Below are 113203 nucleotides of genomic sequence, written 5' to 3'. Positions count from 1 at the left end.
TTCGTGCCGGTGGAGACCGGCGAGGTGGGTGAGCCACGCGCCTTCGGCGCGGTCGAGGTCCGGCTCCCCGGGGCTCGCGACCTGGGCCGACCACCAGACCCTGCCGTCGGGGGCCGCGAGGTGGAGGAAGGCGCCGTTGCGGGCGAAGGTCATGTGGAAGACGCCGGGTTCGACGGACACGCCTTCGGAGACACCGGAAATGCTGTACAGACCGGCGTAGGCGGGCACGGGGGCGTGCGGGTCGAGCAGGGTGCGGGTCACCGAGTGGATGCCGTCCGCACCGATGAGCAGCGACGCCTCGGCCGTGCGGCCGCTCGCGAAGACCGCGCGTACACCGGTCTCCGTCGCGACGGCGTCCACCAGGCGTTCACCGGTGACGATGCGCGCCCCGGCGGCCAGCGCCTCGGCGCGGAGCGTCTCGACGAGGGCGCCGCGCATCAGCGTCACGCTGTGCAGGTCGTCGCCGCCGAGCCGTCCCCGCGGTACGTCCCCGAGCAGCTTGCCGGACCCGGCCCACATGCGCTGACGCGGTACCTCGACACCCGCGCGCCGCACCTGTTCCAGGACGCCGAGGGCGCGCAGCACCCGCAGCCCGTTGGAGGCGAGGCTCAGGAACGAACCGACCCGGCCCGCCGGTTCGGCGTACGCCTCGTAGACCGCGACCTCCACACCGAGCCGTCGCAACGCGATGGCGCTCGCCGCTCCGGCCACTCCCCCGCCGACCACGATGACGTTCACATCAGCTCCCTGAATCCATATTCACTGAATCTTAATTCATCGAACTCGGGTTCACTATGATGGGCACCCGACCGCACGTCAAGCGCGACAAGGAGCCCGTCCGATGGGCGTTCGCAAGGAGAAGGCCGCCGAGACCGAGGCGGCACTGAAGGGGGCGGCGCGCCGGCTGTTCGCCGAGCGCGGCTACCTCGATACGAAGATCACCGACATCACGCGGGAGGCCGGGCGCGCCACCGGCTCCTTCTACGCGCATTTCGCGGACAAGGAAGCCCTGCTCAAGGCGTTGGTGGGGGACCTGAACGCCCAACTGCACGCGGAGATGGGCGCGCGGGAGCACCCGGCCGACCACGACCTCACCGACCCGGCTCAGCTGCGTGCGCATCTGGCGGTCACCTGGGGAGTCGTCCGCGACCATCTGCCGGTGATCGTGGCGATGATGCAGACCACCTTCGCGGGACCTCCGAGCCAGGGCCGCGCCTGGGCGGCCCTGGCCGGGGACACGGGGGTCTTCCGCGAGCATCTGGTCTGGCTGCGCGACCGGGGGCACCGGCTCCCGGGCGACCCGGCCGTGGTGGCCGCCGCCATGGGGGCGATGGTCTCGCAGCTCGCGTTCGCGGTGACGACGGCGGGGGCCGGGCGGCCGGAGGTCTCCGACGACGAGATCATCGACACGCTGACCCGGCTGCTGCTGCACGGACTGGCCGGACCCGCGTCCGCGACGCCGGGTCCGGCCTGAGGGACGCGCCCGGGGCGTTACGAGGTCTGGGACAGGGGCTTGGCGATGTCCTCCAGGGAGCGCTGCTCCGCGTCGACCGCGAGGAAGGCGGCGACCAGTCCCGCCGCGCACATCAGGGCCGCGCCGATGGAGAACGCGAGGGCGGTGTCGCCGGGGACACCCGACTCGGTGAGGTCGGCGAAGATCAGGGGGCCGCTGATCCCGCCGGCCGCGGTGCCGATCGCGTAGAAGAAGGCGATGGCCATCGCCCTGGTCTCCATGGGGAAGACCTCGGAGACCGTGAGGTACGCGCTGCTCGCGCCGGCCGACGCGAAGAACAGCACCACGCACCAGCACGCGGTGAGGGTGTTGGCGGTGAGCGAGCCCCGGTCGAAGAGCCAGGCCGTGATGAAGAGCAGGATGCCCGGCAGGATGTACGTGGTGGCGATCATGACGCGCCGTCCGATGGTGTCGAACAGCTTGCCCAGCACGAGCGGGCCGATGAAGTTGCCCGCCGCGATCACCGCGAAGTAGTAGCCGGTGTGCCCGCTCTCCACGTCGTAGAAGGTCGTGAGGATGGCGCCGAACCCGAAGGTGATCGCGTTGTAGAGGAACGCCTGCCCGATGAAGAGGGACAGGCCCAGTACCGCGCGCTTGGGGTAGCTGTGGAAGACGGTCTTGGCGATGAGCCCGAAGCCGATGCTCTTGCGCTGGTGGATCGTGATCTCCCCGGCCGGCGGGGGCAGCTTCTCGTGCTTCTCCTCCTCGACCTCCCGTTCGACGGCGTCGACCAGTTCGTCGGCCTGCTCGCCGTGGCCGTGGATGAACTGCCACCGCGGACTCTCCGGGACGTGCCGGCGCACGAGGAGGATCACCAGGCCCAGGACGACGCCGAGCGCGAAGGTGAGGCGCCAGCCGAGGTCCTTGGGGAAGATGTCGGTGTCCAGCATGACGATCGACAGGAGTGCGCCGCCGACCGCGCCCAGCCAGTAGCTGCCGTTGATGATGAGGTCGACCCGGCCCCGGTACTTCGAGGGGATGAGCTCGTCGATGGCCGAGTTGATCGCCGCGTACTCGCCGCCGATGCCGAAGCCGGTGAGGAAGCGGAAGAGGAAGAACCACCAGGCGCTGAAGGAGAGAGCGGTCATGGCGGTCGCGGCGAGGTAGACCGCGAGCGTCACCATGAACAGCTTCTTGCGGCCGTAGCGGTCGGTGAGCCAGCCGAAGAACAGCGCACCCGTGCAGGCACCGGCCACGTAGAGGGCCGCGGCGAGCCCGGTGACCTGGGCGGACGTGATGTCCAGACCGGAGCCGTCCTCCGAGAGGCGGCTCGCGATGTTGCCGACCGTCGTGACTTCGAGGCCGTCCAGGATCCACACCGTGCCGAGACCGATGACGATCATCCAGTGCCAGCGCGACCACGGCAGCCGGTCGAGTCTGGCCGGGACGGCGGTGGTGACGGTGCCCACGCCGGAGTCGCCGGGCGCCGCCGCCTCGTCGCGCCGGTCGCGCCCCCGGTCCCCTCCCCCACGTGGGCGATGTTCCCTGTCTCCGGGTCCCTCCGATGCGGCGGGGGTCGTCACGGCAGCTACCTCCTCGTCCGGGCGGGCGCGTCCTGCGGGGTCGCAGAGCATCCAATATCCGCCAGTTGCCCCGGCGCCGCCGCCGCACACGCGGCGACTGAGCCACATGGGTGGCGCGGGCCGCTGACGGTGTGTCGGGGGACGGCTCACCCGTTCGGAGCAGGCGCGGGAATAGCGCGGGCCGGGCGCTGTTGTCCCCGGCATGACTTCCGACAAGCATGAGACGTTCGGCCGGGTCGGCATCTGGAGCGGTGCGCTGCACGCGTCGCGGGTGGACGCCGACGGGAAGAAGGCGATCGCCGAGGCGGTGGCCGAGATCGAGGCACTGGGGTACGGGACGCTGTGGCTCGGCGGCAGTCCCTCGCCCGACGACGCCGCCGCGGTCGTCGACGCCACCCGGACCATCACCGTCGCGACCGGCATCCTGAGCATCTGGGGCCACACCGCCGAGGAGGTGGCCGCCCGGATCGCCGCGATCGACGCGGGCGCCCGGGAACGCTTCGTCCTCGGCCTGGGTGTCAGCCACGACGCGCTGGTCCCCCAGTACGCGAAGCCCTACAGCGCGATGGTGGAGTACCTCGACGCCCTGGACGCCGCGGACCCCTGTGTGGGCCCCCGGCACCGGGTCCTTGCCGCGCTCGGCCCGAAGATGCTGAAGCTGGCGTCCGACCGGGCGCTGGGCGCGCACCCCTACCTCGTCTCCGCCGCGCACACGGCGGAGGCACGGCAGGCCCTCGGCCCGGACGCGCTGCTGGCGCCCGAGCTGTCCGTCGTGCTCGACACCGATCTCGACCGGGCCCGCGACACGGCGCGCGGAATGCTGGCGATGTACCTCAAGCTGCCGAACTACACCTCGAACCTGCTGCGCCTCGGTTTCACGGAGGGCGACTTCGACGGCGGCGGCAGCGCCCGCCTGCTGGACACCCTCTTCGCGCTGGGCGACGCAGAGCGGGTGAAGGCGCGGACCCGCGAGTACGTGGAGGCGGGCGCGGACCACGTGGCGCTCCAGGTGGTGACCGCGGACGGGGGCAGGACGGGGCTGCCGCTGGCCGAGTACCGCGAGCTGGCCGAGGCGTTCGGCGACGAGCTGTAGAACCTCTTCAAAGCCCCGGTCTGCGGCTGCGCGGGCCGGGGCTCTTGCATGGGCGGAGCCGCCCCCGTACATTGGTGAACATGTTCGGTGAACACGTTCACTCAACCCGTGCGGAGCAGAAGCGGCGGACCACCGCCCGCGTCGTGCGGGCCGCCGCCCGGCTCTTCCGCGAGCAGGGCTTCCAGAGCACGACGGTGCGTCAGATCGCGGCGGAGGCCGGGGTCTCGGTGGGCGCGGTCATGGCGGCCGGGGACAAGGAGTCGCTGCTGGGCCTGGTGTACGACCAGGCCATCGCCGACCGCATTCCCGCCCCGCCCGAACCGGCGGAGGCCGGATCGGCACCGCCCGCCGTCGACTACCTGGCGCACTACTTCGACCCGTTCCTGGCCCTGTTCACCGAGAACGACGACCTCGCCCGCGCGTACTTCCGGACCCTGGCCCGGGGCAGGCCGGACAACGCCGCCCTGGGCACGCTCCGCGCCCTCTCCGAGGACAACCTGACGGCCGCGATGGTGAACGACGGGATGGACGAGGCGCGCGCCCGGCTCGGCGCGCAGGTGATGTTCGCCGGCTACCTGGGGGAACTGATGCTGCTCGCCGCCGGAACGACCGAACCGCAGCAGACGGCGGCGAGGCTCAGGACCATCGCCGCCTTCGTCACCGCGCAGGAAGGGAACTGACCCATGTCACTCCTCGAACTCCCCTCTCCGGTATGGCCGGTGGTGGTCTTGCTCGTCATCCAGGCCGGTGACGCGGCGATGATGCTGCGCCCGCCGAGGTTCATCGTGGACTGCCTGGAGGGCGTGCTGCTGCCGCGCGAGTGGTGGTGGGTGCTGATCACCGCCAAGGCCGCCTCGGTCGCGGGTCTCGTCGTCGGCTTCTGGGTGCCCGGGGTGGCCATGACGACGACCGCGGCGATCGTGGTCTACTTCCTCGCGGCGGCCACCGCGCACATCCGCGCCCGGGCGCTGAACACGACGTTCTGGGTGAACTGCCTTGGCATGCTGGCGGTCTCGCTGGCGGTCCTGGTGGGGTGCTTCGTACGGGTGTGACCCGGTCCGCCGCCGCGGTGCGCGCGTACACCGCGGCGGCGGACCCGCCGGTCAGGTCGTGTAGTCGGCGTTGACGCGGACGTAGTCGGCCGTCAAGTCGCAGCCGTAGACGGTCGCTTCGCCCTCACCGACGCCGAGCGAGACGGCGATGTCCACCTCGTCGCGCCGCATGACGTCGACGAGCTCGGCCAGGGTGGCCGCCTCGGGCTCCTCGGGATACACCGCGATGTCGCCGAACTTCACGGTGACCCGCCCCGGGACGATGTCGGTTTCGTCGGTGTTCTTGCCGATGGCCATGAGCACCCGCCCCCAGTTGGGGTCGGCGCCGTGGACGGCGGTCTTGACGAGGGGCGAGTTCACCACGCTCTTGGCGATGCGCTTGGCCTGCGCGCGGTCGCGGGCACCGCCCACGGTGACGCGCAGGAGCTTGGTGGCCCCTTCGCCGTCGCTCGCCAGTTGCAGGGTGAGGTCCAGGCAGAGATCGGCCAGCGCGTCGGCGAACAGCACGGGGTCCACGGGCCCGGCGGCCCCGTTGGCGATGACGGCCACGGTGTCCGAGGTGGAGGTGTCGGTGTCGACGCTCAGACAGTTGAACGTGCGGTCCACGGCCCCGCGCAGCGCGGCGTCCAGGTCGGCCGGTGACACTTCGGCGTCCGTGAACACGTAGGCCAGCATCGTGGCCATGTCGGGCTCCAGCATGCCGACCCCCTTGGCCACGGCCACGATGCGCGCCTGCCCGACGGTGCGGGAGGCGGTCTTGGGGCGGGTGTCGGTGGTCATCATCGCGCGGGCCACGTCCTGGGGCGCGGCCGTGAAGGCGGCGAGGCCCCGCTCGGCGGTTCTGTCGAAGTGCGGGAGGATCGTGGACATCGGCAGGGGGCGGCCGATGACTCCCGTGGAGCCGATGAGCACGTCGCCTTCGGGGATGCCGAGGATTTCGGCCACGCGCCGGACGACCTCGGCCGCATTTTCCTCGCCGCGGCGGCCGGTCGCGACGTTGGCGTTCTGCGCCAGGGTGGTCACGGCGCGGAGGGTGCGCCCCGCGGCGTGTCTGCGGCTCAGCAGCACGGCCGGACCGGCGAAGAGGCTCCGCGTGAAGACGGCGGCGCTGGTGGCCGGCCGGTCCGAGGCGACGATCGAGATGTCGTCCCCGGCATCACGCAATCCACCGTGGCCGGTGTACCCGCGAAAGCCGGTGGGCCAGGCCAGTGGGCCATTCGCTCGCAATGCATGATCATGCGTCATGCGACATATCCTTGCAGTGGAACGAGGCGCGCGTCCACCCCTTTCACAGCCGGGCAACCCCCGCACCGCTTCACGAGTCCCTTCCTGCGAGCCGGAGAATCCGCAGGGGGGGGGCGCTATGGGCACGCGAAGGGCCGTAAAGTGCATCTGGGGGCACCTGCGGGAATTCGTCATGGAGACGGCCGGCGACGTGGTACTCACCTTCGCCGCCTGCATACTGCTCGGCACTCTCGCCTGGGTGGCCCACCTGAGCTGGGCGGTCAACCCCCGCCTGACCGTGGCGGGCACGGCACTCGCCGGCGCCGCCTTCGCCCACGGCGCCTGGGTGACACTTCGCAGCCGCCCGAAGGGCGCCGGGCGACGAGGTGCCGCCGCCGTCACCACGGGGTTCTTCGCGCTCACCTCCGCAGTGACCCTCTTCCTCGCGCTCTACGCGACCGGCTGCACCTGCTAGGGAGCGCCCGCGTTCAACACATGAACGCCGCACGTCCATTGACATGCTCATTGCTTTATCGCTTTTATTGCGCCGGGTCGCGACCCGCCCGGCTTCGGGCGAGCGAGCGGGAGCGACGACCCCCGCACCCCCGCCCCCCTTGTCACAGGCGGAGCGGCGCGCGGCGCGAGATGGGAGCGCTCCCAAACCATCCTCGCGCCGCGCACCGCGCCTCCGAGAGAGGAAACAGCACCATGCGCCACCCTCTCCGCACCGTCCGAAGAGCCGCCAGAACCGTCGCCGTCGCCGCGGCGGCCCTGCTCCTGCCCCTCGCCGGCGCCCACGCGGCATCGGCCGACGAGGCCACCGCGGCCGCCGCCGGCTCCGGCTACTGGCACACCAGCGGACGGCAGATCCTGGACGCGAGCAACCAGCCGGTCCGCATCGCCGGGATCAACTGGTTCGGCTTCGAGACCGCCAACTACGTGCCGCACGGGCTCTGGTCCCGCGACTACAAGAGCATGATCGACCAGATGAAGTCGCTGGGTTACAACACCATCCGGCTGCCCTACAGCGACGACATCTTCACCGGCACCGAACCGGCGAGCATCAACTTCTCCGCCGGGATGAACACCGACCTGGCGGGCCTCGACTCGCTCCAGGTGATGGACCGCATCGTGGACCACGCGGGCGACGTCGGCATGAAGGTCATCCTGGACCGGCACCGCCCCGACTCGGCGGGGCAGTCGGCGCTCTGGTACACCTCGGCCGTCCCCGAGTCCACCTGGCTCGCCAACCTCACGTCGCTGGCCGCCCGGTACGCGGGCAACGACGCGGTGGTCGGCATCGACCTGCACAACGAGCCCCACGACCCCGCCTGCTGGGGCTGCGGTGACACCACGAAGGACTGGCGGCTCGCGGCGCAGCGCGGCGGGGACGCCGTGCTGTCCGTTAACCCGGACCTGCTGATCTTCGTGGAGGGCGTGCAGACCTTCGACGGGGTGTCCGGCTGGTGGGGCGGCAACCTCATGGGCGTCGGGCAGTACCCGGTAGAGCTGAGCGTGCCGCACAAGGTGGTGTACTCGGCGCACGACTACGCCACCAGCGTCGCCCAGCAGCCGTGGTTCACCGACTCCTCGTTCCCGGACAACATGCCCGGCGTCTGGGACAAGTACTGGGGCTACATCTTCAAGCAGAACATCGCCCCGGTGTGGGTCGGCGAGTTCGGCACGACGCTCCAGTCCACCACCGACCAGAAGTGGCTGAAGGCCCTGGCCGACTACCTGCGGCCCACCAGCCAGTACGGGGGCGACAGCTTCTCCTGGACCTTCTGGTCCTGGAACCCGAACTCCGGCGACACCGGGGGCATCCTCAAGGACGACTGGACCACGGTCGACACCGTGAAGGACGGCTACCTCGCGAGCATCAAGGCGCCCGGCTTCGGCAGCGGCGGCGGCGGCGATGACGACACCCAGGCGCCCACCGCCCCGGCGGGCCTCACGGTCACCGGCACCACCGGCACCTCCGTCTCCCTGTCCTGGCAGGCCGCGTCCGACGACACCGGGGTCACCGGCTACGACGTCTACCGGGGCGCCACCAAGGCCGGCACCGCCACCGGCACCACGTTCACCGACACCGGTGTGACGTCCGGCACCTCGTACACGTACACCGTCCGGGCGCGCGACGCGGCGGGGAACACCTCCACGCCCTCCGCGTCCGTCACCGCCACCACCACCGGCTCCGGCGGCGACACCGGCTGCAAGGCGGTCTACACGGTGAACGGGGACTGGGGCAGCGGCTTCGGGGTGGACGTCACCGTGACCAACACGGGCAAGTCGGCGGCCACCTCGTGGAAGCTGACCTGGACCTACGGCGGCAACCAGAAGATCACCAACATGTGGAACGCCGCCTACACCCAGACCGGCGCCGCCGTCACCGTCACCAGCACCGGCTACAACGGAGCGCTCGCGGCCGGGGCGCACACCAGCTTCGGCTTCCAGGGCACACCGGCCGCCGGAGCCGTGCCGACCGTGAGCTGCACGCTCTCCTGACCGTCCCGTCCGCACCACCCGCTCCGGAAGGCAGCGGTGCAGCCCGCCCCTCGTGGCGGGCTGCACCGCATTCGGGACACCGCTTTCGAACGTGGACGCGACCGCCGAAATATCCGTCGAAACACCTCGGCTAGCATGATCCCACCCCGGCGACCGCCCTCATCGCCCGCACACCATGCCATGTGGCATGAAAAGCGACCTATTTGACCAAAACCCAGGACATCGGCCAGAGAATTGATATCTACAGCATCGCGGGTGTTTTCGCGTATAAACCGCCGAATACCCTTCGCCGCATGGCGTCGGCCACGAGCGATCCTATGGACTGCGGCGGCGGTGGTGACACTCGCGTTCCTCGTCGCGCTGGAAATCGCCGCGCGCCACTACGGCCTGCCGGGGCCGGTCACCACTCAGGTCCAAGAAGTCGTGATCGCCCCCAAATCGGGCTTCCTGCTGTACGCCAGCATGGGCCTGATGATGGTGGTCCTCACCTGGCGTCAGCGGTTCATCGCGGTCGGTGTGGCCGCGGGCATCGACATCGTCATCGCCTTGATCAGGTGGGTGGCCGACGCCCCGGTCAAGGAGGGCCACCCCTTCGGGAACGGCGCGCTGTGGGTGATCGTGGGTGTCACGGTCATCGCCCTCACCCGCCGCACCGGCCAGGAGCGCGTACTGCTCCTGAAGGGTGTCGGTCTGGGTCTGCTGCTGGTGGCCGGGCGGAAGACCGGTGACACCTGGCTGGTCATCACGTCGAAGACCCGCCCCGAGGTGCTCGACCAGTACATGGCCAACGCCGACCACGCGCTCGGCAACCCGTCCTGGGTGGTGGGGCGGCTCATCGAGGCGACCGGCTCGGCCGGCGCCCACTTCCTCGACGCCGTCTACACACAGCTCGCGGTCGCCGCGGTGTGCGTGGCGCTGTACCAGCTGCGCAATGTGGCCACGGAGCGCCGCTTCCCCGGCCACCACCTGGTGCGCACCTTCCTGGTGATCGGCCTGCTCGGCCCGGCCATCTACATTATCTTCCCGGTGGTCGGCCCGATCTTCGCGTTCGGCTCGGACGGCGGCCACTGGGCCGTGGGCGACATGTGGCCGGACACCGCCGTGCCGATCGGCACCCCGCACCACATGCCGTTCGACGAGATCACCCCGCGCAACTGCATGCCCAGCCTGCACACCGCCTGGGCCACCGCGATCTTCATCCACTCCCGCAAGGGCCCGAAGTTCCTCCAGTACGCTGGCGCCTTCTGGCTCGTCGCCACGCTCGCCGCGACCCTGGGCTTCGGCTACCACTACGGCGCTGACCTCGTCGCCGGTGTGGTGTTCACGCTGACGATCGAGACGGGCATGCGCGCGCTGGAACGCGGCTGGGACCGGCCGGCCGTCGGCCTGGTCGCCTACGGCACCGTGGTCTTCGCCGCGCTCCTGTTGTCGTACCGCTATCTGTCGCTGGAGATGGCCCACCACCCGTGGCTGTTCGGACCGCTGCTCATCCTGGCCATGGGTTCGGTGATCTGCGGGTACGTACGGACCGTCCGGCGCTGGGAGCCGAAGGCGGCGGCCGTTCCGAAGCTGGAGCCGCAGCCCGAGATGGCCTGAGCCGCCGTCCACGTCCTGGGTAACGTGTGACCACGCAGCACCCCGCCGGTTCGCGAACCGGCGGGGTGCTGCCGTCAGAGACCCGAGATTCCGGCAAGGAGCGACCCGCAGTGCACGCATTCGACCGGTTCACCGACGCGCTGGACTATCCGATGTACGTCGTCACCGCCGAGGCGGACGGCGAGCGGGCCGGCTGCCTGGTCGGCTTCGGCTCGCAGTGCTCGATGCGGCCGCCCCGGTTCATGGTGTGGCTCTCGGAGCTGAACCGGACCTGCCGGGTCGCCGCCCGCGCCGACCGGCTCGCGGTCCACCTGCTCCGCCGCGACCAGGACGCCCTGGCCCGGCTCTTCGGCGGTGAGTCCGGCGACCGTACGGACAAGTTCGCCCGGGTCGCCTGGCACCCAGGGCCGGGCGGGGTGCCGGTGCTGGACGAGGCGCCCGCGTGGTTCGTGGGCCGCGTCCTGCGGCGCGTCGACGGCGGGGACCACGTCGGGCATCTGCTCGCCCCGGAAGAGGTGTGCCACCCGGCGGACGGGGGTTTCCCGTTCCTGTCGATCACCGGGGCCATCGACATTCCGCCGGGCCACCCCGTGGAGTGAGCGCCTGAGCCGTCAGAAGTCGCCCCGCGCGGTCCGCTCGGCCAGCTTCTGGAACTCGCCGAGGTCGTAATTGGCGAGCACCGAGTCCAGGTTGGTGAGGGCGCCCAGATACTCCACAAAACCCTGCGGGTCGTACTCGATCTGGAGGGCCACCCGGCTCGACTCGTCGTCCAGCCGGTGGAAGGTGACGACCCCGGCGTGCTGCACGCCTTCGATGGTCCTCCAGGCGATCCGGTTCTCCGGGATCACCTCGGTGAGTTCGGCGACGAACTCCTTGTCGGCACCGGGGAGGGAGAGCTGCCAGGCGAACCGGCGCGCGTCCAGCGGGTCGACACGACGGACGTGGCTCAGAAAGGCGGGCCAGCGGGCGACATCGCTCCACAGGGCCCAGCTCACGGCGACCGGGGCCTTGATGTCGACGGTTTCGACGATCGAGGAAGACATGGGAACTCCTAGCCGTAGATGGATGTGCGTAGATGGATGTGAGTAGCGCCGCCGGCCCGTCCTAAGAGCGTGTGGCCAGCGTGAAGGGGTGTCCGGCAGGGTCGGAGTAGAGGCGGGCGTCGCGCGCGCCACCGTTGTTCTTCGTGTCCAGGGGACGTGCGCCGAGGCCGACCGCTTCCCGTTCCGCCTCGTCCATGTCCTCGCGGGCGACCAGCAGGCGCAGGTGGGCCTGTTGCGAGTCGTCGGGCCTCGGCCAGCTCGGCGGTGCGTAGCCGTGGTCCATGCGGATGGCGAGGTGGATTCCGGCCGCGCCCACCACCTCGATGACATCGAGGTCGTCACCGGGACGGACCTCGGCCCCCAGCAGGGCGGCGTAGAAGTCCGCCAACTCCTGCGGTTCGGCGCAGTCCAGCACCAGCAGACCCGTCTTGGGCACCGCCATGACCGTCCTCCTGTTCAGGTTCCTCGTTCCTGCGGACGCAGCTCCGCGTACCCGCACCGGCTCCGGTCACACCCGGTCACCGGTGGTTCCGCCGGCGACGCCGACGGCAGGCCTGCCGGGCGGATTACGGGGCAGACGGCGGTGCACCGGAAGGCGCGAAGCCTTCCCCACCGCCGAACAGGGGGGACTCATGTCTGCCACCCAGCCCGAGAGACCCGTCCGGCCGGCGGGGTCCCGCTCCCCCGCCGGTCCGGGCCGCTCCCCCGCCCTGACGACCGGCCTGCGCACGGCCGTTCCGCGCCTCGCCGCGCTCACCCTGGGGCAGGCGGCGCTGATGGTGGGGCTCGGGCTCCTGATCACCGGTCCCGCGCGGACGGTCTGGCCGCTGAGCGTCGAGGACGACGTCAACGAGGGGTTCGAGCGGCTGCGGACCGGGCCCCTGACCGATATGTCATTCGTCGCGTCGGAGGCCGGCAACACCCTCACGATCATCGTGATCACCGTCCTGGTCTGCCTGGGCCTGGTGGTTCTCCCCCGGCTCCCGAGTTGGCGCCAGGCCGTGTTCCTGGCCGTCGGCGTCTCGCTCCAGTCCCTGGTGTTCCTGGTCATCACCGTGTGCGTGGACCGTGACCGGCCCGATGTGGACCGGCTCGACGCGTCACCGCCGACGGCGAGCTACACCTCCGGGCACACCGGGGCCGCGACGGCCCTCTACGCGGGCCTGGCCGTGCTGGCCCTCCTTCCCGGCGGGCGCGGCCGACGTCACAAGGCGCTCGCCGGGCTGCTGCTGCTCGTCCCCCTGCTGGTGGGGCTCGCCAGGCTCTACCGGGGGATGCACCACCCCACCGACGTGCTCGGCGGCATGCTGAACGGAGCCCTGTCCCTCCTGGTGGCGGGCCGGACCCTGCTGGCCGAGGGCACGAGCCCGGCCCCGGTCCCGAAGAACGCGATGGAGATCGCCCAGGAGACGGCCGCCGAGCATGCCCGGCAGGTCGCCGGCCGCACGGTGGTCGTGGTCAACCCGACGGTGACCGACGAGCTGCTGCGCGAGACGCTGCGGCTCGTCCTGGAGCAGCACGGGCGCCACGCCGCGGAGTTCGTCGACACCACCGCCGACGACCCGGGCGGCGGCCAGGCCGCGGCGGCGGTGCGCGCGGGCGCGTCGCTGGTCGTGGTGTGCGGGGGCGACGGAACGATCCGGGCGGCTGCCGACCGGCTGGCCGGGACGGGGGTCCCGATGGCCGTGGTCCCGTGCGGTACGGGCAATCTGCTCGCCCGGAACCTGGGCCTGCCGGTGTCGCCCGTCGATGCGCTGGCCGCGGCGCTGTCGGGCAGCGAGCGCCGGATCGACCTCGGCCGGATCGAGGGCGACGGCCTGCCCGCCACCCACTTCACCGCGATGTCCGGGGCGGGCCTGGACGCCGCCATGCTGGAGAACACCGGCAGCGCGGCGAAGGCCGCGATCGGCTGGCCCGCGTACGTGGTCGCCGGGCTGCGCAGTCTGCGGGCGCCGCGCATGTCGGTGTCCGTCCGGCTGGACGACGGGCCGGTGCTGCGCCGCACGGCGCGGATGGTGCTGCTCGCCAACATCGGCGACGTACAGGGCGGGGCCACCCTGGTCCCGGCCGCCGAGCCCGACGACGGGGTCCTGGACCTGGCGGTGTTCGACCCGCACGGCCCGGGCGGCTGGCTGCGCGCCGTCGGGGCGGTGCTGCGCGGGCGCCCGAAGCCGGGCGGCCGTGCCGACGCGACCGTGGCGTACTTCACCTTCCGCCGCGCCGAACTCCGGTTCGCCTCCCCGCAGTCGAGGGAGCTGGACGGCGACCCGGTGGGCAGGGGCCGCCGGCTCGTGGCCGAGGTGCGTCCGGGGGCGCTCAGGGTCCTGCTGCCGTCGGGGGGTGAGTGATGGGCACCGCGACCCGGGTCCCGCAGACCCGTGACATGTCGGGCGACGAGCTGACCGCCGACGAGGCGCTGGCCTCGCTGCGCCGCTACGGCCGCTGGCCGCTGGTCCGTGACTCGTTCATACGTTTCCGCTACGCGGACGGGTTCAGCCACTCGCGGGCGCTGGCCCTCCAGACGGTGCTCGCGGTCATACCGCTGGTGATCGCATTCGTCGGGCTCTCGGCCTCGCTGCACACCGAGAACATCGGCCGGCTCGCCGAGCTGACGATCCATCGGATCGCGGCGGGACCGAGCGCCGATGTGGTGGACGACGCGCTCGACCGCAGCCGCCGGCGGGCCGGTGAGGGGGCTCAGCTCACGCTCTGGTTCGGTCTGCTGTTCTCGCTGGTCAACGTGACGACCGCGATGTGCCAGATAGAGCGCGGGGCCAATCGCATCTACGGGGTCGAGCGCGACCGCCCCTTCCACCGGAAGTACTTCCGGGGCCTGGTGATGTCGCTGACGGCCGGAATCCCGCTGGGGCTCGGGTTCATCCTGATGGTCGTCGGCGGCGACCTCGTCACGGCCGCCGCGACGGTCTACCACCTCAGCGACACGGCGCGCACCACCTGGGACCTGCTGCGCTGGCCGTGCGGGCTGCTCCTCGCACTGCTGTCGGCGAGCGCGATCTTCCGCCGCTCGCCGCGCCGCAACCAGCCCGGCTACACCTGGCTGGCGTTCGGCGCGGCCCTGTACCTGGTGCTGTGGACGGCGCTGACGTATCTGCTGAGCCAGTACCTCTCCCTCAGCGGCTCCTTCGACACGGTCTACGGCCCGCTGAGCGCCTTCATGTCGCTGCTGCTGTGGGCCTATCTGACCTCCATCGCCCTGTTCCTCGGGCTGTCCTTCGCGGCGCAGCTGGAGGCTGTCCGCGCCCGCCGGCCCGGTCCGATACAAGCCGATCCGGGAGCATGAATGGTTGTACGAGCCACCACCCGCCTGCTGCGGGAGCACCGGCGCCGGGCGGCGGACCGCGCGTTCGGCGTGCGCCTGCTCGGGGCCGCCGCCGTGGCGGCGGTGTCCGCGGTGCCGTTCGCGCTGGTGCTGGTCCTCGTGGAGGGGCACTGGCGGCCGTTGCGGGCGGTGGACTCGGGCGCGGCCGGCCGGCTGCACCGCACGGCGCTCGACCACCCGGCCTGGACGAGCGCGCTGCGGTTCCTGTCGGACTGGGTCTGGGACCCGCTGACGCTGCGCTGCGCGGTCGCGGTCCTGACCGGCTGGCTGCTGTACCGGCGGGCCTGGCGGCTGGCGGCCTGGTCCGCCGTCACGGCGGTGGCCGGGGGGCTGACGGGCCTCCTGGTCAAGGTGGTGGTCGAGCGGGCCAGGCCCTCGCTGGAGGACCCGGTGGCACGGGCGCCGGGCTTCTCGTTCCCGTCGGGGCACGCGATGACCGCCACGACGACGTTCGCCGTGCTGCTGCTGGTCCTGCTGCCGCTGGTGCCCCGGCGGGGCCGGGCGGTGTGCTGGGCGGTGGCGGTGCTGTCGGTGCTCGGTGTCGGCTTCACCCGGGTCGCGCTGGGTGTCCACTGGTTCAGCGATGTGGTCGGCGGCTGGTTGCTCGGGCTGGCCGTGGTGGCGTGGACCGCCTGGGCCTTCGAGGCGTGGCGCGCCGAATCCGGTCTGGGGCGGAGCGAGATGACGGAGGGCCTGGAGCCCGAGCTGACGGACGCCTCCCCGGAACGGTGAGGGCGGGGCGCCATGGTGTCCGCCTCCCGGACCGCCGGGCGCGCGCCGGGGTTTCAGCGGAGTGAAACTTCTCACCCGGTTGGCGGTGTCACCCCAGCTCGAAGGATTCTTCACTGGACTGGACCACAGAGACCGCCCCAAAGCCCTTTACGACGCAGTGGTGTTCATGCGTCACTCGTGGCGTGCCCTCGTCAAGAAAGCGGTTCCCCCGCACTCCGTGACAGGCCATCCCCCCGACCCGCCGCTACGCTCGGAACCGCTCCACGTGCTACGCGAGTAGATCCCCCTCAGGCCGCTCACCCCAGGAGGCTCCCGTGTTATCGATCCGCAGCCGCAGACCCGCACTCCGCAAGCTGGTGGCCCTCGGTGCCGTCGGTATCGGCCTGGTGGCCGTGCCCACCGTCACCGCCGTGCCGGCGTCGGCGTCGCCGCAGCCGCCCGTGTCGTCCGGTGCCGCCATCCCGCTCGGCGACGGATACATGGGCGCCGGTTACCTCGCCGACGGCGACACGTTCGCCCCGGACGAGCGGCGCGTCGACCTCACCCCGGAGACCGGCACCTCCATCCAGGCGACGTCGCTCCCCGGCATCGACGTCTCGCACTACCAGGGCTCGATCAACTGGTCCTCGGTGAAGAACGCGGGCATCAAGTTCGCTTACATCAAGGCCACCGAGTCCACCACCTACAAGGACCCCAATTTCAACGCCAACTACCTCAACGCCTACAACGCGAAGGTGATCCGGGGCGCGTACCACTTCGCGCGTCCCAACCTGTCCAGCGGAGCGGCCCAGGCCACTTACTTCGCCGGCCACGGCGGCGCGTGGTCGCGGGACAACCTGACCCTTCCCGGGATGCTCGACCTGGAGGGCGGCTGCTACGGCAAGTCGGTTTCCGCCATGCAGTCGTGGATCCTCGACTTCTACAACACGTACAAGGCCAAGACGGGCCGCGATGTCGTCATCTACACCAGCGCGAGCTGGTGGAACTCGTGCACGGGTGGCTGGAGCGGCATGTCGGCCCGCAGCCCGCTGTTCGCGGCGCACTGGACGAGCGCGGCGAGCCCGACCATTCCGAAGGGCTTCCCGTACTGGACGTTCTGGCAGTACACCGACTCCGGTTCGGTGGGCGGCATTTCGGGAGCCGTGGACCGCGACCGGTTCAACGGTGACGCCACCCGGCTGCTGGCTCTGGCCAACAACACCTGAGAAACCGGCCGGAAAGAGGGCGGCCACACGGTGCGGGCTTCCGGCCCGCACCGTGTGGCCGCCCTTCCGTCTCAGCGGGCCTGGGCGAGCCATTCCCGGTACGAGGTCGGAGCGATGTGTGCCCCGGGGCCCGCGATCAGCGCATCGCCCGCCACTGCCGCGAACATCCCCGCCCGGTCGTCCGTGACCACGGTGCGGCGGTCGCCCCGGGCTGCCAGGGTGAGGCGCCCGAGCTCGTCGAGGGGGAGGACGTCGGGGCCCGCCACGTCGGCCGTCCCGTTCAGCGGGGCGCCGGTGGCGGTGTCCGCGAGGGCGGCGACCACGTCGGCCGTCGCGATGGGCTGGAGGCGTGTGGCGGGCAGCCGGACGGTGTCCTCGTCGGAGGTCCACGACATCACGGCGTCCATGAACTCGAAGAACTGCGTGGCCCGCACGACGGAGTACGCGGTGGGCCCGTTGCGCAGCAGTTCCTCCTGGAGCGTCTTCGCCCGGTAGTAGTCCAGCTGGGGCACCCGGTCGACACCGACGATCGACAGCACGACCTGGTGCCGGACACCGGCCTGCTCTCCGGCCGTCAGCAGGTTCCCCATGGTCGTGCGGAAGAAATCGGGGGACGCCGCGTCGAACGTGGGCGAGTTGGTGACGTTGACGACCGTCTCCGCGCCGGCGAGCGCCTCTCCGAGGCCCTGGCCGGTGAGCAGGTCGACACCGGTCGACGGGGAGGCGGGTCGCGCCGTGTGTCCGGCCTCGCGCAGCCTGGACACGAGCTGGGAGCCGATCAGTCCGGTACCGCCGACGACCGTGATCTTCATGGGCGAGCCTTTCGTGAGCCGGGTGCGGCCGGCCGCCACCGTAAGCCCCGGGCTCCCGGCCGCACCTCCCGTGACCCGGCGGTCCGGCAGCTCGTGACCCGTACGGCCCAGCGCTGGACGCCGGCCTGCCGGGCACGGCCGGAGAAGCGGCTCGCGAGCCGGCTGCCGGCCCGTCAGGCGGCGGCCTCCGCGCGGGCCAGGAGATCGGGGAAGCCGGCCAGGAGCGGGGCCTCGCCGCACGCCGAGGCGACGACCACCTCCTCCAGCGCCCACAGGTGCGCCCTGATCCTGGGCGGCGGGAGGTAGGCCGTGTCGGCGGTGAGCATGACGGCGAGGACGCCCTCCTCCTCGGTGACGTGGACGCAGTACCGGCAGCCCAGCTTGTCCTCGGTGGCCGGGAAGCCGAACTCGGTACGCGACCGTGCCGCGCGCAGCTCCGCCGCGCTGGGCGGCGGCCCCTCGTCCGGCGGCCGTACGAAGAACCGCTGGTCGTTGTAGCAGCAGTACGGGTGTACGGGGGTGCCGCGCTCCCGGCCGACGCGTTCGCGCAGGTCCTCCCAGGCGACCGGGTCGTAGGACGCGGCCCGGTATCCCGCCAGGGCCGCGCGCCACGCCGCGGGAAGCAGGTCCGTGAACCGTTCGGCGCCGGTCGTGTCCAGCAGGAACGGGGCGTCCTGGGAGAGCATGGCGACCAGGTCCCGCCGGTCCTCGGCGGCCCGGTTGGCGACGATGGGCATCATGGCCGCCGCCGGATGTCCGCCCTCGGCGGCGGCCAGCGCGGCCAGGGCGGTCATCAGGACCGTCGATCCGCTGACCCGGTGCTCGGCCGCGAGCGTGTCCGTCGCGCTCATCAGCGCCTCGGACACCAGCCGGCCGCTCCAGAACCGGGGCGTGCGGGGTGCGGCGGCCTGGCGGGGGAACATCGTCGGCGGCATGGTCCGGTAGAAGCTCTCCCAGTGGGCGAGGGCCCGCTCGCTGCGGCGCACACCGGCCGGCCCGTGCTGGTACCGGGCGAGGTCGAGGGGGTTGGTGCGCGGGGCCCGCCCGGCCGAGCCCCGGCGGATCAGCAGCCGCAGGTCGCGTACCACCTGCTCGGCGGCGTGGCCGTCGGCCGCGAGGTGGCAGAGGACCAGCGCCGCGTGTGTCACCCGGCCCCGGTGGCAGACGGCGCCGACGCGCAGCGGCCACTCCCGCGCGTAGTCGAAGCGGGTGGCGGTCATCTCGTCCAGCAGGGCGCGTGCGGTGGCCTCGGTCCGGTCGGGGTCGGGCTCGTCCACCACGGTGACCGGGAGGGCACCGCAGTCGGTGAGCGACTGGCGGGGGTCGCCGTCCTCGCCGTCGTACAGCCGGGTGCGCAGCGCCTCGTGGCGTTCCAGGAGGGCGGTGAGCGCGGTGGCGAGCCGGCGCAGGTCCGTGACCCGTCCGCGCTCCCCCAGCGGGAGAAGGCGCCCGATGTTGAAGTAGACGTCGTTGGGCGCGGTGCGCAGGATCGCGTTCCAGATCGCCCGCTGGCCCCAGGTGAGGGGTGCCGTGCCCGCCCGGTCGCCGGCGAAGGGGATGTGCAGGGTACGGGCGGTGGCGAGGCCGTTCATCCGGTCACCAGCCTGGCGGCCAGGCTGTCGACGCTCTCCTGGTAGAACGCCGGGTCGGCCAGGTCGAGTTCGATGCCGTGCTCGTCCTCCACGGCGTCGGCGAGCCGGAGCAACGCCAGGGAGGTGACGCCGAGTTCGGTGAGTGTCCCCCGGGCGGCGAGGATCTCGGCCGCGGTGAGCTGCCCGTCCATGGCGTCGCTGATCAGCCCGGCGAGCCGTGCGCGTGCCTCGGTGACCGGGCCGTGGGCGGTGCTCAACTGTCCTCCCTCCCGGCCAGCCGGCGGCGCAGGCTCAGGGGCCTGATGTCGGGCCACACCTGATCGACGTGGGCCATGCACTCCTCCTCCGTGCCGGTGAACCCCTCCGGCCGCCATCCGGCGGGCAAGGGGGTTCCGGAGGGCCAAAGTGCGTGCTGTTCCTCGTCGTTGACGGCCACCAGATAGCGGAGGGCGGATGTGCTCACTGGTTCTCCTCGATGAGTTCGGCGACGCACGCGGCGACACCGTGGACGGTGGGAGTGTCGAAGAAGACGTCGAAGGGCACGGCGACGCCGTACTCCTTGCGGATGCGGCCCGCGATGGCCGTGATGGTGAGGGAGTGGCCACCGAGGTCGAACAGGTCCTCGTCGGCGCCGAGGTCGTCGAGGTCCAGCACCTCGCGCCAGATGGCGAGGACGGTGGCGGTGACGCCTTCGTCGCCTGCGGACGCGGGCGTCTCACCGGTGGTCCGCTCACGCGGCGGTTCGGGCAGGGCGGCCCGGTCGAGTTTGCCGTTGGGGGTGAGCGGCATCGCGTCGAGCGCCAGGTACGCGTCGGGCAGGGCCGCCGCGGGCAGCTTCCGGGCCAGGTGGTCGCGCAGCGTCCCGGGGGCCGGCGCTACGCCGGGCGGCGCGGGCACCACATAGGCGACCAGTCGTCCGGGCCCGTCGTCCGGGCCCTCCCGCAGCACCGTCACCGCCTGCGCGACCTGGGGGTGGCTGCCGAGGGCGGCGTCGATCTCACCGAGTTCGATGCGGTGGCCGCGCACCTTCACCTGGGTGTCCGACCGGCCCGCGAAGGCGATGCGGCCGTCTTCGGTGAGCCGGACCAGGTCGCCCGTGCGGTAGAGGCGGGCGCCCGGCGGGCCGAACGGGTCCGGGACGAAGCGGGCGGCGGTGAGTCCGGGGCGGCCCCGGTAGCCGTGGGCGACACCGTCGCCGCCGATGTACAGCTCGCCCGTCAGCCCTCTCGGCATGGGCTGGAGCCGGGCGTCCAGGACGTAGGCGCGGGTGTTGGCCAGCGGGCGGCCGATGGTGACGGGGTCCTCGGGCCCCAGCTCGGCGGCGGTGGACCAGACGGTCGTCTCGGTCGGCCCGTACACGTTGACCAGACGGCCCACGGCGGTGCGCAGTTCGCGGGCGAGGGCATCGGGCAGGGCCTCTCCCCCGGTCAGTGCCACCACGTCCGGTGCGTGCAGCCCGCCGGCGAGCATGGTGCGCCAGCCGCTGGGGGTGGCCTGTACGTGGGTGAGGCGGTGCCGGTCGACCAGCTCGGCGAGCGCGGTGCCGTCGCGGTGGCGCCCCTCGGGGACGAGGACGACGGTGCCGCCGGTGACCAGCGGCAGGAAGAGTTCGACGGTGGAGATGTCGAAGGAGAGCGAGGTGAGCCCGAGCCAGCGGCTGCCGGGGCCCGTGCCGGTCGTGTCGCGCAGCGCCGCGAGGAGGTTGGCGAGGGCCGCGTGCGACACCTCGACGCCCTTGGGCGCACCGGTGGAGCCGGAGGTGTACAGCACATAGGCGGGGTCCGTGAGGGCGGGCGGAGCGGGCGCCGCCGGGGCGTCGGGGAGCCGTGCCAGGTCCTCGCGCCTCGGGTCGGTGGCGGTCTCCAGCGTGATCCCGGAGTCGGCGCGGAGGAACGCCAGGCGCTCCGCCGGGTGCTCGGGGTCGAGCGGCAGGTAGGCGGCGCCGGCGGTGAGGGTGCCGAGTGCGGCGACGAGCTGGGCGGCCGAGCGGGGCAGGGCGATGCCGACGAGGGCACCGGGGCCGGCCCCGTGGGCGCGCAGCCGGTGGGCGCGGCGGCGCACGGCCGCGTCGAGTTCGGCGTACGTGAGGGTGGTCTCGCCCTCGATGACGGCGACGGCGTCCGGGGTCGCGGCGGCCTGGGCGGCGAACAGCGCGGGCAGGGAGGCCCGGGCGTTCCCCGGGGCGCGGGTGGTGTCGGCGAGCAGCGTCGCACGTTCCCCGGGCGGCAGGAGCGGCAGCCGGCCGAGGGTGGTGTCCGGCGCGGCCAGGGCCCCGTCGAGCAGGGTGAGGAAGTGGTCCAGGACGCGGGAGGGCGCCTCGCTCTCGAAGGCCGCGGTCCGGTATTGCAGGCTGCCTTCCAGGCTGTCGGGGGCGTCGACCAGTTGGAGGTGGGCGATGTTGCGGGCGGTGTGCGCGAAGCCGGTCCACTCGGTGCGCACCTCGATGCCGGGGCCGAAGTCGGCGGGCCGGGAGGTGTCGCGCCGGCGGTAGCTGAGGGAGACCGGGCAGAGCGCGGTGCGCGGGGTGAGTCCGCGCACCGCACGGCTGAGGGGGACGGTCCGGTGGGCGTAGAGTGCGCGCAGCCCGGCCCGGACCTCGTGGGCGAAGTCCGCGAAGGTGAGCTCCGGGCGCGGGGCGGTGAAGAGGGGCAGTTCGTTGACGTGCAGGCCGACCTGTCGGGGCGCGCCGGGCACCCGGGTGGAGAGTTCGATCGCGGTGGCCGGGGCGGTGTCGCCGTAGCGCAGCAGCAGGGCGTGCCAGGCCGCCGTGAGGAGTTCGAACCGGGTGACGCCGAGCGCGGCGGCGGCGGTCACCAGGCGGGCGTGCCATTCCCCGGCGCGCCGGAAGCCGCAGACGCCGCCGGGTGCCGGGGCGACGGGGTCCGCGTGGTGGGCGGTGAGGCCGGGGAGGGCGGGCGCCGGGGTGTCGCGCCAGCGGCCGGCCCAGAAGCGGGCCGCGTCGTGGACGGCCGCTTCGGAGACGGGCCGGGCGGGTGCCGGTGCCTCGGCCGGGGCGGGCGGGCGGCCCTCCCCCGTCACCGCCCGGTAGGCCCGGGCCACTCCGGTGACCAGGAGGTCCTTGGACTCGCCGTCGAAGACCAGGTGGTGGGCGACCACCAGCAGGAGGTGGCGGTCCGGGGCGGTGGTGAACAGCGTGGCGCGGGTCAGGGCCTCGCCCGGCCCGAAGGGGGCGGCGGTCTCCTCGTCGCGGAGCTTGCCGAGGTCGCCGGGTGCGGCGGTGACCAGCCGCAGGGGCGGTGTCGCGCCGGGGAGGAGGTCCGGCCCGGTGGGACCGGTCCGGAGGGCGAGGACGGGGGTGGCCCGTACGTAGACGTCCCAGGCCGCCGCCAGGGCTGCCGGGTCCAGCGGGCCGTGCAGGTGCAGGGCCAGGCTGAGGTGGTACGCCGATGCGGTGTCGAGGGTCTGTTCGGTGACCCAGAGCCCGTGCTGGGCCGGGTCGAGCGGGGCGGGTGATGCGGAGGAGGGGGTCATGGGGTCGCCTCGTCGTCCAGGAGCCGGTGGAGTTCGCGTTTGAGGACCTTGCCGCCCTCGTTGCGGGGCAGGGTGTCGCGGAAGAGGATCCTGGCCGGCAGCTCGTGCGCGGCGAGCCTGTCGAGCAGGAAGGCCCGCAGCCGGGGGATGTCCGGTTCGCCCTGTCGGGGGACGACGACGGCGGCGACGACGCTGCCCAGCACGGGGTGCGGGATGCCGAAGGCCGCCGCGTCGGCGACGTCCGGGTGGGCGTGGAGGGCGTTCTCGACCTGGATCGTGGACACCTTGTGGGCGCCGGACTTGATGACGTCGCGCTCCCGGTCGAGCAGGTGGAGGTAGCCGTCCGCGTCGAGCCGCCCGATGTCCCCCATGCGCACCCACCGGCCCCGGAAGACCTCGGCGTCCGCGTCGGGGGCGCCCAGGTAGGCGCGGGGCGCGGTGGGTGAGCGCAGCCAGATCTCGCCGGGTTCGCCGGTGGCGGCCGGGCGCCCTTCGGCGTCGGTGATGCGGAGCTGGGCGAGTGAGGCGGGCCGGCCGGGTGAGTCGGGGCGGCCGGGGTCGAAGAGCAGGGTGATCTGGGCGGGGGCGGCCTCGGTGGAGGTGTAGTAGTTGACGATCTGCGCCCCGGGGAAGGCCTGCGCCAGCCGTAGCGCGACGGGTTGCGGGAGGGCTGCCGCCGTCGAGCCGACCAGCTTGACCGTGCTGAGGTCGCGGCGGGTCAGGGCGGTTGACGCGAGCAGCTCGATGGCGGTGGCGGGCACCAGGAAGACGCTGCCGACGGCGTGCTCCTCGATGAGCCGGGCGAACCGCAGCGGGGTGAACTGCGGGGCGGCGACACCGGTGGCCGCTGTGTCCAGGCAGTTCACGAGCATGGTCTGCCCGGCGTTGGTGCCGATCGGGAAGCTGTGCAGGAAGGTGCGCGAGTGCCGCAGCGGCCGGCGGCGTTCGTCCAGGGTGCAGCCGTGGGCGAGGTTGGCGTGGCTGGCCCGGACGCCCTTGGGCAGGCCGGTGGTGCCGGAGGTGTAGAGGTACTGCGCGGGCGCGGACGGCTCGGGCAGCGGCGGGCCGTCCCCGGCCCCGGTCCCGATGTCCTCTGCGGACGCCCGCCACGACCCGGCGGGCAGCCGGGGCGGTGGCCCGCCGGCACCGTGCAGGACGCCGGCGCACCGGCTGTCCTCGACGGTGTGCGCGGCGGCGGCCGGAGCCAGCCGGTCCGACAGGGGTACGGCGATGCCGCCCGCCCACTGCACCCCGCAGTAGGCGACCGCGTAATCGGTCCACTCCGTACTGCCGTAGCGCAGCCCGACCGGGTCGCCGGGGCGCAGGCCCCGGGCGAGCAGGCCGTGGGCGAGGGCGGCGGCCCGGTCGCGCCAGGTGCCGAAGTCCAGGGCGCGCGGCCCGTTGCGCAGGGCGACGCGGTCCGGGTGGAGGGCGGCGCGGTGGACCAGCAGCTCGATCAGGGAGCCCGGGGGCGCGGCGGGGCTCACCGGCCGGCCCCGGCGGAGGCGGCAGCGGCGGCGGCGCGTTCCCGGAGACCGATGAGGTCGTCGGGTTCGGCGTCCGGCACGTCGCGGTCGAAGCGGGCGAGGACCGGCAGCCGCAGGGCCAGGGCGACCAGCGCCAGCATGGCCAGGCAGCACAGCAGGTACATCAGGCCGATGCCGCGCCCCGGCCCCGTGCCGAGCACCTGTCCCACGCTGCCGGCCAGCGCCCCGTCGTCGGCCAGCAGCGGGTCGAACAGCCGCGCGCCCAGGGGCGCGACGAGTCCGTGGCCGATGGGGAGGGTGGACCAGGCGACCATGGTGTTCAGGGCGAAGACGCGGCCGTGGAAGCGCTGCGGGACCTTCACCTGGACGATGGTCGAGTAGACCCCGTTGACCAGGGCGATGGCGCAGGACATCCCGAAGGCACCGGCACCGATCACCCAGAGGTCGGCCCGCAGCCCGGTCACCGCCCCGGCCAGGGCGAACACCCCGGCCAGCGCGAGCATGCCGCGCATCCGGTGTCTGCGGGGTCCTCCCCACACCCCCATGATCAGCCCGCCCGCCACGGCCCCGGCGCCGCCCGCCGTGGCCACCGCCGCCGCCCCGTCCAGGTCGTCGAAGGACAGCACCAGGGGCGTCACCAGCAGGAACAGCGGCGACAGGAAGAGGTTGAGCGCGGCGAACCACAGGAGCATCGAGCGGAAGCCGCGGTGGCGCCAGGTGTAGGCGAAACCCTGTTTGATCTCCTCGACGACCGGTTCCCGGCGGGTCCAGGGCAGGGTGCGCGGGAACCGCACGCAGACGAGTACGGCGACGGCGACCACGTAACTCGCGATGTCGAGGATCAGGATGCCGCGCAGACCGATGCCCGCCATCAGCGCCACCGCGACCAGGGGTACGACGAACTGCGCCGCGCCGAAGGCGAGCTGGACGACCCCGTTGGCGTGGCCGAGATAGCGCTTGGGGACGAGCTGGGGGATCGCCGAGCTGTACGCGAGGCGCTGGAAGGTGAGCGCCACCGAGAGGCCGCCGAGCAGCACGTACAGATACCAGGTGTCCAGCGCACCGCCCAGCAGCAGGCAAAGCATGGCCACCTGGCTGAGCCCCGCCGTGAGGTCGCCCGCGAGCATGACCTTGCGCCGGTCGAACCGGTCCACGACGGCACCGGCCAGCGGCCCGACGAGGATTCCGGGCAGCATCGCGACGACCGAGTACAGCGCGAACCGGGCGAGCGAACCGGTCTCCAGCAGAATCCAGATGGGCAGGGCGAACTCGGTGAGCGCGGAACCCACGATCGACCCCAGCTGGCCGAGCACCACGGCGAGGAACCGCGCGGCGCCCGGGGCGGGGGCGCCCGGTGCCTGCGCGTCGTCGTCTGCCGGCTCCGCCCCGGCGCCGCCCGGTGGCCCGGTCTCCGCGTGGAACCACCAGGCCGCGTCCGGGGCGCGCCCGGGCAGGGCCGCGGTGCTCTCCGCGCGCATCGCCTCGTGGACGCTCGTCACCGCCTCGGCGACCTCGGCGGCCCGGTACTTCACGAAGAAGTGACCGCCCTGGTCGATGACCGCGACCGCCGAGCGCTCCGCGAGGAGCAGCCACTCCCGGTAGCGTTCCTGGTAGAAGTCGGCGGCCGGGTCGCGGTCGCCGACGAGTGACACCAGCGGGGCCCGCAGCCGGGGGGCGCCCGCCTCGACGTCCGCGATGGCCCCGGTGAAGTACTCCTCGGCGGCCTGGCTGTCGCGGCGCATGTTGCCCACGATGAACTCGGTCTGCTCGCGGTCGAGCTGGGAGGTGTCCACACCCATGCCCGTGAGCCAGTTGACGTACACCCGGTTGCCGAGCAGCGATTCCAGGGACGCCACCTTGGAGAGGGCGCCGAGCACCCGTCCGCGCGGCTTGGCGAAGGGGAACTGCGCTCCCACGTACACCGCTTCGAGCTCGCGGCCGGACGCTTCGAGGAGCCGTGCGGTCGCCACGGCCAGTGCGGTGCCGACACCGCAGTGCCCGTACACGATCAGCGGGCCCCGGACCCGTTCGCGGATCTCGGCGGCCAGGCTCTCGGCGAGTTCCCCGAACGGCAGGTGTTCCTCGGTGACGCCGACGTCATGGCCCGGAATGGCGACGGACCACAACTCGTAGCCCTCGGGCAGGAGGTCGGCGACGGGCTGGTAGACGACCGCGCTGCCCCCGCCGTACGGGACGCAGACCAGGGTGGCCCGCAGGCGTCCGGCCGGGGCCTGTGGGGTGAGCCGGTGCAGCAGTCTGCGGGGGCCCCGGGCGTCCTCGGGGGTGTCCGCCAGCGCGGCCAGCTCCCTGACGGTCCGGCAGGTGAACAGGTCCATCACGCTGACCGGGCGGGCGCCCGCCTCCGGGAGCAGCTTCCGGGCGCGGGCGACGACCTGGGTGGCGAGCAGCGAGTGGCCGCCGAGGTCGAAGAAGTCCTCGTCCACACCGACCTCGTCAAGGCCGAGCACGTCGGCCCAAATGGTGGCGAGCACCCGCTCCGCCGGGGTGCCGGGTGCGCCGGCCGCACCGGCCGCCCGGTGGATCTGCGGGGCCGGAAGTGCTCGGCGGTCCAGCTTCCCGTTGGGTGTGAGCGGGAGGGCGGGCAGGGCGGTGAAGGAGGCGGGCACCATGTAATCGGGCAGCACCTGCTTGAGCGCGGTGCGCAGGTCCTGCGGGTCGGGCGCGGGCTCGTCGCCGGCCGTGACGAGGTAGGCGGCGAGCCGCTTGTCGCCCGGTGTGTCCTCGCGCACGACGACGGCTGCCTCGGTCACCGGGGGCAGGGCGCGCAGGGCCGACTCGATCTCACCGGGTTCGATGCGCAGTCCGCGCAGCTTGACCTGCTGGTCGATGCGGCCGAGGTGTTCCAGGGCCCCGTCGGGGCGGCGTCTGCCCAGGTCGCCGGTGCGGTAGAGCCGCGATCCCGGCGGGCCGTACGGGTCGGGGACGAACCGGCAGGCGGTGAGCCCCGGTCGCCGGTGGTAGCCGAGGGCGACCCCGGTCCCGGCGATGTGGATCTCACCGGGGGCGCCCGGGGGCACCGGCCGCAGCGCCCGGTCCAGGACGTAGAGGCGGATGTTGTCGACCGGGAAGCCGATGGGCACCACGTCCGACGGCCCCTCGCACTCCCAGGCCGACACGTCGACCGCCGCTTCGGTGGGCCCGTACAGGTTGGCCAGGGCGCAGCCGGGCAGCGCCTCGCGGAAGGCGCGCGCCGTGTCGGGCGGCAGCGCCTCGCCGCTGCACACGACGCGGCGCAGTGCCGTGCACCGCCCGGCGTCCTCCTCGGCGAGGAAGAGCGGCAGCATGGAGGGGACGAAGTGGGCGACGGTCACGGGCGCGGAGCGGATGAGGCCGGTCAGGTAGGCGGCGTCCTTCTGGCCCCCGGGACGGGCCAGCACGAGGCGCGCGCCGGTCATCAGCGGCCAGAAGAACTCCCAGACGGAGACGTCGAATCCGGCCGGCGTCTTCTGCAGCACGGAGTCCTCGGGGCCGATGGGGTAGCGCCGCTGCATCCACAGCAGGCGGTTGACGATGGCGCGGTGGGTGTTCGGCACGCCCTTGGGCCGGCCCGTGGAGCCGGAGGTGTAGATGAGGTACGCGGGATCGTCGGGCGCCGGAGCCGACCACGGGACCGTGGGAGCGCTCCCGCGATGCGGATCGGCTTCGTCGTCGAGGAAGAGGACGGTGGCCCGGCAGTCCTCGGGGACCGGGACGGACCGCTGGGTCAGGAGCACCCGCGCGCCGCTGTCGCGCAACATGAACGCGAGCCGTTCGGGCGGGTATTCGGTGTCGAGCGGGGTGTAGCAGGCGCCGGTGCGCAGGACGGCGAGGAGTGCGGCGACCAGTTCGACGGAGCGTTGCGCACCGACGGCGACGACGTCCCCGGGACCGGTGCCCGCCGCGACGAGCCGGGCCGCGATGCGGTCGGCGGCGGCGTCCAGACCGGCGTAGGTGAGGGTGCGCTCGTCGGCCGACACCGCGGGGGCGTCGGGGGTGCGCGCGATCTGCTCGGCGATGAGGGAGACCAGGGTGGCGCCGGCCGGGACCGACGCCTCCGTACGGTTGAAGTCCTCGGTCTCCAGGGCGCGTTCGTCGTCCGAGAGCAGGTCGAGTCCGGACAGCGGCACGTCCGGGCGGTCGGCGACCGCGCGCAGCAGCCGGTCGAGGTGAGCGGCGATCCGGGCGATGTCCTCCTCGGCGAAGAGGTCGGTGTTGTAGTTGAAGGCGCCGCGCAGCCCGTCCGGCCACTCCATCAGGAAGAGTTCGATGTCGAAACGGGTGCCCGAGGCGCGCAGGCCGTAGGTCTCCACATCGAGCCCCGGGCCGGCGGCGGCCTGGCGCCCGGTGGCGTAGTTCTGGACCGCGAGCACCGCCTGGAAGACCGGGGAGCGGGAGACGTCGCGTTCCACGCGCAGCTCGGTGACCAGCTGGGCGAACGGCAGCTCCTGGTGGGCGTAGGCCTCCAGACAGGTCTCGCGGGTGCGGGTCAGCAGCTCGGCGAAGGTGGGGTCGCCGTCGAGCCGGGCGCGCAGGGCCAGGACGTTGACGAACATGCCGACCAGGCCCTCGAGTTCCGGTTCGGGGCGGCCGGCGACGGGCGAGCCGACGGCGAAGTCGCGCTGGCCGCTGAACCGGGCCAGGAGTTCCTGGAAGGCGGCGAGCAGCACCATGTGGACCGTGGCGCCGTGCGCCTTGCCCAGGGCGGCGAGCCGGTCGAGGAGGTCACGTTCCACCTGGAATCCGTAGCCCGCCCCGTCGAAGGTCTGCCGCGCCGGGCGGGTCCGGGCGGTGGGCAGGACGAGCGGTTCCACTCCGGCGAGCTCGTCCGCCCAGTAGGCGACCTCGGCGGCGAGCGCGTCTCCGCTCAGCCGGTCGCGCTGCCACTGGGCGAAGTCGCCGTACTGGACCGGAAGTTCGGGCAGCGGGTCGTCCTCTCCGGCGACCCGGGCCGCGTAGCAGCGCAGGATCTCGGAGATCAGGATCTCACTGGACCAGCCGTCGCTGACGCTGTGGTGGACGACCAGCAGCAGGATGTGGTCCCGGTCGGTCACCCGGACGAGCAGGCTGCGCAGCAGAGGGCCGGCGGCCAGGTCGAAGGGCTCGGCCCCCGCCTCGTCCACGAGCCGGGCCGCGTGGTCCTCGTCCCGCGCCTCGACGACGGGCAGCGGCGCGGGCCCGGGCGCGGCGATCTCCAGCACCGGACGGCCGTCGTCGGTCGCCGGGTAGCGGGAGCGCAGCGTCTCGTGCCGGGCGGTGACGGTGTCCAGGGCGTGGGCCAGCGCCTCCCGGTCCAGTTCGCCGCGCAGCCGGCGTGCGACGGGGATGTTGTACGCGGCGGTGCCGGGCGCGAACTGCTCCATGAACCAGAGGCGTTCCTGCGCGAAGGAGAGCGGCGGCACGGCGCCCTCGGGTCTCCGGGGGATCACGGGGCGGGGCGCGGCGGCCCGGCCGGCCGTGAGACGGCGGCTGAGCAGGGCGCGCTTGGCGTCGGAGAGTCCGGCCGGGGATGTGGTGGTGTCGCTCATGACGGCGTACCGGTTCCTTCCAGGGTGCCGCCGTCCGAGGCGAGGAGGGCGGCGGCCTCCTCCTCCGACAGGGCGTCGATCTCGGCCGTCAGGGCGGCCTCCACGGCCTCGGCGAAGGCCGCGACCGTGCGGTGGGTGAAGAGGGTGCGCAGGGGGACGGTGAGTTCGGCGGTGGCCCGGACGCGCGCGATGACCCGGGTGGCGAGCAGGGAGTGCCCGCCCAGGTCGAAGAAGTCGTCCAGGGCGCCGACCCGTTCGATGTCCAGCACCTCGCGCCAGATGTCTGCGACCAGCTCCTCCGCCTCGGTGCGCGGGGCGAGGTAGCTGGCGCGGAGTTCGGGGCGCTGCTCGGGTGCGGGCAGGGCCGCGCGGTCCAGTTTGCCGTTCGGGGTGAGCGGCAGCCGGTCCAGGACGAGGACGGCGGCGGGTACGAGGTGCGCCGGTAGGAGCGCTCCCACGGCGCTGCGCAGGGCGACGGGATCGACCGGTTCCGCGGCGGCGGGCACCACGTAGGCGACCAGGGTGTCGCGGTGGGCGACGACCGCCGCCTCGGCGACCCCGCGCTGCGCGAGGAGCGCGTTCTCGGTCTCCCCGGGCTCGACGCGGTAGCCCCGCACCTTGAGCTGGCCGTCCAGCCGGCCCAGGAACTCCAGGGCGCCGTCGGCCCGGCGGCGCACCAGGTCGCCGGTCCGGTAGCGGCGGGAGCCGGGCGGCCCGTACGGGTCGGGCACGAAGGCGCGCGCGGTGGCGCCGGGCCGGCCGGTGTAGCCGTGGGTCACCCCGGTGCCGCCGAGGAGGAGTTCGCCCGGGGTGCCGGGCGGGACCGGGCCGCCGTGCTCGTCGCACACGGTGGCGGTGACGCCGCCGATCGGGGTGCCGATGGGCGGCCGGGCGCGGGTGTCCGCGGCGCCGAGGTCGGCGGTCGTGGCGATGACGGTGGTCTCGGTGGGGCCGTACGAGTTGACGAGGCGCACCCGGTCGCCGAAGCGCTCGCGCCAGGCGCCCACGGCCGCCGCCTGGACCTGGTCGGCGCCCAGGATCAGCAGCCGCAGCCGGTCCGGCCAGGCGACGGCGTCCGGCTCGCCGACCAGGTGCTGCCAGTACGGGGTGGGCAGGTCCATGACGGTGACGTCGGCGGTGAAGTCCTCGGTCAGCTGGTCGGGCAGGGGGGCGCCGGGGTCCGCCACGACGAGGGTGGCACCGGCCGCCAGCGCGGGGAACAGTTCCTCGGCGCAGGTGTCGAAGCTGAGGGACGCGCAGTGCAGGACGCGGTCCTCGGCGCTGATCCCGTACCCCTCGCGCATCCAGCGCACCCGCTCGGCCAGCGCCCGGTGCGGGACGAGTACTCCCTTGGGCTCGCCGGTCGAACCGGAGGTGTAGACCAGGTACGCGGGGTCGTCGGGGAGGGGCACGGTGGGGCCTGCGGGCATCTCCCCCGCCGGGCCCGTGCCGGCGGCGTCCTCCACGTACAGCGTCCGGATGCCGCCGGGCAGCCCGGGTGGTGTGGTGCCGCGGGACGTCAGGACGGTGCGGGCGCCGCTGTCGGCGGCCATGTACGCGATCCGGGCGGGCGGGTAGTCGGGGTCCAGGGGGAGGTAGGCGGCGCCGGCGCGCCAGGCGGCGAGCATCGCCGTCACGGCGTGCGGTCCGCGCGGCATCAGCACTCCGACGACGTCCCCGCGCCCCACCCCCTCGGCGGTCAGCCGTCCGGCGAGCCTGCCCGCGCCCTCCCACAGCTCGGCGTAGGAGAGCGAGGCGTCGCGCCCGCGCAGGGCCTGGGCGCCGGGGCGGTCGCGTACGGTCCGGGCGATGGCGTCGTGCACGGTGGACGGGCCCCCGGGCAGCGCGGGGCCCCGGCCGGCCGCCTCCAGGGCGGTGCGTTCCGGCTCGTCCAGCAGCGGCAGGAGGTGCACGGGCGTGTCCGGGCCGTTCATCGCGCCGCGCAGCAGCGTCTCGAACCAGCGCGCGAGGCGGGCGACCCGGTCCCGGTCGAGCAGGTCCGTGCGGTAGCCGAAGACGGCGACCACGTCCTCGCCGTCCCGGCGCACGTCGAGGGTGAGGTCGAACTTGCAGGCCCGCATCCCCGGGTCCAGTTCGGTGCAGCCCAGACCGGCGAAGGAAGCGTCGCGCAGCAGGCCGGCGTCCTGGGTGTGGACGGTGAGCATCGTCTGGAACAGGGGGGTGCGGCCGGGGTCGCGGTCCAGGCGCAGCGATTCGGCCAGTTCCTCGAACGGGACGCGGTCGTGGGCGAAGGCGCCGAGCACCGTGGTGCGGGCCCGGCGGAGCAGGTCGGCGAAGGTCGGCGTCCCGGAGAGATCGGACCGCAGCACCAGGGTCCGCGAGAAGTAGCCGATGGCCTGTTCGGCGTCGGGGCCCGAGCGGCCCGCCGTGGGGACGCCGACGCAGAAGTCGCGCTGCCCGGTGCAGCGGTGCAGGGTCGCCTGGTATGCGGCCAGCAGCACCATGAACGGGGTGCAGCGCCGGGCCCGGGCGAGGGCGTCGATCAGGGGCCCGGCGCCGGTGAGGAGCTGGGTGTGGAAGGCGCCCTCGGGCGAGGGGTGTTCGGGCCGGGGGCGGTCGAGGGGGAGTTCCAGGGCGGGCGCGCCGTCCAGGCGTTCCCGCCAGTAGGCCAGGGCCTCGTGCGCCCCCGCTTCGTCCGCGTCCCGCTCCTGCTCGGCCGGGTGCGCGGGCGGGGCGGGCAGGTCGGCGGTCCGGCCCCGCAGATGTGCGGTGTAGTGCGCCGCCAGCTCGTCCCGCAGGACGTTGAGCGACCAGCCGTCGGCGACGATGTGGTGCAGGACCACGCACAGGACGTGCTCGGTGTCTCCCGTACGGAAGAGGGCGACGCGCAGCAGCGGGCCCCGGGCGAGGTCGAAGGGGCGGTTCGTGCGCTCGGCGATCAGCGTTGCGAGCCGGTCGCCCTCACCGCGCAGGTCACAGCGTTCCAGGTCCACGGGGCCCGGTGCGGCCACCAGCGCGGCCGGTTCGCCGTCCTCGGCGGGGAAGCGGCTCCGGAGCGCCTCGTGCCGGGCCGCCACCGCGTCGAAGGCCGCGCGCAGAGCGGGTTCGGACAGCTCCCCGGAGAGGCGCAGCACGAGTGGAATGTTGTACGAGGCGTCGTCCGGGTCCATCTGGTGCAGGAACCACAGACGTTTCTGGCCACGCGTCAGGTACGACTGGACGGCCTGGGTACTCATCCGACTCCCTCGGCGCGCACGCCGAGCGGCGTGGTGTGCGGTTGCTTCAGGTCAATGGGGACGTGTGGAGCATGTGGGGGGGGGCGGGGCGACACGGCGGCACGGGGATACCGCGGCGGCCTGACGGTCTCGCCACCGGCGAGATCCGGTCATTCACGGCTTCAGGTGTTGCGATGTTATGAACAGCACACGCGTGCGTCAATGCAAGACCTGTACACACAAACGGAGTTGATAAGTCCGACCCTCGTATGCGGGCCGGCCGAAGAGAGCGCCCCACCCTCGGCCGGGCGGCGTTCATCCCTTCGGCTGGATCTTGGGCGCAAATTACGTCTTACGCGCTCTTCCGGGTGGTGAATGGGGCGTGCGACAGCAAACCCCGGCTTGAGGAGCGTGGACCATCATGAAGAACAACGCGGACAGTGCGTCGCAAAGCGTGCAGACGATGTATGCCGAGCGGTTCGCCACCGATCTCACCGACAACCGTGCGGAGCAGAAGGAGCTGACCGCGCAGATCGAGCAGCTGCGGGCCCGTCTGGAACAGCTTCGAGCGGACGAGGCCTGGCTGACCGGAATGCAGGCCGCGCTGCCCGGGGAGACGGCGCCCCCTCGGCCGCGCCGCGCGCCGCGCACCGGGGAGAAGCCGGCGGAAGGCGACACATCCGCGGGCACACCCGTCCCGGGCCCACGGCCCGCCGGACGCGCGAAGGCGAAGCCCTCCCGGGCCAGGGCGAGCCGCAAGAAGGCGGCGCCCACGACGGGCGCTCCCCTGCATGAGCTCATCCGCGCCCTGATGCCCCTGGGCGAACCGCGCCTGGTGCGCGAGGTGCACGCCGATCTGACCGAGGCGCACCCGGAGCGCGGCACCTCGGTACAGGTGGTGCGCAACACCCTGGAGAACCTGGTGAAGCGGGGCACCGTCGGCAAGAGCATCCAGAAGGGCACGGCCATGTACACCGCGACCGCGCAGGCCGCTTCCGAGGGCGACGGGGCGCCGGCGGCCGGTTGAGAGGCGACGGGCCGTCCTACGCGTCCGGCCCCCGGGGAGCGCGCTCCCCGGGGGCCGGACGGTACTGCCGCGACGTCAGGCGGCCGTGATGTTCTCCGCCTGCGGGCCCTTCTGGCCCTGCGTGATGTCGAAGGTCACCGCCTGGCCCTCCTGGAGCTCACGGAAGCCGGTGGCGTTGATGTTCGAGTAGTGAGCGAAGACGTCCGGCCCGCCGCCGTCCTGCTGGATGAAGCCGAAACCCTTTTCGGCGTTGAACCACTTGACGGTTCCGCTGGCCATGCCGGTGCCTCTCAGTCGATATCGGGAGCCGCACCACGCGGTCCCAGTGGTGTCCCGGCCCGCCCCCTGCACAGCAAGGCGCCCGCGCCGGAGCACGGGCGGTTTCGGCGAACCACGACTTCCGGCAGTGACGCTACATGGCGAAACCCCTCTCCACCAGAGAGCAACGACTTCGCGTCGCGCCGGATGCCGGGGAAAGCCGCTGATGGGGCCGTACTCACGGGGAATCGGGGCCAGTGGCGGGCCCGGGCGTCCGCGGCGGCGTCACCGGACCGGAGCACCGGGGGGTGGCGGCAGCCGGCTCCGGATGGAGCAGTGCCCGCCGGGATGAGAATGGTGCGGTCGGCAGGGGGGCTGCCGACCGCACCGAGTACCGCCCCGCCTCGGCCCGGGAGACCGAGGTGGGTGACGGAAAGAGCCAGATCAGCGGACCGCGCCGCGCGGTACGCCCCACAAGGGGCGAGTTACGGTCTGCTGGTCAAGCCCTTCCCGCCACCGTTCTGAACGGGCGCGGAATTCCGGCTGCGAACATTGCCAGGAGAGGACAGCAGGAAGACCGCACGTCAGGCACTGGACCACCACCCCGGAGAGTTGCGGTCCGCTGCCTCACGCGGTCCAGCATGGAAGGTAAACAGACTGTTTTCTACGTCCAGTTTTTAGCGCTAAGCCACGTCGCGCCAATTAGGCTCTCGCCCGCGCAACCGGACCCATACGCGGGGGATTTGATCGCATGACCAACACCGACAAGACGGCGCTGCGGACACTGCTCAGAGTCCGTCGTGCACTGATCGACCCCACCGGGCACGGTTTCCACCGTTCGTCCCGCCAGGGGCGCCGCGCCCCCGGACTGTCCCAGCACCAGGTGGACCAGTTGCTGCACCGCACCCCCGGCACCTACCGCCGCCTGGAGTCCGGCGCCTGGCCGAGGCCGGACACCGGCTTCCTCCGTGATGTGGCGATGCTCTTCGCCCTCAACGAACAGGAATGGGTGTCGCTGTGCCGGTACGCCGGTATAGGCGACCCGCCGGGCCCGCTCACCGCCCGCTCGGGCAAGGAGGTCCCGGGTGTGTGGCAGGAGGCCATCGACGGGATGACCCACCCCGCGTACATCACCGACGCCTCCTGGGAGCTCATCGCCCACAACGACGAGTTCGCGCGGCTGTTCCCCGCCGGGGGTGTGCCCACGAACACCATGCGGTGGATGCTCCTCGAACCGCAGGGCCGCGAGATGCTCATCGACTGGGACACCGCCTGGGCGCCGCTGGTCGTGCCGCAGCTGCGGGCGGCGCTCGCCAGCCGGCCCGACGACGAGGTGCTCCGCCGGCTCGAGAAGGACGTGCTGGCCGACCCGCAGTGCGCGCCGATCTGGGAGTCGGGCGGCGCGCACATCCATCCCGACGGCGACGAACGGCCCATCCGGCACGCCGTCGACGGCCCGGGCTGGGTGACGATGTGCGCGGCGCAGCCCATGGCGGCCCCCGGCGCGCGCATGATCGTCCTCGTCTTCCACGCGGGTGCGCGGCGCGCGCACACACGCGTTCCGGTGCTGCGCGCGCGGTGAACACTTCCCTCCGGCGCTCCGCGGTGTTGTGATCAGGGCGGCACGGCCTTTCGTGGCTTAGGTTGTGCCCACCCCCACATCGCCGCCGCACCGTGCCCGCCGGAGGATGTCGTGCCTGCCTACATAGCCCGTCCCACCACCGTGTTCCCCGCTCACAAAGTGACGACCGGGGAGATCGCGGACGATATCCGCGCCCGTCACCCGGACCACCCGCGGCTCGCCGCGATCCTCCGCATCGTGGCCAACACCGGGGTGCACAGCAGGTACTTCACCCGTCCGCTGGCGGCGCCGACCGTGTCGGGGGACGCCGATGTCACGGCCCGGAGCGCGGCTGCGTTCGCCGACGCGCTGGACATGGCGGAACAGGCGGCGCGGGGGGTGCTCGGGGCGTACGGGCTCGCGGCGGGTGATGTGGACGCGATCATCACGACGCACTCGACCGGCTGGTCCGTCCCGAACCTGGACATCCACCTCATCGACCGGCTGGGCCTGCGGCCGGACGTGCGCCGGACCGCCCTGACGACGCTGGCGTGCGCGGGCGGCACCCAGGCGCTGATCCGGGCGGTCGACCTGGTGGCCGCGAGACCGGGGTCGACCGTCCTGGTGGTCGCCGCCGAGGTCATCTCCGCCGTGTACAACCACCGGGACGACGCCGTCGAGCACATGATCTACAAGGTGCTGTTCGGGGACAGCGCGGCGGCGACCCTCGTCACCGACGCGGCGCTGGGCCCCGGTTTCCGCGTGGCTTCGCCGGCCGACACCTATGAGCACGTCCTGCCGGACAGCCTCACCCGGTACGCCGGCCGCGTCGATCCCGGCGGATTCCACTTCGACAGCACGAAGGAGGCGCTGAGCGCGGCGGACGACGTACTGCCCGGTCTGCTGGGCTGGCTCGGCCGGTCCTCCGTGGACTTCGGGGTCATCCATCCCGGCAGCGCGCGCATCATCAGCGACACCGCGACGGCGCTCGGCCTCGACGCCCACGACACCCGGCACTCCACCGCCACCCTCGCCGACGAGGGCAACCTCGGCGGTGTCTCCGTACTCCGCATCCTCGAACGCACCCATGCCGAACCCCCGCCGGCCGGCGCCGACGGGGTCACCGTCGCCTACGGGCCGGGCTTCGCCACGGCCGCGCTGCGCGGGACCTGGGCCGCCTGAGCGGCCGGGCGGGGGCGAGGACGGCTCAGGGGCGCCCGCCGGTGCGGATGTCCGCGGGCGCCGGGTGGCGGGCCTGGTGGAGGGCGAGCGCCGCGAGGGTGATGCCGCAGGTGATCCGCCCTTCGGCCAGCCACTCGGGCAGCTCGCCGGGCGTGACCCAGACGGGTTCGGTGAGCGATTCCATCGCCTCGGGCTCCGCCGGGCCCGCGGTCGCCATGTCCACCTCCGCGACGTACACCCGGATCGGGGCGGCGAGGATGCCGGTGTCGGCGTGGATGACACCGAGGGGCCGCGGGGACGCGCAGACGAGCCCCGTCTCCTCGCGCAGTTCGCGGACGGCGGCTGCCGCGAGCCCTTCCTCGCCCTCGCTCGACCCCCGGGGGAACTCCACGGAAGCGGACTGGATCGGGTAGCGGTAGCTCGTCACGAAGGCATAGCCGGCCGGTCCGACCGGGACGATGACGGCCCCCTCCTTGCGTGCCTGCCAGCGCAGGTGCTGTCCGGTGGCCCCGGAGGGGGCGACGACGTCGTCGTTGAACAAGGTGCCGAAGCGGCTGCGGAAGACGGGCACTTCGCGAACCCTCCGGATGGGCGCCGGCGCGGCGCCGGTCGTCGCACGGCCGGAATCGGTCACTGTGGTCACTTGGGCCTCCTCGGTATCCCCCGCCCCGTGAAGGTGTGCCGGGAGCCCTGGTTGTGACATCGCCGGAGCCGCGGGGCCGCCCGGCCGGTAGGATGCCGGGCAGGGGTGGGCCGTAGCGCAGTGGTCGTCGCGCCTTCACGGCATGTAGGAGCACGCCGGTTCGAATCCGGTCGGCCCGCCCTGTCCCGCCGGGTCGCACAGCCGGCTCCGGGCGCCTGCGGTGGCCCCGGCGTCCTTGGCGCGGCCGGACAGGCACCGGTTGACGCGCGGCCCCCGGACCGGTTTCCTGACGCGATGAACGATCTTCGTATCGAAGCGGTGGCCGACGAGGCCTCGCTCCTGGACTGGCGGTTCGTCCACAACGCCATCATCCCGACGGCCGCCCTGTCGTTCGCGGAAGTGACGGAGCGCGCGGGGCGCAACCGGCTGTGCGTCGCGTACGCGGGGGACGTTCTGGTGGGGTGTTCCACGGTGCGTCCGCCCGGCGCGGACCGACCGGTGGGGACCGTGATCGCCCGCATCCTGCCGGGGCACCGGGGCCGGGGGTTCGGCGGGCAGTTGTACGCGCACGGGCTGGAACTGGCCCGGGCGCTCGGAGCCGAGGTCATCGAGACGTGTGTCCTGGAGTCGAACCCCGAGGGACTGCGGTTCGCGTTGCGCAACGGTTTCGTGGAGACCGAGCGCTACGTGCTGCCGGGCGACACCGTGCCGTTCATCGACCTGCGGCTCGGCTGACGGCCCGCCGCGCACCGGGGCCCGCCGTCCCGCTCGGCAGGCCCCGGATTCCGCGGAACGCGGTCAGGCGGTGTGGAGCGTCAGCCCGTACCGGTTCAGGATCTCGTTGATCGGCTGGTGCCAGGTCTCGCCGCCGGAGCCGCAGTCGCCCCAGCCGCCGGAGGTGACCCCCTGGGCCTGGTCACCGCTGATGAAGGAGCCGCCGGAGTCTCCGCCCTCCGCGCAGACGCTGGTCTTGGTCATCTGGTAGACCGCGCCCTGGGCGTAGTTGACCGTGTCGTTGGTGGCGAGGACATTGCCGCAGTGCCAGTGCGAGGTGGAGCCGGAGCGGCAGATCGAGGCGCCGACCGGGGCGACGGCGGAGCCCCGGACGAGCTGGTCGGAGACGGTGCCCCAGCCGAGGACGACGGGCACCGTCCACCAGCCGTTGCCCACGCTGACCCACGCGTAGTCGTCGCCGGGGAACGACGAGCCCTGGAAGTTTCCTATGAACGAGCCGTCCCAGCCGCTGACCCCGGCTCCCGCCCGGCCGCAGTGGCCGGCGGTGACGAAGCCGCCGTAGACGGAGAAGCCGATGGAGCACCGTACGTTGCCCGTGTAGTACGGGTCGCCGCCCACCGTCCCCGCGGAGAAGGTCCGGGGTGCTTCGGCGGTCTGCTCGACGGTGACGGGCCCGGCCGCCTTCGCCTTCCGCACGAAGGCCTGGACATCGTTGTCAGAACGCTGCGAGGCGACGACGTCCACGACGACCGAGTTGCTGCGGGGGTCGACGTGCCAGCTGCTGACACCCTGCGGCGCGTCCAGCTCGTCCAGCTTCGCCTTGACCGAGTCGAGGCGCTTCTCGGTGTGGGTCACCATGCGTACGGCGGCGCCCGTGGCCCGTACGGCGTCCGCCCGCTCGGCGTCGGTAACGGCGACGGTGAGACCGCCGGTCGCGGGGTCGAACCAGGAGCCTCCGTACGCCGCCCCGGCGGCGTGGCGCGCCTTCGGCTGGAGCGCGGTGGCGGTCTTCTCCTGGGAAAGCCGCACCCTGGCCTGACCAGCCGTCAGTCCGAGGTCGCGCTGCATGGCGGTGAGCAGGCCGTCGGAGGCGGGCGCGGGGGCGGCGGCGGGTGTGTCGGCGGCGGAGGCCGAGGGGAAGCCCGCACCCGCCCAGGCTCCGAGGAGGAGTACGGCGGAGAGTGCGGTCCTCAAGGCTGTGGAGCGTCTCAAGGTCTTGGCCCTTCTGTTGTTCCGGCTGGGTGGGGGAGGAACAGCAGGCGTCCGAGGCGTCCTCGCTGAGAGCGCTCTCAGAGTGTGCCGTTCCGGACTGTAGCGGAGAAGTTGTTAGCAGGTCCATGCCAATGACAGACCGCGCGGGCCGCCCGCGCCGGGACGCTGCGACCGCCCCGGCGTGAACGACGTGTCAGGAGCGGGCGGGACGGTAGGTGTACGCGGCCCACAGCGCCCGGACCGCGTCGCTGTCCCGCCAGTGCCCGAAGGCCGCCGCGCGGTCCGGCGTGCCCCACACCCTGAGGTGCCCGGCGCCCGGCTCCCAGCCGGGGTCACCGGTGGCCGCGAACCCGGCCCAGGCCGAGGTCATCCGGTCCGCGAGGTCCCGGTCGTCGGGCGTGGGCGCGGTGCCGCCGATGAGGAACCGGGTACGCGCGTCGTCCACGTTGCCGAAGGCGAAGGGCACGTCGGCGCAGTGCCAGGCCCGCACTCCCCCGCCCCTGCGGTCGAACCGGGAGAGGAAGGCCCGGCCTCCGGCCGCCGCGTGGGCCTCGGCGAGCCGGGTGCTGTACTCGCCGAACATCAGGTCCCCGTACACGGCGAGGTGGATGTCGTGCGGTCCGGCACCGGGCATGAGCGCGCGGTACCCGTCGACGAGCCCCGGCGGCAGGCCGAAGTCCGCGGCGAAGCGGTGCAGCCGCTCGTCCGTGGGGACCGGGACGCTGCTGCCGACGGCGTCCATCAGCCAGTACTCCTCGGTCGTGTGGCAGACGAGGAGATCGACGTCCCGGGCGGCTCCGGAGGCGAGGAGGGCCACCGGGTCGTCGCGCAGGAGGTGCCCGTCGGCGACCGGGCCGTAGACGACCGGGTCCCAGTGCAGCTGCCCGGAGCCGGGGTTCCCACGGTAGTCCCCGACGACCTCGTCCGAGGCCGCGAGCAACTCCCTCGGGGTGGCACGGGTCGTAGGCATCCCCGCGGCGGCGGCCACGCGCGCCGCGACCCGCTCGGCGAGTTCCGGGGCGAAGACGGGGCCGACCGCGCTGTGCGCGATCACCCGGCGGAAGAGCCCGTGCGCGCGGTCCATCACCATCAGGCAGACCGCGGAGGTCGCTCCGGCCGACTGTCCGGCCAGGGTGACGTTGTCCGGGGCTCCCCCGAACGCGGCGATGTTGTCGCGGACCCATTCGAGGGCGGCGATCTGGTCGAGCAGGCCACGGTTGGGCGGGCGGGCGTCGTCCGGGACGTGACCGAAGCCCTCGTAGCCGACGCGGTAGTTCAGCGTCACGACGACGAGGCCGGTGCGGGCCAGGGCCGTACCGTCGAAGTCCGGTTGCGCGCTCGATCCGAAGGTGTAGGCGCCGCCGTGTATCCAGACGAGGACGGGCAGCGGGCCCGCCGCCGCCTCCGGGGTCCAGATGTTGAGGCTCAGGACGTCCTCGTCACCGGGCGACCAGACGGGGGCGCCGGGCAGCTCGGCGGACTGGGGCGCGATGGGCCCGAACCCGGTGCAGTCGCGGACACCGGGCCACGGGGCGCGCGGAAGCGGAGCGTGAAAGCGGTTCTCGCCGAACGGCGGTTCTGCGTACGGGATTCCGAGGACGGCGACGACGCCACCGTGCGGTGCGCGTCCGCGCACCCGACCGCTTGCCGTCTCGTACACCCTGCTGTTCGACAACGCGTCCCGACCGCCCTTCGTTCACCGCTCCCGGGCGGGGAGCGGTGAACAGGATGGCTCACTTCCGGCGCCGGCGCGATGAGGATTCGGCGGAGTGACCGATGAGCCGGTCAGCCGGCCTGCCCGATGGCGCTGCGGAGCATGGCCACGGTCGTCGCCGCGGCGGCCCGCTCCGCCTCGTCCCGGGTGGCGCGCACCCGTTCCTCCAGCAGCACCACGGCCGCCTGGAGTACGCCGACGCGCACCGGAACGGTGCGCATCGCGGTCAGTACGGCCGCCGCCTGTTCGGCCGGTGTGGCCGGCGCGGACTGCGGGATGAGGGTGGTGATGCCGCGTCCGAGCGCGCGGTCACGAGGCGGCTGCGCCGCGGGTGTGGTCACCGGGGAATTCTGCCGCACCCGGTGGCCCGGAGGGGTCAGCGACCTGGCCGGGCCGGCGCGTTCTCGCGCGCCCCGTCGTGGACGCGGAGCAACAGGGCGGTCAGCTGGGCGCGTTCGCGGGGGGTCAGGGGCGCGAGGATGTCGTCCTGCACGGCCAGCGCCTCGGACTTGAGGCTTTCCAGCAGGGCGCGGCCGGCCGGTGTGGCGGTGACCGTGACGCGGCGCCGGTCGGCCGTGTCGCGGGCCCGCTCCACCAGGCCGGAGGCGGCGAGCCCGTCCACGATCTTCACGACGTCGCTGCGGTCGATCGAGAGCCGCGCGGCGAGTTCGCGCTGCACATGGGGGCCGAAGTCGGCCAGGGCGGCGAGCACCGCCATGTGCCAGAGCCTCAGCCCGCGTTCGGCAAGGCGGTCCGCGAGCCGGCCGCGTGCCGCCTTGCCGGTCTTGGACATGAGGTAGGTCGTCATACCCAGGAGACTGGGAGGGGTTTCGTTCATCAGGTATATCGTAGGGGCGCGCCAATGATGGGTGCGCACCTACTGAAGGGGTCTCCGTGGACGCGCTGCATCCCCGCCTGCTGGTCGACCGGTTCGCCGACTGCTTCCGCTTCTACGACGCCGTGCTGCCGCAGCTGATCGGTGCCGTACGGGCCAGTGGCGACGCCTCGGGGCCGTACGCCCACGGCCTGGAGCTGCAGTCCTGCTGACCGCTGCCGGCGGGCGTCACTTCCGGGCCCAGGCGCGCATCGCGGAGCGGGAGGAGAAGTCGGCGACGTCCTTGTCGAGCGGCTGGTCGGTGTACTGGTGGATGCGCCAGGAAGCCTTGATGCGCGGATGGCCCGCCTTCACGTAGTCGGCGATCCAGAGCCCGTCCCCGGCGTACGACGTGGTGTCGTGGTTCAGCCAGAAGTGACGGTTGCAGTAGAGCAGGACCCGGTGGTGCGGCCGCAGACGCTTGACCTCGCGGATGAAGCGGTCCTTCTCGGCGTTGCTCGGCCGGGTGCCCTCGCCGTTCTGTTCCCAGTCGACGGCAAGCAGGTCTCCGGCCTTCTCGGGCGCCTTGCTCAGGAAGTACTCGGCCTGCGCCGTGATGTTCCCGGGCCACAGGAAGTGGTAGAAGCCGACGACGCATTCGGCGTCGCGGGCCCGTTTCGTCTGGTCGGTCAGCCGTGGATTGACGTACGAACGGCCCTCGGTGGCCTTGATGAAGACGAAGTCCAGTCCGTCCGTGTCGAACGAGGACTGATAGGCGCTGACATCGACACCGTGCAGCATGGGCGCCGCCTTTACAATCGGGGTGCTCTGTTCCGCTTACTTTCCCTCACCGGCCGCTCCCCACCCCCATGTGAAGCACGAATGCGCGTGTGTGCCGGGGCGCGCGCTCCGGCCCACACGCGCGGGCGGGCACGCGCCCGCCGGCCGTCAGGCGTCGAACCCGGTGGAGCGGCTGACCTTCTCCCAGGCGAGCACTTCGGCGCGGGAGGCGTCGAGCGCGCCGAGCACCGCGTCCGTCGCGTCGTTGCCGAGCGGCAGCCGCAGCGGGGTGTCCTCCGCGTCCAGCGCGGTCAGGATGGCCGCGGCGGCCTTCGCCGGGTCGCCCTCCTGCTTGCCGTCCGAGTCGGGCAGACCGCTGCGGACCGGGCCGACGGAGTCCGCGTAGGCGTCCAGGGGCGCGGACTGGCGGAGGGCGCCGCCGGCGAACCCGGTGCGGAAGGAGCCGGGTTCGACGATGAGCACCTTGATGCCGTGCGGCGCCACCTCGGCGGCCAGCGCTTCGGACAGGCCCTCCAGGGCGAACTTCGTCGCGGAGTAGCCGCCGACGCCGGGGAAGGTGAACCGGCCGCCCATGCTGCTCATCTGGACCACGGCGCCCGAACCGTTGCGGCGCATGTGCGGCAGCACGGCCCGGACCAGCGCCGCGGGACCGAAGAAGTGGAGGTCCATGAGGTCGCGCAGCTCGCGGTCGCCGGTCTCCTCGACCGCGCCGATGTGCCCCATGCCCGCGTTGTTCACGAGCACGTCGATCCGCCCGTACCAGAGGACGGTGTCCGCGACGACGTCGGCGATGCGGGCGGTGTCGGTGACGTCGAGCTGGACGGCGACCGCGCGGTCGGGGTGGGCGGCGACGAGGGCGTCAAGGGCCTCGGGCCGGCGGGCCGTGGCGACGACGGTGTCACCGGCGGCGAGGGCGGCCTCGGCGATGGACCGGCCGAAGCCGGAGGAGGCACCGGTGATCAGCCAGACGCGGCCCGGGGCGTTGTCGCGGGCGGGGGTGGCGGGTGCGGTGTTCATGTCCAACTCCGTTTGTCCGTCGGCGCGTTGCGGTGGTCCCTTTATGTCATCCGCGCCCATGAGCGGTCCAAGACAAGGATTCTCCGGAGCGATAAAGACGACTTATGATCGCGTCATGGAACTGCGCCAGCTGCACTACCTGACCGTGATGGCCGAGGAGGAGAACCTGGGCCGGGCCGCCCGCAGGCTCTTCGTCAGCCAGCCGGCTCTCTCGTACGCGCTCAAGAGCCTGGAGGCGGAGCTCGGCGTGAAGCTCTTCGACCGCCACGCGGGCGGGATCTCGGCCACCCCGGCGGGGCGCGATGTGGTCGCGGAGGCGCTGCTCACCGTGCGCCAGGCCGAGCGCGTGACCGCGGCGGCGGAGCGGCACACCAGGGGCGAGACGGGTGTGCTGCGGGTGGGCTTCGAGGCGAGCGGGGCGGGAGAACTGACCACCAGGGCACGCGCGGAGTTCGCCCGCCGCCACCCCGGGGTGCGGGTGGCGCCCAAGCGGTACGACTGGGGGCAGGAGGCCGACGCCCTGCGGGACGGCCTCGCGGACGTGGCGTTCGTCTGGCTGCCCAACGACCTGACCGGGCTCACGTGCGAACCGGTCCACACCGAGCCCCGCGTCGTCGGCCTGCCCACGGGACACCCGCTGGCTTCCCGCTCCGGCGTCAGTGTCCTCGAGGTCAAGGACGAGCCGCTGCTGTGGACGCGCCGGGCGCCCCGGGAGTGGGTGGACTGGTGGGCCGTCAACCCGCGCCCCGACGGGTCGGCCCCGGTCTGGGGGCCGACCAACGACAACGTCGAGGAGATGCTGGAGCAGGTGGCGCAGGGCTCCGCGATCTGCTTCGCGCCCGAGAGCATGGCCCGCTACTACGCGCGCCCCGACCTGTCCTGGGTGCCGCTCACCGACGTCGAGCCGCTGCGCGTGGTCCTGGCCTGGGCGGACGGCGCGGACACGGCGCTGGTGCGGGGCTTCGCCCGCGTGGTGCGCGAGCTCGCCTCGGAGGCGTAACCGCTCAGTCCGCTCCGGGGGCGTCCTCGGGGGCGGCCGGCAGGCTGTCCATGAAGGAGCTGACGGAGAACACCGCGTTCCCCGCGCCGGGCGGGCCGTAACCGGGAGGCGAGCTGAGCCCGAACTCCTCCATCGTCGCCCGGTACGACTCCAGGAGCCGGATGTGGTACTCCAGCGGCGCCCCGTCCGGGTTGGTCTTGCCGAGCGGGGTCGTCGGCTCCGGGCACCAGGTGGTGAAGCGCGGGGTGATGCCGTGCGACATGAAGAAGCGCAGGCCCTCCGTGGTCGAGTCGATGGCTTCCTTCACCGTGGTGAAACCGAACGGCTCGGCCATCTCGACCCCGGCCACGAAGTTCGGGATGACGTTGCGGGCGCCGAAGACGTCGGCGGAGTCGAGGATGCGGCGGTGCCACTCGTCACGGCCGACGTAGCGCTCCTTGCCCGGGCAGTACAGCTCGAACAGCCGCCGGTCCCACACCTCGTAGTTGGGGTGGTAGATCTGCACCCCGTAGTCGTGGAACCGCTGGACGTCCGCCTTGGGCAGGGCCTGGGCGACGACCTTCCCGATCCAGCGGCCCGGGAAACGCTCCTCGATGGCCTTGGCGTACTGGCCGTAGAAGTCCGCCTCGTCCCGGCCGCCGATGTGCGAGGTGATGGCGCCGCCGGTGAGGGTGTACGCCGTCGAGGTCTTCGCCGTGTCGTACCGGTCGATGATCTCCAGCGCCTCCAGCACCTCCTCGACGGGCTTCACCCCGGTGTACGGGCGGCCCGCCGCCTTGTGCTGGCGCCAGTTGTGGTTGATGTCGCAGTACTGGCACTCCTCCTTCGCGCCGAAGTACTGGCAGACGCGGAAGACGGTGAGGTAGACGAGGTAGCCCCACTGGATGGTCGGGGCGACCTCCATCACGGACTTGCCGTTGGCGAGCGTGTGCCGGTAGTAGTCCGGCATCGGGGGCAGGCCGACGTCGGAGATGCGCCTGCCGTCGAGGTAGAGCCCGAGCATCCCGTCCGCGTCCGCCGCGACGCGGTACGGGGACGCCGGGTTGACGCGCACGGAGACGACGGTGCGCCGCAGCTCGTAGGGGCCGCCGGTGAGCACGATCTCCTCCGGCGGGCGTCGCAGGGCCGCCGCGCCGAGCTCGGGCAGGGTGCCGTGGTCGAAGGAGAAGATGAAGTACGACTTCGGCTTGACGTCACCGCCCTCGTTGTCGCTGAGCGCGGACTCGTCGAAGGCGACGCCGCCGCGCAGCAGGTCCTCCTTGATGACCGCCTCACGCGGCACGTGGGGGAACTGCTCCATCAGCCGTTCGACGAGCCGGGTGCGGTCTGCGGTGCCGGGCTCGGTGCGGCTGGGATCGGTACGGCTGGGCATGTGCGGGCTCCTCGGTCGGTCGTCGGCGTGTTCCGGATGCGACGTCTGTGCAACGAACCACGGCCGCGGGTCGTTCTCGTCCCCGCTGCCGGATGCGTCACTCCCCGCTGCCGCATCCTATGTGACCAGTCAGTAAGGTGTGCGGGCGGGAGCCCGTCGGCCGTGCGGCCGGACCGACGCCCGGTGGTGACCGCGGCCGGCCGCTGAACGGAGTGCTCCATGCCCCGCACCATGTCCGTGTCGGACAGCATCGTCGTGCACACCGGACCGCTGGAGGTGTACGCCCGGCTGAGCGACCCCACGGCGATGGGCCGCTGGAGCCCGGAGAACCTGGGCGCCCGGGTACGGGGGGAGCGCCGGGAGGCCTACGTCGGCATGGTCTTCGACGGCCGCAACAGGCGGGGGCCGGTGAGCTGGACGACGCGGTGCACGGTGACGGCGGCCGATCCGGGCCGGCGGTTCGCGTTCCGGGTCCACGCGATCGGTGTGCGGCGGCCGTTGCTGCGCGGGCCGATCGCCACCTGGGACTACCGTTTCGAGGCGGTGGCGGGCGGTACCCGGGTCACGGAGACCTGGACCGACGACCGCCGCGCCTGGCCGGACGTCGTGGCCAACGCCTTCGACCGGGTCGCCACCCGGGGGCACACCTTCGCCGTGTTCCAGCGCCGCAACATCCGCACCACGCTCGAACGCCTCAAGGCGGCGCTGGAGTCCCCGGACGCCTGACGGGTCACGCCGCCCAGTGCGCGGGGCGGGTCAGCGACGACGGGAGCCGGGTGGTGCCGCTCCCCCGGGCGGCGTTCACCTGCGCCTGCGTCAGGAACAGCGCCCCGGTCAGGTCGGCGCCCGAGAGGTCCGCGTCCCGGAAGTCCGCGCCGATGAGGTCCGCGAGGCGCAGGTCGGCGCCGCCGAGGTCCGCCGCGATGAGGTAGGCGCCGCGCAGATCGGCACCCCGCAGGTCCGCCCTTCTGAGCCGGGCGCCCATGAGGTCGGCGCCTCGGTGCCCGCGCTTCTTGCGGCCCGGGGCCGTGGCCCGCACGAGTGCGCTCACGCGTCCGAGGAGCACGGCGACCTCGCTCCGGTGGGCGGCCACGTCGAGCTCGGCCAGGGCGTCGGCGTCGAGCCGGGTCAGGGCCTCGGTGGCTTCGAGGGTGCGCCGGATCTCGCCGCGCAGGGACCGGGCGGGGCCGAGGGTGGCCGCCTCCGTCAGATACCAGAGCAGCTCGTGGAGTTGCCGGACGACCGGGAAGACTTTGAACATCCGCTGTGCGGTCTTCGGATCGCCGCGCCAGTCCCGGCCGCCGAAGATGTCCACCGACACCTTCTGACCGGCCCCGAAGCAGTCGTAGACGGTGCAGCCGGGGAAGCCCTCGGTGCGCAGCCGGGCGTGGACGCCGCAGCGGAAGTCGTCGCGGAGGTTGTGGCACGGTGTGCCGGCCGCCTTGTTGACGGCGAAGTCGGCGGAGCGCGTGAGCGTCAGCGCGACGCAGCACAGGGCGAAGCAGCTGCCGCAGTCGGCACGCAGGCTGTCACGGCTGTCTCCGTCCTGGCGGGCGGTGCCGGAGGGCCGGTCGGTGTCGGGCACGGTGGGTGGGTCCTTCGGGGCGCGGTGTTCGAGAGCGGCACCGCAGCCTATCGGCTGCACGTACGGTCCGCCGTTGTCGGTGGGGCGGCGCACACTGGCGGAAGTGGTGGTACGGCGAGGGAACGGAGGGAGCGCGGATGGGCGGCGAGGAGGAGGGCGGGTTCGAACCGGCGACCGGGGACGGCCCGCCGGTCCCCGGTGACGCGGAGGCGCGCGCGGCTTCGGTGCGGTCGGCGTTCGCGGGGCTGCTGCAGATCAGACGGCTGACGAACAGCGGCCCGGCCCGCCCGGAGTCGGTGCCCGCGCCCTGGGAGCTGCATCGTCCGGTACGGGCCGTGGCCCTGGCGCTGGAGGCCGCGGGGCTGCCCGCATCGGCCGTCGGCCCGTCAGGGGAGCGTACGGAGAAGGGTTACCGGGTGACTGCGGGGGCGTCGCCGGGCACCGTGCGGGTGGAGTGGCTGGGGCCGGCCGGGAGCGGGGCGGCGTACGAGGAGGCCGGCGAGCTGCCCAGGTGTGCGGCGGCGTTGCGGGAGTCGGGCTGGACCGCGCTGCTGTACCGGGGGCCGCGCGGTCGCCGCTTCCTGGAGGTCGAGCCGCCGACGGGTCGGCCGGACGGCCGATAGTCGCCGTGCCGTGCAGCTCGCCGGCCGCCGTTGTCGGACCCATGGGGGATGCTGGTGGGGTCCGACACCTCTGACCTGGAGATGCTGAGATGCGCAAGGACGAACTCGCGGCGGCGCAGGCGTATGTCCGTTTACTGGAGGCCACCCGGGCGGCCCTCTCCGACCCGGAGGACGGCCCGTTGTACCTGCCGTTGCTCACCTCGCCGATGGAGGAGGCCGACGGGGCCCTCCGGCGCGCGGGCTTCGCCGGGAACGAGACGCGGTTCTTCGAGCTGGTCGGTGCGCTGCGGCCGAGTCTGACGGGCAGCGGCCACTGATCCGACGGGCAGCGGCCACCGGTGCGCCGGGGGCGCACCGGCCGATGGTGCCTCAGCCCGCCTGCGGGAGGGGTGCGAGGCCGAGTTCGCGGTCGCCGAGGGGCGCGAAGTGGCGGGCCACCTCCTCGTCGGTGACCTGCGCGAGCTCGGCCGGCCGCCACCGGGGATCGCGGTCCTTGTCGACGATCTGGGCGCGGACGCCCTCCACCAGGTCGGGTCCGGCGAAGGCGACGGTCGACACGCGGTACTCCTGGTCGAGGACCGCTTCGAGCCCGTCGAGGCGCCGCGCCCGGCGCACGGCTTCGAGCGTCACCTTGAGCGAGGTGGGCGCCTTGGCCAGGATCGTCGCCGCGGCCTGCTTGGCGGCCGGGTCACCGTGGCCGGCGAGGCGGTCGGTGATCTCCTCGACCGTGTCAGCCGCGTAGCAGGAGTCGATCCAGTCGCGGTGCGCGGCGAGCTCGCCGCCGGGGGCGGGGCGGGCGTGATCCGCGACGGTCGCGGTGACGGCCTCGGGGGTCGGGCAGTCGGCGAGGGCGGCGACGAGGGCGGCGAGCCCCTCGGCCGGCACGAAGTGGTCGGCCAGTCCGCAGAGCAGCGCGTCGGCCGCGCCGACCGCCTCACCGGTGAGCGCGAGATGCGTACCGAGTTCGCCGGGGGCGGCGCCCAGCAGGTACGTTCCGCCGACGTCCGGGACGAACCCGATCCCGGTCTCCGGCATGGCGATGCGGGAGCGCTCCGTCACGATCCGGACGGAGCCATGGGCCGAGACTCCGACGCCGCCGCCCATCACGATGCCGTCCATGAGGGCGACGTACGGCTTGGGGAAGCGGGCGATCCGTGCGTTGAGCCGGTACTCGTCCCGCCAGAAGTCGAGCGAGGCGCTGCCTTTGGCCAGGGCGTCGTCACGCACGGCACGGATGTCACCGCCCGCGCACAGGCCGCGCTCCCCCGCGCCGGTGAGCAGCACGGCGACGACCGCCTCGTCGTTCACGGCCGCGTCGAGCGCGTCGTGCAGGAGCCGCACCATGGCGTGGTTGAGCGCGTTCAGGGCGCGGGGCCGGTTGAGCGTGAGGTGGCGGACGCGTCCTTCGGTGTGCAGCAGGACGGGGTCCTCGTGGTTCATGGGTGCGCTCCGCTCAGCCCGGGTGCCGTGCCGTCCGCCCGTCGGGGGAGGCTCTTTCGCTGCCATTGTGCGCGGGCCCCTGAGGGGCGGGCGGCGCGGGGTGGTTTCCGCTGTGGCAGGCGTGCCGGACCGGCCGGACAATTGAGGCACGCCGTACGGCGGACCCGCCGGACGATCCTCGGAGCTGGAATGACCGATCAGAACCGGCCGCCGGTCGTTCCCGGCCCCCCGAACGGCCGGAGGGCGGGACGCCCGGCGAGACCGGTACGGCGGAGCGGCTCGCCCTGAACCGGACGGGCAGCTTCGACTGGGACCCCGATGCCTGGACCCTGGACATGGACGAGGCGGGCCTCCTGGTCTTCGGTCTGGACCCGGCCGGGTTCGACGCGCGCCCGGAGTCCCTGGCGGAACTGCTGGAGCCGGAGGAGCGCGTGCGTCTGGGGGCGGCGACCGACGAGGCCCTGCGGGGCGCCGGCAGCTCGTCCAGTACATCCACCAGGCCCGACCCGGAAGGGCTGTCCGAGGCGCGGACCATCGTGCGCCAGGCCCTGACCGACCGGGACATGGCGGAACTGGCCGACGACGCCGAGCTGGTGACCGGGGAGCTGCTGGTGAACGTGCTGCTCCACACGGAGGGCGGGGCCGTCCTGGCCCTGGAGGTGCTGCCCGAGCCGGTCCGCCGGGTGCGGCTCTCGGTGCAGGACCGCTCCAGCGCGTGGCCCCGCCGGCGGTCACCGGGCGAGACCGCGACGTCGGGCCGGGCGCTGCTGCTGCTCGACGCCGTCGCCTCGCGATGGGGCATCGAGCCCCGTGGCGAGGGCAAGGCGGTCTGGTGCGAGATCGGGCCGGCCGCGCCGCCCACGACGCCCCCGGTGCGCCGGCACCCCGCGAAGCCGCCCGGGGGCGGCCCGCCGGAGGGACGCGCACAAGGGTGAGGGACGCACCGCCGCGTCGCGCGTGACGGTACGCCCCTCGGCCGTGCCGCCCCTTCGCTCTACGCGTCCGGGCGGCGCGATTCAGGTCAGTGCTGTGCGGTGCGGCGCTTGCGCACCGACCACATGATGCCGCCGCCGGCCAGCAGCACGGCGACCGCCGCACCGCCGATGATCGGCGTGGCGGACGAGGAGCCGGTCTCGGCCAGGTCCGGCGAGCTGGGGCTCGGGGTCGCCGCGGCGGGCGCGGACGGCGAAGCGGACTCGCTCGGCGTGCCGGCCGGGCTGGGAGACGCCGTGGCCGGCGCCCCGGGCGCCTTGGACTCGGTCGGGCTCGGCGTCGGCTTCGACGGCGGGGTGCCCTCGCACACCGGCGCCTGCTTGGTCTCGTCCTCCGAGTACTGGTCACCGTCCCCGGCCTTGACGACCAGGCGCACGTTCAGCGGCTGGTCGTGCTCCGGCAGCGTGAGCTTCTTCTCGAAGCCCTTGCCGAACTTCTCCGTCGGCAGCAGGTCCTTGCCGTCGACGGTGACGGTCACCTCGTTGGTGACACCGGGGTTGTACTGAGTGAGGTGCAGGCTCACTTCGTCACAGGTCACGGCCCAGGTGGGGGTGTGAGCTGCGGCCGGACCGGCGGTGAGGACCGCGCCGGAGAGGCCGACCACCGCGGTGGCGACGAGAGTTCCCGCTGCGCGCCGCGGTCTCCTGGGTATGGTCATGGATATTTCCTCCGCAGATGTTTCGCGCCCGTATGGGCGGTGCAGCGCACAGTACTGGCCCCTGCCCCACCGTGTGCACCCGCCCCACAGCGGTTTCCGCGTCACAACCGCCGCCGCACGCACGCCGGTTGGGGCATGCCGGACACGGGCCCGGGACCGCCGGCCGGCCCCGGCGCCCCGCCCCGCCCCCTCGCCCGGCCCTCAGAGGCGGCGGTGCATGATGTGGAGCCCCACGAAGCCCTCGACCGGGTGGTCGAACCCTTCGGGCAGGGTGCCCAGGATGTCGAAGCCCAGCGATCTGTACAGCTTCACCGCGGCGGTGTTGGTCTCCACCACCGCGTTGAACTGCATGGCCCGGTATCCGGCCGTGCGCGCCCAGTCGATGGTGTACTCGCACAGGGCGCGTCCGACGCCCTTCCCGGAGTGCCGGGGGTCGACCATGTAACTGGCGCTGGCGATGTGCGATCCGTTGCCCATGTGGTTCTTGTTCATCTTCGCCGTGCCGAGGACGGTCCCGTCGTCGGCGACCGCGACCACGGTCCGGCTGGGCGGCTCAAGAAGCCACCACCCGGCGGCGTCTGCCTCCTGGAGGTCGAGGGGGTAGGTGAAGGTCTCGCCGGCTGCGACGATTTCGTGGAAGAACGGCCAGATGGCGGGCCAGTCCCCGGTGGTGGCTTCTCTGATCAGCATGGCGCACAGGATGCCCAAACCGGCCCGCGTCGACCAGCGGTTATCGGGGGCGCCCCGCACCGGTCCGGCCTCCGGCCCGCCGGCGCCCGCCGGGCCGCCCCGCCCTCGGTGCCCCGCCCGGCCACGGCCGGCGGAGCCCCAGCCCCCGGGCCGCACGCCTCCTCAGCCCGGCCAGCCGGGCCAGCAGCCCCGGCGAGCCCTGGGGCCGGGCACGCCCGGCCGGGGCGGCCACCGGTCCTGGACCCTCGGGTCCGGGCCCGGCCGGCATGCGGGGTTCGGCCGCCCCGGCAGGCGCACCGGGCCGCACCACGGCAGCCGGGGCGGCGGGCGCCCCCTCCGCCGCACCTCCCGGCCCGGACCCCGGTCGTGGCGCCGGCCGCGCCTGCCGGGCGGCGTCCAGCTCCGTGGCCAGGATGGTCCGGCGCCAGAGGATCTCGTCCGGCTCGTCGGCGGACATCAGCCGCGCCATCGCCTCGCGGCCGGCGACCGATCCTCGTCGCCCGAACACCGCCTCCGGCCTGACCCGGGCGAGGTGGGCCCGCTCGTAGGGGTCGTCCACCACCTCCGCCAGCTGGACCGGGTCCAGCCCCTGGGCGACGACCGCCGCGCGCACCCACGGATCGTCGGTGAGGGCGAGCAGGCGCTCGGTCCGGCGGGAGCGCCAGTTGCGCGGTCGCCAGTCGGCCCCGGCCGCCAGCCGGCTGCGCAGCCAGGGCGGGCTGTTGCCCACCAGCAGTTCCGGCGACCGCGCAGCCGATGCTTCGAGTTCCTGGGCGAGATAGACCCACACCACCGCCCGGTAGCGGTTGAGGTAGAAGGCGACGGGTGTCAGGCACCCGGCCCGGGCGAGCCGGGTGAACCTGGCCGGGCTGATCCCCAGCAGCCGGGCCCCCTCGGCGGTCCCCACCGTGCGCACCCGGTCGCGCAACGCGCCGGAGGCCCCGTCCTGGGCCCGCAGGCGCTCGATCTCCTCCTGGCCGATCCTGGGCCGGCCGTCCGGCCCGCTGCTCGCCCGGACCGCTCCCAGATACATCGCCAGATCGAGTTCGTTCCTCCTGAGGCCGAGCTCCGTCGCGGCGCGGGCCGCACCGAACGCGTACCCGCCCGTGTCACGCACGGTGTCGGGCGCCGCCGTCCCTCCGGGGCCCGGTCCGGCCCCGGACTCCCCGTTCCGCAGCTGATTCATCGTCACCATGACGTCACTCCCCCGCACATCTTGATTACTCTCCGCAACCAGAGTAGGCGGTGAAAGCCAACCGCCGCCGAGCCTGTGGATAACTTCACGGACCCGGCGGCGGCCGGAGTGGGCCGGGCGGGGCGTCAGAGCCGGTCGGCTCCCTCGCTCCCGTCCTGCCGTGAGTCGACACCGAGGTGCTGTCCCACCCGGTTGACCAGGAGCGTCATTTCGTACGCCACCTGCCCGACGTCCGACTCCGCCTCACTCAGTACGCACAGACAGCTGCCTTCCCCCGCCGCCGTCACGAAGAGCAGTGCCTCGTCGAACTCCACCATGGTCTGCCGGGCCTTACCGGCCCGGAAATGCCGGCCCGACCCACGGGCCAGACTGTGCAGTCCCGAAGAGACGGCCGCCAGATGCTCGGCGTCCTCACGGGCGAGCCCGGTGCTCGCGCCGGTCACCAGACCGTCGTTCGACAGCACCAGGGCGTGCCGTATGTGCGCCACCCGCTTGGTGAGATCATCCAGGAGCCAGTCGAGTCCCCTGTCCATCGCCATACTGTTTCCTCCCCGTTCACGCGTTCCCCGTGCCTCGCTCGTGAGCAAGCCTTGCGCACGGGTCACGAACGGGCAAGCACCCCACTGCCGTCACCGGTCGGGAAGCAGCCACCCTCGCTCAGCCGTAGGAGAGGTTCTCGCACGGGTCGTCGTCCGCCGACCGGGCCTCCTCGGTGACCGCGGCCGGCACCCCCGGAGTGGCCGAGGCGGCGTCGGGTGCGGCCGACGGACCGTCCGCGTAGTCCTGTCCCACGGTGACCTGGATTCCGCTTCCCGCGCCGCCGGACTCGGACAGCCGTGCGCCGGGGAAGAGCCCGGCCGTGGTGCGGGCCTCGTCCCGCAGCCCCGGTCCGTACGCGACGAGCGTCGCGGAGCGGGTCTGGTCCTGCGCGGTGGCTGTGCCGGTGACGGTGAAGCCGTGTGCGCGCAGCAGCCCGGCCGCCTTGGCGGCGAGCCCGGGCACCGTGGTGCCGTTGTAGACGGCGACCTGGATTCCCGTACCCGAGACCGGGGACCGCGATGCCTTGGGGGACGCGCCGGCGCCCGCCTCGGCGTCGAGCGGGCGGTCGGCTTTCAGCGCGGCCCACAGCGCGTCGGCGTCCGGCTCCACGACGGCGACGCGCTCGCCCTCGTACCGCCACGGGACCGTGACGAACTTGGTGTTGTGCAGGTCGATGTTCTTCATCGAGAGGGCGAAGGAGAGCAGCTTGTCGGCCGAGCCGAGCCCGGGGTCGACGGTCATCGCGTCGGTGGCGGCGTCGGCCAGCGGCAGGAGGGCCGTGGGGTTCATGCCGCGTGACTTGATCTTCTTGACCAGGGAGGCGACGAACGCCTGCTGCCTCTTGATCCGCCCTATGTCGGAGCCGTCGCCGATGCCGTGGCGCAGCCGTACGTAGTCGAGGGCGCGTTGACCCGAGACCGTCTGCGGGCCCTTCTCGAAGACGAGTGCGCCGCGGGTCGTGCGCTTGGGGTTCAGGTCGCGCTGGTACACGTCGTCCGGCAGGCAGACCGGCACTCCCCCGACGGCGGAGGTCAGCGCGGAGAACCCCGCGAAGTCGATGACGACGGTGTGGTCCACGCGCAGTCCGGTCAGGTGCTCGACGGTGTTCTGGGTGCACGCCGGGTTTCCCTCGGCGGTCTCCCCCACCGAGAACGCCCCGTTGAACTGGCTGTGGTGGCGCGGGGCGGTCCAACTGCCGTCGGGTTTCCGGCAGGACGGGATGTCGACCATGGCGTCCCGGGGTACGGAGACGGCCACGGCATGCCGGCGGTCGGCGTAGACATGCAGCAGGAGCACGGTGTCCGAGCGGCCGACCTCACCGGTGGCTCCGCCCAGGCCCTTGTTCTTGCCCGAGCGGGTGTCCGATCCGATGACGAGGACGTTCTGTCCGCCGGACGAACCGGGCGGCCGGTCTCCGGAGACGCCGTCGGCGCTGAACGTGTCGATGCTGCCGGTCAGTTTCAGATATCCCCAGCCGATACCGGCGACCAGCAGGACGAGGAAGGACAGTGCGGTCACCGCCGTCCGCCGCAGACGGCTCCCCCTCCTCCCGGCCCGTGTCGCTCTGTTGTCGCTAGCCATGGGCCACCCCGTTCGTACGGCTGCCGCGCGGGGCCGCCTCCCGGCGGTGCCCGTACGGTCGTGCGGTTGTGCGGTTTTCCGGTCGTGATGTGCGGTGGCCTCGTGCGCCCCCGGACCCGACCATCGTCAGTCCGATCCCCTCTCCCCACAGCGCCACCGGAAACATTGACCGGAACACACCGGAGGGCGGCGGAGTGCGAGGCGTCTTCCCCGCCCGTCCCACGACGAATCGGGCCGGGCGCCACGCGCGCCCTGGGCAAATCCTCGCGTTTCCTGAAGAGTGAGGGGACAGCCGCCGTCCGTTCCGGGCGGCGGCCGGACCGCGACCGGCTGGAGCGTGCGGGTGGCGGTCGGTGAACCACTTGATCATTGGAGGAAGTTCATGGGTGTGACCCTGGCCAAGGGCGGCAACGTCTCCTTGTCGAAGGAGGCGCCCGGCCTGACCGCGGTGACGGTCGGCCTGGGCTGGGACGTACGCACGACGACGGGGGCCGACTACGACCTCGACGCCAGTGCGCTGCTGTGCGCGGATCACGGAAAGGTGGTCTCCGACCTGCACTTCGTCTTCTACAACAACCTCAACAGCCCGGACGGCTCCGTCCAGCACACCGGGGACAACCTGACGGGTGAGGGCGACGGCGACGACGAGTCCATCAACGTGAATCTGTCGGCGGTCCCCGCCGACGTCGCGAAGATAGTCTTCCCGGTCTCCATCCATGACGCGCAGAGCCGGGGGCAGAGTTTCGGCCAGGTGCGCAACGCGTTCATCCGCGTCGTGAACCAGGCCAACGGTGTGGAGCTCGCCCGGTACGACCTCAGCGAGGACGCCTCGACGGAGACCGCGATGGTGTTCGGCGAGCTGTACCGGCACGGCGCGGAGTGGAAGTTCCGCGCGGTCGGCCAGGGGTACGCCTCCGGCCTGGCCGGTATCGCGAAGGACTACGGCGTGAACGTCTGAGGGTGCTCGCCCACCGGCCCGGCGCCGCGTCCGCGGGGGCCGGGCCGGCTCCGTCCGGGCGGCCGTCACGCGGAGCGCGCCGGCTCACCCGCGCGCCCGGTACGGCCGACGGCGCTCGGCCACCACGCCCCGGGCCCGATGTCCACGACCAGCGCGGGCGCCAGCAGCGACCGGACCACCAGTGTGTCCAGCAGGACGCCGAAGGCCACGATGAAGGCGATCTGCGCCAGGAACGCGAGCGGGATCACGATCAGCGCGGCGAAGGTGGCCGCCAGCACCACGCCCGCCGACGTGATGACGCCGCCCGTGCTCACCAGGCCCCTCAGCATGCCCTGGCGCGCCCCGTGCTCCAGCGCCTCCTCGCGGACCCGTGACATCAGGAAGATGTTGTAGTCGACGCCGAGGGCCACCAGGAACACGAATCCGTACAGGGGCACCGAGGCGTCCGTACCGCTGAAGCCGAAGGCGTGCTCGAAGACCAGGGCCGAGACCCCGAGGGTCGCCAGGTAGTTGAGGCCGACGGTGGCCACCAGCAGCACCGGCACCAGGACCGACCGCAGCAGGCCCATCAGGATCAGCAGGATGATGACGAGCACCACCGGGACGATGATGTCCCGGTCACGCTCGGCGGTGCGCTGGGTGTCGTACTGCTGTGCCGTGTAGCCGCCGACGAGTGCGTCCGCCCCGGGCACGGCGTGGACGGCGGTACGCAGCCGCTGCACGGTCTGCGTCGCCCTGTCGCTGTCCGCCGCGTCCTTCAGGGTGACGTCGACGCGGACCCGGCCGTCGACAACGAGCGGCTTGCCCCCGCCGGGCCGGCCCGACGCCGTGACGGGCGCGGCCGAGGCCACCCCGGGTGTCGCCTCGGCGGCCTCGGTGACCTCGGCGGCGCTGTCGGCGTCGGCGATGACGACGGCCGGGTTCCCGGAGCCGCCCGGGAAGTGCTTGCTCAGCGTGGCCTGGGCGGAGACGGAGGGGGCGTCGTTCACGAAGGTCTCGTCCAGCGGAACGCCGTGGGACTCCAGGGTCGGGGCGAACGCGGCGCAGGCGGCCAGGAGGACCGCGCAGGACAGCCACACCTTGCGCGGGGCCCCGTCGACGCGCGCGGCGACCCGGCGCCAGATCCCGTGCCCGCCGGCCGCCTCGTCCACGGGGCGCGGCTTGGCCGGCCAGTACGCCGCCCGCCCGCTCAGGACGAGCACGGCGGGCAGGAAGGTCATCGTGCTCAGTACCGCGCAGACGATGCCGATCGCGCCGACGGGCCCCAGGGCACGGTTGTTCGTCAGGTCGCTGAGCAGCAGCGCGAGCAGCCCGAGGGCCACCGTGGCGGCGCTCGCGACGATGGCGCCGGAGGAACGGCGGAGCGCGGCGAGGGCGGCCGTCGTCCGGTCGCCGTGGCGCGCCAGCTCCTCCCGGAAACGCGCGGTCAGCAGGAGCGCGTAGTCGGTGGCCGCGCCGATGACCAGGATGGACAGGATGCCCTGGACCTGGCCGTCCACGCGGACGACGTCGTGGTCCGCGAGGACGTAGACGACGGCGCAGGCCAGCGCGAGGGCGAAGACGGCGCTGATGATGATCAGGAAGGGCAGCAGCACACTGCGGTAGACCAGCAGCAGGATCACCAGGACGGCGGCGAGCGCCACCCCGAGCAGGAGCCCGTCGATACCGGCGAACGCGTCCTTGAGGTCGGCCTGGGTGGCCGCGGGGCCGGCGATCCCGGCGCTCGTGCCCGCCACCGAACCAACGGCGTCGCGCACCTGGTCCAGCGTGTCCGGGAGCTCGTCGCCGAGGTCCGAGCGCAGTTGCACGACGCCCGACAGGGCCTCGCCGTCCTTGGACGGCAGCGCGGGTGACGGGGTGCCGACCACACCCGGCTTCCCCGCGAGCGAGGCCAGCGCGCGGGTCGCGGCAGCGCGGGCGCCGTCCGGGAGCCCCCCGTCGTCGCCGGTCCAGACGACGATCGCGGGCACGGTCCCGGACCGCTGGAACGCCTTCTGCTCGTCCGCGACCTGGGTCGACTCGGCGCTGCGCGGCAGGAACGCCGCGCGGTCGTTGGTCGCCACCTCGCCGAGCTTTCCGGCGTACGGGCCGAGCGCCCCGCCGATTCCGAGCCAGACGACGAGCAGCGCTACGGGTACGAGCCAGCGGGTGACGCGGTACCTGGGTGGGGGCTTCATTGCTTCCTCAGGGATCGGCACATGACACACATGACCCGAAGTCTCTCGGTCATTCATTATCTCAGTGATCAAGAGATATTACTCTGGGGACATGCGCACCGCAGACGAGGGCCCGGACAGAGGCACGGACGACGGGCCCACGGGCCTCCAGTCGTTCGCTGTACTGCTGCGCCGTATGAACGGTGAGTTCAACCGAATCGCACATGAATTCGCCCAGGCACAGGGGCTGCACCCGACGGATGTGCAGGCCCTCGTCGCCATTCTCGACGCGGACCGTGAGGGCGGCCGCGCGATGACGCCGGGGCGGTTGCGGGAACAGCTGGATCTCACCTCGGGGGCGGTGACCGCTTGTCTGGACCGGCTGGAACGCGCGGGACACGTCCGGCGGGTACGGGACAGCGGCGACCGGCGCGTGGTGCGGCTTCACTACGCGGCCGCCGCGAAACATGTGGCCCGCGATTTCTTCAAGCCGCTGGCGGCGGGCACGGAAGCGGCGCGCAGGCAGTTCGCCGAGGACGAGCTGCGTGTCGTGATCCGCTTCCTCGAGGCCATGAACGAGGAGCTGGCGCAGCTGCGCCGCACCGGTACGGGGGCGTAGGGCCCGTCACTCCGCGGCGGCCGGCGGCTGCGCGAGATCACGGACCGGGCAGCCCCGCACGCCCGGGGTGGGGAACGTTCCGAGGTCCGCCACCTCGTATCCGTCCGGGTAGCCCTTGATCTCGGGGTTCTGCCGTGCGTAGTGCGGTGTGGTGCGCGGCGGCAGCAGGCGTACGGCGCGTGCGCGCAGTCGCAGCGCGCCCCGGGTGAGGCTCCGCGCCAGGGGAGCCGGGCGCTCGTAGCGGAAGGCGCGCAGCAGCGAGTCGTCCAGGAGCGCGAGGCTCGCGCCGCGGACGAGCGGTGCGAGGGGGCGGGGGTACCAGGAGGCCATCAGGTCCAGCGTGGCGTCGGAGACCGAGCGCGCGCCCTCGTCCCAGCCGAAGTGGGCTTCCTCGTAGGTGTCGAGGGTGCGCTCGAAGTCCTCGTACGTCCGCGGCAGGTCCTTGATCCCCATACGGGCGCCGAGCGTCCGGTAGTACGCGGCGAACGCGCGCAGCTCGTGGTCGCAGAGCCGGCGCCAGCCGTAGGCGTCGAGCCACCGCTTCGGGGTGACGACGAAGGTGCACAGGACGTAGCGCATGTCGTCGTTGCCGATGTCGTAGGCCGCGTGCATCCGGTTGATCCGGCGGAGGGCGGTGCGCCCCGGATCGCTGTCGAAGCCGTGCTCGACGACGGTGTCCAGGAGCAGCGCGGTGTCGTCGTACCGCTTCTGCGACCGGTCCGTCAGCTCTGCCGTCTCGGCGAGGAGCCGGCCGATGCTGGGGACGGCGTAGGTGCGGTAGAGGGCGAGTTCGAGGGCGCGGGTGATGTCCCAGGGGAACTCGTACGTGACGGTGATCCGGTAGATCTCCAGGAAGTCCCGCTCCGGATCGAGGCGTTGGATCTCCTTCAGCCGGTCGTAACGCTTCACCGCACCGTCCCCCTTGTCCAGGTCGAGTGTCCCAGCCTACGTCCGGGGGCAAGACGGTGAGTACGCGCGACGCACGCGCGTTGACGTTCTGACGTGTTGACGAAAGGCGGGGTTTCCCATGACCGCGATATTCGGCGTTCTGCGCAGAGCCGTGACCACGGGCCGCAGGGCCGGCCGCCCGGCGACGGTCCCCGCGGCGACCGGCCGCAGGCAGCACAACCTCTTCGAGGCGGCGGCCGTGTTCGTCGCGGCGTCGGCCGAGGACGACGAGGAGCGGATGGACGAGGCGAGCGGCTGGGTCTCGCCGGAGCAGCTCTCCTTCGGCGTCAGCGAGCTCGCCTGCCGGGCGGTGATCGCGCTCGCCCGTGAACGGAACGCGCCCCCGCAGGTGGTGGCGCGGGAGCTGCTGGGCCTGTCCGAGGGCTGAACCGGACGGAGAGGGGACGCGCCGGTGGGACATCCGTCCTCGTCAGGGGCCTCGACGGCGAGGTTACCCACTGGTTAGGGTGCGCCGACGGAAACCACGACGGACGAGGAGAACGCAGTGACCGGGACGGACGACGCGGTCGCCGACGACGACGCGCTGTATGTGCTGACCGCGGTCCTGCTGACGCCCGCGCAGTTCCCCAGCGTGCTCGGCGACGACTATCCGGCCGCGTGCGCGGCGCTGGGCCTCGAACCGTACGCCGAGGGGTACGGGCTGGTGCTGGGCCAGGACTCGGACGGCGCCCGGTGGACGGTCGTCGTGGACGACGTGTCCCTGGTGGCGGTGGCGATCGCGTCGTGGGACTGCGGCATGGAGTACGACCTGTCGCCGGACGACGGCTCGGTGGTCCGCGCCCTGCCCGGCTGGCCGCTCGCCGTGGCCGTCGCCGCGCCCGGGGTGCCCGCCCCGCACGACCCGGAACCCGGTCCGGAGGCGGACGGGCGGGACCCGGCCGCGCTGTCCCCTCCCGACACCGATGTGTGGGGCCCTGCCCAGCGCCGCCTGGGCGCGGACGCCATCGCCGCGCAGTGGGCCGCCTGGCGGGCACAGATGGACGACGAGGCGTCGCCCTCCGCAGCGCAGGCCGGCGAGGAAGACGACGCGGCGGCCGCCGGCGAAGGTGCACAGGCGGCGGACGGGGCCGGCCTCGTCCCGGAAGAGGTGTCGCCGCCACCGGCCCGCGACCCGCGTCCGGGCATCCGGCGGGCCCTGGCCGAGGCACGCGGCTATCTGGACGATCCGCCGCCGCCGGGCCGTGTCCGGTCCTCGTTCGCGCCGGGGGACGCCCGGATGATCCGGGCCGACGGCCCCGGCTGGTCGATGGTGGCCAGGACCGACGACATCGCCTTCCTGCTTCTGGACGAGGTCCCGGGCGAGATCCTGCCGGTCGGGCGCGGCCCCGAACTGCCCGGTCTCCTCACGGCCCTGGACGCGATGGCCGTACGCCCGTCCTGACCGCCGGCAAAGGGGACGGCCGACGAGGATCGGGCGGGGCCGGAGGTCAGACGCGGTCGAGCGGCCGGTGCGGCTCGGCGGGGAGCTCGGTCCTGACCGGGTCTCCGGGCCGGACCACGCCGCCGGCCGTGACGACGCCCATGATGCCGGCCTTGCGGACGATGTTGCCCGCCTCGTCGCGGCCGACGACCTGCTTGAGGAGGCCGCCCTGGAAGTCGTCGATCTGCTTGCACGGGTTGCGCAGTCCGGTCACCTCGACGACCGCCTCGTCGCCGAGATGCAGCAGGGTGCCGACGGGCAGGGCCAGCAGATCGATCCCCCGGGTCGTTATGTTCTCCCCGATGTCGCCGGGCGCCACCTCGAAGCCCAGCGCACGCACCTCGTCGAAGAGCTCCTCCTGGATGAGGTGGACCTGGCGCAGATTCGGCTGCGTGGGGTCCTGGGCCACCCGGGAGCGGTGCTTGACCGTGACCCCCGCGTGCACGTCGCCCTCCACGCCGAGGCCGGCGAGCAGGGTGACGCTGTCGCGGTTGGGCTTGGTGAAGCTGTAGGTCTCGTTCCTGCTGACGGCGGTCACGGTGCCACTCACGGCGGATACCCCTCTCAGCGGCCGGCTTCCTCAGCGGCCGATCTCCTTGCGTGTGATCCTACGGAGCCGGCGGCGCTGGCCGGGGTCCAGGGCGAGATACGCGAGCGTGGGCACTCCGACGAGCACGAGCAGGGACAGCCAGAACCCGATGAACGGCATCAGGACGACCGCGACGACGACTCCCCCGATGGCGACCTTGGCGCTGTTCGACATCGTCCGTACCTCCTCCGCGGCCCGTGGCCGCCTCTGATGGTGAGAACGCCCGCGCGCCCTCATCGGTTCCTGATTCCCGCTCCCCCGTACGGGGAGCGCCCGGTCACCGCAGCGGCGCACCGACCTCGTGCATATGGGTGAGCGCCTGCCGGTAGGACTCGACGAGTCCGGTCTCCGCGTAGGGCAGGCCGACGGCCTCGCAGTGGGCCCTGACCAGGGGCTGGGCCAGGCGCAGGTGCGGCCGGGGCATGCTCGGGAAGAGGTGGTGCTCGATCTGGTAGTTGAGGCCGCCCAGGAACCAGTCGGTGAGGGCCGCGCCGCGTACGTTGCGCGAGGTGAGGACCTGGCGCCGCAGGTGGTCCCAGCGGTCCCCGTCGGGGTCCGGCATCTCCATCCCCTTGTGGTTCGGGGCGAAGGCCATGCCGAGGTGGAGTCCGAACAGCGCGTGGTGCACGAGCGCGAAGACGACCGCCTTGCCCGGGGACAGGACGGTGAGCAGCAGCGTGGCGTAGAGGCCGAGGTGCGCGATGAGCAGGAGGCCGGACAGGGTGCGCTCGCGCAGGGGCTGCCGCTTCAGGTACTGGAACCCGGAGACCTTGAGGGCGATGCCTTCGAGGAGCAGCATCGGGAAGAACAGCCGGGCCTGGTTGCGGGTGAGCCAGCGGGCGAAGCCCTCGCGCTGGGCGGCCTGCTTCTGGGTCCACACGAGGGCGCCCACCCCGACGTCGGGGTCCTTGTCGATGTGGTTGGGGTTGGCGTGATGGCGTACGTGCTTGTCGTTCCACCACGCCTCGTTCATGCCGAGCAGCAGGTTGCCGTGGAAGAGGCCGAGCACGCGGCTCACCCTGCGGTTGCCGGTTATCTGGGAGTGTCCCGCGTCGTGTCCCACGAAGGCGGTGCGGGCCCAGAGCAGCGCCAGGGGCAGTGCGAGCGGCAGCACCCACCAGGTGTCGCCCAGGAGGACGATGCCGGTGACCACGGCCGCCAGGGCGAGCAGGTTGACGGTGATTCCGGCGGCGTACCAGCCGGTGCGCCGTTCGAGGAGTCCTTGCGCCTTGACGTCCCGCAGGAGCGGCGCGAAGTCGCTCTTCGGGGTCCGGGCGCCGTCATGTGCTGGTTCCGCTGCGGCAAGGGTGGCCTGGGGCATGGTGTCTCCGGTCTCGAATCCGCTCCGACCTCAGGAAACGTACGGTTCACGGGGGCTCCGGAGCCATGGCGCCACCACCCGGGGTGTGGTGGTGCCAGCACCCTCCCGGAGTGGGGGGCCGGCTGCACCGGGGGCCCGCACCGGACAGTCCATGTGCCGTACCTCACAGGTTTCGATCGCCCTGGAGAGCGGAGGATGGGGTACCCTCGGCGACCTTGGTCGGCTAGTCAAATTTGAGGAATCTGACATCGCTGTGCACAGTCCCTCCTCCGCTTCCCTCTCCACGATCTCCGCACTGGCCGGCTGCTCCGTGGTCTTCCTGCCCTCGGACCCCTCCCGCACCGGCCGCCTCGCCTTCTGGCACCCCGACGGCAGCAGCCCGCCCGAAGGCCTCGGCGAGCCCGGCACGCTGACGGTCGCGGGCCCCGACGCCCTGCCGTACGAGGTGCCGGCGCGCCTCGTGCCCGTCGCCGACGGGCTGCCCGTGCTCACCCGGGCGCGGGCGGCGGCGCACGCCTCCGCGGCCATGGCGTTCTGGGGCGCGGCGGGGCTGCTGGCCCTGCAGTTCGCCGCCCGGGGCCTGCTTCTTCCGGGGCTGAGCGCGACGGACCACGACAGCTGGCGCGCCGGACCGCTGACCCACGACGACCTGCTGCGCGTCCGTACCCTGGCCGCCTCCATGCCGCCCACCGCCCACGCCGCGCCCGTCGACGCGGCGGCCCGGCCGCTGCTCCTGCCCGAACCGGAGCATCTGGTACGGGCGTTCCTCGACGCGGTCGCCGACTCCCTGCCCCGGACCCCCGCCGCACCGCTCGCCGCGGGCGGGCCCGCGTTCACCGCGTGGGAGCCGCAGCACCTGCCCGGCCACCGGGCCTGGGCCGCCGATGTGGCGGCCGGTCACGACGCGGGCATCCGGCTGTCGTTGCGCGTGGAGGTGACGGGGCTCGACCGGGGCGACGGACCGGAATCCGGGCCTTCGTTCCGCGTGGTGCCGCAGATCCACAGCGTCAGCGACCCGGCCGTGGTCGCCGACGCCGCCGAGGTGTGGGCGGGCGGTGGTCCGGCCGGGGAGGCGTTCGGGCCGCGCGCCCGGATGGACATCCTGCTGATGCTGCGCCGGGCCGCCCGCGCCTGGCCGACGCTCGCTCCGCTGCTCTCGGCGGCCGTGCCGGACGCGGTGGAGCCCGCCGACGAGGAGATCACCGAACTCCTCGGGCCCGCCGCGCGGGCGCTCGCCGCGACGGGCGTCCAGGTCCACTGGCCCCGGGAGCTGACCGCCCGCAAGCTCACGGCGCGCGCGGTGATCGGCCCGGACGGCGACGAGGAGGACGGCGGCGCGCCCGGGGGTCTCGCGCGTACCGCGTCGGACGCCGCGCCGCTGTTGTCGTCCGACGCCCTGCTGGCCTTCGACTGGTGGTTCGCCCTCGGCGACCAGCGGCTCAGCCGCGAGGAGCTGGACCGGCTTGCCGAGGCGGGCCGGCCGCTGGTGCGGCTGCGCGACCAGTGGGTGCTCATCGACCCCGACGAGGCGCGGCGGGCCGGCGCGACCCAGGACCGCAAGGTCTCCCCGATCGACGCCCTGGGTGCGGCGCTGACCGGCTCAACGGAGGTGGACGGCCGGCGGGTCGAGGTCAGGGCCACCGGCTGGCTGGAACGGCTGCGCCGGCGCGTCGCCGATCCGGCCCGGCCGGGCGGCGGGGAGCCTGCGATCGGTCAGCCGGCCGAGCTCACCGCGACCCTGCGGGACTATCAGCTCCGGGGGCTGAACTGGCTGCACACCATGACCTCGCTCGGGCTCGGCGGCTGCCTCGCCGACGACATGGGGCTCGGCAAGACGATCACCCTGATCGCGCTGCACCTGCACCGCCAGTCCCTGGAAGGGGACACCGGTCCCACGCTCGTGGTGTGCCCGACCTCGCTCATGGGCAACTGGCAGCGCGAGATCGAGAAGTTCGCCCCCGGCACCCCGGTCCGCCGCTTCCACGGCGCGTCCCGCACCCTGGACGGCGTGGCGCCGGACGGGTTCGTGCTCACCACGTACGGGACGATGCGGCTGGACGCGCCGAGGCTCGCCGCGGCGCGGTGGGGCATGGTCGTCGCGGACGAGGCGCAGCACGTGAAGAACCCGTACTCCGCGACGGCCCGCGCGCTGCGCACGATCGGAGCCGGGGCGCGGGTGGCGCTGACCGGCACCCCGGTGGAGAACAACCTCTCGGAGCTGTGGGCGATCCTCGACTGGACGACACCGGGGCTGCTGGGGCGGCTCGGCACGTTCCGCACCCGGTACGCGCGGGCGGTGGAGGGCGGGGACCCGGCGGCGGCCGAGCGGCTGGGCGCGCTGGTGCGGCCGTTCCTGCTGCGGCGGCGCAAGTCGGACCCCGGCATCGCGCCGGAGCTGCCACCGAAGACGGAGACGGACCGGGCGGTGTCGCTGACGCCCGAACAGGCGGGGCTGTACGAGGCGGTGGTGCGGGAGACGCTGGCGGCGATCGCGGAGGCCGACGGCATGGCCAGGCGCGGTCTCGTGGTGAAGCTGCTGACCTCGCTCAAGCAGATCTGCAACCACCCCGCGCAGTACCTCAAGGAGGACGAACCGCGGATCGCCGGCCGCTCGGGAAAGCTGGAACTGCTCGACGAACTCCTGGACACCATGGTGGCGGAGGGGGCCGGGGTGCTGGTCTTCACCCAGTACGTCGCGATGGCCCGGCTGCTGGAACGGCATCTGGCGGCGCGCGGCATCGGCACGCAGTTCCTGCACGGCGGCACACCGGTCGCGGCGCGGGAGGAGATGGTGAACCGCTTCCAGGCGGGTGAGGCACCGGTGTTCCTGCTGTCCCTGAAGGCGGCGGGCACCGGGCTCAATCTGACGCGGGCCGGACACGTGGTGCACTTCGACCGCTGGTGGAACCCGGCGGTCGAGGCACAGGCCACCGACCGCGCGTACCGGATCGGGCAGACGCAGCCGGTGCAGGTCCACCGGCTGATCGCCGAAGGGACGATCGAGGACCGGATCGCGGACATGCTCGCCCGCAAGCAGGGGCTGGCCGACGCGGTGCTGGGGTCCGGCGAGAGCGCCCTGACCGAGCTCAGCGACGCGGAACTGGCCGATCTGGTGGAGCTTCGAGGGGGGACGCGATGAGGGACGGGTACGAGGCCGGGGAATTCGCCGACGGCGGCGACGAACGGGAGGACGGGATCGCCGCGCAGGAACGGACGTTCGCCGCCCTGCCCCCCGCGCCGGGCCGCGGTTTCGCCGCTTCCTGGTGGGGAAAGGCGTGGCTCAAAGCACTGGAGGACACCGCCCTGGACCTCCAGCAGCTGAAGGCGGGACGGCGCGTGGCCCGGGAGGGAGGGGTCGGCGCCGTGTCCGTGCGGCCCGGCCGGATCACGGCGGTGGTGCGTGAGCGGGACGGCAGCACCTACCGCGGCGATGTGCTGCTCCAGGAGCTGGACGAGCAGGAGTGGGACCGGTTCCTGGGCATGGCGGCCGAGCGGACGGGGCACATCGCCGCGCTGCTCGACCGGGAGATGCCGCCGCATCTGGTGGAGGACGCGGCGGCGGCCGGCATCGATCTGCTCCCGGGCATCGGCGATCTGGAACCTCGGTGCACCTGCGAGGCGTGGGACCACTGCCCGCACACCGCCGCCCTCTGCTATCAGGTGGCCCGGCTCCTGGACCAGGACCCGTTCGTACTGCTGCTGATGCGGGGGCGCGGTGAACGTGCGCTGCTGGACGGGCTCCAGGAGCGGATCGCGGCGACGGCCGGGGCGCCGGACGTCACGGCCGGGGCCCAGGAGCCGGCGTCGGACCCGGGGGCGGGCGGCGTACCGGCGGAGCAGGTGTACGCCGCCGGCTCCATCCTGCCCGCGCTGCCGGCTCCTCCGCTCCTTCCGGGCGAGCCGGGCCCCGCCCCCTCGCTGGACACGGAGACGGACCCCGAGGCGGGGGTGGACCCGACGGCGCTGGAGATGCTGGCGCGGGACGCGGCGGCCCGGGCGCACCGGATGCTCGCCGACGCGCTGGCGCCCGGTCACGAAGGGCGGCCGGTACCCGAGGGGCTGACGGTGCGCCAGGACGCGGTCAGGCTGGCCGCCGAGGCGCGTCCGGAGCCGTGGATCGTCCACCGGCTGGCGAGCGGCGCGGGGAAGACGCGCGCCGCGCTCCCCGCCGCGGTCGCGGCCTGGCGGTACGGTGGGGCGACCGCGCTCGCCGTGCTCGACGAGGACCGGCCCCTGGACGGCGAGGCGCTGGCCCGGGCCAGGACCCGGCTGGCCGAGGCGTGGGAGGAGGACGAGGCGCCACGGCTGCGGGCCGAGCGCAGCCGCTGGACGTCGGCGGACGGCGGCCTCCAGCTCCGCTACGGACCGGACGGGCGCTGGTATCCGTACCGGAAGGAGAACGGTCAGTGGTTCCCGGCGGGGCCGTCCGACGACGATCCGGCGGCTGCCTGGGCGCAGGCGCAGGGCGTCTGACGACGGGTCGGCTTCCCTGAACACCCCTGATATGGACAGGTTTTGGGGCTCCTGACGTCTTCCGCGACCTGCGTGGCGCCCGTACGGTGGGGCCCGCGCCCGGCGCCGCCCCTTCCGTATCCCTGCCCCTCTCACCCCCCACAGGAGTTCGCATGGAACGCAGAAGAATCCTTCAGGGCGCCGCGGTGGCCGCGGCGGGAGCGCTGCTTCCCGCCTCCGTCCGCGCCACCGCCGCGACGACGGGTGCCACGGACCATCCGTCGGCGCACTGGGTTCCCGCTTCGGCGTCCAACTACACGGTCTCTTCGCGCCCTTCGGCGTACCCCGTGCAGTACGTCATCATCCATGTCACCCAGGAGACGTTCTCCGATACGGTGTCCATCTTCCAGAACCCGGCGAAGCAGGTCTCCGCGCACTATGTGGTGCGCTCGGGCGACGGGTACGTCAACCAGATGGTGCGCGAGAAGGACATCGCCTGGCACGCGGGGAACTGGGACTACAACACGCGCAGCATCGGTATCGAGCACGAGGGGTGGGTGGACCGGCCCGCGTACTTCACCAATTCCATGTACGAGCAGTCGGCGCTGCTCACGGCCGGCATCTGCGACCGCTACGGGATTCCGAAGGACCGCGCCCACATCCTCGGTCATGTCGAGGTCCCGGGCACCGATCACACCGACCCGGGGCCGCACTGGGACTGGGTCCGCTACATCCGCCTGGTCAATCTCCTCGGCGCGGGCTGACCGGGCTGCGCACGAAGAGGATTCCCTGCGCATCGCCGTCGGGCGCGCCGTAGACATGGGGTACGTCGGCCCGCCACCGGGCCGAGGCCCCGGGCCCGACGGTGCTGGGGTCGCCGGGCCGCCCGACGACGGCGGTGCCGGCGAGGACCATCAGGCTCTCGGTCGTACCCGGCACATGGGCCTCCGACTCCTGGACCGCGCCGGCGCGGATGGTCACCCGGAACACATCGGTGACCGCTTCCCCGTCCTCGTACCGTTCGATCAGCACGGCGGTCACCGCGCTGCCGGAGACGACCGCCCGCTGCCCGTGGGGTGCGCCGTCCGGCAGCGGGTCGCTCAGGACCGCGCTGAGGGGGCGGCCGAGAGCGGTGGTCAGGGCGTAGAGGGTCTCGAGCGTGGGGTTGCGCCGGCCGCTCTCCAGCTCCGAGAGCGTGCCCTTCCCGACCCCGGAGCGGCGTGAGAGCTCCGACAGCGACACGTCCATACCGTGCCGCAGGGCCCGCAGCCTGCGCCCCACGTCCTCGTTCAGCCCCATCGCCGTCCGCCCGCTCGCCCATCCGGTTGACGGGCACCGGCCCGCGTCCCTAGTGTTCCACAAACAGAACGTTCCGTATACGGAACGCCCGGCAGCTCCCCCGGAAGTGGCTCACTCATGTCCGCGTTGACCCGCATACGTATCGCCGCGCCTCCCTCCGCCGTGGCGGCCGGGCTGATCGCCGTCATGGTCGGAGTCACCAGCTCCGCCGCGCTGGTCTTCACCGCCGCGAAGGCGGCGGGGGCGGACGCGCGCGAGATCTCCTCCTGGATGCTGGCGCTCGGCGTCGGACTGGCCTGCACCTGCGCCGGGCTCTCACTGCGCCACCGGGCACCGGTCGTGACCGCCTGGTCGACGCCCGGTGCGGCCCTGCTGACCACGGGTCTGAGCGGGGTGTCCATGGCACAGGCCGTCGGCGCGTTCATCTTCTCGGCGCTGCTCATCGTGGTGAGCGGTGTCACGGGCTGGTTCGCCCGGGTCATGGACCGCGTCCCCGTGCCGCTGGCCGCCGCACTGCTCGCCGGCGTGCTGCTGCGGTTCGGCACGGGCCTGTTCAGCACCATGGACAAGAGCTTCGCGGTCGCGTTCCCGATGTTCGTGATCTACCTGCTGGGCCGGCGCCTGCTGCCGCGTTACGCGGTGCTGCTGGCGCTGCTCGGGGGCGTGCTGGCCACCCTGTTCACCGGGGGCTGGCGGACCGGCGAGGTCCGGCTCGCCCTCGCCACCCCGGTCTTCACCGCGCCGGAGTTCGACTGGAAGGTGCTCGTCAGCGTCGGCGCGCCGCTGTTCGTCGTGACCATGGCCTCACAGAACCTGCCCGGTGTCGCCGTGCTGCGCGGTTCGGGTTACGAGGTGCCGGTGTCCCCACTGATGACCTGGACCGGAGCGGCCAACGCCGTGCTGGCGCCCTTCGGCGCGTTCGGGCTCAACCTCGCCGCCATCACGGCCGCCATCTGCACGGGCGACGAGGCGCACCCGGACCGCGACAAGCGCTATCTGGCGGCCGTCTGGGCGGGGTTCTTCTACCTGTGCGTGGGGCTCCTCGGTGCGACGGTCGCCTCGCTGCTGACCGCCATGCCGCACGAGCTCGTCATGGCGATCGCGGGGATCGGGCTCCTCGCGACGATCGAGTCCTCGCTGGCCACCGCGCTCGCGGACAAGGCGTCGCGCGAGGCGGCCGTCGTCACCTTCCTCGCCACCGCTTCGGGCGTGACGCTGCTGGGCATCGGCTCGGCGTTCTGGGGACTGCTGGCCGGCCTCGTCACCAGCGCGATCGCCACGGCGGGGCGCCCCGGCCGCGGGGAACCGGCGGCGAAGCCGCGGCCGGGCGGACTTCCCGTACGCTGACCGGTCCGGTACCGAAGGCGCCCTGTCCCGTACGTGGAACACAGTTGCCCCGGGCATCGGTCGCGGGTTGGGATGGTGCCATGCAGAAAGCGGTATCCCCACCCCCCGCCGAATCCCTGGCGCCCTTCGACCACCTGGACCACCGCTACCGCGGCGAACACCCGGTCCGCACCCTCGCGCTCCTCTTCCGCCGGGACCGGGGGCGGCTGGCTCTCGCCGTCGTCCTCTTCACCGTGAAGCACAGCCCCATATGGCTGCTGCCCCTGATCACCGCCACCGTGCTGGACGTGGTGGTCCAGCACGGCCCGGAGTCCGAGCTCTGGAAGGCCACCGGCCTCCTGCTGTTCATCCTCGTCCTCAACTACCCGCTCCACCAGTGGTACGTACGGTGTCTCGGCGGCAGCATCCGCCGCATGGGCATCACCCTTCGCTCCGCGCTCTGCCGCCGGATGCAGCAGCTGTCCGTCGGCTACCACGCCCGGGTCAGCTCCAGCGTGCTGCAGGCCAAGGTGGTCCGTGACGTGGAAGCCGTCGAGCAGATGGTGCAGCAGAGCGCCGACATGGGGCTCGGGGCCGTCGTGACGCTGGTCGGCGGTCTCGTCGTCATCGGCGTCCGGGTGCCCTCGTTCCTGCCCGTCTTCCTGGTCGTCGTCCCCGCCGCCGGGTTCCTCGTGATGAAGCTGAGGGGCAGGCTGCGCAGCCACAACGAGTCCTTCCGGCGCGAGGTGGAGCAGCTGTCGTCGCGGGTCGGCGAGATGACCACCCTCATCCCCATCACGCGCGCCCACGGCCTGGAGCGGACCGCGCTGGGGCGCGTGGACGGCTCCCTGCGGCAGGTGTTCGCCGCCGGTCTGCGCCTGGACATGCTCAACGGCCGCTTCGGCTCGCTGGCCTGGGTCCTGCTCAACACGCTCGGCGTGCTCTGCCTGACCGGGTCCGCGCTGGTGGCGTACCACGGCTGGCTGGACGTCACCGCCGGTGACGTCGTCATGCTGAGCGCCTTCTTCACCGTCCTGACCGGTTCGGTGACCACGCTGCTCGGGCTCGCCCCCATCCTCACCAAGGGCCTCGAGTCGGTGCGTTCGGCGGGTGAGGTGCTGCAGGCGCCCGACCTGGAGCACAACGCGGGCAAGGCCCAGGTGGAGCAGGTCACCGGGCGCATCGACTTCGAGGACGTCTCCTTCGCGTACGAGGACGAGCGGCCCGCCGTCGACGGGTTCACGCTCTCCGCGCGGCCCGGCGAGACGATCGCCCTGGTCGGCGCGTCGGGAGCGGGCAAGTCCACGGTCCTCAACCTGCTCATCGGGTTCATCCGGCCGACCGCCGGGCGCATCCTGCTGGACGGCACCGACATGGCCGGTCTCGATCTGCGCAGCTACCGGCGGTTCCTCTCGGTCGTGCCGCAGGAGTCGATCCTGTTCGAGGGCAGCATCCGCGACAACGTCACGTACGGGCTCGGGCACACCGACGAGGCGCGGCTGCTGAGCGCCCTGGAGGACGCCAACGCCATGGAGTTCGTCCGCCGCCTGCCCCAGGGCCTGGACACGGTGGTCGGCGAGCGCGGCGCGCGGCTGTCGGGCGGACAGAAGCAGCGGCTCGCGATCGCCCGGGCCCTGATCCGCGACCCGCGGGTCCTGGTGCTCGACGAGGCCACCTCGGCGCTGGACAACCGCTCCGAGGCGCTGGTGCAGGAGGCGCTGTCGCGGCTCGTGCACGGCCGCACCGTCTTCGTCGTCGCCCACCGCCTCTCCACCATCCAGGGCGCCGACCGCATCGTGGTCATGGAGGGCGGCCGGATCGCGGAGGTCGGTACGCACGAGGAGCTGCTGGGCCGCCATGGGGTGTACGCGGGTCTCCAGCCGGCGTTCCCGTAGCGGCGGAGGGGCCCGGGCGCTCCCGGGCCCCCGTTCACCAGTCGTGGACGGTGCCGTCCCGCAGCCGGTTGACGGGCAGATAGCTCTGCTCGTACGGGTGGGCCGCCGCGAGTTCCTCGTCCAGTTCCACACCGATGCCGGGTGCCTCGCCGGGGTGCAGGAAGCCGTCGGTGAAGGTGTACGCGTGCCGGAAGACCTCCTCGGTGAGGGCGTTGTGGCCCGCGTACTCCTGTATGCCGAAGTTGTGGACGGCGAAGCCGAGGTGGACGGCGGCGGCCATCCCGACCGGCGAGATGTCCTCCGGCCCGTGGACCGCGCTCCTGATCTGGTACTGCGCCGCGAAGTCGAAGAGCTTGCGCAGCGGGGTGACCCCGCCGAAGTGGGTGACCGCGCTGCGCACGTAGTCGATCAGCTGCTCGGTGATCAGGGTCTGGTAGTCGTACACCGTGTTGAAGACCTCGCCGAGCGCGAGGGGCGTGGTCGTGTGCCGTCGTACGAGCCGCAGGGCCTCCTGGTTCTCGGCGGGGGTGCAGTCCTCCAGCCAGAACGGGCGGTACGGCTCCAGGTCCTTGCCGAGCCGGGCCGCCTGAATGGGTGTGAGGCGGTGGTGCGCGTCGTGGAGGAGCGGTATCCCGGCGCCGAACTCCGCGCGCACCGCCTCGAACACGGCGGGGGTGTGACGCAGGTAGGCGTCCGTGTCCCAGTCCTCGACCAGGGGCCGGTTCTGCTGGTGGAGGACGCGCTCGCCCCGCTCGTCGGTGGTGTGCACGCCGTAGACGGCTCTGAGGCCGGGGATGCCCGTCTGGATGCGGACGGCGGGGTAGCCCTCGGCCAGCCGCTGCCGTACGGAGTCGAGGAGTTCGGGGATGTCGCGGCCGTCGGCGTGGCCGTAGGTGGCGAGGCGGTCCCGGGAGGCGCCGCCCAGCAGCTGGTAGAGGGGCAGCCCGGCGGCCTTCGCCTTGATGTCCCACAGGGCGACGTCGACGGCGGCGATCGCGGCCATGGTGACCGGGCCGCGCCGCCAGTACGCTCCCCGGTAGAGGTACTGCCAGGTGTCCTCGATGCGGTGCGGGTCCAGGCCGGCGAGCAGCGGCACCACGTGATCGGTGAGGTAGCTGACGACGGCGAGCTCCCGGCCGTTGAGCGTGGCGTCGCCGAGACCGGTGAGACCTTCGTAGGTCGTCAGCTTCAGCGTCACGAAGTTGCGGCCGGGGCTGGTGACGACGACCTGCGCGTCGGCGATCCTCATGGTGGCTCTCTTTCGGGCCGCGGCGGGCGCCAGCCCGTCGCCCTGACCGGGGGCCGCCCGCTGCATAGAGTGGCGTGTGTGATGGTGCGTGACGATACGGGACGGACGGGCGGGCGCCGGGCGGGCTACCCCGCGGCGGCGGTGGTCTTCGCCATCGGCATGGCCGGCACCACGCTGCCGACCCCGCTGTACGGGCTCTACCAGAAGGAGATCGGCTTCTCCGAGCTGATGGTGACCGTGGTCTTCGCCGTCTACGCGGTCGCGGTCATCTCCGTTCTCCTGGTGGCGGGCAACTACTCGGACAAGGTGGGCCGCAAGCCGGTCCTGCTGGCCGCCATGGCCCTGTCCGCCGCGAGCGCGGGCTGCTTCCTGCTGGAGGCCGGGCTGCCCCTGCTCTTCGCCGGCCGGGTGCTGTCGGGCGGTGCGGCCGGGCTGCTGAGCGGCGCGGCGACGGCGGCGGTCATCGAGCTCGCGGGCCCCGGGCAGAAGGCGCGCGCCGGATTCGCCGCGACGGCCGCGAACATGGGCGGCCTGGGCTGCGGCCCGCTGCTCTCCGGGGTGCTGGCCGAGTACACGCCCTGGCCGCTGTCCCTGCCGTTCTGGGTGCATCTGGGGCTGGTCGCCGTGGCGTGCGTCATCACGTGGCGGCTGGCGGAGACCGTGGCCGGGCCGCGGCGGTGGCCCCGGCTCGAACCGCAGGGTGTCAGGGTGCCCGCCGAGGTGCAGGGCGTGTTCGTGCCGGCCTCGCTGGCCGCCTTCGCCGGCTTCGCGCTGCTCGGCCTGTTCACGGCGGTCGCGCCCAGCTTCGCGGCCGAGACGCTGGACGTGCACAATCTGGCGGTGACGGGCGCGGTGGTGTTCTCGGTGTTCTGCGCCTCGACGGCCGGGCAGTCGCTGGCCCCGCGCATCGGGGCGCGCCGGGCGCTGCCGTTGGGCTGCGCCGTACTCATCGCCGGGCTGCTGCTGGTCGCCTCGTCGTTGCTGGCGAAGTCGCTGGTGGTGCTCGTCCTGGGCGCGGTCTGCGGGGGAATCGGGCAGGGGCTCGCCTTCCGGGCCGCGCTGACGCTGGTGAGCGAGGCGGCCCCCGCCGAGCACCGGGGCGGCACGATCTCGGCGTTCTTCGTCGTCGCCTACACGGGGATCTCCCTGCCGGTGGTGGGGGTGGGCGCGCTGGCGACCGCGGTGGGGCTGCGCGATGCCGGGCTGGTCTTCACCGGCTGCGTGATGCTGCTGGCGGCGGTGTCGGGGACGTACGCGGCTCTGCGGACGCCGTCCGGGGCGTGACGGGCTCCGCTCGTCGGCGGAGCCCGTCACGCCCCGGGCCGGTCAGCCGCACTCCTTCCCGTTGACCGTGAAGGAGTCCGGGTCGGCACCCGGCGCGCCGGTCGCCTGGAATCCGAACGAGGCGCTGCCGCCCGCCGGGACCGAGCCGTTGTGGCCGGCGTTCTTGACCGTGACCCGGGTGCCGCTCTGGGTGGCGGTCGCGTTCCACGCGTTGCTCACGCTCTCGGCGCCCTGGAAGTCGAAGACGAGCTGCCAGCCGTCCAGAGGCGTCGACCCGGTGTTCTTCACCGTCACATCGGCGGTGAAACCCGTGCCCCACGCCTGGCTGACCCGGTAGCTGACCTCACAGGCGCCCGGTTCGGGATCGGGCGTGTCCGTCGGGTCGGGCGTGTCCGTCGGGTCGGGCGTGTCCGTCGGGTCGGGCGTCGGGGAGGGGTCGGGGGTCGTCGTCGGGTCGGGGGTCGTCGTCGGGTCCGGGTCCGGCCCGGGGTCCGTGCCGTCCGGCGCGCTCCCCCACTGCGGCGCCGAGCCCTCCATGAGCACCATGTGCGGGGCGTCGACCGGCGTGCCGCCCGGAGTCGTCGCCGTCGACGGGTAGGACCAGTCGTTCGACGGGTCCCAGGCGCCGGCCGAACTGATCCGGAACTGCACCTCCTTGCGGTACGCGGACTGGCCGGCCGGCGCGATGTCCGTACCCGAGCAGTCGACCGTGGCGTAGTAGACGTCGCCCTCCAGATGCGTGGGGCCCGTCACCTCGCCGCACTGGTTGTAGTTGGTGGTGAAGCTGATGTCGTCGGGTGAGACGCCCGGCTCCAGCGTGAAGTAGTAGCGCACCGAGGCGTCGGTGAGCGCGCGGGCGGGCCACGCGGACCGGTTGATCAGGTACGCCTTGATCTCGGTGAAGTTCGCCCCGGCCGCGTTGACCGACGCCTGGACGGACATCTCCGGCCCGTCCGGCTCCTCCGGCTGCGGGAAGTCCGCGAGCGGCGACCCGCCGTACTCCGCGTAGAGCCGGGCCAGGGCCCCCGTGAAGGCGGCGTTGTAGTCGGTGGCGACCTCGTTGTTGACGTAGTTGCCGCGGTCGTCGGTGTAGGAGTCGTCGGGGGCGCTCGGGCCGCCCACCAGTGCCCCGTACAACGTGTGCCGGCTCTCCACCGGGTTGTTCATCTGGTCGGTCCACGAACCGTGGGCCGTGCGGTGGTGCGGCTTGGTCGGCGGGTTCTCGCCGAAGCCGACCACGTAGCTCGATCCGCGCGGGTTGTCACCGAGCGCGTAGTTGATCTGGCGGACCGCGAAGTCGTGGTACCGGGCCTTGCGGGTGGCGTCCCCGGTCAGCCAGTCGGAATAGCTCAGCGCGGCGAAGGCGGTGTTCGCGGCGTACCTGAGCGAACCCCAGCTGTCCAGCACGGCCTGGCCGCCGGGCGAGTAGGGCACCCGCTGCCCGTTGACACCGACCGTCCACCAGTCCAGCCAGCGGTTCGCGTCGTCGATGTACTTCTGCTTGCCCGTGAGCTGGGCGAGCAGCACATAGGCCCCGTAGGAGGTGTCGTCCCAGGAGAGCGTCCAGCGGTAGGACCGGGTGGTGGTCTGCGGCTCGGTGGAGAGGTTGTCGTAGTACGACTCGGCCTTGGCGAGGTAGGCGGCGTCGCCGGTCGCCTTGTACAGCCAGATGGCGCCCCAGACGAGTTCGTCGTTGTACCCGCTCCAGGAGTTGTAGTAGTTCTTCGCGTCGGTGATGCAGTCGCTGTACTTGCCGCGATACGTGTCGGCGAAGGTGTACAGCTGCTTCGCGTGGGTGACCAGCTTCGCCGCGTACGCGGGGTCGCTGTCGGAGAACACCATCGAGGAGGAGGCCAGGGCCGCGGCCGTCTGGCCGGCCAGGTCGCTGCCGGGGCAGGAGGCGTCGATCTTGTACGCCGGGCGCTTCATCGGCATGACCTCGGCCGGGCCCCACCACTTGTGGTCGTCGCCGCCGTTGCCGACCTGCCCGTACAGGACGTTGGGCGAGGGGTGGGCCTTCAGAAGGTAGTCGTCCACGAAGCGCAGGTTGTCGCGCAGGTACGGCAGCTGGCCCGACGCCTGGTACGCCGCCTTCTGCTCCGTACCGCCCCAGGCGAGCATGGTGGCCGAGTACGCCATGGGGAGGCCGAACTTCACATGGTCCCCGGCGTCGTACCAGCCGCCCGTCAGGTCCAGCCCCACGTCCTTGCCGTCGTCCAGGGCCGAGTCGCCGCGCCAGGAGACGCGGTTGGTGCCGGGCAGCTCGCCGGACTGCTGGGCCTCGTAGAAGAGGACGGACTTCTGCAGCGCCTCGCCGTAGTCGAAGGCGGGGGCGGCCGCCGCGCCGGCCGGCAGGGACAGCGGGAGCAGGAGGCCGGCGCCGACGGTGAGCGCCAGACCGACGGCTCCGAGCGGACCTGGTCTTCGGGACCGCCTTCGCAGGGCGGGGAGGGTGAGCGAGCGCAACGGACTTTCCCTTCGTCACGTCGGTGGGGGTGCCGGGGATGTGCGGGGTCGCGTGGGTGCCCCCGGAGCGTGGGAGCGCTCCCAAGGGCGTTGCTCATGAAGCCAGTTCGCGGGTGGCCTGTCAACGGTTGCGGCACGCCCTCTTTGACGCACGGCCATCCGTGAACACGCCATCAGCCACCCGTTCGGGTGAGCCCGCGCGCGGACGGGCCGGAACCCGCCGAGGCTGGCGTTCTGAACGCCCGCACCTGTGGCGTCGGGACCGGAGGTACGCATGAGCACGATGGACATGCCGGCGGATCTGCCGCAGGACGCGGCACGCACAGCCGCCAGGGACCGGCCGGCGGCGCCGAGGATCAGCTGGCTGACGCTCGCGCTGATGACCACGGCGTCGGTGGCGAGCCTGCGGGCCGCCCCGACGATGGCGGTCTACGGGCTGGCCTGTGTCTTCCTCTACCTCCTGCCCGCCGTCGTGTTCCTGCTGCCGACCGCGCTCGTCTCGGCGGAGCTGGCCTCGGGCTGGTCCGGCGGTGTCTACCGCTGGGTGAGCGAGGGACTGTCCAAGCCGCTCGGATTCCTCGCCGTGTGGTGCCAGTTCGCGATGACGATCTTCTACTATCCGAGTCTCCTCGCGTTCGTGGCGTCCACGATCGCGTACGTCATCGATCCCTCACTCGCGTCCAACGGCGTGTACACCGCGATCGTGATCATGGTGCTCTACTGGACCGGCGTCTGGGTCTCGTCCCGGGGGACCAAGGCCCTGGCGGGTCTGTCCTCCTGGGGACTCGTCATCGGCACCCTGGTCCCCGGCACGGTGCTGGTCGTGCTCGGCATCGTCTTCCTCGGCCAGGGGAACGGCTCCGCCGCCCCGATGACCTCCGCGCACCTGCTCCCCCAGTGGACGGGGCTCGCCAGCCTGGTGCTCATCGTCAACAACTTCCTGTCGTACTCCGGCATGGAGATGAACGCCGTACACGTCTCCTCGCTGCGCGATCCGGCGAGGGAATACCCGAAGTCGATGTTCCTGGCGATGGGTCTGGTGCTGCTGATCTTCATCCTGCCGGCGCTCGCGATCAGCTGGGTGGTGCCCGCCAGTCAGCTGAGCCTGACGGCCGGTGTGATGCAGGCGTTCGACGCGTTCTTCGCCCACTTCCACGTCGGCTGGATGACGCCGATCGCCGCGGTGATGCTGGTGTCTGCGGCGCTCGGCGGCATGCTGACGTGGCTGGCCGGGCCGTCCAAGGGGCTGCTGGAGATCTCCCGCAGCGAGGGCTATCTGCCGCCCTACCTCCAGCGGCTCAACAAGAACGGCATCCAGCAGAACATCCTGGTCACGCAGGGCATCGTCACCACCGTCATCGCGCTGCTGTACGCGCTGATCCCGAACGTGTCCAGCGTCTACTGGATCTTCTCCACCATCACGACGCAGGTGTACCTCATCGTCTACCTGCTGATGTTCGTGGCGGCCGTCCGGCTGCGGAAGACCCAGCCGGACCATCCGCGCGGCTACCGCGTCCCGGCGCTCGGTCTGCTGTGCGCGGTCGGCCTGCTGGCGTCGCTCGCGGCCCTGGCCATCGGCTTCGTGCCGCCCTCCCAGTTCGGCGGCGGCAGCGTCGGTGTGTACGTGGCCATCGTCGGCGGCGGGCTCGTCGTCCTCGGGCTCCTGATCCCGTGGCTGTTCCTGAAACTGCGCAAACCCGGCTGGCGCACGGCGCCGGCCGGTGAGGAGGCCGCGTCATGAGCCCGACCCGCTTCGCCTCCGAGCACCGCTGGCTCTACATCGGCACGATCGTCCTCCTGGTGGCGCTCGCGGTCGCCGGCGTCGTCCGCTACGAGAAGGTCAGGACGAACAACAAGGCGACGCAGAAGGCCGAGCAACTGGCCGACGCCGCCGAGTCGGCCGGCTACCCCCGGCCCGACGTGGGCGCCATCAAGCGCACCCTGGGCGACGACGGCGGCCAGGTCTGCGAGAAGCCCGGCTCCGCGCTCAAGTCCGCGCTGTGGAAGATCGACGGCATCTCCAACGGCGCCACCGGTCCGGGCAGGCGCCCCGTGATCGGGGACACCCAGGCGGTCCGGGCGGAGGCGAAGATCCTGGAGATCTACTGCCCGGACAAGCTGGACCGGATCGAGGACAAGATCGCCGACCTCAGGACCGAGAACACAGTGAGGCGCTGATGACCACCGACGAACTCGCCGGACGCATCTCCGGCCTCATGTCCCGCGCGCGGGCCGACCTGACCGAACTGGTCTCCATCCCCTCCGTCGCCGACCCCCGGCAGTATCCGGCGGAGGAATGCGTGCGCGCCGCCCAGTGGGTGGCCGACGCCTTCACCGAGGCCGGTCTGCGGGACGTCCGGCTCGTCGAGACCCCGGACGGCAGCAACGCGGTGATCGGGAACCGCCCGCCCCCGCCCGGCGCCCCGACCGTGCTGCTCTACTGCCACTACGACGTACAGCCCCCGCTGGACGACGACGCGTGGACCTCACCGCCCTTCGCGCTGACCGAGCGCGAAGGCCGCTGGTACGGGCGGGGCACGGCCGACTGCAAGGGCAACATCGTCATGCACCTCACCGCCCTGCGCGCGCTCGGCGACGACATCCCGGTCGGGCTGAGGTTCGTGGCGGAGGGTTCTGAGGAACAGGGCACCGGGGGCCTCGAAGCGTACGTGGCCGCCCATCCCGGGGAATTCGCCGCCGACGCCCTGCTGGTCTGCGACACGGGGAACGCGGCCGTCGGCACCGGCACCGCCACCACCTCACTGCGGGGCGTCGTGAACGTCGTGGTCACCGTCGACACCCTGGCCGGCGAGGTGCACTCCGGGATGTTCGGCGGACCGGCCCCCGACGCGCTGGCCGCGCTGATCCAGCTGCTGTCCACCCTGCGCGACCCGGAGACCGGGGCCACCCGGGTGCGCGGCCTGGACGCCTCGGGCACCTGGGAGGGCGCGCACTACGAGGAGGCGCAGTTCCGCGAGGACGCCGGCGTCCTCGACGGCGTGCCCCTCATCGGCACGGGCTCGGTGTCCGACCTGCTGTGGGCGCGCCCGGCCGTCACCGTGCTCGGCATCGACTGCCCGCCCGTGGTGGGCTCGTCCGCGTCGGTCCCGCCCACCGCCCGGGCCCGGGTGAGCCTGCGCATTCCGCCGGGCACGGGTGCCGAGGCCGCGGAGCGCGCGCTGACGGACCATCTGACCGGGGCCGCCCCCTGGGGCGTACGGGTCGAGGTGGAGCCGGAGCAGTCCGGCGCGCCGTTCCGCGCGGCGACGGACGGTCCGGCGTACCGGGCGCTCGGCGAGGCGATGGAGGCGGTGTACGGCAAGCCGATGACGTACCTCGGCCAGGGCGGGTCCATCCCGCTCTGCAACGTCCTCGCGGATGCCCATCCCTCGGCCGAGATCATCCTGATGGGCGTCGAAGAGCCGCGGTGCCTGATCCACGCGCCGAACGAGAGCGTCGACCCGGCGGAGATCGAGCACATGGCCCATGTGGAGGCCCTCTTCCTCCGCGCCTTCGCCCGCGCGCCGCGCTGACGAGGTGAAGGCCGGAGCGGGAACGGACCGCGAGGACGACCACGACGTCCTCGTGGGCTTCATCGACGGGCTGGCCCGGCTCCCGCTCTCGACCAGCGGCGAGGGGGCGGAGCAGGTCGAACGCTCCGTCACCTCGGCGGCCCGGGGCCTCGGCGGCACCGCCTCGGTGGCGGTGCTGCCCGACGCCGCCACGGTCACCGTGAGCTCGCACGGCCGCAGCACGGCGATCGTGGTGCGCGCCTTCCCCGAGGTCTTCCGGATGGACCGCGTGGTGGTGCTCAAGCCGCTCCTGGACGAGGTGGCGGCGGGCCGGCTGGACGCGCGGAAGGCCGGCGCCCGGCTCACCGCGATCACCCGCGCCGCTCCCCCGTACCCCTGGTGGGCGAAGCTGCTGGGCGTGGTGCTGTTCTCGGTGGGCTTCGCGCCGCTGATGCAGCCGACGTGGTACGAGGTCGGGAGCACGGCGGTCCTCGCCTCGGTCGCGGCGTGCCTGGCCGTCGCGGCGGACCGGATGCCCGGGCTGGCGAAGGTGCTGCCGCTGGTCGCGGCGGTGGCGGTCTCGCTGCTCGCCCTGGAGCTGTTCGCCCGTTCCCCCGCGCACGGCGGCCCGGTGCTGCTGATGCTTCCGGCGCTGTTCTTCTTCGTGCCCGGTGACTACCTCAGCGCGGCGGCGGCCGAGCTGGCCGCCGGGTACCTCACCACCGGCGCCGTGCGCCTGGTGTACGCGGTGGCGCTCCTGGTCCAGCTCTATGTGGGCGTGATGCTGGGTCTGGTCGTCACGGGCCGCCCGCGCCAGGACCTGTTCGACGTGGCGGCCGGACCGGACCTGCCGCGCTGGGCGCTCTTCGCGAACTGGATCGTCTTCACCGTGGGCGCCCTGCTGGCCTTCGCCGTACCCGCCCGGCTGCTGGGCGTGCTCCTGGTGCTCGTGTATCTGACGGTCGGCGTGCAGACGGGCTTCACACGGCTGCTCGGGGATCTGGGCGGCACGTTCGCGGCGGCGGTCGCGCTCGGCGCGGTCACGACCTGGCTGGCGCGCCGGCCGGGCGGCCCGCCCCGGCTGGTCCTGGTGCTGCCGGGCTTCTTCACCCTGACGGTGGGCTCGCTCGGGATGCGGGGGCTGACGGCTGTGGCGGGCGGCTACGCGATCGAGGGCTTCCGCGACCTCACGGAACTCGTCACCCTCGTGACCGCGATCGGCACCGGGCTGCTCCTGGGCGCGGTGCTGGCGCGGCGGCCGGGCGACACCTCCTGACCCCGGGGGCGCTCGGCCGGGCCTCAGATGGCCGGCGGGTCCGCGCCCTCGGCCGGGGCGGCCTCGTTCAGCGCGAACCAGGCGGTCTTCCCCTCCGGTTCGGGCCGTACGCCCCACTGGTCGGCGAGGATGTCCAGGAGGAGCAGGCCGCGGCCCGAGGAGGCGAGCTCGCCCGGGGTGCGCTGGTGGGGCAGTTCGTCGCCGCGGTCCATGACCTCGACCAGCAGCCGGCGGGTGCCGGTCTCTCCGGACAGGGTGGCGTTGAGGGTGCCGTCCTGATCGGTGTGCACGAGGACGTTGCCGAGGAGTTCGGTCGCCAGCAGCACGGCGGTGTCGATCTGGTCCGGGCGCGCCCAGTCGTGCAGCAGCGCCTTGAGCTCCGCGCGGGCCTCGGCCAGGCCCTCCCCCTGGTCCTGGCCGACGGTGAGCATCAGCCGGCGCTGGCTGAGATCGGCGCGGGCGTGGATGGCGTCGCGGCGCAGCAGCAGGAGGGCGATGTCGTCACCGTCGCGTGCGAGGGCTTCCTCCCGGGCGTCGGGGCCGGGGTCGAGGACGGCCGCCATGAGCCGGTCGGCCATGCCCTCCAGGTCGTCGGTCGGGCCGGGCGAGAACGCGTCGCGCACCCGCACCCAGCCGGTGTACATGTCGTGGCCGCCGTTCTCGATGAACCCGTCGGTGCACAGCATGAGGATCTCGCCCTCGTGCAGGCGCACGGTGTCGACGGGGTAGTCCTCCTCGCCCGGCATCAGTCCGAGCGGCAGCCCGCCGCTGACGTGTTTGAGGACACACGTGCCGTCGGGCATGCGCAGGACGGGGTGCGGATGGCCGGCGCGGGCGATGTGCAGGTCGCCGGTGGACGGGTCGGCCTCGATGTAGAGGCAGGTCGCGAAGCGGTCCTCGTCGAGGGTGGTCAGGAAGCGGGAGGCGCGTGCCAGGACCGCGTCGGGGCCGTGTCCCTCGGCCGCGTAGGCGTGCACGGCGGTACGCAGCTGGGCCATGAGGCCCGCGGCGTGCACGTCGTGTCCCTGGACGTCGCCCATCACCACGGCCATCCGGCCGTTGGGCAGGTCGATGGTGTCGTACCAGTCCCCGCCGACCATGAGGCCGCCGCCGGTCGGCACGTAGCGGGTGGCGACGCTGAGCCCGGTCAGGGCCGCGCCGGCGGTGTGCATGCTGCGGCGCAGGCCCCGGGAGAGTTCGAGTTCGGCGCGGCTGGCCCGGGCCCGTTCGAGGACCTGGGCGATCATGCGGCCGGTGACGGTGAGCAGGGCGCGCTCACTCGCCGAGAAGTCCAGGGGCGCGCGGAAGGCGGCGAGCCAGACCCCGACGACCCGGCCGGCGGTCACCAGGGGCAGGAAGGCCCACGCCTCACGGCCCTTGCGCGCGGAGAGGTTCCAGGTCGCCGGGAAGCGGCGGCGGTACTCCTGCGCGGAGCCCAGGTAGACGGCGCGCCCGGTCCTCGCCACCTCGGCGGCCGGGTAGCCGGTGTTCATGGGCATGCGGAACCCGCGGCCGGCACCGCCGGGCCGGAATCCGTACTGCCCGAGGGCGGTGAGGTTGCCCTCGGCGACGCCGAAGACGCACTGGCCGTCCAGCGGGAAGTCGGGGGCGTACAGTCCGGCGGCGAGTCTCAGGGCCTCGTCGAGGGTGTCGGCGGCGGCGACCGCGTGTCCGGCCGAAAGCAACAGGGAGTCCCGGCGTCTGGCCTCCTCCGGCGTGCCCGCGCCCCGGGTCCCGTGGTCGGGCCCCGGGGGGCGCGCCGGGTCGGGGCCCTGCGCCCGCATCCGGTTCAGCGCCTCGATCTGGTCCAGCTCGGCCTCGAACGCCTCGGTCGGTGGCTCATGCCGTTCACCACCCATCCGGCTTCCCTTCGTCCCGATGTCGTCGGCGACTGTTCGTTCCATGCTCCGACGGGAGAGCCTGGTCCGCAGGGCGAGACATCCCCGCGACGCCGTCCGGGTGTGCCGGACGGGTGGTGCGGGCCGGGCCGTCCGCGCGGGGCCTGCCGGGGTCACCGGCGGGTCGGGAAGCGCTCGGACACACGCCCGGAGCAGGACGGGGCGCGGGCTAGCGGTACGCCGGTGACCTGCGGATATCGCTGAAGTCGATGGCCCGGTCGGCCTCCCGCATGGTCTCTTCAGCCACCCGGCGCACCTCGGCCGGCACATCCCCGTGCTCCTCCACGAGACCGGCGTAGATCGGTGCGTCGGTACTGTCTGTGAAACTCACGTCGAACTGCCTCAATCGGTCGTGTCTGCCGTGGTCCGGCCGGAAACAGGGGCCGATTCTACGCAGGTCCCGAGCCGGGCCCGCACAGGGCACCGGAAGTTTGACCTCAAGTTCGCTTGAGCTTCTAACGTTCTCCCAGAACCCCGGCCGCGCCGCCGCCGGGGCCGTACCGATCCGTCCCGCCCCGGAGGCACCCGTATGAGTATGGAAGTCACCGCGTGGTCGTCGCTGCACAGCGCTGTCAACGCGCAAGCGGACCGCCGACCCTTCTCCCGGGCCACCGTGCGCCGGATCGCCTCGTTCGCCCGGCCGCGCCGCCGCCAGCTCTACCGGTTCCTGCTGCTCAGCGTGGTCACCGCGCTGCTGGCCGTGGCGACGCCGATGCTGGCGGGCCGGGTGATCGACGCGATCGTGCAGGGCAGGGAGAGCGGCACGGTCGTCCGTATCGCCCTGCTGATCGCCGTGATCGCCGTGGCGGAGGCCGGGCTCGGGCTGCTCACCCGGCTGCTGTCGGCCACGCTGGGCGAAGGACTGATCCTGGACCTGCGCAGGGCGGTCTTCGACCATGTGCAGCGGATGCCGGTCGCCTTCTTCACCCGGACCCGGACGGGGGCGCTGGTGAGCCGGCTCAACAACGACGTGATCGGTGCGCAGCGGGCGTTCAGCAACACCCTGTCGGGGGTGGTCTCCAATGTGGTGACGCTGGTGCTGACGCTCGCGGTGATGCTGACGATCTCCTGGCAGATCACGCTCCTCGCGCTCGTCCTGCTTCCGGTCTTCGTGGTGCCGGCCCGGCGGATGGGTTCGCGGATGGCGCGCATGCAGCGCGAGGCGGCGGCGCACAACGCGGCGATGAGCACGCAGATGACCGAGCGGTTCTCGGCGCCGGGTGCGACCCTGGTGAAGCTCTTCGGCCGGCCGGCCGACGAGTCCGCCGAGTTCGCGGCGCGGGCCGGCCGGGTACGTGACATCGGCATCCGGACGGCGATGGCGCAGTCCACGTTCATCACCGCGCTGACCCTGGTGTCCGCGCTGGCCCTGGCCCTCGTCTACGGACTCGGCGGCTACTACGCGCTGCGCGGCAGCCTGGAGGCGGGCGCGGTCGTGACGCTGGCACTGCTGCTCACCCGGCTCTACGCCCCGCTGACGGCGCTGGCGGGCGCCCGGGTCGAGGTGATGAGCGCGCTGGTGAGCTTCGAGCGGGTCTTCGAGATCCTGGACCTGAAGCCGTTGATCGCCGAGAAGCCGGACGCCCGTGCGGTGCCCGAGGGGCCGGTGTCGGTGGAGTTCGACGGGGTCTCCTTCGGCTACCCGTCCGCCGACAAGGTGTCGCTGGCCTCGCTGGAGGAGGTCGCGACGCTGGACTCCCGGGGCGGCACGCGGGTGCTGCACGACGTCTCGTTCCGGGCCGAGCCGGGCCGGATGGTCGCCCTGGTCGGCTCGTCGGGCGCCGGCAAGTCGACCATAGCCCAGCTGCTGCCCCGGCTGTACGACGCCGACGAGGGGGCCGTCCGGCTGAACGGCGTCGACGTGCGCGATCTCACCGCCGCGTCGATCCGTGAAACGCTCGGCATGGTCACCCAGGACGGGCATCTCTTCCACGATTCGGTGCGCGCGAACCTCCTGCTGGCCAGGCCCGGTGCCACCGAGGACGAGATCTGGGACGCGCTGCGGCGCTCCCGGCTGGACGGCCTGGTGGCGTCGCTGCCCGATGGGCTCGACACGGTCGTGGGTGAGCGCGGCTACCGGCTCTCCGGCGGGGAGCGGCAGCGGCTGACGATCGCCCGGCTCCTCCTGGCCAGGCCGCGGGTGGTCATCCTGGACGAGGCGACCGCGCACCTCGACTCCACGTCCGAGGCGGTCGTGCAGGAGGCCCTGGCCGAGGCGCTGGAAGGCCGCACCGCGGTGGTGATCGCGCACCGGCTGTCGACGGTGCGGGCCGCCGATCTGATCCTGGTCGTGGAGGAGGGCCGGGTGGTCGAACGGGGTACGCACACCGAGCTGCTGGCGGCGGGTGGCCGGTACGAGGAGCTGTACCGGACGCAGTTCGCCTCGCCGGAGTCTCCGGACGCGGCGGGCGACCGGCAGGAGCCGGTGGGGTCCGTCTGACGCGAGCGCCCCCGGTCCGTGCGGGCCGGGGGCGCTCGGAGCGGAGGGCGGTCAGTCGTTGTCGGTCTCCTGGTGGGTGACCGAGCCGTTGGACGCGTCGATGTCGAAGGTCGTCTTCTTCCAGTCCTTGGTCACGACGTCGGTCTTCCAGACCAGGGTGCCCTGGTCGTCGTCGTCCAGGTCGAGGGCGGTCACCGTCCCCTGCTGCTTCGCGGTGGCGGCCTTCGCCGCCTGCTGCGCGGTCTGCTTCGCCTGGGTGACCCGCTTGGCCGTCTTGGCCTTGTCCGAGGTGCTCTGGTCGGTGTCCTCGGACGAGCTGACGACCTTGCCGGAGACCGCGTCGATGTGGACCTTGTGCTTGGTCCCCGTCTTCGCGGCGACGGTCGCGACCCACTGCGGGGCGCCGGCCGCGGCGCTGCCCGTCGGCGAGGGGCTGCCCGTGGGCGAGGGGCTGCCGGTGGGAGAGGGGCTGCCGGTGGGAGAGGGGCTGCCCGTGGGCGAGGGGCTGGGGCTCTCGCTGTCGTCGGCCGCGTCCTTGGCGCTCATGAGCTCGAGCTCGACGAGCTTGCCGCCCTTGACCTCGCCCTCGGCCGTGGTGATGGCCTTGTCGTAGGTGACCTTGGTGGCGGAGATCAGCTCCTTGCGTTCCTTCTGGTCCTCGGTCATCTGGCCCGGCGAGGCGCTCTCGCTCCCGGTGGCGGACGGACTCTGCGTGCCCTCGGGCACGGCGCGGGCCGCCTCCGAGGTCTTCGTGCTCGCGGAGGTGCTGCCGCTGTCCTGGCCGCAGCCGGTCAGCAGGGCGGCGGCGACCACGACACAGGCGACGCCCGCGGCGCGCACGCGGTGGGCACGGAGGAATCCGGTGTTCTTGGAGGGGGAGTCACATGTCATGCCCGCATGCTTAACCGCCGTACGGCCCCGGCATGTGGAATGACCGGCCAGTGTCACCCGTTCGACCGCCATCCCGCCCCGGTGCCGCGTGTCGCCGGGGTTCGGGGGGATTTCGTGTACAGCGGGCGAAGATGCGTCGACAGTACGAATTCGCTGGTCACGCAGGTCGCGATCCGGCCGCTTTGGTGCGAGCCTGAATGCATGACCTGGGCGTCCTGGACAACACGCGGAGTGTATTCGGGGCACGGCGGCGTGCTCACCGAAGAGGTCGGGCCGCTGTCCGGTGACCTGACCATCCACACCACTTGGGCCGAGGGCACGGCACAGATCACCGTGCAGTACACCGATGCGGCCGACTGGTTCACCATGGCGGGCAGCCCCGTGCCCTGTCCGTCGGAGGAAGCGAGCCGCGCCCTGCACGCGGCCGCCGTCGAGGCGGTCCGGCGGGGCTCGGCGGCGACGGTCCCCGTACCGGAGCCCGGCCCCGAACAGGCGGCGGGCTCGGAATGACGGGTTTCGTACGGGTACGGAACCGGCCGCCGCGGCGTGCCGCGCGGAGGGTCAGGGCCTGATGCCGCTGACCACGTCGGCGGTGGCGGTGATGCCGTCCTGGATCGTGGGGGCCATGCTGGTGCCGGCGAGGAGGAATCCGAGCATTCCGCACACCAGAGCGTGCGAGAGCTTCATTCCGCCGTTGCGGAGGAATACCACCGCGAGAATCAGCAGAAGCAGCACCACTGAGATCGAAACTGCCATGGCCAACCTCCTCCGCCGCGCCCGGTGTGCGGCATTCGGCGTCAGTGTGGCGCAGCGCGCGGGCCGTCCGGGGCATCGGCGTGTCCGCCAAACGGGTAGGGATCGGGTCGGGGCCGCGGCAGCGGGGAAGAGGCAGGGATCGCGCAGGGGGCGCGGGGTGCTTCCCGCACCCCCTGCGCTGTGAAACTCAGGGCGCCGGCAGTTCCATGAGCGCTGCGACGGTGTCCCGGTGGCGTCCCGCCGTGCCGTACGCGGTGGCGTCGGCCTTGGCCCGCTTCAGGTAGAGGTGCGCGGGGTGCTCCCACGTCATCCCGATCCCGCCGTGCAACTGCACGCACTCCTCGGCGGCGTGGACCGCGACCTTCGAGCAGTACGCCTGCGCGACGGCCACGGCCAACGGCGTGTCGGGGCTGCCGGTGGCCAGCGCGTCGGCGGCGTTCCGTGCGGCGGCCCGGGCCGAGACGACCTCCAGCCAGAGCTGCGCCATACGGTGTTTGAGCGCCTGGAAGGAGCCGATGGGCCGGTTGAACTGGTGGCGCTCCCGGGTGTGTCGCACCGTCTCGGTGAGGCACCACTCGGCGAGTCCCAGCTGTTCGGATGCGAGGAGCCCCGCCCCGGCCAGCAGTCCCCGGTCCACCGCGCGCCGTCCGGCCCCGGCGTCCGCGAGGCGGGTGCCCGTGGCGCCGTCGAGCGTGACGGTGGCGAGCGGGCGGGTGAGGTCGAGCGCGACGAGCGGTTCGACGCGTACGCCTGGCGCGTTCGCGGCGACGGCGTAGAGGCCGTCGGCGGCGGGGACCAGGAGCACGTCGGCGGCGCCCGCGTCGGCGACCGGGCCGAGCGTCCCCTCCAGAAAACCGGTCACCGCCGAGGCCCGCGCCCCCGCCGAGCCGGCCGAAGCCGCCGCGAACGGCGCGGCCAGGACCGCGACCTGCCGCCCCTCGGCGAGCCCGGCCAGGAGTTCCGCGGCCGGCCCGTCCTGCGCGCCGAGCGCCAGCAGCGTCTCGGTGGCGACGACGGCGCTGGTCAGGAACGGCGCGGGGGCGACGGTGCGGCCCAGCTCCTCCAGGACGACGGCGGCCTCGCGGTGCGTGGCGCCCTGGCCGCCCAGCTCCTCGGGCACGAGGAGCCCGGCGGCGCCGATGCCGGTGGCGAGCGCCTTCCACAGCTGCGGGTCGTACGGCGTGTCGGACTCGGTGCGGGCGATCACCGACGGCGCGTCGGACCGGTCCGCGAGGAGCGAGCGGACGGCGGCGCGCAGGTCCTCCTCGGCCTCGGAGTAGAGGAGGTCGGGCGCCTGGCCGGCTTCGGTCTGTGCGGTCATCGGGAGAGGTCCTTCCAGGCGACGTCCTTGTCGTTGCGGGGCTCGGAGGGCAGACCGAGCACCCGCTCGGCGACGATGTTGAGCAGTACCTCGCTCGTACCGCCCTCGATGGAGTTGCCCTTGGAGCGGAGGTAGCGGTATCCGGCGTCGCGTCCGGTGAAGTCGACCAGTTCGGGCCGCCGCATGGTCCAGTCGCCGTACAGCAGGCCCTCGTCACCGAGGAGTTCCACTTCGAGGCCGCTGATCTCCTGGTTGAGCCGGGCGAAGGCGAGCTTCATCGCGGAGCCTTCGGGGCCCGGCTGGCCCGCGACGAGCTGCTGGCGCAGCCGCTCGCCGGTGAGCCGGGCGACCTCCGCCTCGACCCAGAGGGTGAGCAGGCGCTGGTGCAGGTCGTGGGTGCGCAGCTCGGGCCGTTCGCGCCAGGTCCTGGCGACCGGGCCGATCATGCCGCCCTCGCGGGGGATGCGGGAGCCGCCGATGGAGACGCGCTCGTTCATGAGGGTGGTCTGGGCGACCTTCCAGCCCTCGCCGACGGGTCCGAGCCGGTGGCTGTCGGGGATGCGCACTCCGGTGAGGAAGACCTCGTTGAACTCTGCCTCGCCGGTGATCTGGCGGAGCGGCCGGACCTCGACGCCGGGGTCGGTCATGTCGCAGATGAAGTAGCTGATGCCGCGGTGCTTGGGCAGGTCCGGATCGGTGCGGGCGATGAGGATGGCCCAGCGCGCCAGGTGTGCGCTGGAGGTCCACACCTTCTGCCCGTCCACCACCCACTCCTCGCCGTCGCGCACCGCGCGCGTACCGAGGGCGGCGAGGTCCGAGCCCGCCCCCGGTTCGCTGAAGAGCTGGCACCAGACCTCCTCGCCCACCCACAGGGGGCGCAGGAACCGCTTCTTCTGCTCGTCGGTGCCGAAGCCGAGGATGGTCGGGGCCGCCATGCCGAGGCCGATGCCGATGCGGCGCGGGTCGTTGTCGGGGGCGTTCGCGGCGGCGAGTTCGGCGTCGACCACGGGCTGGAGGGAGCGCGGGGCGTCCAGGCCGCCGAGTCCGGCCGGGTAGTGGACCCAGGCGAGTCCGGCGTCGAAGCGCGCCTTGAGGAAGGCGGTGCGCTCGGTGGTCGCCGGGGGGTGCGCGGCGAGCAGTTCGCGGGTGCGCCGGCGCAGTTCGGCGGCGTCGGGTGCGGTCATCGGGCGGCTCCTGACGGAAGGACGGCGATGCGGCCGGTGCTGGTGCCGTCGGCGACGCGCTGGACGGCGGCCGCCGCCTCGTCCATCGCGACCCGCTCGCTGATCAGCGGCTTGATGACGCCTTCGGCTGCGAGCCGGGTCAGCTCCCGGTGGCAGTCGCGCACGGCCTGCGGGTCCTTGGTGTTGTAGAGGCCCCAGTGGAGGCCGAGGACGGAGTAGTTCTTCACGAGGGGGTGGTTGAGCCCCGGGGAGGGGATCGTTCCGGAGGCGAAGCCGACGACGACGACGCGCCCCTCGAAGGCGATGCACTTCACGGACTTGGCGTAGGCGTCCCCGCCGACCGGATCGTAGACGACGTCGGCGCCCCGGCCGCCGGTGAACTCCTTGACCGCCGCGACGACGTCCTCGCTTCGCCGGTCGATGACCAGGTCGCAGCCGAGTGCGGCGGCGGTCTTCGCCTTCTCCGGTCCGCCGACGACGCCGATGACGGTGGCGCCGGCGGCCTTGCCGAGCTGGACGGCGGCGCTGCCGACCCCGCCGGCCGCGGCGTGCACGAGCAGGGTCTCCCCCGCCTGCAGCCGGGCGCGCCGGTGGAGCCCGAACCAACCGGTCTGGTAGCCGATGTGCAGGGCCGCGGCCTCCGCGTCGTCCAGGGATTCCGGGGCCGCCAGCAGGGCCGTCTCGTCGGCCACGGCGTACTGGGCGAAACCGCCGTGCGGCAGGGCGGGGGTCGCGAGCACCCGGCGCCCGTCCTCGGTGCGGCCGCAGATCTCGACGCCCGGGGTGAACGGCAGCGGGGCCCTTACCTGGTACTCGCCCCGGCAGAGCAGCGCGTCGGGGAAGTTGATGTTCGCCGCGAGCACCTCGACGAGCACCTGCCCGTCGCCGGGCACCGGCCGGTCCGTCTCCTCCAGCCGCATCACCTCGCTCGGCTCACCGTTCCGGTGCACTCGCCATGCCTGCATGAGGGGCCTCCACAACACTGTCGGCATTACCACTGCTCCGGCGCATACTAAGCGGTCGCTTGCCTCTGTGGGAACAGTCGCGGGCCAACGGGGCCGGACACGGCCGTGCGCCCGGCCCCGTCCTCGCCGAACGCGGGGCACCGGGCGCACGGCCGTACGCGAGGGCCACTCGCCCACCACCACCTCGGCGGCCTGCGGAGCGGCCGAGCCGCACCGCGTGGGCGGTGCGCCCCGGCGCGCACCTGCGGCTCCACGGCCTGCCGCCTCCTGCCGGGCTACCGCGCGAAGAGCTCGAACGGCACGGCCGGGCGCCCGCCGAAGCGCTCGGCGGCGGCCTCGGCGTTACCGGTGAGGAAGGTGCGGCAGTACACCTCCGGGTCCTCGTCGGTGAGGACTTCGAGGTACGTGCGGTGGGCCAGGAGGGACTGCACCGAGCGCTCCAGGCCGGCGGTCGCGTCCACCGCGTGGGTCGGCGTGGACGATCCGGCCACGGCCACCCAGCGCACGCCGTCCCACGGTTCGAGGCCACGCTCCCTCAGCTCCGGGAAGATCCAGCGGTTGCCCGCGTCGGCCGCCGCGTCGAGCGTGGCGCGGCCGACGGCGCGGTGGTCGGGCGTGTTCCACGCGACACCGCCCCAGGTGTCACGGTGGTTGAGCGTGATCAGCAGCTCGGGACGGTACCGGCGGATGGCCGCGGCGATGTCCCGGCGGAGCGGGATTCCGTACTCGATCACCCCGTCGCGATGATCCAGGAACTCGACGCGGGAGACGCCGACGGCCGCCGCGCTCGCACGCTGCTCCCGCTCGCGCAGCGGCCCGCACTCCTGCGGTCCGAGGGTGTCGATCCCGGCCTCGCCCCTGGTCGCGAGGAGATACGTGACCTCGCGTCCGGCATCGGTCCAGCCGGCCACCGCCGCCGCGCAGCCGTACTCCAGGTCGTCGGGGTGTGCGACCACGGCGAGCGCGCGCCGCCAGTCCTCGGGCATGGGCTTCAGCTGCTCGGTCATGTCCGCAGGCTAACCGGCAAGGCGGGGGTGAGACCCGTGACACGACGCGTTAAATACCCAGGGGGGTATCCTTGGCCGTCCGGGGCAGGAGAGAGCGAGATCTGCCCCGTACCCCGGTGAACGAAAGGAACACAGCTCGTGACCAGCCCCGTATCCCTCTCCCCCGCCCAGGCGGCCGCCCGGCTCACGGAGTTCACCGTGATCGACGTACGCGCACCCGGTGAGTTCGCGGCGGGGCACGTGCCGGGGGCGGTGAACATACCGCTCGACCGGCTGGACGAGGCGCTGCCCGCGCTCAAGTCCGCGTCCGCCCGCGGCGCGCTGCTCATGGTGTGCGCTTCGGGCAACCGCTCGACGCGCGCCTGCGACCTCCTGGCGGAGGCCGACATCGAGGCGGCGACGCTCACCGGCGGCACCTCCGCCTGGGAGAGCGAGGGCCACGGCCTGGAGCGCCCGGTGGGCGCGCGGGCCACCTGGCCGATGGAGCGCCAGGTCCGGCTGGCGGCCGGCTCGCTCGTGGTGGCCGGGCTGCTGGCGGGCGTCCGGTACCCCGCCGCGCGCTGGCTGTCCGCCGGTGTGGGCTCCGGTCTCGTCTTCTCGGCCGTCACCAACACCTGCGGGATGGCGGCGGTCCTGTCGAAGCTCCCGCACAACCGCGCGCCGCGCTCGGCGGCGAGCCTGGAGGCGACGCTGAACGCCCTCCAGGGCTGAGCCACCGCGGGGCCGGCCCGGCGCGGCCGGCCCCGCGCGCTGTGTGTCAGACCTCGTCGCGGACCAGCGCGAGCAGCCGGTCCAGCACCCGGGGCCCGCCCGCGCGCAGCCCGTCGTGCTCGAACTCGTCGGTCACCCAGGTGCGCAGCCCGCGGATCGCGGCGGCGGTGCGCAGCGCGTGGGCGGTGTCCACGTACATGTCGTCGTGGTACACGGCGGCGGCCACCGGGACCTCGTTGGCGGCCAGGCGCTCGGGGTCGTACAGCGGCTCCCAGTCGGCGCGGGCGGCGAGGAGCGCGGCCGTCTCGCGCAGCGGGCGCAGTGCGGGGTCCACCTCGAAGTGCCAGGGGTGGATGGACTCGCCCGTGAACAGGACCGGCCCGTCGCCCGCGAGGGCCGTAGCGGCGTCGAACTGCGGGAACTCGGCGCGGACCCGCTCGGCGGCCCAGTCCGTGGGGCGCCCGCCCTGGCCGTAGATGGCCTCGTGCATGAGGGCGTACAGCGGGTGTCCGGCGAAGGAGGTCGCCGCGCGCACGGCCTCCTGGAAGGTGTCGGAGAGCTCCGTGCCGTGCGGGGTGCGGACGAAGGCGTTCTCCAGGAGGTAGTGCAGCTGGTGGCTGCCGCTGCCGCCGCCGAGCATGATGCCGAGGGACTGGAAGCTCTCGGGCGTCAGCCGGTGCCCGGCGCTCTCAAGACGGTGCTCCGCGAGGTGAGCGGTGATCTCCCGGGCGCGTTCGACGTCCTGCGGGTAGCGGGCGTAGTGTGCGGCGACCTTCCGTTCGATGCGGGGGTACGCGGCCCGGTAGACGTCGTCCGCGTGGGCGTCGAGGGAGGGCAGACCGCCGGTGATCAGGACGGTGTGCAGCCCCTCCGGCGCGGACGAGAGGTAGCGGACGGCGCAGAAGCCGCCGAACGACTGGCCGAGAACGGTCCAGGGCGCGCCGCCGGTCAGCTGGGGGCGGATGAACTCGCAGTCCCGCACGATGCTGTCCGCGCGGAAGTGCGCGAGGTAGTCGGCCTGCTCGCGCGGTCCGCCCCGGAGCGGGAGGGTCTGCCGGTTGGCCGGGGAGGACAGACCGGTGCCGCGCTGGTCGAGCAGGAGCACCCGGAATTCCCGCACCGCCCGCCCGAGCCACGCCTCGGCCCCGGTGAAGCGCCGGGCGCCGAAGCCGGGACCGCCCTCCAGGTACAGCAGCCAGGGCAGCTCCTGTCCGGCCTTGGACGCGGCCACGATCTCCCGGCCGAAGACCTCGATCTGTTCACCGCCCGGGTCCGCGTGGTCGAGCGGGACGGTGAAGCGGTGGTCGGTGAGGACGAGGCCGGGCTGCCGGTAGCTGTTCAAGGGTGCTCCTGGATCGGATGGTTCCCGGACAGTTCAGCACACCGGTGTGCCCCGGACGGTCGCGGCCCGTGTGCGGCCGGGGCGCCGTGCTCCTTACCGTGCTCTCATGATCCGGTTCGAGCAGGTCGGCAAGGTCTATCCGGACGGCACGACCGCGGTCGACGCGCTGTCCTTCGAGGTCGCCGAGGGAGAACTGGTCACCCTGGTCGGCCCTTCGGGCTGCGGCAAGACGACCACCATGATGATGGTGAACCGGCTGATCGAACCGACCTCGGGCCGCATCCTGGTGGACGGCCAGGACATCGCGCGGACCGACCCGGTGAAGCTGAGGCGGGGCATCGGCTACGTCATCCAGCAGGTGGGGCTCTTCCCGCACCGTACGGTCCTCGACAACACGGCGACCGTGCCGGCGCTCGTGGGCTGGAAGCGGTCGAAGGCCCGGGAGCGGGCGGCCGAGCTGCTGGACGTGGTGGGCCTGGACCCGTCGGTGTACGGCTCCCGCTACCCCGCGCAGCTCTCCGGCGGCCAGCGCCAGCGCGTCGGTGTGGCGCGGGCGCTCGCGGCCGACCCGCCGGTGCTCCTGATGGACGAGCCGTTCGGCGCGGTGGACCCCGTGGTGCGCGAGCGGTTGCAGAACGAGTTCCTGAAGCTCCAGTCGAGGGTGAGGAAGACCGTCCTGATGGTCACGCACGACATCGAGGAGGCCGTCCGGATGGGTGACCGGATCGCGGTGTACGGGCAGGGGCGCATCGAGCAGTTCGACACGCCGGCCGCGGTGCTCGGCTCGCCCGCGACCCCGTATGTGGCGGAGTTCGTCGGCGCGGACCGGGGGCTGAAGCGGCTGTCGGTCACCGCGATCGAGCCGGACGACCTGGAGCAGCCGCCGCTGGCCCGCCTCGACGAGCGGGCGGGGGTGGCGGCGGCCCGGCTGGGCGCGGCCGGGGCGCGCTGGGCGGTCGTGCTGAACGAGGCGGGCGAGCTGCACGGCTGGGTGTCGGCGGACGCGCTGCGGATCGCCGGGGACCAGGGCACGGTGGGCGAACTGGCCCGCCGGATGGACGCGTGGGTGCCGGTGGGCGCGCCGCTGAAGCGGGCGTTCAGCGAGATGCTTCAGCGGGACGCGGGGTGGATCGCGGTGCTGGACGGGGCGCGCTTTCTCGGGGTGCTGACTCCGGCCAAGCTCCATGAGGCGCTGCGGCGGTCGGTGGACGCCGAGGCGCAGGGCGTGGGGCGCGACGAGGTGCGGTTCGACTCGGTGTCGGACGCCTGAGGGGCGCGGCCGGCGTCCGGCCGGGTGCCCGTGGCGTACCGCCGGCATGCCGCTTCGGGTCCTCACCCCCGGTCGCCGGGGATGAGGTGTGCGGAGCGCAGGTAGGTGCGGGCCACGTCCTCGGGCAGCCGTCGCCAGCTGTCGACCTGTTCGTTGAGCCGGGCCAGGTCGGCGGTGGTGAGGACGGTGTTCAGCTTGCCGAGGGCGTTGCGCACGCCTTCGCCGCCGGCCCGGGCCTGGTTGACGACGGGGACGAGGTAGTCGGCGTTCTGGAGGTGCTTGTCGTCGGTGAGGAGGACGAGCCCGAAGTCGTCCAGGGTGGCGTCGGTGGTGGTGGTCAGCACCATCTGGTCGCGGCCGCTCCGCACGGCCTGCTTGGCCTGTGTGGTGCCGACGCCCTTGGGGTCGACGGCGGTGATGTCGATGCCGTACGTCTTCTTCAGCCCCGGCGCGCAGTACGGGCGCCGGACGCACTCGTCGCCGGCCGCGAGGCGTACGGGCAGGCCCGAGCGGCCGAGGTCGCCGAGCGTCCTGAGACGGTGCTCGCGCGCGTAGGCGGCGGTGACGGCGAACGCGTTCTGGTCCACGGCCCGGCCGGGGTCGAGGACGGTGAGCCCGCGTGGTGCGGCCAGGGCGCGCAGGGCCTTCATCGTGGCGGCGAGGTCCGGCGAGCCGACCGGAGCCGCGTCGGCGCCGTGCTCCTTCGCGTTCAGCCAGTCGGCGAAGGTGGCCGCGTACTCGGGGACCACGTCGATCTGGCCGTTCTCCAGGGCGGGTTCGTAGATCTCCCGGTTGGTGACGGAGATGATCTTGGTGGAGTATCCGGCGCTGTCCAGCAGCAGGGCGTACATCTGGGCGAGGAGGTCGCTCTCGGTGAAGCCCGCGGAGCCGATGGTCAGGTGCTTGCTGTCGCCGGGCGGGGCGGTGACCGCGCCCTGGTTCTCCAGTGCCGGTCCGGTGGTGCAGGCGGTGGCCGTCAGCAGCAGGAGCGCGGCGAGCGGGCGGCCCGCCCGCCGGCGGGGGCCGCCCCTCACGCGGTCTCCTCCCTCGCGCGCAGCCCGAACCGGCGCGGTGCGAACCGCTGGGCCGCCTCGAAGACCCCCTCGACGACCAGCGCGAACGCGGCGACCAGGACCGCGCCGGCGACCACCTGCGGGGTGGAGGCGAGGTTGAACCCGGCGGTGATGATGCGGCCGAGCCCTCCGCCGCCCGCGAGGGCCGCGATCGTGGCCGTGGCGACGAGCTGGACGGCGGCGACGCGTACCCCGGTGAGGATGAGGGGCAGGGCGAGCGGCACCTCGACCTGGAGGAGCAGTTGGCGGCCCGTCATGCCCATGCCCCGGGCGGCCCGGACGACGTCCCGGTCGACCTCGCGCATGCCGACGTACGCGTTGGTGAGCAGCGGGGGCACGGCGAACAGGACCAGCGCCACGACGGTCGGGCCCTCGCCCCAGCGGCCGACCGGGGTGAGCAGGAGGAGCACCAGGACGGCGAAGGTGGGCACGGCGCGCCCGACGTTGGAGATGTTGACGGCGAGCGCGCCGCCGCGGCCGAGGTGGCCGAGGAGCAGGGCGACGGGGAGCGCGATGAGGCAGCTGATCAGGAGGCAGACGGCGGTGAGGAAGAGGTGCTGGCCGAGCCGGACCCAGATGCCGTCCTGGCCCTGCCAGTGCGCGGAGGTGGTGAGCCAGGACCAGGCGTCCGCCAGGGTGTTCACGTGCGGCTCCTCGTCCAGGGGGTGAGCAGGCGCTGCAGCAGCAGGAGGAGCAGGTCGGCGGCGACGGCGATGACGACGCACAGGACGGACGCTGTGAGCACCTGGGCCTTGAAGTAGGTGTTCATCCCGGCGTAGATGAGGTTGCCGAGCCCGCCGTAGCCGACGATCGCCCCGATGGTGACCAGGGAGACCGCGGAGACGGTGGCGATGCGCAGCCCGGCCATGGCGGCGGGCAGGGCGAGCGGGAGTTCCACGGCCACCAGCAGCCGTACGGGGCCGTAGCCCATGCCGCGCGCCGCCTGCCGGGTCTCCTCGGGGACGGCGCGCAGCCCGGCGAGCACGTTGCGCACGAGCAGGGTCAGCGAGTAGAGGACGAGGCCCGCGACGACGAGCGAGGCGGAGAGCCCGTACACCGGCAGGAGCAGGGAGAACATGGCGAGCGACGGGACGGTGTAGAGAATCGTCGTCACTCCGAGGACGGGTCCGGCGGCCCAGTGCCAGCGGCGCGCGGCGAGCGCGAGCGGCAGGGCGAGGGCGAGGGCGATGAGCACGGAGACCGCGGTGAGCTGGATGTGCTGGAGCGCCGCGTCCCAGAGGATGTGGCGGCGGCTGCTGAGGTAGGCGCCGCAGACCCACTCGTTGCGCGCGAGGCAGTCGTCGGGGGGCGCGGTCACCCCTCCATTGCAGCCCGCGCGGCCCGGGCGCGCGCGTCCGGGCCGTCCGATCGGGCCACCGCGCCGCCGCCCGTCGGTCAGGAGGGGGTGACGGCCCCGGCGAGGATCGCGGCCAGTTCGTCCGGGCGGGAGAACATCGGCCAGTGGCCGGTGTCCATGGTGACCAGCTCCCACCGCTCGCTCGTCAGCAGCCGGGCCACGTCGTCGCCCGGTTCCGGTCCGTCCAGGAGGCACTTGATGTAGGTGGCGGGCAGCTCGCCGAGCGGGCGGTCCAGGACGGCCGGGTCGGCCAGGGCGGCGCCGGGGTGCGGTGTCGCCCTCTCGAAGAACCGGGCGATCTGTTCGCCGGTCAGCTCCTGGCCCTCGAACTCACCGGCTTCCGGTACGGCCCAGAGCCCGCCGTTCGCGTCGAGCCGCCGCTGGAGCTCGGCCGGCCCCTGCCACCACGCCGAGACGAACGACTCGCCGTCGGCGGGTACGCAGGCGTCCACGAAGACGACCCGGGCCACCAGGCCGCCGAGGCGCTCGGCGGCCTGGCCCACGGGGATGCCGGAGTAGCTGTGGCCGACCAGGACGGCGTCGCGCAGGCCCAGGCGCTCCACCTCCTCGACGACGTCGGACACATGGGTCTGCCGGCCGACCGGCCGCTCCCGTTTCCCGCCGAGCCCGGACAGGGTCACCGGATGGGCGCCGTGCCCGGCCGCGCGCAGCCCCGGCACCACGTCGTCCCACGCCGACCCGTCGAGCCAGGCGCCTGCCACCAGTACGAAATCAGTCATGGGCGGACCCTAAGGGCTGGGTCCGACAATGCCCCCAGGACCGCCGGGAAGCGCGTCGTGGTGGCCGGTATCGCGGTGTCGAGCGCGAGGGGTGGGCGTATTGTCCGGTTATGAGCAGTGTCGGACCCGCCATGGCCTCGGCGGAGGAGCGTCTGGACGCGGCGGTGGCCTGCGCCGTACGGGACACGGGCGCCGCCGTGGCGATGCTCTACCTGCTGCCGCCCGGCGGATCGACGCTCAGGCTGGCCGTGCTCGCCGGGATTCCGCCGGAGATCGCGGACCCCTGGCTCCGCGTACCGCTGTCCGCGCCCATGCCGGTGTCGGACGCGGTGAAGGACCGGCATCTGGTGTGGCTGGGCAGCCAGGAGGAGCTGGCCAGGCGGTATCCGCGCCCCGCGCTCGTCCTGCCCTACCGGTTCGCGCTGGCCGCCGCGCCCCTCGCCGACGAGACCGGGGCACACGGCGGGCTCGTCCTGCTCTGGCCCGGCTCCCACCCGCCCCAGCTGGCGCCGCAGGAGCGGGCGGCGGTCGACCACTGCTGCCGCGACGCCACGCGGGTGCTCCACGAGGCGCGGGAGCGGGGCCGCCCGGTGGAAGCGGGCGCGGGGCCGCGGGTGCTGCCCCCGGCCACCGCTCCGCCGCCGGCCCACACCGAGGCGGTCGCCGCGGCGGAATTCGTGGGCCGGCTGCCGGGCGGCTGCTGCACCCTCGACCTCCACGGGAGGATCACCTATCTCACGGAGACCGGTGCCGGCCTGGTCGGGGGACGCGTCGAGGACCTGGTGGGGACGCTGCCGTGGGAGTCGCTGCGCTGGATGTCCGATCCGCTGTTCGAGGACCAGTACCGGGGCGCGATCATCAGCCGGCAGCCGATGTCCTTCGTCGCCCTGCGGCCTCCGGACCAGTGGCTGTCCTTCCGCCTCTACCCCGACGCGTCCGGCATCAGCGTGTACATCACCCCGGTCACCGGCCCGCACTCCTCACCGCTCCCCGCCGCCACGGGGGCGTCCGCCTCGCCGAACGCCCCGGGGCGTGCCGTCGCCCTCTACCACCTGATGCACCTGGCCGCGACGCTCACGGAGGCCGTGGGCATCCAGGACGTGGTCGAGCTGATCGCCGAACAGCTGGTGCCCGCCTTCCGCGTCCAGGCGCTCGCCGTGCTGACCGCCGCGGAGGGGCGGCTGCGCATCGAGGGGCACCGGGGCTTCAGCGACGAGCTGATGGAGTGCTTCGAGGGCGCACCCCTGACGTCCGACGCTCCCGTCGCCCAGGTGCTGAGCACCGGCGTGCCCGCCTTCTACCGGACGTCCGACGAATTCCGGCGCGCCTTCCGGCCCGCCTCTCTCCAGAAGGGCCTGGCCGCGTGGGCCTTCCTTCCGTTGTTCGCCTCCGGGCGGCCGGTCGGCACGCTCGTCCTCGGTTACGACCGCCCGCGCTCCTTCGAGCCGGAGGAACGGGCCCTCCTCACCTCGATCGCCGGGCTCATCGCCCAGGCCCTGGACCGGGCCCGCCTGTACGACACGAAGGAGCGGCTGGCCCACAGCCTCCAGGCTCATCTGCTCCCGCACACCCTGCCCCGGATCGGCGGACTCGACGTGGCCGCCCGCTATCTGCCCGCCACCCGGGGCATGGGCATCGGCGGCGACTTCTACGACGTCATCCCGCTCGACGCCACCACCGCCGCCGCGGCCATCGGCGACGTGCAGGGCCACAACGTGACGGCCGCCGCGCTGATGGGGCAGGTACGCACGGCGGTGCACGCCTCGGCCGGCGCACCGCCCGCCGAGGTCCTGGCACGCACCAACCGGCTGCTCGCCGACCTCGACGCCGGCCTGTTCACCAGCTGCCTCTACGTCCATCTGGACCTGGCGGGCCACCGCGCCCTGCTGGCCACGGCCGGACACCCGCCGCCGCTGCTCCGCCACCCCGGCGGGAACACGGAGGTGCTGCGGCTGCCGCCCGGCCTGCTGCTCGGCATCGACCGGGACGCCCGCTACCCGACGACGGAGATCCCACTGCCGCCGGGCGCCGCGCTCGCGCTGTACACGGACGGGCTCGTGGAGGTGCCGGGCACCGATATCGACCGGTCGACGGCGGCGCTCGCCGACCAGTTCGGCCTGCACACCGGCCGTTCGATGGAGTCCGTCGCCGACAGCCTCGTCCGGTACGCGAAGGACGTCACGCCGGGCAGCGACGACATCGCGCTGCTCCTCATCGAGGCGCTGAGGGGCGAGGGCGGCTGACGCGCGGCCGCTTCATCCGGCAAGCGGCCGGCAGGTGTTTCGGGATCCCGCGCGCCTTCGCCGATTTGCGCGGGCCGGGCGAGCGCGGTTGATTGGAACGAGGTACGCGCGTCGCCCGGCACTCGACGGGTGACGGCCGTACGCAGCTGTCGATGTGGGGTGAGTCCCGTGCTGTTCGCCGACCGGGCCGACGCGGGCCGGCGGCTCGCCGAATCCCTCCGTCCCCTCGCGCAGAGCGATCCCGTCGTGCTGGGACTCCCCCGCGGCGGTGTGCCGGTGGCCTTCCGTGTCGCGCTGGAGCTCGGCGCCCCGCTGGACGTCATCGTGGTCCGCAAACTGGGCGTCCCGCACCACCCGGAACTGGGCTTCGGAGCCATCGGGGAGGGCGGCGTCCGGATCATCAGCGACGACATCGTGCGCCGGGCCGGGGTGTCGGACTCCGACACCGCGGCCGTCCAGGAGGCGGAGGAGGCCGAACTGCGGCGCCGGGCCGGGAAGTTCCGGGGCGACCGGCCGCGCGTCCCGCTGGCCGGGCGCACCGTGGTCCTCGTGGACGACGGGATCGCCACCGGCGCGACCGCGCTCGCCGCCTGCGCGGTGGCCCGGGCGCAGGGCGCCGCGCACGTGGTGCTGGCGGTGCCGGTCGCGCCGCCGTCCGCCGCCGCCCGGCTGCGCGAGGAGGCGGACGAACTGGTCTGCCTGTCGTCACCGGCCGGTTTCTCGGCGGTCGGCGAGTGGTACCGGGACTTCGGCCAGACGCCGGACGAGGAGGTCGTCGCGCTGCTGGCCCGGGCCGCCCGGCCGGACGGGCCCCGGCTGACCAGCGACGTCCTGGTGGAGGCCGGCGGGGTCGGCCTGCCCGGCACCCTCACCCCGGCCGGCGGCTCCGGGGCGCTCGTGGTGTTCGCCCACGGCTCCGGGAGCAGCCGGCACAGCCCGCGCAACCGGTCGGTGGCGGCGGCGCTGAACCGGGCCGGCCTCGGCACGCTGCTGTTCGACCTGCTCACCGCGGACGAGGAGGCGGAGGGCGGCCACGTCTTCGACATCGCGGCCCTGGCCGGCCGCCTGGTGGACGCCGCCGCCTGGGTGCGGGGCCGTGCGCCCGGGCCGCTCGGCGTCTTCGGTGCCAGCACGGGCGCGGCCGCGGCGCTCCAGGCGGCGGCCGTTCTGGGCGCGGACCGGGACACGAGTGTCGGCGCGGTCGTCTCGCGGGGCGGCCGGCCCGATCTGGCGGGCGCCCGCCTGGGCGAGGTCCGCTCCCCCACCCTGCTGCTGGTGGGCGGCCGGGACACCGAGGTGCTGGACCTGAACCGCCGGGCCCGGGCGGAGCTGCGCTGCGAGAGCCGGCTCGACGTCGTTCCCGGCGCGACGCATCTGTTCGAGGAGCCTGGCGCGCTGGACGAGGTCGCCGAGCGGGCCCGCGCGTGGTTCCTGGGCCATCTGTCCGGCGCGGGACCCGGCCGCGAGCACGACCGTACGTGAGGCTAGCGGCGCTCCAGCACCCCCCGGACGAAGGCCGCCTGGCCGGCGTGCTGGAGTGCGTCCGACAGGACGCTGACCAGCCGCACCCCCAGCGTGACCGGCGGGTCCCACCCCTCGTCCACGACGCGGCCCAGCGCGTGGCCGTCCAGGCCCCGGAGGTAGCCGAGGGTGTTCTCGTGGACGGCGTCGTAGTAGCCGGTGAGCAGATCGGCCGAGCCCACCCGGACGGCCGCGACCTCCTCGCTGCTCTGCCCGTACCCGGTGGCGTCGGTGGGAAGGGGCAGGTCGAAGCGGCTCGCCCAGTTCTGGGCGGTCCAGAGCTGTTCGGTGCCGGCCGCGTCCGCGATGTGGTCGTCCTGGACGCGGGTCAGGTGCCAGATGAGCCAGGCGATCGAGTTGGCCCCGTCGTCGAGCCGGGCGTGGAGGTCGTCGGGGCCCAGGCCCTCGACGGCCGCGTGCACGGCCTCCTGGATGCGGGCGTACCCATCGGTCAGGATGTCGGTGACGTTCATGCGTTCAACCATGGCCGTTCCCCTTCCCCTGTGCGGCCACCGACACGCGCCGGGGCGGGCACCGGCGGGGACGGTCCCGCCGGTGCCCGCCCGGTCCTCAGGCGTAGATGCCGAACTCCCACAGGGAGTAGCCCCACGCCGTGCCCCGCTGGGTGAGAGCGAGCTTCACGTAGCGGGCGGTCTGCGCGAGGTCGAGGTCGTCGGCGTCACCGTCCCCGGTGGTCGTGGTGTACACGGACCGCCAGGAGTCGCCGTCGTCCGACACCAGCACCTCGTAGGACTTCGCGTAGGCCGGGTCCCACACCAGCTGGAGGTGGCGGAACGACTTCCGCTCACCCAGGTCGACCTGGATGGACTGCAGGTCGCTCCAGTCGCTGGCCCACCGGGTGTCCAGCCGTCCGTCGGTCGCCATCGCCGCGGTGCAGGGGCAGCCGCTGCTGCCGGCCTGGGCGGAGGTGGCGGTGGCGGGGCGGCCGAGCGCGATGTTGGTGCCGCTGACCGGGGGCACCACGACCTTCACCGACTTGGTCTCGATGCCGGCGTTGCCGTGCCCGTCCTCGGCCTGGATGTACACCTTCCACACCCCGAGCCGTCCGGGCGCGGTCACCGCGAAGGTGCCGGTGCCGGTGGACCGCCAGGTGGCCTCCACCAGAGCCTTGTCACCGGTCGCGTAGTTGCCGCTCAGGTAGATCTTGTACGTGACCGGGTCGTTGTCCGGGTCGCGGACGTCGGCCCGCAGGGTGAATTCCTTGCCCGCGGGAGCGCCGCCGGCGTTCTGCACCGTCATGTCGCTGATGACGGGCGGGGTGTTGTCACCCGCGGTGGAGCCGCTGTACGCCTTCTTCAGGGCGTAGTAGGAGAGCCGCTTCTTGCCGTCCGGCACCACGTTGAACCAGACGCCGCCGAAGTCGTGCTCGGTGCCGTAGTGGAAGAAGGTGGCGCCCAGCGCGACACCCCGGTGTGCGGTGACGCAGTTCCACGCCTTGGTGTAGCCCTCGGCCTTCTGTACGTCGGTGGGCTCGTCCGGGACCCCGTTGGCGTCGTCCGGCACCTCCCACTCACCGGCCGGGCCGCCCTCGGTGATGAGGTAGGGCTTGGTGTAGCCGCCCGTCTCCCAGGCGGTGCGCACTCCGCAGATGTCTCCGTAGGAGTTCATCGAGTACAGGTCGAGGTCGGGGGCGTTGCGCTTGTAGTAGGGCCAGGCACCGGTCCAGGCGTCGGTGGAGGTCACCGGGTGGTCCGGGTCGATGGTGTGGATCTTCTTCGCGACGTCGTTGACGAAGGTGGTGTAGGCGTCGCGCTGCTTCTCCAGTTCGTCGCCGCCGTAGCAGTTCTGCAGCCCGAGCACCGACTCGTTGCCGACGTTCCACATGAGCACACCGGGGTGGCTCTTGTACGTGTCCACCCACTTGGCGAATTCGGTGAGCGACGAGGACTTGTAGGCGTCGTCGGTCAGGTAGTCGACGCAGCCGCCCGAGCCCGGGCCGCCGCCGGGCTGCAGCCAGAAGCCGCTGACCACGCGGATGCCGTTGGCCGCCGCCGCGTCGAGCAGCGGCTTGGAGGTGCCGTCGGTGCCCCAGGTCCGGATGGTGTTGACGCCCATGGACTTCAGGTCGGGCATGTAGCGCGCCGCGTCGTTGACGGAGGGCCCCCAGGTCAGGCCCTTGACCTGGTACGGCTCGCCGCCGACGGTGAGCTGCCAGTTTCCCTGCGAACCGGTGACGCGGACGGCTCCGCCGGTGCCGGGGTCCGGGTCGGTGGAGCCGGTGGTGCCGTACACCTGGAACTCCCACAGGGAGTAGCCGTAGCCGCCGGAGCGGGCGGTGCCGTGCATTCTGACGTAGCGGCCGGAACCGCTGACCGCGAGGTCGTCGGTGCCGCCGTCGCCGTTGGTGACGGTCTTCAGGGTGCGCCAGTCGGAGCCGTTGTCGGACGCCTGGATCTCGTACGCCTTGCCGAAGGCCGACTCCCAGGTCAGGACGACCCTGCTGAGGTCGGCGGTGGCGCCCAGGTCGACCCGGAGCCACTGGGGGTCGCTCCACTCACTGGCCCAGCGGGTGCCGGTGAGGTTTCCGTCCACGGCGGCCGATGCCGCGTAGCCGGCGCCCTCCGAGGAGGAGGCGGTGGCGGTCTTCCCCTGCGACAGCAGGGATTCCGCGGCCCGCGCGCCGGGCGCGGTCAGCATGACCAGCGACGAGGCGACGAGGGCGAGAAGGGTGATCAGCAGCGTGCCCGCGCGGGGTCTCGCGGGCAGGGCCGAACCGGCTCTGGGCACATTCTCTCCTGGCGGAAGAGTGCGGGACGGGCATCCCGCGGCGGGTTGGGAGAGCGCTCTCCCAGGAGAGTGACGTGTACGCGTCCAGCTGTCAACGATCAGGACGCGCCGGGTTCACCGGGTGGTGCGCGGGGAACTACCGGACGAGGTCGCGCCCGGTCTCCGCGGGCCGCTCCGGGCGCCCGCCGACCCCCGCGGCCCGCGCCGCCGCGTGCAGCGAGCGCAGGGCCAGCAGGAGGAACCCGATGTCATCGAGGTAGACCGGGTCCGGCAGCAGGTCGACCGGCGACACGGTGTACAGCACCGCCGCCCAGACCAGCGCCTTGTTGTGCAGCGGGACACCGGCGTCGGCCAGCAGTTTCCTGGCCCTCAGGACCCGCACCAGGAGGACGCCGGCGACGGCCAGCATGAGCAGCACGAGTGCCGCGCCGGCGATGATCCACGTGTTGGTGTCCATGCTTCATCCTGCCTCATCCGGCTCATCCCGAGCGGTGCGTCCGGTGCCGGGTGCGGCGCTTCAGGGCGCGCCGCTCGTTCTCGCCGAGACCACCCCACACCCCGGCGTCCTGGTTGTTCTCCAGGGCCCACCGCAGGCATTCCTGCTGTACGGGGCAGCGTCGGCACACCGCCTTCGCCTCCTCGGCCTGGACGAGCGCGGGACCGCTGGTGCCGATGGGGAAGAACAGGTCCGGGTCCTCGTCGCGGCAGGCCGCGTGCGTGCGCCAGTTCTCCATGGACTCTCACTCCTGACGGTCGTGTGCGTCGCGTTTGCCTCGGTACGCTGCGGGTGACCGGCTTTGCGCCCCCGAAACCCCGGCGGCCCTTCCTTCGCGTCCTCTTCACGTCCCTCAAAGCTGCGGGGGCGGCGGCTCAGGGGCGATCATGGGAGACGGCGGGCCTGCGTCGGGCACGGTGACGGCTGGGAAGGATCGTCCGTGGGCGGCACTGATGACATGCGGATCGGCTGGGGCGAGGCCGGCCGGGCGGGCGGGCGCCGGTCCTCCGAGAGCGGCCTGCTCGACGTCCTCGGGGTCGCCGCGCTCGTCCTGGACACCGAGGGCCGCATCGTCCTGTGGAGCCCGCAGGCCGAACGGCTCCTGGGGTATTCCGCCGAGGAGGCGCTGGGCGAGTTCGCCGCCCGGGTGCTGGTCGACGAGGAGCACTTCGAGCTGGTGCTGCGCCTGTTCGGCGAGGTGATGGGCAGCGGTGAGGCGTGGGCCGGGGTCTTCCCCGTACGGCACAGGGACGGCACCACCCGGCTGCTGGAGTTCCGGAACATGCGGTTGCAGGACGACCGGGGCGGCTGCTACGCGCTGGGGCTGGCGGCCGACGGAGACGTGCTGCGCCGGGTGGAGCGGGATCTCGCGCTCTCCGTGGGCCTGGTCGACCAGTCGCCGATCGGCCTCGCGGTGCTGGACGCCGATCTGCGTTTCCTGTCCGCGAACACCGCCCTGGAACGGATGGACGGCGTGAGCGCCGCCGAGCACCTGGGGCGGCCGATGGGCGAGGCGCTGTCGTTCCTGGGCCCGGACGGCCTGGAGGGGGCCGCGCGGGAGGTCCTGGACAGCGGTGTCCCCCAGGTGTCGCGCCAGGTGGTCGGCCGCTCCCCCGCCGACCCGGACAGCGACCGCGCCTGGTCGGTGTCGCTGTACCGGCTGGACGACTCGGCGGGGCGGGTGCTGGGGATCGCCGCCTCGTTGATCGACGTCACCGACCGGTACCGCGCGGCGGCCGAGGCGGAGCGGGCCCGGCAGCACCTCGCGCTGATCGCCGACGCCTCGGTGCGCATCGGCACCACGCTCGACCTGGAGCAGACGGCCCTGGAGCTGGCCGAGGTCACCGTGCCGCAGCTCGCCGACGTCGCCGCGGTGGATGTGCTGGACAGCGTCCTGAAGGGGCGCCCGGGACCGTCCGACGGCCCGCTCCTCATCCAGGCCCTCGCCGTCGTCGCCGCCCGGCCGACGCCCGTGGTGGAGGCGGCCGATCCACCGGGCCGGGCCGCCCGTTACGGCGCCGACCGGCTCGTCACCCGCTGTGTGCGCACGGCGCGGCCGGTGCGGGAGCCGTATCTCGACGCGGAGAAGCTGGCGAGGGTGGCCCGCGACGAACGGTCGGCCGCCCTGCTGGCCGAGGCCGGGGCGCACTCGTACCTGGCGGTGCCGCTGATCGCCCGGGGGGAGGTGCTGGGGGCGATCGACCTGATCCGGACGGACAACCCGCTGCCGTTCACGGCCGAGGACGAGGCGCTGGCCGCCGAGCTGGCGGCCCGGGCCGCCGTCGGCATCGACAACGCCCGCCTCTACCGCCAGCAGCAGGAGACCGCGCTGACGCTCCAGCGCAGCATGCTGCCGCGCAACCACCACGACCCGGCGGGCCTCGACGTGGTGTCCCGGTACCGGCCGGCCGCCTCGCGGTACGAGGTCGGCGGGGACTGGTTCGATGTGATCGGGCTGCGCGGCGGCGGGACCGCCCTGGTGGTGGGCGATGTGATGGGCAGCGGGATCAACGCGGCCACCACGATGGGGCGGCTGCGCACCGCCACCCAGACCCTGTCCCGGCTCTCCCTGGAGCCCGCCGAGGTGCTGGGGCACCTGGACGAGATCACCGCCGGGCTGGACCCGTGGTTCGCCACCTGTGTCTACGCCGTGTACGACCCGGGCGCCGGGCGGTGCCGGGTGTCCACCGCCGGGCACCTGCCGCCGGTGCTGATTCCGGAGGGCGGTGCGCCGGTGCTGCTCGATCTGCCGGCCGGGGCGCCGCTGGGCGTGGGCGGGGTGCCCTTCAGCGATGTCACGGTCCCCTTCGGTCCGGGCGACCGGCTGGTCCTGTACACGGACGGCCTGGTGGAGACCCGGGACGACGACATCGACAGCCGCCTGGCGACGCTGCTGGGGCTGCTCCGCACCCCGGACGCGTCGCTCGACGCGACGTGCGACCGGCTGCTGCGGGAACTGCGGGACCCGGACGGCCACGACGACGTGGCGCTGCTGATGGCCCGGGTCCACGCGTGAGCGGCCCGGGTCAGCGTGCGCACCTGCGCCGGGTGCGGCACTTCGCGGTGGCGCGAGCGCGGTAGCCGCCCGCGCCGAGGAAGCCGAGGCCGATGCCCAGCATCCAGGAGTCCTTGGCGAGCGCGATCCCGTCCTGCGTCGGCCGGAGGCTGCCGGGCTCCCGCATGCCGGGGGTGCGCAGATAGAGGCCGAAGAGGCCGCCGGAGAATCCGGTGAGGACGAGGCCGGCGAGGCGGGTCGGCACGAAGGGCGCCAGCAGGGTCGCGCCGACGGCGATCTCGGAGCAGGCGAGCAACCGGGTGAACCGGGCGGGTTCCAGCTTGCCGAGGAACGGATAGGCGTTGCTGGCCATGCCGTGCAGTCCCTGGGCGGTCCCCTCGTCGGCCTTGAGCTTGCCGAGGCCGGAGTTGAGGATGAAGGCGCCGGTGGCCAGGCGCGGCGGGATGTCGCGCGGTTCGGGCAACAGCATCATGGCGTGAGCCTCCACGTAACGGGTCGTCGGCCCCCGGTCGAGCCTAGCCAGCGCGTGTCCCGGGCGCGCGTCGAGCGGCCGGACGGGTGGGCGATACTGAGCGCGGCGGGTACGCGAGAGGGGGCTTCGTGGTCCAACAGCCAACGGAATACGACATCGTGGTGGTCGGCGGCAGCGGGGTGGACACGATCGTCCGCGTCGACGCCCTGCCGGTCCCGCCGGCCGACTCGGTGATGGTCGGCCCGATCCGGGAGTGGCCCGGTCAGACCGGTGGGAACGTGGCGCTCGGCGCCCGTGCGCTGGGGCTCGGTGTGGCGTTCCTGGACTGCATCGGTGACGACCGGACCGGTGCGCTGGTGCGCGAGCGGCTGGCCGGGGCCGGCGTGGAGTTCCACGCGGTGATCTCCCCGGCCGGGACGCGGCGCGCGGTGAACCTGGTGGACGCGACGGGCCGGCGGATGTCGTTCTTCGACGCCCGGGACCCGGCGGACCTGCGGATGCCGCGGGACTTCTACCTGCCCCGGCTGCGGCGGGCCCGCCATGTCCATCTGTCGATCACGCACTTCGCCCGGTTCCTGTACGACGACATCGAGGCGCTGGGGGTGCCGGTCTCCACGGACCTGCACGACTGGGACGGACGGAGCGACCACCAGCGGGAGTTCGCCCTCCGCTCGGATCTGGTCTTCTTCAGCGCGGCGGCGACCGGGGAGCGCGCGCCCGCGCTGATGCGGGAGATCCTGCGCGAGGGCAGGGCCTCGACGGTGGTGGCCACGGCGGGCGCGGAGGGGGCGTACCTCCTCACGCGCGACGGCGGCGACGAACCGGTGCACGTTCCGGCGGTGGCGCCGCCGGCGCCGGTGGTGGACAGCAACGGGGCGGGTGACGCGTTCGTCACCGGTTTCCTGTACGGGAGGCTGGAGGGACGCGAGCCGTCGGAGTGCGCCCGGCTGGGTGCGGTGGCGGGTGCCTTCGCGTGTACGGCTCCGGGCTCGACGGCCATGATCGGCCGGGCGGAGCTGCTGGGCGGGTGAGGGGGTGCGGGTGCCCCGGGGACGGGGCACCCGCACGTACGGGCTACTTGAGGTAGGGGCCGGCGGTGCCGATCTTTCCGGGGCCGTTCAGCACGTAGACGCGCAGGTTGCCCTTGCCCGGGGCGTCGACGGTGAGCTTTCCGTCGGTGACGACCCGGGTGTCGCCGGTGACGGCGTCCTTGTAGGTGCCGTTGGGGATGCCGGTGTACGAGGCGCCGCCCGTGACGGTGACCAGGGCGAAGCTGTCGGTCGAACCGCTGGTGTAGCGGCGCTTGTACGCCATCTGGCCGCTGATGCCCTCGGTGGAGTACTGGCCCATCTGGAGGGCGGGCACGGCCCGGCGGATCAGGTTGAGCCGCTGGAGGTGTTTGACCAGCGGCCCCGCGAGGGTGTTGGCGACCTCACCGGACGCGGAGTCGACCTTCGAGAACTCGGAGGCGGTGACGTTGCCCGCGAGGTGGTCGCCGTAGTAGGCGCGACCGGTGGTGGCCAGGGGGCAGGTGGGTCCGCAGTCGATCTTCTTGCCGGCCTGGAACTCGATCTCCGATCCGTAGTAGAGGGTCGGGATGCCGCGGAACGTCCACATCAGGGACATGTTCTCGGCCCAGGCGTCGGTGCCTCCGGCGTAGCGTTCGCCGCTCTTGTTGGGCCCGTAGTCGTGGCTGTCGACGTATACGACGTTGTAGGTGGCGTCGTTGGTGGAGTCGTCGGAGTCCTTGCCGTTGTTGAACGCGTTGGTTGCGTCACCGAAGTTCATGTGCATGCGCATGTCGATGATGTTCATGCCGGAGAACTGGCTGTGGTCCGGGGTGTGGTAGCTGTTGCCGTCCAGGAACGCGTTGGTGGAGGCCGGCTGGTTTCCGGTGCCGAGCTTCTCCTCGTACTCGTACATCTCCAGGGCGGCCTTGGTGTCGTCGGGGTCGTACTCCTTGCGTTCCTTCCAGGTGAAGAACTGCGCCGAGTGGTTGACCGAGCCGCGGTTCCACTTGTCGTTGACGAAGGCGCCGACCTCGCCGAAGACGAGGAAGTTCTCCGCGGCCCCGGCGCCGAAGCGCTGGGTGACGCGCTCCTGGATCGCGGGCAGGAAGCGGCGGTTCCAGGTGGTGCGCGGGATGTGCACCGCGGTGTCGACGCGGAAGCCGTCCACGCCCATGTCGATGTACTTGTCGTAGGCGCCGATCAGGTAGTTCTGCACCGGTGCGGACTCGGTGTCGAAGTCGGCCAGGTCCTCGTGCAGCCAGCAGGAGCGGGAGTCCTCGCCCTCCCAGTTGCCGAGCCAGCAGGTGTGGTAGTACTCCTTCGGGAACATCCCCGACGTGGGGTTGGGCCACTGGCAGTTGTAGAGGGTGTAGCCCTCGGCGGACTTGCCTCCGGTCGGCTTGCCCCAGTTGAGGCAGGTGTTGCCGGCGGGTTCGGCGGTGGACCACAGGTCGCCGTTGTAGTAGGACTTGCCGCTCTTGGGTTCGACGGTGAGCCCGTCGTATTCGAAGCCCTCGTTCTTCTCGTCGTAGTACCAGCTCCACTGCGCGTCACGGACGCCGTAGACGGTGGGCGTGAACAGGCCCTTGGCGCCCCAGCGCGAGGAGTGGTTGTAGACGACGTCCTGGTAGATCTTGATGCCCTTGGCGTGGGCGGCGTTGATGAGGTCCTGGTAGGAGGCCCCGGCGGATTCCAGGCGGGGGTCCACCTTGTAGAAGTCGTATCCGTGGTAGCCGTGGTAGTCGTAGTCGGACCGGTTCAGGACGACCGGGGTGATCCAGATCGCGGAGAAGCCGAGCCCCTTGATGTAGTCCAGCTTGTCGACCAGGCCCTTGAAGTCCCCCCGGAACATGGGGTCGTCGTTGGCCGCGTTGCCGGACCTGACGTGCTGGCTGCCGCCCCGGTTGTTGCTCGCGTCGCCGTCGTTGAAGCGGGCGGTGAGGACGAAGTAGATCGGGTCCTTGCGGGGGTCGGTGCCGAGCGGTGTGCCCTGGGCCGCCGCCGGCGGTTTGTCTCCGGTGGTCGCCTTCGCGGGCGCGGAGGCGGCGGAGGTGTTGCCCGCCGCGTCGATCGCCCTGACGGTGTAGGTGTAGGCGGTGTGCTCCTCCAGGCCGGATTCGGAGAGCACGGTGGAGGTCACATCGGTGACGACGCTGCCCCTGGTGCCGCCCGTGCGGGTGACCTGATACTTCGTCACCTTCTTGTTGTCCGAAGCGGGTTCCCAGCTCAGGACGACCGCGACGCCGTCGGCCTTCGCCGTCACTCCGCTCGGCGCGGTGGGCGCCTCGGTGTCGGCGGGTTCGGCGGCGCACGGGTCCGCGGCGTCCTTCACGACCGCGCGGTCCTTCACGGTGCTGAGGCCGGCCGGGATCGTGTAGTCGCTGCCGTTGTTGTTGTCCCAGACGCCGTTGCCGTTGTTGAAGGCGGCCTTCATCGAGGTCGCGTCGCCGAGGTCGAGCGTCTTCTTCACCCAGCCGGTGCAGGCCGGTTCCATACCGACGCCGGGCACGGCGGTCCACGAGCCGCCCGCGGGCCGGTAGTGGACGTTGGTGGTCGTCCAGCCGACGGTGGCGGTGGAGTAGTACACCGAGGCGGTGTGTGCCTCATCGGCCGGGGTGGGGCTCGGACCGGGGCCACCGCTGTCCGCGCACGGGTCGCTGTGGGCCACGACGCCGTCCTTGACCGTGATGTTTCCGCTGCCGAGGCCGTAGTTCTCGCCCCCGTTGTTGTCCCAGACGCCCGAGCCGTTGTTGAAGGTCGCCTGGATGCCCTCGGCGCCGGAGAGCGGAACCGTCTTCTTGACCCAGTCCGTGCAGGCGGCCTCCATGGCCACCCCGGGCACCGTGGTCCACGCACCGCCGTCGGGGGCGTAATGCAGGTTGTATGCGGCCCAGTTCTTCG

99 protein-coding genes, 1 tRNA gene and 1 pseudogene (2 of these 101 only partly in view) are annotated in these 113203 nt (G+C 72.9%); 45 read left to right on the top strand and 56 right to left on the bottom strand.

Annotated features, from left to right (window positions below):
- Positions 1–738: the 5' portion of an FAD-dependent monooxygenase gene (locus FKN01_RS05805; RefSeq protein ID WP_143617088.1), read on the bottom strand. The gene continues 438 nt to the left of window position 1, outside the view; 738 of the gene's 1176 nt are visible here — the first part of the coding sequence; it begins with the start codon at positions 736–738; its stop codon lies off the left edge, out of view.
- Positions 739–841: 103 nt separating this feature from the next.
- On the opposite strand from FKN01_RS05805, the gene FKN01_RS05800 reads away from it, so the two are divergent.
- Positions 842–1474 carry a TetR/AcrR family transcriptional regulator gene (locus FKN01_RS05800; protein ID WP_143617086.1) on the top strand — a complete coding sequence of 211 codons (633 nt, stop codon included), beginning with the start codon at positions 842–844 and terminating at the stop codon, positions 1472–1474.
- Positions 1475–1491: 17 nt separating this feature from the next.
- On the opposite strand, the gene FKN01_RS05795 is transcribed toward FKN01_RS05800, so the two are convergent.
- Entirely contained in the window at positions 1492–3036 is a 1545-nt protein-coding gene (locus FKN01_RS05795) for an MFS transporter (RefSeq protein WP_260696785.1), read from the bottom strand.
- Positions 3037–3238: 202 nt separating this feature from the next.
- Here FKN01_RS05795 and FKN01_RS05790 point away from each other — a divergent pair, with 202 nt between their 5' ends.
- The 3 genes from FKN01_RS05790 to FKN01_RS05780 all read left to right on the top strand — a co-directional run bounded on the left by FKN01_RS05790 (position 3239) and on the right by FKN01_RS05780 (position 5181).
- Positions 3239–4129, top strand: a complete 891-nt coding sequence (locus FKN01_RS05790) for an LLM class F420-dependent oxidoreductase (RefSeq protein ID WP_143617084.1) — start codon at positions 3239–3241, stop codon at positions 4127–4129.
- Between the two features lie 80 nt (positions 4130–4209).
- Positions 4210–4809 carry a TetR/AcrR family transcriptional regulator gene (locus FKN01_RS05785; RefSeq protein ID WP_143617082.1) on the top strand — a complete coding sequence of 200 codons (600 nt, stop codon included), beginning with the start codon at positions 4210–4212 and terminating at the stop codon, positions 4807–4809.
- 3 nt (positions 4810–4812) lie between these two features.
- Positions 4813–5181 (top strand): DoxX family protein, encoded by a 369-nt coding sequence (locus FKN01_RS05780; protein WP_143617080.1) that lies wholly within the window; start codon positions 4813–4815, stop codon positions 5179–5181.
- Between the two features lie 51 nt (positions 5182–5232).
- Here FKN01_RS05780 and argJ read toward each other — a convergent pair whose 3' ends face one another.
- Positions 5233–6426, bottom strand: coding sequence for a bifunctional glutamate N-acetyltransferase/amino-acid acetyltransferase ArgJ (gene argJ, locus FKN01_RS05775; RefSeq protein ID WP_143617078.1), 1194 nt, complete (start codon positions 6424–6426; stop codon positions 5233–5235).
- A gap of 172 nt (positions 6427–6598) precedes the next feature.
- On the opposite strand from argJ, the gene FKN01_RS05770 reads away from it, so the two are divergent.
- From FKN01_RS05770 to FKN01_RS05755, 4 genes are all read left to right on the top strand, one after another.
- Positions 6599–6880: a hypothetical protein gene (locus FKN01_RS05770; protein ID WP_260696784.1), complete on the top strand. Its 282-nt coding sequence runs from the start codon at positions 6599–6601 to the stop codon at positions 6878–6880.
- 233 nt (positions 6881–7113) lie between these two features.
- Positions 7114–8910, top strand: a complete 1797-nt coding sequence (locus FKN01_RS05765) for a cellulase family glycosylhydrolase (RefSeq protein WP_143617073.1) — start codon at positions 7114–7116, stop codon at positions 8908–8910.
- 279 nt (positions 8911–9189) lie between these two features.
- The gene (locus FKN01_RS05760) at positions 9190–10506 is read left to right on the top strand and encodes a phosphatase PAP2 family protein (RefSeq protein ID WP_398931225.1); all 1317 of its coding nucleotides are present in this window, start codon (positions 9190–9192) and stop codon (positions 10504–10506) included.
- A 110-nt stretch (positions 10507–10616) separates the two neighbouring features.
- Positions 10617–11105, top strand: coding sequence for a flavin reductase family protein (locus tag FKN01_RS05755; protein WP_143617069.1), 489 nt, complete (start codon positions 10617–10619; stop codon positions 11103–11105).
- A 12-nt stretch (positions 11106–11117) separates the two neighbouring features.
- Here the strand turns inward: FKN01_RS05755 and FKN01_RS05750 are convergent, their stop codons facing one another.
- Together FKN01_RS05750 and FKN01_RS05745 are read right to left on the bottom strand one after the other, a co-directional pair.
- The gene (locus tag FKN01_RS05750; protein WP_143617067.1) at positions 11118–11549 is read right to left on the bottom strand and encodes an SRPBCC family protein; all 432 of its coding nucleotides are present in this window, start codon (positions 11547–11549) and stop codon (positions 11118–11120) included.
- A 61-nt stretch (positions 11550–11610) separates the two neighbouring features.
- The gene (locus FKN01_RS05745) at positions 11611–11991 is read right to left on the bottom strand and encodes a VOC family protein (RefSeq protein WP_143617065.1); all 381 of its coding nucleotides are present in this window, start codon (positions 11989–11991) and stop codon (positions 11611–11613) included.
- A gap of 190 nt (positions 11992–12181) precedes the next feature.
- Between FKN01_RS05745 and FKN01_RS05740 the strand changes: the two genes are divergently transcribed.
- The 4 genes from FKN01_RS05740 (at position 12182) to FKN01_RS05725 (ending at position 16826) form a co-directional block, all read left to right on the top strand.
- Entirely contained in the window at positions 12182–13897 is a 1716-nt protein-coding gene (locus FKN01_RS05740; protein ID WP_143617063.1) for a diacylglycerol kinase family protein, read from the top strand.
- The gene (locus FKN01_RS05735; protein ID WP_143617061.1) at positions 13897–14850 is read left to right on the top strand and encodes a YihY/virulence factor BrkB family protein; all 954 of its coding nucleotides are present in this window, start codon (positions 13897–13899) and stop codon (positions 14848–14850) included. The genes FKN01_RS05740 and FKN01_RS05735 overlap by 1 nt, the downstream gene beginning before the upstream one ends.
- Positions 14851–15621 (top strand): phosphatase PAP2 family protein, encoded by a 771-nt coding sequence (locus FKN01_RS05730; protein ID WP_143617059.1) that lies wholly within the window; start codon positions 14851–14853, stop codon positions 15619–15621.
- Positions 15622–15935: 314 nt separating this feature from the next.
- A complete protein-coding gene (locus tag FKN01_RS05725) occupies positions 15936–16826 on the top strand; it encodes a GH25 family lysozyme (protein ID WP_143617057.1) in 891 nt (296 codons plus the stop codon).
- Positions 16827–16897: 71 nt separating this feature from the next.
- Here FKN01_RS05725 and FKN01_RS05720 read toward each other — a convergent pair whose 3' ends face one another.
- The 8 genes from FKN01_RS05720 to FKN01_RS05685 form a co-directional block, all read right to left on the bottom strand.
- Positions 16898–17638 carry an SDR family oxidoreductase gene (locus FKN01_RS05720; RefSeq protein ID WP_143617055.1) on the bottom strand — a complete coding sequence of 247 codons (741 nt, stop codon included), beginning with the start codon at positions 17636–17638 and terminating at the stop codon, positions 16898–16900.
- A 173-nt stretch (positions 17639–17811) separates the two neighbouring features.
- Positions 17812–19230 carry a condensation domain-containing protein gene (locus FKN01_RS05715; RefSeq protein ID WP_143617053.1) on the bottom strand — a complete coding sequence of 473 codons (1419 nt, stop codon included), beginning with the start codon at positions 19228–19230 and terminating at the stop codon, positions 17812–17814.
- On the bottom strand, positions 19227–19487 hold the full coding sequence (locus FKN01_RS05710; RefSeq protein ID WP_143617051.1) for an acyl carrier protein: 261 nt from the start codon (positions 19485–19487) through the stop codon (positions 19227–19229). The genes FKN01_RS05715 and FKN01_RS05710 overlap by 4 nt, the downstream gene beginning before the upstream one ends.
- Entirely contained in the window at positions 19484–19693 is a 210-nt protein-coding gene (locus FKN01_RS05705) for an MbtH family NRPS accessory protein (protein WP_143617049.1), read from the bottom strand. Before FKN01_RS05705 ends, FKN01_RS05710 begins: the two co-directional genes overlap by 4 nt.
- The gene (locus tag FKN01_RS05700) at positions 19690–22722 is read right to left on the bottom strand and encodes an amino acid adenylation domain-containing protein (protein ID WP_143617047.1); all 3033 of its coding nucleotides are present in this window, start codon (positions 22720–22722) and stop codon (positions 19690–19692) included. The genes FKN01_RS05705 and FKN01_RS05700 overlap by 4 nt, the downstream gene beginning before the upstream one ends.
- Positions 22719–24209: a class I adenylate-forming enzyme family protein gene (locus FKN01_RS05695; RefSeq protein ID WP_143617044.1), complete on the bottom strand. Its 1491-nt coding sequence runs from the start codon at positions 24207–24209 to the stop codon at positions 22719–22721. Before FKN01_RS05695 ends, FKN01_RS05700 begins: the two co-directional genes overlap by 4 nt.
- Positions 24206–29734 (bottom strand): non-ribosomal peptide synthetase/MFS transporter, encoded by a 5529-nt coding sequence (locus FKN01_RS05690; protein ID WP_143617042.1) that lies wholly within the window; start codon positions 29732–29734, stop codon positions 24206–24208. The genes FKN01_RS05695 and FKN01_RS05690 overlap by 4 nt, the downstream gene beginning before the upstream one ends.
- Complete coding sequence (locus FKN01_RS05685) at positions 29731–32931, bottom strand: non-ribosomal peptide synthetase (protein WP_143617039.1); 3201 nt, start codon at positions 32929–32931, stop codon at positions 29731–29733. The genes FKN01_RS05690 and FKN01_RS05685 overlap by 4 nt, the downstream gene beginning before the upstream one ends.
- A 400-nt stretch (positions 32932–33331) precedes the next feature.
- Here FKN01_RS05685 and FKN01_RS05680 point away from each other — a divergent pair, with 400 nt between their 5' ends.
- Positions 33332–33937 carry a hypothetical protein gene (locus tag FKN01_RS05680; protein ID WP_260696783.1) on the top strand — a complete coding sequence of 202 codons (606 nt, stop codon included), beginning with the start codon at positions 33332–33334 and terminating at the stop codon, positions 33935–33937.
- Between the two features lie 75 nt (positions 33938–34012).
- Here the strand turns inward: FKN01_RS05680 and FKN01_RS05675 are convergent, their stop codons facing one another.
- On the bottom strand, positions 34013–34216 hold the full coding sequence (locus tag FKN01_RS05675) for a cold-shock protein (protein ID WP_018552900.1): 204 nt from the start codon (positions 34214–34216) through the stop codon (positions 34013–34015).
- 730 nt (positions 34217–34946) lie between these two features.
- On the opposite strand from FKN01_RS05675, the gene FKN01_RS05670 reads away from it, so the two are divergent.
- Together FKN01_RS05670 and FKN01_RS05665 are read left to right on the top strand one after the other, a co-directional pair.
- Complete coding sequence (locus FKN01_RS05670) at positions 34947–35777, top strand: helix-turn-helix domain-containing protein (RefSeq protein WP_143617035.1); 831 nt, start codon at positions 34947–34949, stop codon at positions 35775–35777.
- 111 nt (positions 35778–35888) lie between these two features.
- On the top strand, positions 35889–36938 hold the full coding sequence (locus tag FKN01_RS05665; RefSeq protein ID WP_143617033.1) for a PhlD: 1050 nt from the start codon (positions 35889–35891) through the stop codon (positions 36936–36938).
- A 25-nt stretch (positions 36939–36963) separates the two neighbouring features.
- Here FKN01_RS05665 and FKN01_RS05660 read toward each other — a convergent pair whose 3' ends face one another.
- Positions 36964–37581 carry an NUDIX hydrolase gene (locus tag FKN01_RS05660; RefSeq protein ID WP_260696782.1) on the bottom strand — a complete coding sequence of 206 codons (618 nt, stop codon included), beginning with the start codon at positions 37579–37581 and terminating at the stop codon, positions 36964–36966.
- Between the two features lie 106 nt (positions 37582–37687).
- Between FKN01_RS05660 and FKN01_RS05655 the strand changes: the two genes are divergently transcribed.
- Positions 37688–37760, top strand: a tRNA-Ala gene (locus FKN01_RS05655).
- Between the two features lie 115 nt (positions 37761–37875).
- Positions 37876–38316 (top strand): GNAT family N-acetyltransferase, encoded by a 441-nt coding sequence (locus tag FKN01_RS05650; protein WP_143617029.1) that lies wholly within the window; start codon positions 37876–37878, stop codon positions 38314–38316.
- Positions 38317–38379: 63 nt separating this feature from the next.
- On the opposite strand, the gene FKN01_RS05645 is transcribed toward FKN01_RS05650, so the two are convergent.
- The 4 genes from FKN01_RS05645 to FKN01_RS05630 all read right to left on the bottom strand — a co-directional run bounded on the left by FKN01_RS05645 (position 38380) and on the right by FKN01_RS05630 (position 42080).
- The gene (locus FKN01_RS05645; protein WP_185992756.1) at positions 38380–39528 is read right to left on the bottom strand and encodes a S1 family peptidase; all 1149 of its coding nucleotides are present in this window, start codon (positions 39526–39528) and stop codon (positions 38380–38382) included.
- A 193-nt stretch (positions 39529–39721) separates the two neighbouring features.
- Positions 39722–41203, bottom strand: coding sequence for a carboxylesterase/lipase family protein (locus tag FKN01_RS05640; RefSeq protein WP_143617025.1), 1482 nt, complete (start codon positions 41201–41203; stop codon positions 39722–39724).
- A gap of 110 nt (positions 41204–41313) precedes the next feature.
- A complete protein-coding gene (locus FKN01_RS05635) occupies positions 41314–41583 on the bottom strand; it encodes a hypothetical protein (RefSeq protein ID WP_143617023.1) in 270 nt (89 codons plus the stop codon).
- Between the two features lie 35 nt (positions 41584–41618).
- A complete protein-coding gene (locus FKN01_RS05630; RefSeq protein WP_185992755.1) occupies positions 41619–42080 on the bottom strand; it encodes a MarR family winged helix-turn-helix transcriptional regulator in 462 nt (153 codons plus the stop codon).
- A gap of 56 nt (positions 42081–42136) precedes the next feature.
- Between FKN01_RS05630 and FKN01_RS05625 the strand changes: the two genes are divergently transcribed.
- Positions 42137–42289, top strand: a complete 153-nt coding sequence (locus tag FKN01_RS05625; RefSeq protein WP_260696781.1) for a hypothetical protein — start codon at positions 42137–42139, stop codon at positions 42287–42289.
- A gap of 16 nt (positions 42290–42305) precedes the next feature.
- Here the strand turns inward: FKN01_RS05625 and FKN01_RS05620 are convergent, their stop codons facing one another.
- Both FKN01_RS05620 and FKN01_RS05615 read right to left on the bottom strand, forming a co-directional pair.
- Positions 42306–42857 (bottom strand): glycoside hydrolase family 25 protein, encoded by a 552-nt coding sequence (locus FKN01_RS05620; RefSeq protein WP_143617021.1) that lies wholly within the window; start codon positions 42855–42857, stop codon positions 42306–42308.
- 147 nt (positions 42858–43004) lie between these two features.
- On the bottom strand, positions 43005–43874 hold the full coding sequence (locus FKN01_RS05615; protein ID WP_143617019.1) for an oxidoreductase: 870 nt from the start codon (positions 43872–43874) through the stop codon (positions 43005–43007).
- Between the two features lie 115 nt (positions 43875–43989).
- Between FKN01_RS05615 and FKN01_RS05610 the strand changes: the two genes are divergently transcribed.
- A complete protein-coding gene (locus tag FKN01_RS05610) occupies positions 43990–44874 on the top strand; it encodes a LysR family transcriptional regulator (RefSeq protein WP_143617017.1) in 885 nt (294 codons plus the stop codon).
- Positions 44875–44878: 4 nt separating this feature from the next.
- Here FKN01_RS05610 and FKN01_RS05605 read toward each other — a convergent pair whose 3' ends face one another.
- Positions 44879–46246: a radical SAM protein gene (locus FKN01_RS05605; protein WP_143617015.1), complete on the bottom strand. Its 1368-nt coding sequence runs from the start codon at positions 46244–46246 to the stop codon at positions 44879–44881.
- 219 nt (positions 46247–46465) lie between these two features.
- Between FKN01_RS05605 and FKN01_RS05600 the strand changes: the two genes are divergently transcribed.
- The gene (locus tag FKN01_RS05600; RefSeq protein WP_143617013.1) at positions 46466–46972 is read left to right on the top strand and encodes an SRPBCC family protein; all 507 of its coding nucleotides are present in this window, start codon (positions 46466–46468) and stop codon (positions 46970–46972) included.
- 4 nt (positions 46973–46976) lie between these two features.
- Here the strand turns inward: FKN01_RS05600 and FKN01_RS05595 are convergent, their stop codons facing one another.
- Positions 46977–47831 carry a pentapeptide repeat-containing protein gene (locus FKN01_RS05595; protein ID WP_143617011.1) on the bottom strand — a complete coding sequence of 285 codons (855 nt, stop codon included), beginning with the start codon at positions 47829–47831 and terminating at the stop codon, positions 46977–46979.
- Between the two features lie 137 nt (positions 47832–47968).
- Here FKN01_RS05595 and FKN01_RS05590 point away from each other — a divergent pair, with 137 nt between their 5' ends.
- Entirely contained in the window at positions 47969–48454 is a 486-nt protein-coding gene (locus FKN01_RS05590) for a hypothetical protein (protein WP_143617009.1), read from the top strand.
- A gap of 89 nt (positions 48455–48543) precedes the next feature.
- A complete protein-coding gene (locus FKN01_RS05585) occupies positions 48544–48771 on the top strand; it encodes a hypothetical protein (RefSeq protein ID WP_143617007.1) in 228 nt (75 codons plus the stop codon).
- 52 nt (positions 48772–48823) lie between these two features.
- Here FKN01_RS05585 and FKN01_RS05580 read toward each other — a convergent pair whose 3' ends face one another.
- On the bottom strand, positions 48824–49894 hold the full coding sequence (locus FKN01_RS05580; RefSeq protein ID WP_143617005.1) for an enoyl-CoA hydratase/isomerase family protein: 1071 nt from the start codon (positions 49892–49894) through the stop codon (positions 48824–48826).
- Between the two features lie 478 nt (positions 49895–50372).
- Between FKN01_RS05580 and FKN01_RS05575 the strand changes: the two are divergent.
- A pseudogene (locus tag FKN01_RS05575) lies at positions 50373–50829 on the top strand (ATP-binding protein); the annotation flags it as partial.
- 86 nt (positions 50830–50915) lie between these two features.
- On the opposite strand, the gene FKN01_RS05570 reads toward FKN01_RS05575, so the two are convergent.
- The 5 genes from FKN01_RS05570 to FKN01_RS05545 all read right to left on the bottom strand — a co-directional run bounded on the left by FKN01_RS05570 (position 50916) and on the right by FKN01_RS05545 (position 55488).
- Positions 50916–51545, bottom strand: coding sequence for an LAETG motif-containing sortase-dependent surface protein (locus tag FKN01_RS05570; RefSeq protein ID WP_185992754.1), 630 nt, complete (start codon positions 51543–51545; stop codon positions 50916–50918).
- A 201-nt stretch (positions 51546–51746) separates the two neighbouring features.
- The gene (locus FKN01_RS05565; protein ID WP_143617003.1) at positions 51747–52235 is read right to left on the bottom strand and encodes a GNAT family N-acetyltransferase; all 489 of its coding nucleotides are present in this window, start codon (positions 52233–52235) and stop codon (positions 51747–51749) included.
- A 40-nt stretch (positions 52236–52275) separates the two neighbouring features.
- Complete coding sequence (locus FKN01_RS05560) at positions 52276–53430, bottom strand: DUF6397 family protein (RefSeq protein WP_185992753.1); 1155 nt, start codon at positions 53428–53430, stop codon at positions 52276–52278.
- A 125-nt stretch (positions 53431–53555) separates the two neighbouring features.
- Positions 53556–53969, bottom strand: a complete 414-nt coding sequence (locus FKN01_RS05550; RefSeq protein WP_143617001.1) for a roadblock/LC7 domain-containing protein — start codon at positions 53967–53969, stop codon at positions 53556–53558.
- A gap of 118 nt (positions 53970–54087) precedes the next feature.
- Positions 54088–55488, bottom strand: a complete 1401-nt coding sequence (locus FKN01_RS05545) for an LCP family protein (RefSeq protein ID WP_143616999.1) — start codon at positions 55486–55488, stop codon at positions 54088–54090.
- Between the two features lie 445 nt (positions 55489–55933).
- Here FKN01_RS05545 and FKN01_RS05540 point away from each other — a divergent pair, with 445 nt between their 5' ends.
- Positions 55934–56509 carry a TerD family protein gene (locus FKN01_RS05540; RefSeq protein ID WP_143616997.1) on the top strand — a complete coding sequence of 192 codons (576 nt, stop codon included), beginning with the start codon at positions 55934–55936 and terminating at the stop codon, positions 56507–56509.
- A 65-nt stretch (positions 56510–56574) separates the two neighbouring features.
- On the opposite strand, the gene FKN01_RS05535 is transcribed toward FKN01_RS05540, so the two are convergent.
- Positions 56575–58686 (bottom strand): MMPL family transporter, encoded by a 2112-nt coding sequence (locus tag FKN01_RS05535; protein ID WP_143616995.1) that lies wholly within the window; start codon positions 58684–58686, stop codon positions 56575–56577.
- Between the two features lie 91 nt (positions 58687–58777).
- Between FKN01_RS05535 and FKN01_RS05530 the strand changes: the two genes are divergently transcribed.
- On the top strand, positions 58778–59284 hold the full coding sequence (locus tag FKN01_RS05530; protein ID WP_143616993.1) for a MarR family winged helix-turn-helix transcriptional regulator: 507 nt from the start codon (positions 58778–58780) through the stop codon (positions 59282–59284).
- A gap of 6 nt (positions 59285–59290) precedes the next feature.
- On the opposite strand, the gene FKN01_RS05525 is transcribed toward FKN01_RS05530, so the two are convergent.
- Entirely contained in the window at positions 59291–60193 is a 903-nt protein-coding gene (locus FKN01_RS05525) for an oxygenase MpaB family protein (RefSeq protein ID WP_143616991.1), read from the bottom strand.
- A gap of 118 nt (positions 60194–60311) precedes the next feature.
- Between FKN01_RS05525 and FKN01_RS05520 the strand changes: the two genes are divergently transcribed.
- Together FKN01_RS05520 and FKN01_RS05515 are read left to right on the top strand one after the other, a co-directional pair.
- Positions 60312–60620: a hypothetical protein gene (locus FKN01_RS05520; protein ID WP_143616989.1), complete on the top strand. Its 309-nt coding sequence runs from the start codon at positions 60312–60314 to the stop codon at positions 60618–60620.
- Positions 60621–60737: 117 nt separating this feature from the next.
- Positions 60738–61634, top strand: coding sequence for a hypothetical protein (locus FKN01_RS05515; RefSeq protein ID WP_143616986.1), 897 nt, complete (start codon positions 60738–60740; stop codon positions 61632–61634).
- 46 nt (positions 61635–61680) lie between these two features.
- Here the strand turns inward: FKN01_RS05515 and FKN01_RS05510 are convergent, their stop codons facing one another.
- From FKN01_RS05510 to FKN01_RS05500, 3 genes are all read right to left on the bottom strand, one after another.
- Positions 61681–62223 carry an MOSC domain-containing protein gene (locus FKN01_RS05510; RefSeq protein WP_185992751.1) on the bottom strand — a complete coding sequence of 181 codons (543 nt, stop codon included), beginning with the start codon at positions 62221–62223 and terminating at the stop codon, positions 61681–61683.
- A 30-nt stretch (positions 62224–62253) separates the two neighbouring features.
- Positions 62254–62436: a hypothetical protein gene (locus FKN01_RS05505; protein ID WP_073967032.1), complete on the bottom strand. Its 183-nt coding sequence runs from the start codon at positions 62434–62436 to the stop codon at positions 62254–62256.
- Between the two features lie 103 nt (positions 62437–62539).
- Positions 62540–63583, bottom strand: a complete 1044-nt coding sequence (locus FKN01_RS05500) for an acyl-CoA desaturase (RefSeq protein WP_143616983.1) — start codon at positions 63581–63583, stop codon at positions 62540–62542.
- Between the two features lie 253 nt (positions 63584–63836).
- Here FKN01_RS05500 and FKN01_RS05495 point away from each other — a divergent pair, with 253 nt between their 5' ends.
- The 3 genes from FKN01_RS05495 to FKN01_RS05485 all read left to right on the top strand — a co-directional run bounded on the left by FKN01_RS05495 (position 63837) and on the right by FKN01_RS05485 (position 68799).
- The gene (locus FKN01_RS05495; protein ID WP_143616981.1) at positions 63837–66722 is read left to right on the top strand and encodes a DEAD/DEAH box helicase; all 2886 of its coding nucleotides are present in this window, start codon (positions 63837–63839) and stop codon (positions 66720–66722) included.
- Positions 66719–68056 (top strand): SWF or SNF family helicase, encoded by a 1338-nt coding sequence (locus FKN01_RS05490; RefSeq protein ID WP_143616979.1) that lies wholly within the window; start codon positions 66719–66721, stop codon positions 68054–68056. The genes FKN01_RS05495 and FKN01_RS05490 overlap by 4 nt, the downstream gene beginning before the upstream one ends.
- Before the next feature lie 152 nt (positions 68057–68208).
- Complete coding sequence (locus tag FKN01_RS05485; RefSeq protein WP_143616977.1) at positions 68209–68799, top strand: N-acetylmuramoyl-L-alanine amidase; 591 nt, start codon at positions 68209–68211, stop codon at positions 68797–68799.
- On the opposite strand, the gene FKN01_RS05480 is transcribed toward FKN01_RS05485, so the two are convergent.
- Positions 68777–69334 carry a helix-turn-helix domain-containing protein gene (locus FKN01_RS05480; protein ID WP_143616975.1) on the bottom strand — a complete coding sequence of 186 codons (558 nt, stop codon included), beginning with the start codon at positions 69332–69334 and terminating at the stop codon, positions 68777–68779. The genes FKN01_RS05485 and FKN01_RS05480 overlap by 23 nt on opposite strands.
- Positions 69335–69451: 117 nt before the next feature.
- Here FKN01_RS05480 and FKN01_RS05475 point away from each other — a divergent pair, with 117 nt between their 5' ends.
- A complete protein-coding gene (locus tag FKN01_RS05475; protein ID WP_143616973.1) occupies positions 69452–70681 on the top strand; it encodes a benzoate/H(+) symporter BenE family transporter in 1230 nt (409 codons plus the stop codon).
- Between the two features lie 80 nt (positions 70682–70761).
- On the top strand, positions 70762–72555 hold the full coding sequence (locus FKN01_RS05470; RefSeq protein ID WP_143616971.1) for an ABC transporter ATP-binding protein: 1794 nt from the start codon (positions 70762–70764) through the stop codon (positions 72553–72555).
- 34 nt (positions 72556–72589) lie between these two features.
- Here the strand turns inward: FKN01_RS05470 and manD are convergent, their stop codons facing one another.
- Complete coding sequence (manD, locus tag FKN01_RS05465; protein WP_143616969.1) at positions 72590–73804, bottom strand: D-mannonate dehydratase ManD; 1215 nt, start codon at positions 73802–73804, stop codon at positions 72590–72592.
- Between the two features lie 81 nt (positions 73805–73885).
- Here manD and FKN01_RS05460 point away from each other — a divergent pair, with 81 nt between their 5' ends.
- Positions 73886–75088 carry an MFS transporter gene (locus FKN01_RS05460; protein WP_143616967.1) on the top strand — a complete coding sequence of 401 codons (1203 nt, stop codon included), beginning with the start codon at positions 73886–73888 and terminating at the stop codon, positions 75086–75088.
- 42 nt (positions 75089–75130) lie between these two features.
- Here FKN01_RS05460 and FKN01_RS05455 read toward each other — a convergent pair whose 3' ends face one another.
- The gene (locus FKN01_RS05455; protein WP_143616965.1) at positions 75131–77554 is read right to left on the bottom strand and encodes a glycoside hydrolase family 9 protein; all 2424 of its coding nucleotides are present in this window, start codon (positions 77552–77554) and stop codon (positions 75131–75133) included.
- A 274-nt stretch (positions 77555–77828) separates the two neighbouring features.
- Here FKN01_RS05455 and FKN01_RS05450 point away from each other — a divergent pair, with 274 nt between their 5' ends.
- From FKN01_RS05450 to FKN01_RS05435, 4 genes are read left to right on the top strand one after another with little or no spacing between them, the layout of a single operon-like run.
- Positions 77829–79295 (top strand): APC family permease, encoded by a 1467-nt coding sequence (locus FKN01_RS05450; RefSeq protein WP_143616963.1) that lies wholly within the window; start codon positions 77829–77831, stop codon positions 79293–79295.
- Positions 79292–79732, top strand: coding sequence for a hypothetical protein (locus FKN01_RS05445; RefSeq protein WP_143616961.1), 441 nt, complete (start codon positions 79292–79294; stop codon positions 79730–79732). The genes FKN01_RS05450 and FKN01_RS05445 overlap by 4 nt, the downstream gene beginning before the upstream one ends.
- Positions 79732–81087 (top strand): dipeptidase, encoded by a 1356-nt coding sequence (locus tag FKN01_RS05440; RefSeq protein WP_143616959.1) that lies wholly within the window; start codon positions 79732–79734, stop codon positions 81085–81087. Before FKN01_RS05445 ends, FKN01_RS05440 begins: the two co-directional genes overlap by 1 nt.
- Before the next feature lie 4 nt (positions 81088–81091).
- Positions 81092–82342: a threonine/serine exporter ThrE family protein gene (locus FKN01_RS05435; RefSeq protein WP_260696780.1), complete on the top strand. Its 1251-nt coding sequence runs from the start codon at positions 81092–81094 to the stop codon at positions 82340–82342.
- A 23-nt stretch (positions 82343–82365) separates the two neighbouring features.
- On the opposite strand, the gene FKN01_RS05430 is transcribed toward FKN01_RS05435, so the two are convergent.
- Positions 82366–84201, bottom strand: a complete 1836-nt coding sequence (locus FKN01_RS05430) for a SpoIIE family protein phosphatase (RefSeq protein ID WP_143617215.1) — start codon at positions 84199–84201, stop codon at positions 82366–82368.
- Positions 84202–84409: 208 nt separating this feature from the next.
- Complete coding sequence (locus tag FKN01_RS32455; protein WP_164402861.1) at positions 84410–84571, bottom strand: hypothetical protein; 162 nt, start codon at positions 84569–84571, stop codon at positions 84410–84412.
- A 198-nt stretch (positions 84572–84769) separates the two neighbouring features.
- On the opposite strand from FKN01_RS32455, the gene FKN01_RS05425 reads away from it, so the two are divergent.
- On the top strand, positions 84770–86680 hold the full coding sequence (locus tag FKN01_RS05425; RefSeq protein WP_143616955.1) for an ABC transporter ATP-binding protein: 1911 nt from the start codon (positions 84770–84772) through the stop codon (positions 86678–86680).
- A 51-nt stretch (positions 86681–86731) separates the two neighbouring features.
- Here the strand turns inward: FKN01_RS05425 and FKN01_RS05420 are convergent, their stop codons facing one another.
- Positions 86732–87571 carry a PepSY domain-containing protein gene (locus tag FKN01_RS05420; RefSeq protein WP_143616953.1) on the bottom strand — a complete coding sequence of 280 codons (840 nt, stop codon included), beginning with the start codon at positions 87569–87571 and terminating at the stop codon, positions 86732–86734.
- A 201-nt stretch (positions 87572–87772) separates the two neighbouring features.
- Between FKN01_RS05420 and FKN01_RS05415 the strand changes: the two genes are divergently transcribed.
- Complete coding sequence (locus FKN01_RS05415; protein WP_143616951.1) at positions 87773–88081, top strand: hypothetical protein; 309 nt, start codon at positions 87773–87775, stop codon at positions 88079–88081.
- 51 nt (positions 88082–88132) lie between these two features.
- Here FKN01_RS05415 and FKN01_RS05410 read toward each other — a convergent pair whose 3' ends face one another.
- From FKN01_RS05410 to FKN01_RS05390, 5 genes are all read right to left on the bottom strand, one after another.
- Positions 88133–88327, bottom strand: coding sequence for a hypothetical protein (locus FKN01_RS05410; RefSeq protein ID WP_143616949.1), 195 nt, complete (start codon positions 88325–88327; stop codon positions 88133–88135).
- Between the two features lie 187 nt (positions 88328–88514).
- Positions 88515–89648, bottom strand: coding sequence for an acyl-CoA dehydrogenase family protein (locus tag FKN01_RS05405; protein ID WP_143616947.1), 1134 nt, complete (start codon positions 89646–89648; stop codon positions 88515–88517).
- Entirely contained in the window at positions 89645–90832 is a 1188-nt protein-coding gene (locus FKN01_RS05400) for an acyl-CoA dehydrogenase family protein (protein ID WP_143616945.1), read from the bottom strand. Before FKN01_RS05400 ends, FKN01_RS05405 begins: the two co-directional genes overlap by 4 nt.
- A complete protein-coding gene (locus FKN01_RS05395) occupies positions 90829–91797 on the bottom strand; it encodes an NADPH:quinone oxidoreductase family protein (RefSeq protein ID WP_143616943.1) in 969 nt (322 codons plus the stop codon). Before FKN01_RS05395 ends, FKN01_RS05400 begins: the two co-directional genes overlap by 4 nt.
- A 275-nt stretch (positions 91798–92072) precedes the next feature.
- Positions 92073–92804, bottom strand: coding sequence for a PIG-L deacetylase family protein (locus FKN01_RS05390; protein ID WP_143616941.1), 732 nt, complete (start codon positions 92802–92804; stop codon positions 92073–92075).
- A 138-nt stretch (positions 92805–92942) separates the two neighbouring features.
- Between FKN01_RS05390 and FKN01_RS05385 the strand changes: the two genes are divergently transcribed.
- A complete protein-coding gene (locus tag FKN01_RS05385; protein WP_143616939.1) occupies positions 92943–93515 on the top strand; it encodes a rhodanese-like domain-containing protein in 573 nt (190 codons plus the stop codon).
- Between the two features lie 46 nt (positions 93516–93561).
- Here FKN01_RS05385 and FKN01_RS05380 read toward each other — a convergent pair whose 3' ends face one another.
- Positions 93562–94857 carry an alpha/beta fold hydrolase gene (locus tag FKN01_RS05380; RefSeq protein ID WP_143616937.1) on the bottom strand — a complete coding sequence of 432 codons (1296 nt, stop codon included), beginning with the start codon at positions 94855–94857 and terminating at the stop codon, positions 93562–93564.
- A gap of 106 nt (positions 94858–94963) precedes the next feature.
- Here FKN01_RS05380 and FKN01_RS05375 point away from each other — a divergent pair, with 106 nt between their 5' ends.
- Entirely contained in the window at positions 94964–96127 is a 1164-nt protein-coding gene (locus FKN01_RS05375) for an ABC transporter ATP-binding protein (protein ID WP_143616934.1), read from the top strand.
- A 62-nt stretch (positions 96128–96189) separates the two neighbouring features.
- Here FKN01_RS05375 and FKN01_RS05370 read toward each other — a convergent pair whose 3' ends face one another.
- The 4 genes from FKN01_RS05370 to FKN01_RS05355 form a co-directional block, all read right to left on the bottom strand.
- The gene (locus FKN01_RS05370) at positions 96190–97161 is read right to left on the bottom strand and encodes an ABC transporter substrate-binding protein (protein ID WP_143616932.1); all 972 of its coding nucleotides are present in this window, start codon (positions 97159–97161) and stop codon (positions 96190–96192) included.
- A complete protein-coding gene (locus FKN01_RS05365; RefSeq protein ID WP_143616929.1) occupies positions 97158–97844 on the bottom strand; it encodes an ABC transporter permease in 687 nt (228 codons plus the stop codon). Before FKN01_RS05365 ends, FKN01_RS05370 begins: the two co-directional genes overlap by 4 nt.
- Positions 97841–98518 (bottom strand): ABC transporter permease, encoded by a 678-nt coding sequence (locus tag FKN01_RS05360; protein WP_143616927.1) that lies wholly within the window; start codon positions 98516–98518, stop codon positions 97841–97843. Before FKN01_RS05360 ends, FKN01_RS05365 begins: the two co-directional genes overlap by 4 nt.
- A gap of 77 nt (positions 98519–98595) precedes the next feature.
- Complete coding sequence (locus FKN01_RS05355; RefSeq protein ID WP_185992750.1) at positions 98596–99297, bottom strand: alpha/beta fold hydrolase; 702 nt, start codon at positions 99295–99297, stop codon at positions 98596–98598.
- A gap of 110 nt (positions 99298–99407) precedes the next feature.
- Here FKN01_RS05355 and FKN01_RS05350 point away from each other — a divergent pair, with 110 nt between their 5' ends.
- Together FKN01_RS05350 and FKN01_RS05345 are read left to right on the top strand one after the other, a co-directional pair.
- Entirely contained in the window at positions 99408–101540 is a 2133-nt protein-coding gene (locus FKN01_RS05350) for a SpoIIE family protein phosphatase (protein ID WP_143616925.1), read from the top strand.
- A gap of 168 nt (positions 101541–101708) precedes the next feature.
- On the top strand, positions 101709–103022 hold the full coding sequence (locus FKN01_RS05345; RefSeq protein WP_143616923.1) for a phosphoribosyltransferase: 1314 nt from the start codon (positions 101709–101711) through the stop codon (positions 103020–103022).
- 2 nt (positions 103023–103024) lie between these two features.
- On the opposite strand, the gene FKN01_RS05340 is transcribed toward FKN01_RS05345, so the two are convergent.
- The 4 genes from FKN01_RS05340 to FKN01_RS05325 all read right to left on the bottom strand — a co-directional run bounded on the left by FKN01_RS05340 (position 103025) and on the right by FKN01_RS05325 (position 106543).
- Positions 103025–103534 (bottom strand): mycothiol transferase, encoded by a 510-nt coding sequence (locus FKN01_RS05340; protein WP_143617211.1) that lies wholly within the window; start codon positions 103532–103534, stop codon positions 103025–103027.
- 97 nt (positions 103535–103631) lie between these two features.
- A complete protein-coding gene (locus FKN01_RS05335; RefSeq protein ID WP_143616921.1) occupies positions 103632–105809 on the bottom strand; it encodes a discoidin domain-containing protein in 2178 nt (725 codons plus the stop codon).
- 136 nt (positions 105810–105945) lie between these two features.
- Positions 105946–106266 (bottom strand): YkvA family protein, encoded by a 321-nt coding sequence (locus FKN01_RS05330; RefSeq protein ID WP_143616919.1) that lies wholly within the window; start codon positions 106264–106266, stop codon positions 105946–105948.
- 22 nt (positions 106267–106288) lie between these two features.
- Positions 106289–106543: a WhiB family transcriptional regulator gene (locus FKN01_RS05325; RefSeq protein WP_143616917.1), complete on the bottom strand. Its 255-nt coding sequence runs from the start codon at positions 106541–106543 to the stop codon at positions 106289–106291.
- Positions 106544–106762: 219 nt separating this feature from the next.
- On the opposite strand from FKN01_RS05325, the gene FKN01_RS05320 reads away from it, so the two are divergent.
- A complete protein-coding gene (locus FKN01_RS05320; protein ID WP_143617208.1) occupies positions 106763–108820 on the top strand; it encodes a SpoIIE family protein phosphatase in 2058 nt (685 codons plus the stop codon).
- A 10-nt stretch (positions 108821–108830) separates the two neighbouring features.
- On the opposite strand, the gene FKN01_RS05315 is transcribed toward FKN01_RS05320, so the two are convergent.
- Positions 108831–109292: a hypothetical protein gene (locus tag FKN01_RS05315; protein WP_143616915.1), complete on the bottom strand. Its 462-nt coding sequence runs from the start codon at positions 109290–109292 to the stop codon at positions 108831–108833.
- A 128-nt stretch (positions 109293–109420) separates the two neighbouring features.
- On the opposite strand from FKN01_RS05315, the gene FKN01_RS05310 reads away from it, so the two are divergent.
- Positions 109421–110323 (top strand): carbohydrate kinase family protein, encoded by a 903-nt coding sequence (locus FKN01_RS05310; protein ID WP_143616913.1) that lies wholly within the window; start codon positions 109421–109423, stop codon positions 110321–110323.
- Positions 110324–110366: 43 nt separating this feature from the next.
- Here FKN01_RS05310 and FKN01_RS05305 read toward each other — a convergent pair whose 3' ends face one another.
- Positions 110367–113203: the 3' portion of a carbohydrate binding domain-containing protein gene (locus FKN01_RS05305; protein WP_143616911.1), read on the bottom strand. Its footprint extends 160 nt past the window's final position; 2837 of the gene's 2997 nt are visible here — the last part of the coding sequence; its start codon lies beyond the right edge, outside the window; its stop codon occupies positions 110367–110369.

This window comes from Streptomyces sp. 130 (genome assembly GCF_007096885.1).
GTDB lineage: Bacteria > Actinomycetota > Actinomycetes > Streptomycetales > Streptomycetaceae > Streptomyces.
The sequence above is the reverse complement of the archived record's forward strand: the minus strand, read 5'-3'. Positions and strand labels throughout refer to the sequence as shown.

What these genes read in the sequence shown, in the direction of transcription:
- FKN01_RS05800 (WP_143617086.1), top strand. Translation starts at nt 842, where the DNA reads ATGGGCGTTCGCAAGGAGAAGGCCGCCGAGACCGAGGCGGCACTGAAG.
- FKN01_RS05790 (WP_143617084.1), top strand. Translation starts at nt 3,239, where the DNA reads ATGACTTCCGACAAGCATGAGACGTTCGGCCGGGTCGGCATCTGGAGC.
- FKN01_RS05785 (WP_143617082.1), top strand. Translation starts at nt 4,210, where the DNA reads ATGTTCGGTGAACACGTTCACTCAACCCGTGCGGAGCAGAAGCGGCGG.
- FKN01_RS05780 (WP_143617080.1), top strand. Translation starts at nt 4,813, where the DNA reads ATGTCACTCCTCGAACTCCCCTCTCCGGTATGGCCGGTGGTGGTCTTG.
- argJ (WP_143617078.1), bottom strand. Translation starts at nt 6,426, where the DNA reads ATGACGCATGATCATGCATTGCGAGCGAATGGCCCACTGGCCTGGCCC.
- FKN01_RS05770 (WP_260696784.1), top strand. Translation starts at nt 6,599, where the DNA reads ATGGAGACGGCCGGCGACGTGGTACTCACCTTCGCCGCCTGCATACTG.
- FKN01_RS05765 (WP_143617073.1), top strand. Translation starts at nt 7,114, where the DNA reads ATGCGCCACCCTCTCCGCACCGTCCGAAGAGCCGCCAGAACCGTCGCC.
- FKN01_RS05750 (WP_143617067.1), bottom strand. Translation starts at nt 11,549, where the DNA reads ATGTCTTCCTCGATCGTCGAAACCGTCGACATCAAGGCCCCGGTCGCC.
- FKN01_RS05745 (WP_143617065.1), bottom strand. Translation starts at nt 11,991, where the DNA reads ATGGCGGTGCCCAAGACGGGTCTGCTGGTGCTGGACTGCGCCGAACCG.
- FKN01_RS05740 (WP_143617063.1), top strand. Translation starts at nt 12,182, where the DNA reads ATGTCTGCCACCCAGCCCGAGAGACCCGTCCGGCCGGCGGGGTCCCGC.
- FKN01_RS05735 (WP_143617061.1), top strand. Translation starts at nt 13,897, where the DNA reads ATGGGCACCGCGACCCGGGTCCCGCAGACCCGTGACATGTCGGGCGAC.
- FKN01_RS05730 (WP_143617059.1), top strand. Translation starts at nt 14,851, where the DNA reads ATGGTTGTACGAGCCACCACCCGCCTGCTGCGGGAGCACCGGCGCCGG.
- FKN01_RS05720 (WP_143617055.1), bottom strand. Translation starts at nt 17,638, where the DNA reads ATGAAGATCACGGTCGTCGGCGGTACCGGACTGATCGGCTCCCAGCTC.
- FKN01_RS05715 (WP_143617053.1), bottom strand. Translation starts at nt 19,230, where the DNA reads ATGAACGGCCTCGCCACCGCCCGTACCCTGCACATCCCCTTCGCCGGC.
- FKN01_RS05700 (WP_143617047.1), bottom strand. Translation starts at nt 22,722, where the DNA reads ATGACCCCCTCCTCCGCATCACCCGCCCCGCTCGACCCGGCCCAGCAC.
- FKN01_RS05690 (WP_143617042.1), bottom strand. Translation starts at nt 29,734, where the DNA reads ATGAGCGACACCACCACATCCCCGGCCGGACTCTCCGACGCCAAGCGC.
- FKN01_RS05685 (WP_143617039.1), bottom strand. Translation starts at nt 32,931, where the DNA reads ATGAGTACCCAGGCCGTCCAGTCGTACCTGACGCGTGGCCAGAAACGT.
- FKN01_RS05680 (WP_260696783.1), top strand. Translation starts at nt 33,332, where the DNA reads ATGAAGAACAACGCGGACAGTGCGTCGCAAAGCGTGCAGACGATGTAT.
- FKN01_RS05675 (WP_018552900.1), bottom strand. Translation starts at nt 34,216, where the DNA reads ATGGCCAGCGGAACCGTCAAGTGGTTCAACGCCGAAAAGGGTTTCGGC.
- FKN01_RS05670 (WP_143617035.1), top strand. Translation starts at nt 34,947, where the DNA reads ATGACCAACACCGACAAGACGGCGCTGCGGACACTGCTCAGAGTCCGT.
- FKN01_RS05650 (WP_143617029.1), top strand. Translation starts at nt 37,876, where the DNA reads ATGAACGATCTTCGTATCGAAGCGGTGGCCGACGAGGCCTCGCTCCTG.
- FKN01_RS05630 (WP_185992755.1), bottom strand. Translation starts at nt 42,080, where the DNA reads ATGAACGAAACCCCTCCCAGTCTCCTGGGTATGACGACCTACCTCATG.
- FKN01_RS05620 (WP_143617021.1), bottom strand. Translation starts at nt 42,857, where the DNA reads ATGCTGCACGGTGTCGATGTCAGCGCCTATCAGTCCTCGTTCGACACG.
- FKN01_RS05615 (WP_143617019.1), bottom strand. Translation starts at nt 43,874, where the DNA reads ATGAACACCGCACCCGCCACCCCCGCCCGCGACAACGCCCCGGGCCGC.
- FKN01_RS05610 (WP_143617017.1), top strand. Translation starts at nt 43,990, where the DNA reads ATGGAACTGCGCCAGCTGCACTACCTGACCGTGATGGCCGAGGAGGAG.
- FKN01_RS05605 (WP_143617015.1), bottom strand. Translation starts at nt 46,246, where the DNA reads ATGCCCAGCCGTACCGATCCCAGCCGCACCGAGCCCGGCACCGCAGAC.
- FKN01_RS05600 (WP_143617013.1), top strand. Translation starts at nt 46,466, where the DNA reads ATGCCCCGCACCATGTCCGTGTCGGACAGCATCGTCGTGCACACCGGA.
- FKN01_RS05590 (WP_143617009.1), top strand. Translation starts at nt 47,969, where the DNA reads ATGGGCGGCGAGGAGGAGGGCGGGTTCGAACCGGCGACCGGGGACGGC.
- FKN01_RS05585 (WP_143617007.1), top strand. Translation starts at nt 48,544, where the DNA reads ATGCGCAAGGACGAACTCGCGGCGGCGCAGGCGTATGTCCGTTTACTG.
- FKN01_RS05580 (WP_143617005.1), bottom strand. Translation starts at nt 49,894, where the DNA reads ATGAACCACGAGGACCCCGTCCTGCTGCACACCGAAGGACGCGTCCGC.
- FKN01_RS05570 (WP_185992754.1), bottom strand. Translation starts at nt 51,545, where the DNA reads ATGACCATACCCAGGAGACCGCGGCGCGCAGCGGGAACTCTCGTCGCC.
- FKN01_RS05565 (WP_143617003.1), bottom strand. Translation starts at nt 52,235, where the DNA reads ATGCTGATCAGAGAAGCCACCACCGGGGACTGGCCCGCCATCTGGCCG.
- FKN01_RS05560 (WP_185992753.1), bottom strand. Translation starts at nt 53,430, where the DNA reads ATGGTGACGATGAATCAGCTGCGGAACGGGGAGTCCGGGGCCGGACCG.
- FKN01_RS05550 (WP_143617001.1), bottom strand. Translation starts at nt 53,969, where the DNA reads ATGGCGATGGACAGGGGACTCGACTGGCTCCTGGATGATCTCACCAAG.
- FKN01_RS05540 (WP_143616997.1), top strand. Translation starts at nt 55,934, where the DNA reads ATGGGTGTGACCCTGGCCAAGGGCGGCAACGTCTCCTTGTCGAAGGAG.
- FKN01_RS05535 (WP_143616995.1), bottom strand. Translation starts at nt 58,686, where the DNA reads ATGAAGCCCCCACCCAGGTACCGCGTCACCCGCTGGCTCGTACCCGTA.
- FKN01_RS05530 (WP_143616993.1), top strand. Translation starts at nt 58,778, where the DNA reads ATGCGCACCGCAGACGAGGGCCCGGACAGAGGCACGGACGACGGGCCC.
- FKN01_RS05520 (WP_143616989.1), top strand. Translation starts at nt 60,312, where the DNA reads ATGACCGCGATATTCGGCGTTCTGCGCAGAGCCGTGACCACGGGCCGC.
- FKN01_RS05505 (WP_073967032.1), bottom strand. Translation starts at nt 62,436, where the DNA reads ATGTCGAACAGCGCCAAGGTCGCCATCGGGGGAGTCGTCGTCGCGGTC.
- FKN01_RS05500 (WP_143616983.1), bottom strand. Translation starts at nt 63,583, where the DNA reads ATGCCCCAGGCCACCCTTGCCGCAGCGGAACCAGCACATGACGGCGCC.
- FKN01_RS05490 (WP_143616979.1), top strand. Translation starts at nt 66,719, where the DNA reads ATGAGGGACGGGTACGAGGCCGGGGAATTCGCCGACGGCGGCGACGAA.
- FKN01_RS05485 (WP_143616977.1), top strand. Translation starts at nt 68,209, where the DNA reads ATGGAACGCAGAAGAATCCTTCAGGGCGCCGCGGTGGCCGCGGCGGGA.
- FKN01_RS05480 (WP_143616975.1), bottom strand. Translation starts at nt 69,334, where the DNA reads ATGGGGCTGAACGAGGACGTGGGGCGCAGGCTGCGGGCCCTGCGGCAC.
- FKN01_RS05475 (WP_143616973.1), top strand. Translation starts at nt 69,452, where the DNA reads ATGTCCGCGTTGACCCGCATACGTATCGCCGCGCCTCCCTCCGCCGTG.
- FKN01_RS05470 (WP_143616971.1), top strand. Translation starts at nt 70,762, where the DNA reads ATGCAGAAAGCGGTATCCCCACCCCCCGCCGAATCCCTGGCGCCCTTC.
- manD (WP_143616969.1), bottom strand. Translation starts at nt 73,804, where the DNA reads ATGAGGATCGCCGACGCGCAGGTCGTCGTCACCAGCCCCGGCCGCAAC.
- FKN01_RS05460 (WP_143616967.1), top strand. Translation starts at nt 73,886, where the DNA reads ATGGTGCGTGACGATACGGGACGGACGGGCGGGCGCCGGGCGGGCTAC.
- FKN01_RS05450 (WP_143616963.1), top strand. Translation starts at nt 77,829, where the DNA reads ATGAGCACGATGGACATGCCGGCGGATCTGCCGCAGGACGCGGCACGC.
- FKN01_RS05445 (WP_143616961.1), top strand. Translation starts at nt 79,292, where the DNA reads ATGAGCCCGACCCGCTTCGCCTCCGAGCACCGCTGGCTCTACATCGGC.
- FKN01_RS05440 (WP_143616959.1), top strand. Translation starts at nt 79,732, where the DNA reads ATGACCACCGACGAACTCGCCGGACGCATCTCCGGCCTCATGTCCCGC.
- FKN01_RS05430 (WP_143617215.1), bottom strand. Translation starts at nt 84,201, where the DNA reads ATGGGTGGTGAACGGCATGAGCCACCGACCGAGGCGTTCGAGGCCGAG.
- FKN01_RS05425 (WP_143616955.1), top strand. Translation starts at nt 84,770, where the DNA reads ATGAGTATGGAAGTCACCGCGTGGTCGTCGCTGCACAGCGCTGTCAAC.
- FKN01_RS05420 (WP_143616953.1), bottom strand. Translation starts at nt 87,571, where the DNA reads ATGACATGTGACTCCCCCTCCAAGAACACCGGATTCCTCCGTGCCCAC.
- FKN01_RS05415 (WP_143616951.1), top strand. Translation starts at nt 87,773, where the DNA reads ATGACCTGGGCGTCCTGGACAACACGCGGAGTGTATTCGGGGCACGGC.
- FKN01_RS05410 (WP_143616949.1), bottom strand. Translation starts at nt 88,327, where the DNA reads ATGGCAGTTTCGATCTCAGTGGTGCTGCTTCTGCTGATTCTCGCGGTG.
- FKN01_RS05405 (WP_143616947.1), bottom strand. Translation starts at nt 89,648, where the DNA reads ATGACCGCACAGACCGAAGCCGGCCAGGCGCCCGACCTCCTCTACTCC.
- FKN01_RS05400 (WP_143616945.1), bottom strand. Translation starts at nt 90,832, where the DNA reads ATGACCGCACCCGACGCCGCCGAACTGCGCCGGCGCACCCGCGAACTG.
- FKN01_RS05395 (WP_143616943.1), bottom strand. Translation starts at nt 91,797, where the DNA reads ATGCAGGCATGGCGAGTGCACCGGAACGGTGAGCCGAGCGAGGTGATG.
- FKN01_RS05390 (WP_143616941.1), bottom strand. Translation starts at nt 92,804, where the DNA reads ATGACCGAGCAGCTGAAGCCCATGCCCGAGGACTGGCGGCGCGCGCTC.
- FKN01_RS05375 (WP_143616934.1), top strand. Translation starts at nt 94,964, where the DNA reads ATGATCCGGTTCGAGCAGGTCGGCAAGGTCTATCCGGACGGCACGACC.
- FKN01_RS05355 (WP_185992750.1), bottom strand. Translation starts at nt 99,297, where the DNA reads ATGACTGATTTCGTACTGGTGGCAGGCGCCTGGCTCGACGGGTCGGCG.
- FKN01_RS05350 (WP_143616925.1), top strand. Translation starts at nt 99,408, where the DNA reads ATGAGCAGTGTCGGACCCGCCATGGCCTCGGCGGAGGAGCGTCTGGAC.
- FKN01_RS05340 (WP_143617211.1), bottom strand. Translation starts at nt 103,534, where the DNA reads ATGAACGTCACCGACATCCTGACCGATGGGTACGCCCGCATCCAGGAG.
- FKN01_RS05330 (WP_143616919.1), bottom strand. Translation starts at nt 106,266, where the DNA reads ATGGACACCAACACGTGGATCATCGCCGGCGCGGCACTCGTGCTGCTC.
- FKN01_RS05325 (WP_143616917.1), bottom strand. Translation starts at nt 106,543, where the DNA reads ATGGAGAACTGGCGCACGCACGCGGCCTGCCGCGACGAGGACCCGGAC.
- FKN01_RS05320 (WP_143617208.1), top strand. Translation starts at nt 106,763, where the DNA reads ATGCGGATCGGCTGGGGCGAGGCCGGCCGGGCGGGCGGGCGCCGGTCC.
- FKN01_RS05315 (WP_143616915.1), bottom strand. Translation starts at nt 109,292, where the DNA reads ATGATGCTGTTGCCCGAACCGCGCGACATCCCGCCGCGCCTGGCCACC.